This is a genomic window from Pseudomonas muyukensis, from assembly GCF_019139535.1.
GTDB classification, from domain to species: domain Bacteria; phylum Pseudomonadota; class Gammaproteobacteria; order Pseudomonadales; family Pseudomonadaceae; genus Aquipseudomonas; species Aquipseudomonas muyukensis.
Genome location: NZ_CP077073.1, coordinates 3654187 through 3769529 on the forward strand (window position 1 = coordinate 3654187; position 115343 = coordinate 3769529).

Sequence of the window (115343 nt, forward strand, 5' to 3'; positions counted from 1 at the left end):
ATGGCAGTGGTGATGGACCTGTTTTCCCGCCGGATCGTGGGTTGGGCCTGTTCGAAAACAGCTGATACCGATCTCTCGCTCCGGGCCTTGCGGTTAGCTGTTGCCCTGCGCAAACCGGGTTCTGGATTGATGTTTCATTCTGACCAGGGGTGTCAGTACACCTCTGATCGTTTTGTAGGGTATTTGGCTGAAAAGAGTATCGTGCAGAGCATGAGCCGACGAGCCAATTGCTGGGATAACGCCGTTGTAGAACGCTACTTCAGGACGTTGAAGCAGGACTGGGTACCGGAGGATGGTTATACAAATCACAGAGAGGCGGAGAAAGATGTGATGGAGTTTATTGCTCACTACAACCATCACCGCTGTCACTACGCTTCGAACGATCTGCCACCAGCTACTTTTGAGGAGCTGGCGGCCTAAAAGCTCCTACGTCGTGGTCCAAAAAAACTGGACCACTACAAGCCGGCTCCTACGCCGTCTGCGGCCTGCCCGCCCGTAGCCAGCTTGCTGGCGAACCAAGCAACGCGGTGGATGGCACCGGCTGCGTCCTGCCAGCCTTGCTCGCGAAGCAGACGACACGGGGGCGGATGGAACCCCTAAAAATGTACTAACTTGTTAATTAGCTTGCTAAGGGCTTACACTGCCGCGCATTCCACCTGCGAGATCCCTGGCATGAAACACACCCCCCGCGCCCCTGGCGCCTCCACATTCATCCTGGTCGGCCTTGGCGTGGTCATCGCCCTGCTCGGCCTGCTCCTGGCTGCTGGCGGTGTCACGCTGGCCGGCCTGGGCGGCTCCTGGTACTTCCTGGTCGGCGGCCTGGCCATGACCATCGCCGGCATCCTCATCGCCCGGCGCAAGCCGGCTGGGGCCTGGCTGTACGCCCTGTTCCTGCTCGGCACCCTGGCCTGGGCGCTGGCCGACACGGGCCTGGTGTTCTGGCCGCTGTTCTCGCGCCTGTTCATGTTCACCGCGATCGGCCTGGTGGTCGCGCTGGCCTACCCACAGCTGGTGCGGCGCCAGGCGCGCGCTGCCTATGGCCTGGCCGGCGTGCTGGCCGTGGGGCTGGCCATCGCCGCCGGCAACATGTTCGTCGCCCACCCCAGCGTCGCCGCCAACGGCAAGGGCCCGGGCCTGACCCCGGTAGCGCCGGGCAAGGCGCAGCAGAACTGGGCCCACTACGGCAACAGCGAAGGTGGCAGCCGCTTCGCCGCACTGGACCAGATCAACCGTGGCAACGTCGACAAGCTCCAGGTGGCCTGGACCTACCACACCGGTGACGTGGCCATCAGCGACGGCAACGGCGCCGAGGACCAGCTCACCCCCTTGCAGGTCGGCGACAAGGTGTTCATCTGCACCCCGCACAACAACCTGATCGCCCTGGACGCCGACAGCGGCCGCGAGCTCTGGAAAAATCCGATCAACGCCCAGTCCAAGGTCTGGCAGCGCTGCCGCGGCATGGCCTACTTCGACGCCAGTGCCCCCCTGGCGCAACCGACCCAGCCGGGCAGCTCGCCAGTCACCGTGGCCCACGTGGCGCCCAGCGCCAACTGCCAGCGACGCCTGCTGACCAACACCATCGACGGCCGCCTGATCGCCGTCGACGCCGACACCGGCGCGTTCTGCCAGGGCTTCGGCCACAACGGCCAGGTCGACCTCAAGGCTGGCCTGGGCAATGTGCCGGACTCTTACTATCAATTGTCGTCCGCGCCGCTGATGGCCGGCACCACCGTGGTGGTCGGCGGGCGCGTCGCCGACAACGTCCAGACCGACATGCCCGGTGGCGTGATCCGTGGCTTCGACGTGATCAGTGGGGCCATGCGCTGGGCCTTCGACCCGGGCAACCCGCAACAGCGCAACGCCCCGCAGGGCGACGCCACCTACGTGCGCAGCACGCCGAACAGCTGGGCGCCGATGTCCTACGACCCGGCGATGAACACCCTGTTCCTGCCGATGGGCTCCTCGTCCACCGACATCTACGGTGTCGAACGCAACGCCCTGGACCACACCTACGGCGCCTCGGTGCTGGCCCTGGACGCCACCACCGGCAACCAGCAATGGGTGTACCAGACCGTGCACAACGACCTCTGGGACTTCGACCTGCCGATGCAGCCGAGCCTGATCGACTTCACCGGCGATGACGGCAAGACCGTGCCAGCCGTGGTGATCGGCACCAAGGCCGGGCAGCTCTACGTGCTCGACCGTGCCACCGGCAAGCCGCTGACCCAAGTCGACGAAGTGCCGGTCAAGCCGAGCAACATCCCCCATGAACCCTATTCCCCGACCCAGCCGAAATCGGTGGGCATGCCGCAAATTGGCGCGCAGACCCTGACCGAGGCGGACATGTGGGGCGCGACCCCTTACGACCAGCTGCTGTGCCGCATCGATTTCAAGAAGATGCGCTACGACGGCCTGTATACCGCGCCCGGCACCGACCTGTCGCTGAGCTTCCCTGGCTCGCTGGGCGGCATGAACTGGGGCAGCCTGTCCACCGACCCGGTGCACGGTTTCATCTTCGTCAACGACATGCGCCTGGGCCTGTGGATCCAGATGGTGCCGTCGCAGAACCAGGGCGACGCCGCCTCCGGTGGCGAGGCGCTGAATACCGGCATGGGCGCCGTGCCGCTCAAGGGCACGCCGTACGCGGTGAACAAGAACCGCTTCCTGTCGGTGGCCGGCATCCCCTGCCAGGCGCCGCCCTACGGCACCCTGACCGCCATCGACATGCACACCCGGCAGATTGCCTGGCAGGTGCCGGTGGGCACCGTCGAGGACACCGGCCCGCTCGGCATCCGCATGCACCTGCCGATCAAGATCGGCCTGCCGACCCTCGGCGGCACCCTGTCGACCCAGGGCGGCCTGGTGTTCATCGCCGGTACCCAGGACTTCTACCTGCGCGCCTACGACAGCGGCAACGGCAATGAGATCTGGAAGGCCCGCCTGCCGGTGGGCAGCCAGGGCGGGCCGATGACCTACGTGTCGCCGAAAACCGGCAAGCAGTACGTGGTGATCAGCGCCGGCGGCGCGCGTCAGTCGAGCGACCGTGGCGATTATGTGATGGCCTACGCCCTGCCGTAAGCATCGCGCTCCCGCACGCGCCAGGCGCGCTCCCGCAGGCCTTGCACGAGGCCCAACAGGAGCGCGCCTGGCGCGCCATGGCCTTCAGCAGTTCCGAGAATTTTGCAATGCGCTTCGTACCCCGCATCACCCCCGCCCTGCTCCTGACCCTGAGCAGCACCACCGCCCTGGCCGACGCCACTACCCTCACCGGCGACTGGGGCGGCCTGCGCCAGCGCCTGCAAGCCGACGGCATCACCTTCACCGGCGACTACAGCGGCGAGACCGCCTACAACGCCCACGGCGGCCTGCACCGCTCAGCCCGCTATGCGCAGAACATCAAGCTCGGCGTGCAGTTCGACCTGGCGAAGCTGTACGGCCTGGACGATGCCGGCCAAGTCCAGTTGAGCGTCAACGACCGCCGCGGCAACAGCGCCTCCGAAGACCTGGTCGGCAACCGTCTGCCGATCCAGGAAAACTACGGCGGCCTGTATACCCGCCTGACCGAGCTCAGCTACGCGCGCAACCTCACCCCGGCGCTGAACCTCAAGCTCGGCTACATGGCCATGGGCAACGACCTCGGTGGCCTGGACAGCGGCATCCTGTGCAACTTCATGAACGCCGGGTTCTGCGGCCATCCGCTGAACATGTCCGGCGGCAGCGGCTGGAGCAACTACCCCAACGCCCACCTCGGCGCCCGCCTCAAGTACGACCTGGCGCCGGCCTGGCAGCTACGGCTGGCGGCGTTCAACGTCGACCCCGCGAGCAACGGCAATGCCAGCCGCGCCTGGCACCTGGGGCCCAAGCACACCACCGGCACCGTGCTGCCGCTGGAGCTGGTGTACAAGCGCCAGGGCGCGCTGCCGGGCGAATTCAAGCTCGGCTACTACTACGACAGTTCCAACGTGCAGCGCATCGGCAGCGACAAGCACGTCGCCGGCCGCGGCGGCCACTACCTGCTGGTCGACCAGGCGCTGTGGCACGACCCGGCATCGCCTGGGCGCAGCCTGCATGCCTTTGGCCAGTACTCGGCATCGAGCCAGGCCGCCTCGCCCTTCACCCGCTGGTACGGCGCCGGCGTGGTGCTGTACCAGCCGTTCGCGGCTCGCCCGCGCGATACCCTGGCGTTCGGCTACGGGCGCGCGGTACCCAACCCGCGCAGCCGCGATGTGCTGCAAGCGGCGGCGCTCGAGGCCGGGCAAGGCTTGCCCAGCCTGGACAGCGCCGAGCAATTGCTCGAGCTCAGCTATGGCTACCAGGCCACGTCCTGGCTGAACCTGCGTCCGGACGTGCAGTACATTGTCGAGCCTGGGGCGTTTAGCGCGCAGGACATCGACAATGCCTTGGTGTTCGGCTTGCAGGTCAAGGCGACGTTCTGACGCCCCGCGAGTTCAAGCCTGCCTGAGGTACTCGGCCAAGCGCCGCAGCATCGCGTCACAGCCCTGCAACTGCTCGACACTGACGAACTCATCTGGCTTGTGCCCTTGCGCCATGCTGCCCGGGCCGCAGACCACGGTGGGGATGCCGGCCTGGTCGAACAGGCCGCCTTCGGTGCCAAAGGCCACGGTGGCGAAGTCATCCGAGCCACTGAGCAACGCCACCAGCCGCGCCGCCTCGCTGTCGGGCGCGGTCGCCAGGCCCGGGTAGGCGCTCAACGGCTGCAGGCGAATGGCACTGGCGGCGTTGACTGCCCGCATGCGCGGCAACAGTTCGGCTTCGGCGTAGGTGTGCAGCCGGTCGGCCACGACCTGGGCTTCGAAGCCGGGCAAGGCACGTACCTCGAAGTCGAACGCGCATTCTTCAGGCACGATGTTCAGCGCCCTGCCACCCTGGATGACGCCGGTCTGGACCGTGGAAAACGGCGGGTCGAAGCGCGCGTCGTGGTGCTCGGGGCGCGCCAGCTCGTCAGCGATCTCACCCAGCTTGCCGATCAGCCGCCCGGCGTACTCGATGGCATTCACGCCATAGGGCGCATAGGCCGAGTGACAAGCCGCGCCCTGCACCTGGCAGCGCATCGCCAGTTTGCCTTTGTGGCCGAGCACCGGCTTGAGTTCGGTGGGCTCGCCGATCAGGCACAGGCGCGGCTTGTGCGGCCGCTGCGCCAGGGCGGCCAGCATCGAGCGCACCCCCAGGCACCCCACTTCCTCGTCATAGGAAAACGCCAGGTGCACCGGCATCGCCAGCGGTTGCGCCAGAAAAGCCGGCACCGCGGCCAGCACCGCGGCGATGAAGCCTTTCATGTCGGCGGTGCCACGGCCATACAGGCGGCCGTCGCATTCGCTGAGCTGGAACGGCGCGACGCTCCAGGCCTGGCCGTCCACCGGCACCACGTCGGTGTGCCCGGACAGCACCACGCCGCCACGCTCGCTCGGGCCGATGGTGGCGAACAGGTTGGCCTTGGTGCCCTCCTCGTTGAGGAACAGCTCGCTGGCAACGCCCAGCCCGGCCAGGTAATCGCGAATGAAGGCGATCAGCTCCAGGTTGGAGTCGCGGCTGACCGTGGCGAACCCGACCAAGCGCGCCAGCAACGCCCTGCTGCATGGCTCATTCATCGCCCGCTACCCCGTAGCTCGGCGCTGCGGTCGGGTCCAGGGCGCGGGTCACATAGTCCTGCATCTGCGGCCGGTAGGCCTGCCACAGGCGGTCCAGCTCGGCGATCGGATCGTGCTCGATCCAGTCCACGCGCAGATCCACCAAGGGCCAGGTCAGCTCACCGGCGATCTTCAGCGCCGCCGAGTGCACCGGCCCTGCTTCGCCACCGGCGGCCATGGCCGCGTGCATCGCCGCCAGCAGGCGCTCGGCCAGGTGGCCGCTAGCCTGTTCGAACGCGCCCAGCATGGCCTCGATCACCGCCGGCGAGGACAACAGGTTGCCCGCCGCCACACAGTGTTCGCCAGCCACGGCGTTGTGCACGCCCAAGGCCCGCTTGCCGGTGAACAGCGCCACCTGGCCCTGGCTGTCGATCACCGTGACCTGGCGGTATTCGCTCCAGCCGTTGGCGCTGAGTACCCGGTCCAGGGCGGCGGCAGGCGGCAGCTGGCCGTGTTCCAGGGCGTCGAGGATCTGTGGGCCGAGGGCCGGCAGGGTGATGTTCTGGGTGGCCACCGCGCCGACCCCGGCCCGCACCCAGGGGCAGCGGGCACCGACGGCGATGCTCGATGAACTGATGGCGATGCCCAGTTGGCCGGTTTCCTGGCAGCGGCCGATGATGGAGAAGGTCATGGGTGCAGCTCCTGTTGGGGTTTACCGGCATTCTCAGCGGCCCCCGGCAGCGGCGAAACCAACATTTTCCTCGGCACTGGGCAGGAAAAAACTAAGGCACCTGCACATGCCCCCGGTGTAGGCGCGGCCTTCGCCAATTTATCGACAAGCCCCAGCTAAATACTATTTTCGCGATTGCCGGCCCATCCCTAGTCTGGCTCCAGGCAACACCGACCTGAACAAGAACGCCGCTGAAGAAGGGCTGGGACATGACATTGAACAATCTTGAAATCGACACCCTCGTGGTCGGCGCCGGCCAGGCCGGCGTGGCCATGAGCGAACACCTGAGCAAGCTCGGCGTGCCGCACCTGGTGCTGGAGCGCAAGCGCATCGCCGAAGCCTGGCGCAGCGGGCGCTGGGATTCGCTGGTGGCCAACGGCCCAGCCTGGCACGACCGCTTCCCCGGGCTGGCATTCGACCTCGACCCCGACGCCTTCGCCGGCAAGGAGCAGGTCGCGGACTACTTCGAGCAGTACGTGCGCAAGTACAACCTGCCGGTGCGCACCGGGGTCGAGGTCAAGCGCGTGCTGCGCAACAGCGACCGCCCGGGCTTCACCATCGACACCAACCAGGGCGTGATCCATGCCAACCGCGTGGTGGCCGCCACCGGCCCGTTCCAGCGCCCGGTGATCCCGGCCATCGCCCCGCAGGATCCACGCCTGCACCAGCTTCACTCCGCCGCCTACTACAACCCTGAACAGTTGCCCGAAGGCGCGGTGCTGGTGGTCGGCGCCGGCTCCTCCGGCGTGCAGATCGCCGAGGAGCTGCTGCGCGCCGGACGCCAGGTGTACCTGTCGGTGGGCGCCCATGACCGACCACCGCGCAGCTACCGCAACCGCGACTTCTGCTGGTGGCTGGGGGTGCTCGGCGAATGGGACGCCGAGATCGCCAAGCCCGGTCGCGAGCACGTGACCATCGCCGTGTCCGGCGCCCGCGGCGGGCACACCGTGGACTTTCGCGCCCTCGCCCACCAGGGCATGACCCTGGTCGGCCTGACCCAGTCGTTCGACGGCGGCGTGGCGCGCTTCCAGGACAACCTGGCCAAGAATATCCAGCGTGGCGACGAGAACTACCTGGCCCTGCTGGACGCGGCCGACGCCTATGTCGCGCGCAACGGCCTGGACCTGCCCGAGGAGCCCGAGGCGCGCAAACGCCTGCCCGACCCGGCTTGCCTCACCCAGCCCCTGCGCGAACTCGACCTGGCCCAGGCCAAGGTCGGCACCATCATCTGGGCCACCGGTTATGGCGTCGACTTCAGCTGGCTGCAGGTCGACACCTTCGACGCCAACGGCAAGCCGCAGCACCAGCGCGGGGTATCCAAGGAGCCAGGCGTGTACTTCCTCGGCCTGCCCTGGTTGTCGCGCCGTGGCTCGTCGTTCATCTGGGGGGTGTGGCACGACGCCAAGCATGTCGCCGGGCATATCGCCACCCAACGCACCTACCTGGCCTACCGCGACCGCGAACAGCGTGCCGGCGCCGAACAGCCTTCCTCGATCAGCAACGTCAGCACCTTCGGAGCCCACTGATGCCTACCCATACCCGCATCCGCATGTTCAACACCAAGGCCACCTACCCCAACCAGACCCTGGACAACGACCTGTGCCAGGCCGTCAGGGCCGGCAACACCATCTACGTGCGTGGCCAGGTCGGCACCGATTTCGAGGGGCGCCTGGTGGGCTTGGGCGACCCGCGGGCCCAGGCCGAGCAGGCGATGAAGAACGTCAAGCAGTTGCTCGAAGAGGCAGGCTCGGACCTGTCGCATATCGTCAAGACCACCACCTACATCACCGATCCGCGCTTTCGCGAGCCGGTGTACAAGGAGGTCGGCAAGTGGTTGAAGGGGGTGTTCCCGATTTCCACCGGGCTGGTGGTGGCAGGCCTGGCCCAGGCCGAATGGCTGATGGAGATCGATGTGATCGCGGTGCTGCCGGAGCAGCTGTAACCTAAAAAAACAATCGCCGGCTTGCCGGCGATTGGGCTCTACCTGTGGTCAGTGCCGGGCGCCATGCTCGGCGCCGCCCATCTGGCCGAAGCGTCCGGCCTGGAAGTCGTCGAACGACTCGGCAATTTCCGCCTGGCTGTTCATCACGAACGGGCCGTAGCCGACGATCGGCTCGTCGATCGGCTCGCCGCTGAGCAGCAGCACGCTGACATCCTCCAGCGCCTCGATGCGCAGGTCCTCGCCGTCACGCTCCAACAGCACCAGGCTGGCCGGGCCGGCTTCGCGCTGGTCATTGACCCGCAGGTTGCCGCGCAATACCACCAACGCGGCAGTGCGGCCGGCGGCAACGGGCAGTTGCAGCGAGGCACCGGCCTTCAGGCGCAGGTCCCACACGTCCATGTCGGTGAAGGTCCGGGCCGGGCCCTGGTGATCCAGGTAGCGCCCGGCGATCACCCGCAGGCTGCCCGCCCCGCCTTCCAGGTTCACCAGCGCTATGTCTTTGGCCAGCAGGGTCTGGTAGCCGGCGGCGGCGCGTTTGTCCTTGGCTGGCAGGTTGACCCACAGCTGGACCATTTCCAGCGTGCCGCCACGCTTGGCGAAGGCCGGCGAATGGAACTCCTCGTGGAGGATGCCGCCGGCGGCGGTCATCCATTGCACGTCGCCCGGGCCGATCAGCCCGCCGGCGCCGGTGGAGTCGCGGTGTTCCAGCTCGCCCTGGTAGACGATGGTCACGGTCTCGAAGCCACGGTGCGGGTGCTGGCCGACGCCACGACGGGCGCTGGTGGGCGTGAAATCGTGAGGACCGGCATAGTCCAGCAGCAGGAACGGGCTGATATGGCGGGCCAGGTTGTCGTAGGTGAACAGGCTGCGTACCGGGAAACCGTCACCCACCCAATGGGCGTGGGGGCTGCGGTAAATACCTTGGATCTTTTTCATGAGAAGCCTCCTCTCGTGGATGGTTATCACCTTACCGGTGAGGCTAATCATGCGGTAGATAGCTAAAATGGCATGGATCGTTCCAAAAATGGAACAATCTACTCGGCAGCGACTTGCGCTGAACATCGGCGTCGCCTGGTTCGCCAGCAAGCTGGCTCCTACGCAGAGAGCAGCCTACTGTGCCCCGTAGCCAGCCTTGCTGGCGAACCAGGCGACGCGGTGGATGGCACCGGCTGCGCCGGTGTTCGCCGGCAAGGCCGGCTCCTACGCCGTCTGCAACCTGCCCGCCCGTAGGCGCCAGCCTCGCCGGCGAACCAGGCGACGCGGTGCATGGGTTCGCCACTACCAGCCGACGCCTGCGCAGAGCAGCCTGCAGGCCGATAAACCGCTGGCAGAGGCCGGTCAGGCGATCGCCGCATCCACCAGCACCTGGGCTTCGGCCACCAGGCGCTTGAGGTGCGCCTCGTCGATGAAGCTCTCGGCGTAGATCTTGTAGATGTCCTCGGTGCCCGACGGCCGCGCGGCGAACCAGCCGTTGGCGGTCATCACCTTCAACCCGCCGATGGCCTGGTGGTTGCCCGGCGCGTGGCTGAGGATCTGCTCGATCGGCTCACCGGCAAGCTCGGTGGACTTGACCTGCTCGGGCGCCAGCTTGCTCAGCAGCGCTTTCTGCCGTGCGTCGGCCTTGGCCTCGACGCGGGTGGCGTAGGGCTTGCCCAGCTCGGCGGTGAGCTCGGCATAACGCTGGCTCGGCGTGCGTCCGGTGCGGGCGGTCATCTCGGCCGCCAGCAACGCTGGGATCAGGCCGTCCTTGTCGGTGGCCCAGACGCTGCCGTCGCGGCGCAGGAACGAGGCGCCGGCGCTCTCTTCGCCGCCAAAGCCCAGCGAACCGTCGAACAGGCCCTGGGCGAAGAACTTGAAGCCTACCGGCACTTCGTACAGCTCACGGCCCAGCGCCGCGGTAACGCGGTCGATCAGGCCGCTGGAGACCACGGTCTTGCCCACCGCCGCATCGCTGCGCCATTGAGGACGGTGGCGGTACAGGTAGTCGATGGCCACGGCCAGGTAGTTGTTCGGCTGCAGCAGGCCATCGGCGGTGACGATGCCGTGGCGGTCGTGGTCCGGGTCGCAGGCGAAGGCCACGTCGAAACGCTCGCGCAGGCCGATCAGGCCCTGCATGGCGTACGGCGAGGATGGGTCCATGCGGATCTGCCCGTCCCAGTCGACGGTCATGAAGCGGAACGTCGGGTCGACCTCGGTGTTCACCACTTCCAGGTTCAGCCGGTAGCGCTCGGCGATGGCCGACCAGTAGCGCACCCCGGCGCCGCCCAGCGGGTCGACACCCAGGCGCAGGTTGGCGCCGCGGATCACCTCGAAGTCGATGACGTTTTCCAGGTCGGCGACATAGCTGCTGACGTAGTCATGGCGCTGGGTGGTCGCCGCGCCAAGGGCTTGCTGGTAGTCCATGCGTTTGACCCCGGCCAGGCCGGCGGCCAGCAGTTCGTTGGCCTTGGACTCGACCCACTTGGTCACGTCGCTGTCGGCAGGGCCGCCATTGGGCGGGTTGTACTTGAAACCACCGCTTTGCGGCGGGTTGTGCGACGGGGTGATGACGATACCGTCGGCCAGGCCCTGCTGGCGACCACGGTTGTAGCAGAGGATGGCGTGGGACACCGCCGGGGTCGGGGTGTATTCGTCATCCTTGCTGAGCATCACCTGCACGCCGTTGGCGGCCAGCACCTCGAGGGCGCTGGCGGCGGCCGGCGCCGACAGCGCGTGGGTGTCGGCACCGATGAACAGCGGGCCGTCGATGCCCTGCTCCTGGCGATACAGGCAGATGGCCTGGGTGATCGCCAGCACGTGGTTTTCGTTGAAGCTCAGCTCCAGCGAGGTGCCGCGGTGGCCCGAGGTGCCGAAGGCCACGCGCTGGGCCGCTACCGCGGCGTCAGGACGGCCGGTGTAGTAAGCGGTCAACAGGCGGGGGATATCGACCAGCACGCTGGCCGGAGCCAGCTTGCCTGCCAAAGGACTGAGCGTCATGCAAGAACCTCGAGATTCAACGGATGTTGGGGTTGGAACGCGCAGTGTACTGGGAGTTTCAGCGCCAGGCGATGGGCATGTTCAGGCGCAGTGCCACCAGCTGGGGAACATCTGTCGCACCCGCGGCTCGGCGAAACGCTCGTCGATCAGCAGCAGCACGCCACGGTCCTGCTCGCCACGGATGACCCGGCCCGCCGCCTGGATCACCTTGCGCACCCCGGGGTACAGGTAGGCGTAGTCGAAGCCCGCGCCAAACTGCCGGCCCAGGCGCTGCTTGAACTGCTCGTTGACCGGGTTGACCTGGGGCAGCCCCAGGGTGGCGACAAAGGCGCCGATCAGGCGCGTGCCCGGCAGGTCCACGCCTTCGCCGAACGCACCGCCGAGCACGGCGAAACCAACGCCCTGCCCGCCCTCGACGAAACGCGCCAGAAACGCCTCGCGACTGCTTTCGTCCATGCCCGGTGCCTGGCGCCACTGGGGAATGCCGGGGTGGGTCGCGGCCAGCAACCCGGCCACCTGTTCCAGGTATTCGAAACTGCTGAAGAACGCCAGGTAGTTGCCCGGCTGGCGACGGTACTGGGCGGCGATCAACGCGACGATCGGCGCCAGCGAGGCCTGGCGCTGCTGGTATCGGGTCGACACCTCGCTGACGATGCGTACCTGGAGCTGCTCGCCGCGAAACGGCGCGGCGACTTCCAGCCAGGCCGTGTCGGCCGGCATGCCCAGCAGGTCGCGGTAATAGTGCTGCGGATTGAGGGTGGCGGAGAACAAGGTGACACTGCGCGCCGCGCTCATCCGCGGCCCCAGCAGCCGCGCCGGCACCACGTTGCGCAGGCACAACGTGGCCAGGCGCCGGCCACGCGGCCCGCTACGCTGGGTGATGTCGAACAGGAAGTGCGGGTCGAACAGTTCGGCGACCCGGCTGAACTGCAACGCCTGGTAGAAGAACTCCAGCACAGCGGGCTCGACGTCGCTCGGGGCCTGGTTCATGCGCTCCTGGATCAGCCCGATGCACTGTTGCAACGCCCCCAGGAAGGCTTCGGGCAATTGCTCGGCCGCCTGGTACGGCGCCATCTGCGCCTTGTACAACGCGTTCCACTGCCGATTCAGGCGGTCAAGGGCGCTGCCCAACCCGGCCGGCTTGCTCTGGCGCAGGGCCAGCAACCGGCCCTGGTCGAGGCTGGCGCTGTACATCTGTCGACCGCGCTCCACCAGGTTGTGCGCTTCGTCCACCAGCACCGCGGTGCGCCACTGGTTGACCTGGGCCAGGCCGAACAACAAGGCGTGGGCGTCGAAATAGTAGTTGTAGTCGGCCACCAGCACGTCGACCCAGCGCGCCATCTCCTGGCCCAGGTAATACGGGCAGACCTGATGCGCCAGGGCCACCTCGCGCAGTGTCGCACGGTCGAGCAACGGCACTTGCGCCGCCGCCGCGCGGGCGGCCGGCAAGCGGTCGTAGAACCCCCGCGCCAACGGGCATGACTCGCCATGGCAGGCCTTGTCCGGAAATTCGCAGGCCTTGTCGCGCGCGATCAGTTCGAGGCTACGCAGCGCCGGTTGCGCGCAGGCCTGGGTGATTTGCCGCAAGGCATCCAGCGCCAGGGCGCGGCCGGGCGTCTTGGCGGTCAGGAAGTACAGCTTGTCCAGTTGCTGCGGTACCACCGCCTTGAGCAGCGGGAACAGCGTGCCGAGGGTCTTGCCGATACCGGTGCTGGCCTGGGCCATCAGGCAGCGGCCGGTGCTCACGGCCTTGTACAGCGTCTCGGCCAGCTGCCGCTGGCCCTGGCGGAACGCAGGATAGGGAAAACGCAGCGCCTGCAGCCCCAGGTCGCGCTCGGCCAGGCGCTGGGCCTGCGCTTGCGCCCAGGCCAGAAAGCACTGGCACTGGCTTTCGAAGAACTGGCGCAGTTCGTCGGCGCCATGGCGCTCGCTGACAAGGGTCTGGCGATCGTTGTCCACCTCCAGGTACACCAGGGCCAGCTCGATGTCCGCCAGTTGCCGCGCCTGGCACAGCAGCCAGCCGTAGACCTTGGCCTGGGCCCAGTGCAACTGGCGATGGTTGGCCGGCTGGCGAGCCAGGTCGCCACGGTGGGTCTTGATCTCTTCCAGGCGGTTGCGCGCCGGGTCGTAGCCATCGGCTCGGCCACGGACGCGCAGGCCCTGGTACTCGCCCTCGAGCGTCACCTCGGCTTCATACCCGGCCCCGCGCCGGGCCACTACCCGGCGATGACCGGCCATGCCTTCCTCGGCAGTAGGCGACGGGGTGAACCGCAGGTCCAGGTCGCCAGCCTTGGCGCTGAACTCGCACAGGGCCCGCACGGCAACGGTGTAGCTCATGCCGGCGGCGCCCAGCGGACATGGCACACCGCAACCGGCAGGCCGTGTTCATGGCAGAACTCGAGCCAGCGCAGCTGGTTGTCCTGCAGGCGGTCCCCCGGGCCCTTGACCTCGACCATGCGGTAGCGCCCCTCCTGCGGCCAGAACTGGATCAGGTCGGGCATGCCGGCGCGGTTGGCGCGGATATCCTGCAACAGGCGCACGAAGCAGGCCTTCAGGTGCGCTGCCGGCACATGGGCCAGGGCCTGCTCGAGCAACGCCGCATCGAGCATCTGCCAGAACACGAACGGCGACTGCAGGCCCTGCTTGGCCACGTAGCAGTCGCGAATGGCCGCGCGGTAGCTGCCATCGTCCAGGCGGCCCAGGCAGCGCTCGAACAAGGCCGCCCGGCGCTGCTGGAAATCGGCGTCATGCAGGTCCTGGGGGCCGGCCTGGAAGGGGTGGAAAAACGCCCCCGGCACCGGGGCGAAGATCGCCTCCCAGCACAGCAGGCCGAACAGGCTGTTGAACAGCGTGTTCTCGACATAGTGGGCGACTGCGCCGGCCTGTTGCAGGTGCACCCGCACGGCTTCCTCCACGCCCAGCTCGGCGAGTTCCGCCGGCAACACCAGTTCGATCGGCGCGACCGCGGCCTGGCGCCGGCGCGGCTGCGGCGGCCCGCCCAGCTTGCGCTGCAGGCGCGGCAGCAGGCGCGCCAAGGCCTGTTGTTCCAGGGCATTGGCCGGTACCGAAGCCATGCGCGTGGCCAACGCGTGGGCTTGTGGCCACTGCTCGCGGCGCTCGTGCACCCGCACCTGGCGGATGCGCGCCTCGGGGTGGGCGCAATCGGCGTAGACCTGCAGGGCCAGGTCCCAATCGCCCAGGCGTTCGCACTGCTGGCCGAGGCTGAACAACAGGCGCGCCCGCCGCCGGGCCAGCCAAGGGTTGCCACTGTCGAACCCAGGCAACGCCGCCAGCACCTCGGCCGGCGCCACGCCCTGCTGCAGTTGCTCGGCGCATTGGTGCAGGGCCATGGCCAGGTCGACTTCCGCGCGCTGGCGCAGGGCCCGGGAATCGTCGCTGAACGGCACCTGTTCGTAACGGAATACGCCCAGGTCGCTGAGCACGAAGTCCGACCAGTCCTGGTAGAGGTTACCGAAGAACAGCAGGCGCATACGGTCGCACAAGGGTTGCAGGCGCCAATGCAGCAGGTCTGGCGCAAAGCCTGGGAACCATTCGGCCAGGGGCCTGGCGGGCAGCTCCAGCGCCTGCAATTGCGCCAGCAGCTCGGCCTTGCCCGCCCGAGGCCGCGCCAACTGCCCGGCAAAGCACAGTGCCAACTCATCCTTGCGCAGCAGCGGCCACAACTGCTCGAGCGTCATCGGCGTGTCGGCCTCGACCCAGCCCAACGCCAGCAAGGGCGCCAGCGCGGCCTGGGTGTCGCCGATTTCGCTGTAGTCGAGCTTGTCGCTGCGAAACCACTGGCCTTTGCGCATGACCATGCGCACCAGCAGGGCCTGGGCGGCGGTCGGCAAGCCGGCGAAAGCCTGGATGAAGGCGAACTCGTCGTGGTTCAGCAGGTCGGCGTAACGCTGCTCGACCCAGCTCAGGACCTGGCGAAAGTTGTACAGGTAGTACAAGGGGTCGTCGACGGAATGGGCGATCACGGGGCTGGCAGCGGGGTTGGGAATGAATGCTGGTTATACATACAGGCTTGCGCTGATACAAGTGCCGCCGGGCAATCGGTCCGATGGGCGGTATTTACGGTTTGTAGGTTGCGGGTGGGCCTGCAGGTGTCGGTCGCAATTGTTGCGGCGCCTATCAGATCGAGCGCCGCCCGCGCGGCGCATCGCGGATGAATCCGCTCCTATGTATGGACTCGCCTACATTGTCTACCTGCTTTTTCGAACAAGGTTACCCGGTTGCATCTATGTATCAGGCCTATTCGAGGAAGCTTGGTGCTTCTGGCCAACATCGGGTGAGCTCGCAGCATGCCCATTACATTCAGGCCTCTTGGGCCGGTAGGAGCGTAGGCATTGATCCGCGACGGTCTTACCTAGGGTCGATGTTCACTAGCAGGGGCTGGGGCGCTCGGCACCCCGGTGGCGTAACGCTGTAAGTCAGCGGCTCATGGCGGGCTCCTGACGATCATCCGGTTGACGTTGGTAAACCTGCTCTCCTTGTAGCAGCACCCAAATGATGCGCAGATTTCGATTAGCCAGTCTGATCGCCGCCTCCTTGCGACCAAGCCGAGTTAACCATCGCAAGAGGCGGCGATCGTCTGGCTGATCGGAATCAGGCTTCAAATGGCTAAGAACCGCGTGCGCACCCTGGATCATCATGCTGCGTAAGTAGCCGTCACCTCGCTTGCTCATCTTGCCCAGCCTGACCTTCTTTCCACTGCTGTGCTGGTCGGGCACCAGGCCAAAGTAAGCGGCAAACTGTCGAGCATTGGGGAACCGCGAAGGTTCAGGCTGCTTGGCCAGCATCGCTGTGGCGATGATCGGGCCGACACCGCGTATCGTCATCAGGCGGCATGCGACCTTGTCGGCCCCCGCCGCTGTTTCGAGCCGTCCTGTCAGGACGGCGATACGCTCGCCCAGATAGCGCCATTCGGCGAGCAGTTCATCGAGCAATTCACGCAGCAGATCTGGTAATGGTTGGGTCGCATCTTCAAGAATCCGCGACACACCTTGGCTGACGGCAAAATCGCCTTGCGCCAGGGCGACGCCCTGTTCCAGTAACAGGCCGCGGATCTGGTTGCCTAGCGCGGTGTGGCGCCTGACATAGCCTCTGCGAGCGCGGTGTAAAGCTTGAATCGCCAAAGCGGCAGTGCTCTTGATCGGCACCGCAGCAATGCTGGTATCCCGGCCTGCGCGCAAGATGGCATGGGCGTCGTTACGATCATTCTTGGCACCACTGCGGTGCTCCGCCACTCGCTGCGCGGGCAGGATGCGGACTGGGGTGCCCTGCGCCTGGAGCAAACGCCCCCATGCTTGAGCGCCGGGGCCACTTTCCATCAGGACCGTCACGGTGGGTGGCAGCTTGGTCAGGAACGCGTGAAAGGCTTCACGGGATTTGATTCGATCTTCGTAGATGACGCGCCCGGAGCCGTCATCTCCGGCCACCTGAAAGACTTGCTTGGCCAAGTCGACTGACAGGTGTTGGCAAAGCGTTACATCGGTGGAAGACAGGGAATTGCGCTTCGTCCTATGCTTGCTCATGGTCTCGCCCTCGCTGCCGTTGGCTTCTTAGAACGCCACCGTGGCACTGTGATGCCTCGGCGGGGGCGAGTCCATCCGATTACATCTGTTGCAACGTGGCCATGCCTGATAGGCCATGGTTGTTAGCCTGGTGCGCTCGACGCGATTTCTGCGTGGGCATTGCTCGCCTCGCCTGTCTCGCGCCCTGCGCCAAGGCTGGCGACTGTGGCCTGACAGGTTTGGGGACGTTGCAACCAATGCAGGCCGCGATGCGCCCATGACCATCAGGCGCGTCCTGCTTGCCGAACCGGCCATGCCCCGCTAAAGACACTCATACGAATTGCCATGGCCATGCAAATGCGCTTTTCAGGCACTGCAAAACCTGTAAACTCCGCCCTCGAGTTCGCCTGACCACTGCCCGAGCCTTACCCATGACGCTGGCCCGCCACACACGCTCGCAAGTCGCCTGGGTGCTGTATTTCAGCATCCTGTTCGGCGCGTTGCTGTGCGCCATGGGCCATGGCCAGATGGCCGGCTTGCGCCTCGCCGGGCTGGATGACGCCGCCTGGTGCGCGGCCGACAGCAGCGGCGTGTTCAAGGGCGACCAGGACCTCAGCGACCCGGTGCTGCCGGCCAGCGGCGACTGCGTGATCGCCAGCCTGTTCAACGCCACGCTGCTGGCCGTGTTCTTCGGCCTGCTGGCCTTGCTCAGCCTCGAGCCGAGCCAGCCCTTACCCAGACAACCCGCGCCACGCCTGCCCAAGCAGCGCTGGCCACTGGTCAATCCCCGCGCCTCTCCCGCCGCGCTTCTCGCGTTCTGACATCGCCACGCCCGAGTGCCGCCTGATCGGCAGCGGGCGTGCGCTCATCGATTTCAGCCAGGAAGCCTTGCATGTTTCGCATGACCACTTTGGCGCTGCTCGTTGGCAGCGCAACCTGCGCCTGGGCGCAAAACGACACCTTGACCCTGCCCGCCAGCAACGTCACCGCCTCCGCCGACCAGAACCAGGAGGCTACCCGTCTCGACCTCGACCGGCCCATCGAAAGCGGCTCGCGCCTGAACCTCAGCGCCCGCGAGAACCCTGCCTCGGTCAGCGTCGCCGACCGCCAGACCATGGCGCGCATCGGCGCGCGCAACTTCCAGGACGCCGCCAACGCCTTGCCCGGGGTCAACGCCTCGGCGCCACCCGGCTGGGGCGGCTATGTCGCGTACCGCGGCTTCAATGGCGCCCAGATCAGCCAGCTGTTCAACGGCATCAACCTGCAGTCCGGCGCCGCCGGGCGCCCGGTCGGGGCGTGGATCTACGACCGCGTCGAACTGCTCGGCGGCCCGTCGTCGTTCCTCAACGGCAGTGGCGCGGTCGGCGGCAGCCTGAACATGATCACCAAGCTGGCCAACCGCGACGAGGACACCTTCGACGGCCGTGTCAGCTATGCTCGCTACGACACGATGGAAACCTCGGTCGGCTTCAACAAGGCGCTCAACAGCGGCGACGGCCCCCGCCACTACGCGCGACTGGACTACAGCCGCACCCACACCAATGGCTATATCGACCGCCAGGAGAACGGCGCCGGCAACCTGGCCTTTTCGCTGCTCAGCGACATCAACGACCAGCTCTCGCACACCCTGGCCATCGAGTACCTCGAAGAGCAAGAGGACAGCCCGTACTGGGGCGCGCCGGTGCTGCAACCGGCGGTCGGCACCCTGCACATCGACAAGCACAATCGCTTCGACAACTACAACGTCGAGGACGGCCGCTACGAGCAGCGCACCCGCTGGCTGCGCTCGATCACCGACTATCGCATCGACGACAGCAACCAGTTGCGCAACACCTTCTACCACTACAACGGCCAGCGCGATTACCGCAACCTCGAGGTGTACCGCTACAACGCCGGCAACACCGGCATCGCCCGCTCCGGCGGCTACCGCCAGCGCCACGACCAGGAGCTCAACGGCAACCGCGTCGAGCTGACCCACCAGGGCCAACTGTTCGGCCTGGCCAGCGACTGGGCGTTCGGCGTCGACTACAACCGCAACCAGCAGACCCTCTACCCGCTGTCCAAAGGCGCCTTCGACCGCATCGACCCGAACGGCTTCCAGCCCGGCCACCTCCTCGACATCCCCGGCATGGACGCGCCGCGCGTCAAAGGCCGCAGCAGCACCACCGACACCACGGCGGGCTTCGTCGAGAACCGCACGCGCCTGACCGACCAGCTGTCGCTGGTTTCGGCGCTGCGCTACGACCATATCGACTTCGAGGTGGTCGACCACGTTAACCGGGCCAAGCTGGAGCGGCGCTGGGACGCTTTCACCGGCCGCCTGGGCCTGGTCTACGACCTGACCTCCAACATCAGCCTGTATACCCAATACAGCACCTCGGCCGAGCCACCGGGAGGCTCGCTGACCGGCGCCTCGCTCAGCCAGGTCGGCGATTTCGACCTGAGCAGCGGCCGCCAGGTGGAAGTGGGCAGCAAGTTCGACTTCCTCGACGGACGCGGCTCTGCCACGGCGGCGGCGTATCGCATCGTGCGCAAGAACATCTCGGTGCCCTCCTCGACCGTACCCAACACCACCGAGCAGGCAGGCCAGCAAACCTCTACCGGCATCGAGCTGGCGGCCTCGTTCAAGGTCACGCCCAAGCTGCTGGCGGCGGGCAACTTCAGCTGGGTCGACGCCGAGTACGACGAATTCAACGAGACCATCGGCGCCGTGGTGCACTCGCGCAAGGGCAAGCACCCGGTGAACATCCCCGACCGCGTCGCCAACCTGTGGCTGACCTACGACCTGGCGCCGGGCTGGCAGGTCGGCGCCGACGCGCGTTATGTGTCGTCGGTGTACGCCAACACCGCCAACACCGCCTGGGTGCCGTCGTATACCGTCTACGGGCTGTCGATGACCCACGACCTGGACCAGCACGTGCAGCTCAGCGCACGGCTGCGCAACCTCACCGACGAGGTCTACGCCCGCTTCATCCACCAGACCAACACCCAGTATTACCTGGGTGAGCCGCGCAGCCTGGAAGTCGCTGTGCAGTGGCGCTACTGATGGGCCTCAAGCGCCAGTTGTAGCTGTGGGCCCGCAGCGCCAACGGCGCCAGCCGCCTGCTCGAAGACGGCGCCTGCCTGGACCCGGCCAGCGGCATGCTGGTGGCCAGCCACGACCGCGGGCAACGCACCGGGCGCTGGTGGTTCAACCTGCAGTAGCGGTGGGCTGGCGGCGTTTGCGCAGGGGGGTGAGAAAGCCATGGGTTTGCGCCTACGGCTTTTCCACCTTCACTGACGCGCTGCCGTCGACCCGAGCCCGATCGCTGGCTGGCGTGTACCAAGGCGCTGCCGATTCGGTGTGAAGGTGATTCTGTTTGTTTGCCAGGAAGGGCGTATCCAGCGTGCCCAGCGCTATCGAAACCCAGTCGGCAAACTCGCCTTGGGCGCTTGACCAGAACAAGTTCGAGCCGCACGCCACGCAGAACTCGCGCGCCACCTTCGGTGAAGAGGCATAGGTCTTGATACTGCTGGCGCCGCGAAGTAATCGCAGCTGGTTGCGTGGAACGCTGCCATAGGAGGCAAATGCAGCTCCGTGGCCTTTGCGGCACTGGCTGCAATGGCAATGAGTCACGGCCTTTGGCCGGGTGAGCAACTCGAAGCCGACTGCTGCGCACAAGCAGCTTCCTTGGTAGACCTGTGTCATTGGCGGGTCCGTACAGGTGAAAAACGCCAGCGTACCGGCCCCGGCGGAATCGGTCGACTGGCCGTCAACCGCTCTCCATTCACGGGCACCTTTGCGGTCGATGGCTGACGCTGGCCGTGGCTGGCTCACTGCGCAGTGCGGTCCAGGCCAAAGCAGCGACCCAGGCGACGGACACGCCGTAATTGAGCCGCTGGTACAGGCCAAACCCATGACCGTTACTAAACGCCTTGGCCATCATTGCAACCGTCGCGAGGGCAAGGATTACACAGAGCGCCGAGAACCATTTGAAGCCAATTGATGACAGCAGTCTCTTGCTCAAAAAGAACCACAGACCGCTAGCCATCGTCAGCGAAAGAAACATCACCATTCCCGCAAGGTTATGTATCTGCTGAGCAGTTGAAGGCTGCGCAGGCACGCATCCCGCATCACAGGAGAAAACACCAGTAGCGAAACTAGCCAAGCCATGGAGCACTATAAGCGCGGCGCTGACCAGGGCCAAACGCGAACCTGCGTAGCGTCGCGCTAAACCCAGGGCGAAAAGCCCGAACAATACCCCCAAGGGAAAATTGTTCACCCATGCCGAATAGTTGTGGGTGGGAGCCCCAACCGCGCCTAACTGGCTCAATGCCTGCTCGAAGTGGCTATAACCGGGGTAGCCAAACGAGGTAAGCGACACGCCAGCGAAGAGCCAGAATGGAATGAGTAGCCCCAAGCCCAACAATTTCCGGTTAGTGGCGTCCACGGCACAGCTCTGCTTGGTCATGACAGTGATCGATCCGTCGCTCACGAAATAGCGTCATTTTAGAGAGACCACCGGCCAATGCACCATCGATTTTCTTGCAAGGCAGCGTGCGCATGCGTCACCTGTCGCCGCCTCGGTCCATAGATGACACCGATGTCCCAACGCCTGCCTAGAACTCCGTGCTGATTGCCTCGAAACAACCACACGCCGTCAGAGCTTTGCCAAAGCAGCCCAGGAACTTTCGCTCAGCGAAGGTGCAATCCGTCGGCAGCCCCAAGTCGGAGGAGTTTCTCGGGATATGGCTGTTCAACCGTGTCGGCTATCGCAGCACACCCAATGTGATTCACATTGACCACTGCAGGTGAATTTTTCAGGTTCAAACGGCATCTTCGCAAGCTGGCTCTGGATCGATGTGAAGTCGGTTTTCAGCCTCTCGGATGGCTTTGGCGATTCGCCAGAAATAAATGGCTCCGATCAAAAATTCGAAGACCGAACCGATAACCCAGCATGTGATCAGCGACGACGGAACATTGCGATTACTCATTGCGACGTAGTAGATCAAGGGAATGCTTATAGCCCACATCAAGACCAAGCGAACGACCAGCGTAAATCTGGCCATGCCAATACTTTCCAACACCGCAGCCCCTGTCATGGAGAATATAAACGCGGCGGAGAATGTCCACAAAACCCGTTGTGTATCGATGGCGAGGGCGACGGTCTGCGGGTTGTGCCCCAAGTCGCCGAAAGCCTTGAGCAAGACCTGGGGTAAAGTGACCTGAATGCTGGAAATCAGCAGTACGTAGCACAGCTCGATGATCACCGTTACCCGCAGAATCATTGCCAAATCAGTGTATCGCCGCTCGCCGGCTGCCGTGGCGCATAGAATGCTACAACCAATGCCTAGGCCGATGATCGGGATAATACCCAAGTAATTAATGGTCAGATTGACGTTGTTTGCCGCTAGCGCACTAGCGCCCAGCACCGCGACTATCCATATGAACGCAGTATTGCCGAGTTGATCCATCCCGGCGCATACGCCACTGGGAGCACCCCTACGCAGCCGGAAAGACAACCGATGCAGGAGCTGCTTGCCACGGCCAGTAAAGATATTCATTAACGCAAGCCAGACCTCTCGAGGCAGCATTACTGCGTAACACGTCAGCATGGCGAGCGTGCCAATCAATGTGCCGATAGCGGCTCCGCCCATCCCCATTTCGGGCAGCCCGAACCTCCCAAAGACCAAGCCAACGGTGAAAATTGAATCGACTACTTGACCAACTATTCCAATGATGAGCGTTTCACGGGTCCGACCTACTCCGTTGAAAAACGAGGACAGTGCTGTATCGACCGTCATTACTGAGCCGAAAATCGCCGCCCAGAACATGTATTGCGATTCGAGGCTGACGATCTGCGGTGGGCGAGAACTGAGATGGGGAATCATCGCGATCAGCGGAGCGGCGACAAGCAACAAGGCTGCGCAGGCTATACCCAGGAGTAGCCCCAGCGCGCCTTCATTCGCAGCCTCATCAAGCCCCGATCGCCCGTTCGCCTGTGCAATAAAGGAACGTGACACCCCCACGGTGCTACAGAAGAAGGCGATAATCGCCAAGCTCGTGAATACAGCCGGACCGGACGCGGCCAGCGTATCTTGTGAGTAGTGTGCGAGGCAGAGCCGGTCGACCAGCATCATCAATAAATTGCCGACCATCGTCCCCATCAACGGAAACGAGATGACGACGACTCTTTTCGCCACCCTCGCGTCAAACCAGGCGCCAGATATCTCGTACCTCACGGTGCTAGCTTCCGTCAAAGCCGATGCACTTCGATTTGAAGCCCCTCACCTTCATCCGGCGCGCGAAAGTAGCTAGTTATCAGGTCAAACTCCGCGTCAGTCGCCGCAAACTCATGCTCGGCTCCCGTGTTGCGAAGATGTAACCTACCTCGACAGGTATCATCGTCCACTTCTAAGTAATGGACACAATGAGCAACCTTGGCTGCGTCAGCCAAGTGGCGCAGCCATTGTCGATCTTGTGGTGTATTTGCAGGGAAATCCAAAACGACAGTCACGCCAGCCCGTAGCACATCGATGACGAGCGGGCCCAGTACGTCTCGAATCTGCTGTGCCAGACGCACATAATCGGTTATGGACTTGATCTGATCTGGATAAAGCCGGGACAGCCAGTGATCCTCACTCAACAGAATCGCTGATCGTTCAGTTGCCAAGCTTTTGGCCAACGTTGACTTGCCCGAGGCAATCTTGCCTGCCATGAGGTGCAGCACGGGTTTGGGCATAGGGACGTCTCCTTGTCGAACCCCGATGATGCTTATAGAAAAGCGCCGAAGCAATCATGCACACTGCAAGGCGCATTACTCTGAGTGGCAATGATCTTGCTGGGTGATGATTCGCGCTCATACCGCAGACCGTTGCCCCCGCCCCTGGCAGCAGGCCAAGTCGGCTACCCGCCGCAGCCACAGGTCGCGTTGCGCCAACAACCGGTACAAACGCCGTGCCTCGGGCCGCACAGTACCTGCATAGACCGCCCGCAGTTGCACAAGCGTCAACCCGCTGGTCTCGGTCAGCCACTGGCTGACCGGCCCAGGGCATGACCTGCCCTGTAGTGCCCTGTGCAGATAGGGCAAGGCGACTCGCATGTTGGGATGGCAGCTCGACACGAAGGCCTCAAGGTTGCGCCCATGCGCGTCGAACGGCTTGAACAACAAGCACTGCAGCTGTTTCTCGCCCACGCCATAGGCGTCACCCAGGCGCTCCTGGGCCTCGCGGCGCAACACCGGCCCCTGCGGCCAGGCCACTGCGTGCTCGCCCAGGCCAGTGAAATACGCCTGGGCCCCCTCGCGATAGCTGCGTTGTTCGACGGCCTGGGCCCTCAGGCCATGCAGGTGCGCCAGCGGCAGCGGATCGAACAGCCCCGCCGGCCCCTGGGGCTGGCAGGTGTCGGTCAATTGCCGGCCAAGCATGCGCTCAAGCGGCGCGGCTTGCTCCGGGTGCGGCAGTAACGCCTCGACCGAAACCACCCGTACCACCCGCCCCCCCTCTGCCGGGGGTTGAGCTGAAGGGGGGCACAGCGGGTCGGACAAGGCATCACCCAGTTGCCTCATGCCCTCGGCCCAACTGACGACACTGTCGGTGCCTGCGCTTTGCGTCACGTGCTCGGTATGGCGCAGGCAGCGCCGCCCCCATGCCATCAGGTGATGCAGGCGCATCGGCGCGATGGCGCTGACCAGCAGGTTGGCGCCGTCTTCGTCGCCAAGCGCCTGCGCCAGGCTGGCCGCCAGTTCCACGTAGCCCCTGGCGCCGAGCAGCGCAGCGGGCAGAGCACCGGTGAGGTGGCCGAACAGCAGCCAGGCCTGGCCCGCTTCGCGGGTCTGGCTGGGCGAACAAGCCGACCGCGCGCCGAACGGCCCCAGTTGGCCGCCGTCGGCGCGCAGCAGCTCGACCCGAGGGTCGTCCTGGAGGAACAGTGCACTGAAGCAACGCTCGTGAAGGGCCAAGGCCTCGCCGTCCAGGCCCGGCAACCTGGCCACCAGCACCTGCAAGCGGAAGGTGCCGGCATGGCGCAGGGCAATGATCAACTGGGCGGCCCGCAGGCAGGCCAGCAGGTGCGTGCTGCGCGAGTCCAGGCCCTGCAGTACCAGCACCCGGAAAGCGCCGATGTTGTCCGCGCCGCCACCCATCACCAACATCCGCTGTACCAGCAACTGCACCGAGGCGCGCTGCGCCTGGTTCATGTGATCGAGCAGGCGCTGCAGTACCTGCTGGTAGATATAGTGCATGGCCTGATCGTGGGTTGTGCTCATGCGTTCGCTCCATCTTCCTGACGGCTTCTAGGTGAAGCCCGGATTCTGGCAGTGAATACCGGACCACAGTTGAAGGACGCTTCCTATAACCCTGTAAGACAATTATCGGAATGCCGTGTCAGGGCTTGCAGCCGTCAGCTTTGCGCCTGTCGACCGTCAGGCAGATGCCCCCTACTCTAAGCCTGCGCCCATGAAAAAGCCCGGGGCGATACCCGGGCTTCGCTATCAGGCCAGCGCGCGCATCACTGCACGCCCATGTCCAGCACCACGCGCCCGCCACAGGGGCACTCATCCATGTAGCGATGCGCCTCGACCACCTGGTCGAATGGGTAGACCTTGATGATCTGCGGCGTCAGCAGCTGATCGGCGGTGAACTGGTTGATATCGCGCAGCGCCCGTTGCAACGCCACCTGGTCCTGGGCGATACCCAGCTCCGGCTTGCCGGTGAAGTTGCCGATGCAGTGCACATGGAACTGAATGTTCTTCTGGAACGCCGCGCAGGCCGGGAACGGCGTCTGGTTGCCGCCCTGCAGCCCGTACAGCACCAGGCTGCCGCGGGGCGCCAGGGCATCGCCTAGCAGCGACATCTGCGGCCCGCCCATGCCATCGAGCACCATGTCCACGCCACGGCCATCGGTGTACTTGCCCACCTGCATCAGCAGGTCCTGCTCCTCGCTGACGATCACCTTGTCGGCGCCCAGGCCCAGCAGGTACTCGCGTTGCTCCGGCTCCTTGGTCACGGCGAACACCTTGAGCCCCAGGGCCTTGCCCAGTTGCACGAAGGCCGGGCCCGCGCAATGACTGGCGTCGGTGATCAGAGCGGTCTGTCCGGCCTTGGCCCGGGCCAGGTCGACATAGGCGAAATAGGCGATCAGCAGCGGCGTGTAATGCACGCTGGCCTCGATCGGGGTCAGCACGTCGGGGTAACGGGTGATGGCGCTGCGCGGCAGGACGATGACATCGCCGTATACCGGGTGATCGTTGGGGCTGGTGGCCGGGAAGCTGGCGACCCGGTCGCCCAGGGCTATGTCGTCCACGCCATCGCCGAGCGCCGTGACCACACCGGCCATCTCATGGCCGATGCCCGCCGGCAGGCGCGCCTGGGAGGGGGCCAGGTTCTGCCGCCAGAGCACGTCATACCAGCTGACGCCAATCGCCTCGACGCGCACCTGCACCTCGCCGGCCGCCGGGGATGGCGCGGCCTGCTCCTCGCAACGGAGCACATCGGCCTGGCCGAACTTGTGGAAACGGATCATGCGGGACATCGCATACCTCGCCTGTGTGAATCTCGTATTACCACGGACTTTATCCGGGCTTTGGCGGATCGACCATCAGTGGCTGTTAATAGTCGACATGCCTGTCATTGATTGGGCCCCTGACTTTTATGTGCATTGGCCCCCGGAAATCGGTGCAGGGTAACAGCCTTTGGCCTTAAGATTCACCCCTGCCCCACTTCTGGCGAGCCGCATCGAATGAATCGTAACGACTTGCGTCGCGTAGACCTCAACCTGCTCATCGTGTTCGAGACGCTGATGCACGAACGCAGCGTGACCCGCGCCGCCGAGAAACTGTTCCTTGGCCAGCCGGCGATCAGCGCCGCGCTGTCGCGCCTGCGCAACCTGTTCGACGACCCGCTGTTCGTGCGCACCGGCCGCAGCATGGAGCCCTCGGCCCGGGCCCACGAGATCTTCGCCCTGCTGTCGCCGGCGCTGGACTCGATCTCCACCGCGGTCAGCCGCGCCGCCGAGTTCGACCCGGCCACCAGCAACGCGGTGTTCCGCATCGGTTTGTCCGACGACGCCGAGTTCGCCCTGTTGCCGCAGTTGCTCAAGCGCGTGCGTGCCGAGGCGCCCGGTATTGTCCTGGTGGTGCGCCGGGTCAACTACCTGTTGATGCCGACCCTGCTCGCCTCGGGCGAGATCTCGGTGGGCGTGAGCTACACCAGCGAACTGCCGGCCAACGCCAAGCGCAAGGTATTGCGGCGCAGCAAGCCCAAGCTGCTGCGCGCCGACAGCATGCCGGGCAGCATCAGCCTGGACGATTTCTGCGCCCGACCACATGCGTTGGTGTCGTTCGCTGGCGACCTGTCCGGGTTCATCGACGAAGCCCTCGACGAAATCGGTCGCAAGCGCCATGTGGTGCTGGCGGTGCCGCAGTTCAACGGGCTGGGGAGCTTGCTGGCGGGGACCGATATCGTCGCCACGGTGCCGGACTACACCGCCGATGCGCTGACCGCCGCGGGAGGCTTGCGCGCCGAGGACCTGCCGCTGGAGGTGCGGACGTTCGAATTGCACATGGCGTGGCGTGGGGCGCAGGACAATGACCCGGCGGAACGCTGGTTGAGGTCGCGGATACAGATGTTCTTTGGCGACCCTGAGAGTCTCTAGGCGTCGTCGGGCAGGCTGTTCATCTGATCACTTCTGTCTTTTCATAGACCGTGAAGCTCTATTCACTTCCAGTGGATTGCTACATTAGGGGCACATCTGAGGGTATGCTTTGGATGATTTGAAAATGATACCCCCAGTCTAAGGTCCAACTGTAAGGGGCCGGCGACCACACCTTCCCGACTCCGCCGCCGAAAGCCATGGTGTTCACTTAATACGAGGGCACCATCGCCCTTAATGCTGGAGTTCGGAAGGTGACTTTGCCGAACGAATGCGCCACATCCTCCATCAGCTCCTTCGCTATCCCGTTCAGGTAATAGCTGCCCACACCAAGGTCACCTTCCTGCCCTGTAACTGCCTACTACATCCAAGCCCTTTACCGTTTCGCGAGAGCGGCGGAGATGGGTTTGTCGACTTTTTACCCTAGTTTATCCTGTGGCGCAGCTTGAAGCGTTGGACCGACTTGGCTCGTTAGTGCTTGTAGTTAATTCACACTTTCGCCCTTCAGCCTGCATTTTTCACCCCGTCCGGCGGGCAGGCCAGCGATAACTCGCATGCACCGCCTAGCAACATAAGGGTTCAGGCTAGTGCCAAGAAGGATCTTTGCTGGTCACTACGTTCGGGTGCAGCGAAGCAGCCGCGCTCGCCTTGATAGGGGCTCGGCAAGACTGTCAGTTGGGACTTTTATAGCCTGGGGCAAGCTTGGCGCTTTTAACACCATAAAGAGCTAGAGGGTCGCTCAACCAGAGTCGATATGCCTCGTCTGCAATGCTGTGATCAGTCGAGCAGTCTACGTGGTACTGCTGCAGTACATACCCAGCCATTGCTGCACGCACACGCAGCTTGAGTACACCATCAGGCATGTCGTAGTCCCGCATCATGATCTGAGAGCAATTTTTATCCGGGTGTGGAACCAGGGGTAGATCCAACATCCGATTCCACTGGTCGTCATTTCTTAGATTTTCGTTCTCCAGAGGCTTCTGCCCCTGCTGAATCTGAGCAGCACCGATTCTGGCTAGAACAAAGTCCACAAAATCTTTGCGCTTTCTATCGTAAGCCCGAACATGCCAGCGCAGGCCATCACAGCTAATGGCGAAGGGCACAATTTCACGCTCAGATTCACCCGATGCCGACGTGTAGCTGATTCTCACTACCTGATTCAGGCTAATCGCGCGCGCGATCGGCGCCAGGATCTCCACCTTAGGCTGGCTGAGCAGCGAAACGGACTCGTTGAGAATGAGCGGCTTCTCACCATCCAGGCTGTATCCGTATCCCTGCGTTAGAGCAGTGAGTACTCGCTCAGGCGGATGCTCTACCAGCGGAGAGAATGTATCTCGAATTACATAAAGCTTGCTGACGGTGTCGAGCTCAGTGTTGGTCGGAGCTATCTCACGATACTGAGCAAAATCTCGAGTAGCAGCCGCAGCGCCCAAACCGAATCGATCCATCAGGTCATTACGCGAGACCACACCCGTGAAATACAGGCGAAAATCGATATAAACCAGGCGCTCCCGCTGGGCCTGGCTGTAGTCGCTCAAGTTACTCATGTCCACTCCGTCTTGCCTTTTCACCGTCTTACCTGTCTTGCAGTCCGACCAGGAACCTGGTCGGTCGTTTCATAAGGATGCATCGTAGCACACGATCGCTTGACCTAATCAAATTGATGATGATAGGCTTTGCTCATGGTTTCGATAGGCCATTATCTATACCACCTGACCTAAATTGGAAAGGGTTCGGATGGAGGCAAATCAGCCAGAAACGAAAAAGCCGATCAAGTTCGCACCTTGACCGGCCTTAGGGAAAAGATATCTGAACTGGTTCCAGATATCTCTCGCGCTTTGTTCAGAAAGCTCTGCGATGGTAGCCCTTGTGGGTTGCTGACGCAAGGGTAGCGAGTTCTGTGTTCGAGCCGCCTCAGTAGGAGACATCCAATGTCCCAGCTTGAGATGTTCGACAAGCCCGAAGGCGAAGGCGAGGTCATCTATCGCATGACCATACGCACCCGCAACGGCAAGGTGATACGCCGCGCGAACGGTCAGCCGTTCCGTATCGTGCTTCGCCCTAAAGCGGCCGATTAATTGGTCACTTAACAGAGCTCAGGGCACATTGGTGCCCTACCCTCCTCTCGGATGGAGAATTTTCATGCCCTTGAATTTCTATGATCGAGCCGGTACCCCTATAGCGTATACCGATGATGGTGAGCATATCTTCACAATCAGCGGTCGCCCTGTAGCCTACCTAAACGACGGTTCCGTCTATTCCTACCAGGGACGACACCTAGGCCTCATGGCTGAAGGAGTGATACGCGATAACAGTGGCCATGTCGCCCTTTTTACCGAAGGTGCAAGACTTGGCGTTACGAGGCCAATGCTTCGACTGATGCCGCTGAAGGGACTGAAGCAGTTAAAGCCTCTCAAGCAATTACGACAACTCAGGCCACTGAAGCCGTTAAATCGTATGACTTGGTCTCAGCTATCCGGCCAGAAATTTTTCTTTTAGATCTCCACACGGTTGCCCCTTCACACACGGACGTGTGTGCGGAGTAATCATTCAAGATCCTTCGTTGCTCATCACGAGAGAACCCGGGATTTCACCTGCAGGTGAGATTTCGGAGGTGCAAGATGGAAGACCTAGCTACAAAAATCGTTCCGTTGGTTCAGACTCTTATCCCAGGCTTCCTCACCGCCATGATTTTCTACTGGCTGGCAGATGTGAAAAAGCCTGGCCAGTTCGAACGCACAGTTCAGGCACTGATCGGTACCGGCCTGATAACCATGATGATCGCAGGCATAAAGGGAGGCCTGGGTTTGGTTGGTGAGCATTACTTCACAATGGGTGAGTGGAGCCCCCAGGTAGAGGGTGTCTGGGGTATCGGCCTGGCTGTAGTATTGGGCCTGCTCCTGGCATTCGCATCGAACCACGACTACCTATACAGATTCGCCCGATGGCTGACCCTCACCTCGCGATCCTCATATCCAGAATGGATTTATGCGTTTCGCAAGCGGGAAGGTATGAGCGTTGTGTTGACTCTGCTCGATGGTCGTCGGCTTTTCGGGTATCCCGCGGTTTGGCCAACCGATCCTAAGGACGGGCATTTTCTTATCACTTACCCGTGTTGGATGGACGAGAACAACCAGTGGATAGAGACGCCTGGAATTGAGAGCTATCTCATCGCCAACTGTGATGTCTACCTGATCGAATTCTTAGAAGAGGTAACCGAAAATGAGCAACGATAACCGACCTAGGCAGCATGTGCTTGAACAGCGGCTTGCCAACGATGGCATGAACGTCAGTCCCCCGGCACCAACAAATATTCGCCCTAAAGTACCACCACCAGCTCCGCCGAAAGCCCCGAAGAAATAAGAGGTTAAAATGTACGAAGAAAGAGGGATATCACCCAAACCACACCGGCCAACTCCTGGACAGTCAAGTCCATCTAAGCCCTTTGCTCAACGTCCAGCTACACCTCCCAAAGCACCACCACCCAACAAACGGTGATCAGCATGACCAATCAAACTGGCGGTAAGATTCACGTTAACGACGGTATAAGCAAGCAAACAACAAGTCAGCGCCCGGCAGCTCCACCAGTTGCACCTCCGCCAGCGCCTCCAAAGCGATAAGTTGAGAACGTTTTTGAAATTGACAGCATGTGGCCAAGGATTGGCAAGCTCTCATGGCACTGTTATCAATTATGGGAATCAAACGGGCCCGGCTATGTGGCGCCTCCTTCTGAACTCATAAGTCTCTTCTCCTTGCGCACGAAGCTAGCTTGAAAAAGCTGGACATGAAGTAAATCCTTTTCTTCGTCGTCGCTGCTGTCGAACGCAGCGAAACTCTGCTGGCTGCGGATTAGGTTCGCCATGGTGGTCAACGGGGTTATCGGGGTTTGAGATTCGTCGAGGGCCACGCACCTTCTACAGCGCTCGTTCTTTCTTGGGCGCGCATTGGAAAATATCGATTAGCGATCACTCGAGTAAAGCCGCCTCGTCTTCGGCGCGCATGGCCATGGGCTCGGTGGCCAGCCAGATGGCATCGATGTGGGTCGCTTTTGGCAGTTTCCCTTCGTACGCGAATGGCAGCTTTCGGTTACTCTAGTCGACCAGGAGCAGGGGAACATTATGCAATAGGACACCTGCATTCGATTGCCGTCAAGGAAGCCAGCGCAGCATGCACATCACTTTTGGCCTTTTCCTGGACGCCCGTCAGGGTCCGTCCCCAACGAACTTCTTCAATAACCCGATAGTAGGCCGTCTCGGTTTCCTGTCCCTGCTGGAGACCTACCTTGGTCTAAGCGCGCCAGAAGCCTCAACGGCCAGACGCGTGACCATTTACTCCGGCCTGCTGCGGGCTCATGACAACGACTCGCGCTTCTACAGCGACTCCCTGAAGGTCGACAGCATTGGCACTGCCGCGCGCCTCCTGGCTTGGCGTGACGAGTGGCGGCTTGGCGGCTGGGACGGCAGCGCGAATCCGGAGCATCCACCGCGAATCCAAGAACTTGCGGCCGTCGAAAAGACCGCTCTCGAAGCACTGCCGCCCGGAGAGGCCGAGCGCTTGCATCTGGTGATACAAGCTCTGAGTGCCTCCGGCCCCTGCCCCATCAGGTCAGTTCACCTGGTTGACCCGCCTGAGGACTTCCCGCGCCTCTGGCAGCAGGTGTTGGAGCGCCTGCCCGAGGTCGAAGTTCGCCTTCCTGAACCACAGGGAGCAAGCCAGCTCCGCGCGGTGCAGGAGCACGCCCTGACCGTGCTGAACGGAGGCTCTGCGGGAAATTCGGCTGTGCCGACCGACGGGAGCATCTTGCTGGTACACACCCTCGCAATCACTACCGCCGAACATTGGCTAGGCACGCAGCACGTGCACACGCCCGGAGACCGACTGATCCTGGCCGAGGATGCAGGAGACTCACTGGACGTATCACTGTCTGTTTCTGGTAGCGTCAACTGCGGGTTCGAACGTCCTAGTCAGCTGCGCCCGGCCCTTCAGGCACTAGCCCTTGCCTTGGAGCTGTGTTGGGACCCAGTGGACATGAACCGCCTTTTGGACTTCCTGACTCATCCGGTCGGCCCATTCAGTCGCGCTGCGAGAAGCAGACTCGCACGCGCTGTCGCCAACCAACCCGGGATAGGTGGCGAAGCCTGGACGACAGCCAAGAACAAGATCGCCGCAGATGACGATGCCCAGGAAGTGGCAGATGAAATCACCTTCTGGCTGGAATCAGAGCGCTGGGCACGCACAGATGGAGTGCCGGTAGATGCACTGATCGCTCGCGTCGATCGGATGCAGGAGGCTATGCGGCGTCGCCTCTTGGGTGAGCCTGCTGACGCGGCAAGCTTTATGGCGGCGCATAGCCAATGTGCGGCTGTTCATGACGCATTGACCGAGCTGGCTCGGCAAGGTGTGGCCAAGCTACTGCCTCGACAAGTCGAACAGTTGGTCGCCCACGCCACACCCGCCGGAGCAACCAATCCCGCTGCGGTTTCCCATATTGGTTGCATGCGCTCGAGCAGCACGGCAGCCGCCTGCATCGAAGCAGCTGATGAAGTGATCTGGTGGATGCCGTCGACGCCTGCCCTGCCCTCGCCTCTGCCTTGGTCTCCTGCCGAGGTGAATGCTCTAACTCAATTAGGTGTGCAGTTGCGAGACCCGGCGCGTGAGCTTGTATCGTTAGCACTGAGGTGGCTGCGGCCACTACTTGCCGCGAGAAAAAGATTCATCATCGTCTGCCCTCCTCCTGGTTCAGAAGTGCATCCGATTCGTCAGCTTCTTAAGAAGCTCGTACCGGATATCGAGTCCGCGTCGCTTGACTTGGACACCGCACTCAATTCCACGCTACTAGGGGTAACCGCCGAGGTGCTTGCACCTCAGGCGCTGCCCGCTACTCCACGACACATCCAACTGCCTCATCCCGTGCAGCTCGGCGACGCCCTACAGTCGTTCACTACGCTGAACGAGCTTTTCAATGATGCAGCCCTATTCGTTTTGAAACGAGTGGCGAAGCTGGATCCCACCTCAGTCCTAGAGGTTGATGAGGGCAACCGCCTGCTGGGCATCCTCGCTCATCGGGTGCTCGAGAAACTCTTCGCGCACGACAAAGCCTTGAGTTGGTCAAACGCCGAAGCCGTTGACTGGTTCCGCGCCGTAGCCGACTCACTCTTACTGACTGAAGGCGCTGTACTGCTCATGCAGGGTGCGGGGGTAACACAGCAGCACTTCCGGCAGGTATGCGAACGAGCCATCGGAAGTCTCCTCGATCACCTCAGGCTCGCAGGTGCCATTCAGGTTCAGACTGAGGTGGAGTTCAGAGGAACCTTGGGAGCAGTCCCGCTGATCGGCAAAATTGACCTCTTGGTCACACTTGGTGACAAGCGAACTGTCGCCGTGGACATAAAGTGGAGGGGCGATACCTACTACGCCGGGCTGCTTCGCTCTGGCGAGCACCTACAGTTGGCGCTCTACTCCAGCCTCATTGAGCAAACAAGCGGTATCGCACCCGCCGCGCTTGGCTATTTCATCCTGGAAAGTGGCGGGCTGTACATCACCGCTGCCGACATCTTCCCAAAAGCGCAAGTCAGAAGACCGCCGGACGGCGTAACCGCCTCCAATCTACTGGACCGCGCCCGCGCTACCTGGAAGTGGCGCAAGCAGCAGCTGGACGCCGGGACCATCGAAGTCGTTCCGGAAGATCCGAACGACGAGTACCAGGGCCCTGAGGGAACCTTTCCGGTCAACGGTCCAAGCAAATGGGACCGAGACCATCTTATCTTGCTGGGAGGCTGGAAGTGATGAACAACATCGAATTCATCAGCGCAGGCGCCGGCAGTGGCAAGACCTACAAGCTGACCGAAACTCTCGCACAAGCCCTCGAATCTGGCACGGCACGGCCTCACGCCATCTTGGCCACGACCTTCACGGTGAAGGCCGCTACCGAGCTGCGCGAACGCGCCCGCTCCTGGCTTCTTGAAAAGGGCCGTATCGACCTCGCCACCGCCATAGGCCAAGCCCGCTTGGGCACCGTCAACAGTGTCTGTGGTCAGATGCTCAAACGGTTCTGCTTCGAGTTGGGGCTGTCTCCCGACCAGACTGTCCTGGGTGAAGGTCAATCCAAGAGACTGCTCAAAGCCACGCTGGCCGAGTCGATGGATGCCGACGCACAAGCGGAACTAGTTTGGCTCACAGAGCGGTTCGGCATCGAACAGGCGGACTGGTCCAAGACTGTTGAGGCTGTCGTCAAGGCCGCGCTCGATAACGACATTGAGCCAGGGGCGCTTCGCGTGATGGGTACTCAGAACGCGGACGCTATGCTCGCGAACTGGCCTGTCCCAACTGCGGGGCTGGACCCGACCATGGCGTTAGCGACCGCGCTGGCCAAGGCGCACCAGGAAGTAACCGCCTACGTAGAACAGCAGCAAGCTGTCGGCGCCAAAGTTGCAGACAACCTCTTAAAAGGCCTCGACGGGCTGCAAAAACTGGATCGTCTCTTCCGTGAAGGACGCTGGTGCTGGCCCGACTGGATCGGCGCAGCGGGGTTTGACGCCGGCGCTAAGGTCAGGGATATCGTGGCACCAGTCAAGTCCGCTGCTCAGGCCCACGAGTCTCACCCGGCCTTTCATGCCGAGGTCCGTCGCTACCTTGACAAGGTGTTCAAGCTGGCCGCCGACGTTCTCGACGCCTACGAACAGGCCAAGAAGGCGCTGGGTGCAGTCGACTTCAGCGACCAAGAGGTGTTGCTGCTACGTGCATTGAGGACAAAGCCTGCCGTCCGTGAAGTGTTGGCGGCAGAACTGGATCTCATCATGGTTGATGAGTTCCAGGACACCAGCCCGCTCCAACTGGCGCTTTTCGTCGAGCTGGCCAAACTGGCTAAGAAGTCGGTGTGGGTCGGTGACCCCAAGCAGGCTATCTACGGCTTCCGCGGAACTGACTCGAGCCTCATTTCCGGCGTTCTCAGCGCCATCAAGGGCTGGGGCGGAGTCATAGGGAAGGCTCTGGACACCTCCAGGCGCTCCACCGAAAGCCAGGTCTTACTCACTAATAGTGTATTCAGCTCTGCGTTCGAGCCCGACCTGACGCCTGAGCAGGTTCGGTTGCAGCCTCTGCGGAAAGACATCCCGGATCAGCCCGCGCTGTTGAACTGGAACTTCGAGAGCAGCCGAAACGACTCAGACTACCTAGGCCTTGGCCAGGCCATCCACGAGCTGCTCGAGTCCGGGGTTAAGGTCGAAGACAAGGACACCAAGGAGCTCCGTCCGATTCAGGCCGGCGATGTCGGAGTGCTGTGTCGCTACAACGACCAAGTCGAATTTGCCGTCACGTCGCTCACGCGCTGGGGCATCCCGTCAGCCAGCCCACGCTCCGGCTTGTTGGGGACTGCCGAAGCCATCTATGTCATGGCCTGTCTGAGGCGCATGAACGACCCAACCGACACCGTCGCCACGGCGCTGGTTCTAACCCTGGCCGATGGCACTCCGATCGAGACCTGGCTTGCAGACAGGCTGCAATACCTAGCCACCGAAGGGGTGAGGTCACACGAGTGGCTGACGAAGGGTGATAGCTCCCATCCCCTACTGGCCCGATTGGAAGAGCTGCGTCCAACGCTAATGGCTTTGACGCCACAGGAAGTACTGCGACTTGCTGCTGCCGAGTCCCAAGTAGTGCGGCTGGTCGGACAATGGTCCACCTCCCCTCACGAGAGCCGCAATAGGCTGTCCAATGTCGAGGCACTGGTCGAGCTCGGAAAGACTTTCGAGGACGAGTGTGTCGCCGCGAAGCGACCGGCGACCATCAGCGGCATGCTTCGTTGGCTGGACGAACTCGCCAGCGCAGAGGACGATAACCGGGCCATTTCAGAAGACAACTCGGTCTCGGTCATCACCTATCACGGGGCCAAGGGGCTGGAGTGGCCAATCGTCGTGCTGACAAGCCTCGATGCGACAGCACGCAGTTCGCTTTGGGGTGTACGCGCGAGAACAGTTGGGGGCTTCGATCCGCAGCAGCCGCTCGCCAACCGCTTCGTCCACTGCTGGCTGAAGACCTGGGGCAAGCGTTCCCAACCCCAAGCCGCCCTCAATGCTGAAGCCAGCTCCACTGGTCAAGCCATGCAGGCCGAGGCGCTGGCCGAGAACAAACGCCTTCTCTATGTGGGCCTGACCCGCGCGCGTGATATGAACATCGCAGTGTCGTTTGTTCGCAAGTCAGGGGCGGGGCGCGCCTGGGTCGGCGAAATTCAAGGCGCACCCGACCTGTTGTTCGGCGATTCAGGAACCATAGCGATTCCCGACGGCCAGCAGCTCTCAAGACTATCGAGATCGTGGAGCAAGGATGACTGCTCAACGGAGCCACCTGCCAAAGCCTCCGAGGCCTGCAGTTGGTTCACCGCTCGTCCGCGCGTGCAGGCCGAGCCGTTGTGGCATCGACCGAGTTCTGCCTCGGGAGGCACGTTCAAGGTAGTCGAGACTGACGCGGTAGGAGTCCGGCTGAGCTTGGCGGGCAAGCCCGACATGGCATCGCTGGGCACGGCGCTCCACCTCTGTATCGCTCGCGCCGGCGTGCTTGGCGGGATTTCAGTCCCTGAAGTCGAACGAATCCTGATGACCTGGGCCGTGGCTCATTCTGTGGATAAGGAAGCCGTTTGTGCCCAGGCCAGAGCGTTCCAAGCTTGGGTAGCCAAGCGCTGGCCTGGCTGCCCCGTTTACGTCGAAGTTCCCATCGAAGCGAATGGCCCTAACGGCACTCGTATCCGGGGCCGCATCGACTTGCTGGTCGAACTGCCAGATGGTTGGATTCTCATGGACCACAAGTCGAACCCCGGTGGCTCAGCCAGAGACGAGGACCTGGTGGCTGAGCACGGGCCCCAGCTCGAGTCCTATGGTCATGCCCTTCTCAACGCGACCGGCAAGCCCGTGAGCGAGCGATGGCTCTACATGCCGGTCGCTGCACGAGCAGTCCGCCTCTCCTGACGCTCCCAGAAGCGTACCGGACTTAGTTAAATAGAAACACGAGGAAAAGCAGAGATGGATGTGAAGTTCCTGTCGGCTTCGCAGACGCAGTCGACACTCATAGCACTGGTTGAGAACTGCGAGTCGATGCAATGGGCAGTAGCCTGGGCGACCGAGAACGCGGTCTTCGAGGCAGCGATGAAAGACAGCTCGAAGTTCGAGCACTTCGTTGTCGGCACTCATATGTTCCAGACGCAGCCCGAGGTGCTTGAGCGGGCGGCAGCGCTAGCAGCCGCAGCCGTCGTTCTCCCGCTTGGGTCGAAATCGGTCTGTCGCGAATGGCAGCAAACGACTGTGGATTTCAACCGGTCAGTAGCCCTCACTGACTACCCCATCCGGACGAGAAGGTATGCTCCCAGTCTATGTGCACGACAAAGGTCACATCACCTGACTCAATTCCGCTAACCAAGGCCCATATGCTTGGTTAAGTATGGGTATTAGATCCGGTCGCATCAGTACGTCACACCCCTCTATGTAGTACGAGTCCTGAATCGAAATCTGATCGCTATGCACTCGCCAAGTACGTTGAACCACCGCGAGGTTTCCAGCAGCATCTACCCACTTCATGGAGCCTGCGTATGCACAATGGTGCAGATCAGCAAGCATTTGAAGGCTTGCCGGAGGGACGAGTAATGAAGCCCTTCCCAGCCAGTCCTCAATTGGGCTCAGGCTCACTAACCAAGGACCACGCTCGTCCATTATCTCATCCGGACTACCCGTAATGATCATCCAATCTTCGATATGACCTTCGTTGAAAGGAAACGCATTGGGCGGGACACTCTCATCAGGATGCACTGCAACAATCCCCCCCATGCGGGTGGTCGTTCGCTGCCGCCCCGATTCAGTCCGCGAGCTTTGAGGATGTTCCACCTCATAGAAACCAAGTCGAATCCAACCACTGTACTCAGGATCATCGTCAGCGACCGTGACGATCGGGTTGAGACCATTGCGCGCACTGGGTTCCCATTTAGGGCGCGGTGTCCTGCTGGCGACAGCCATCAAGTGCGCAGGGATATTTGGTAGGATATAGCGAAGGATCTCCTCGTCCAACTCTGACTCGAAGCCTTCGGGTAGCCCTTCAGGACGCGGAAGGCTAACGAGCATAGAATCAAGAATGGATAGATAGATTTCCATTTGCCAAAGCAAAACTTGGGCTGAAAGACGTGCACTACCATTACGGCCGGCGCTGAGCTGCCATCGCTCGCGACCCGGAGTAGAATCACTCCACGCAATGTTATTCAGACGCTCCTCGAGGATATACGGCAGGTCAGGCCAGGACTGCGACAGAAATTCCATCACTTCATACTGCTCAAGTGCTGCGATCATCCGCAAAGGTTGATGGACGACCGGGCTGGAAGACATCGTGGATTCGGTTCTGTCTGCAACAGTCACATCTATTCTGGCTAGAAGTGCTTGAGCCATCCTCGCCACTGCCCATGAGTCGGACTCGGCGCATAGCATAAGCTCGGGACTGACATCAGTAATGAGGTTCGAAAGGTCCACCGGGGACTCAATCAACACGCGAAGCATTAGATGCAGCGAGGACACTGATGTATCGGCCAGTAGCCAGTGGCTCAACGGACGAGCGAATAGATGAGTTCGATCGCGTAGCAGACGTGCTATAGCACTCAAAACTAGCCCTTTGCGTGGTAAGACCGGATTGCCTAGGCGATTCAGGAGCAGGCTGATCAAGGCCTCTTCCACTGACCAGTCGCAATCGTCTGCCTCAAGACTTTCAAACCCAAGGTAGCGTCCCGGCAAAGGCAAACGGCGCTCCATCACGTTGAAGGCCTCGGCCCATGCTTGTGACGCGATGCCGGGAACCTCCCATTCGGCAAGTTGCTCAACCAGACGTTGCGTCACACCATGAACATTGCCAGACCGCAGCTTACGGGCCGTCTCGTCTGCTAGCACCTGCCAGGCTTGCGCAGGATCAAGCTCAAGCGCTCTGTCTACCGAAGCTGCGTGCTTACGATCGCCTACGTTATGCCAGCCACCGCCGCCTTTTGCACAGCTATACGCAAGCACGTAGGTGATGGCGGCCAGTTGTACATGACCGGCGTTATCAAGCGCTTCAGCCAGGCCGTTAATGGCCTGATAACGATCCCGGAACCAGTAATCCGTATCGTGCACATAAAAGTGGATCAGTCGTCGGGCTGCTAATTCATCGCCTGCTTCGACCATTTCGCTGATGATATAAGCCAGAGGTAGTGTTACCACCCCGTCGATCTCGGAATCCGAGATTTTCGTCGCACCTAATCTGCGAAGCGTAGACAGCACATCCACATAGCTTCGCGTTTGAGGAAAGGCGGGACGAAGCTCCTCACCTGCCGTGTCGTTCTTAAGAGATCTGCTTTCACTGCGCACTATCGGCGTGGGATGACGGTAATCACACAGGGCTGCTGGAACGGTAAGCGCATGCTCTGATGCAAATTTTAGAAGCCGCTCCACGGCATCGACCCGATACCGCATAGCATCATCTAACACTTCTGCACATAGTTGTGTGAATCGCTCCTGGACGTAAGACAGGCTGTTCGGGATAAGCCGTTCAAGAGGAACTAGCCGTTCCATGACAAGCTTACTGGCGCCACCGTCGTAATCAACCTCGAACAAGATTGAGCTCCATACTCCATCGAGCAAGAGCGGATCCGCCGTTTCAGCAAGACTCTTCAATACACTCGTCAGTGCGGCGACCGTGATCCAGGACTCCCCCCCACGTTCACGTGCCAATGTCGATGCTAAAAGCCGAACACCGTGTACTGGGTCAACAGCCATGAGTGCACTGAACCAGGCGTTCGGTGCATGGCGTGTTTCTCTGCCATCGGTATGATTCATCACTGCTCGCACGAGCGGCTGCAACTTGGTCAAGCCATCAAGCGCTGCGGTGGAAGACCCTCTCTTCAAAGCGCTCACACTCTGGATCAGGTCAAACAGAGAGGTGTCTTTGTGAAACCCGTACCCCAGTAGAAACCCGCAAGAGTTCCCCCAATAACTGGCTGCCGCCTCAGGTTGCCCTGCAACTGCTAACGCCTGTGCCACCCGCATGGAAAACTCGGCATGGTTGCTGTAGTAAGTACCGCCGTCTCTCTCCTCTGCCACGAGTTCACGATCTAAAGCGTCGACCACCAACTGCGACGCTGATTCATGTTTAGCGTAGGGAATCAGTATCGAAAAAAAAGTATTGGCCGAAATGGCCCCGCCGTCTTCCCTGTCCATCTGGGTCGCAATACCCAGACGAACCTCGGATATGGAGGAAATGGCGTAGTCCCACTCCTCCAGCGTTCTGGGGAGACGCAGTGCTCGGGCCAGGCTCTCAGCTATAACTGAATGGATGAGATACAGATCGCATGCCCGAGGAGATCCCACGAACGGACGAACATCCCCGAGAAGCTCTGCAAAAACGGCACTAGAGTCAGATGGACTGTTTTGGAGGGCCGCCGCTTCAGCTTCTGCGCTTGCTATCACGAAACGCAGCCAGCAACGGTACCAGCCGTCCCCTTCGACACGATGCCGCTCCGCGTCCAGGATTTGTGAATTGCCCGTTAAGGCATGTAGGCGTATGGATGCAACCCAGTCGCGAACTGGCTGGGTGCTGTGTAGGTGGCCATTGTCGTCCAGAGCAATGTCTAGAGTGTATGGTTCAACCAAAAATGGCTGGCCATTTTCAATGGAACCCCCTCGCTCCAGACACCATACAGCCTGCTCTGCTCCTTCGGCGTGACGCAGCGCGTTGTTGGCGTAATCTGCCGCCGCCACAAAGTTGCTCGCCTCCCATGCGACGTCCGACAGCCCCAACCAAGTCGCACAAGCACGCTCATCACTTAAGCCGAATCGCTGGTCAGATTGAATGCGCACTCGCCCAGCGAGACGTTCAACGGAAGACATAGGTAGCTCGTGAGCGAGCATGCTCGAAAGGCTACGTACGAAGATGAATTTGAGTTCTTCCTCGAAATACAACTGATCACAAACCTCTCGGGCGACACCAAACGTATACCCTAAGCGCAGTTGTCCACGCAGCGACGCCAGGTAAACCTTTTCCTCCTCGTACAGATAAGCCTCAGGATCGAAATGATCAGAGTGACTGCTGCGCTGGTCGTCAAACCATAACTCAAGGTATTCCGCCCAGGGTGCCACTGCGCCTTGGGCCTCGACCGCCTCACACGCGAGCAGTCCTTGAGTTGCATCCAGAGTTGGTTCTCCATCGAAGAGCATGCGTTGCGCGAGAGCATGCGGCCCATGTAGCGCCTGGTAGGTGACCCAATACGGATGCCAGCGATTTGTACCTTCATCAAAGCACATGTCGAGTGAACGGAAGATCTCAGCACACCTGAGCAGCACTGGCCAGTTTCCGCTGCTTGCCGCAATGTCCGCTGCAAGCGAGACGCCATTTTCAATAGCCGCTCTAGAGTGTCCATGAATGAGACTGTCACGCGCAAAGGTGGCAGAGACCCGCTCCAAAATCTCATCGTCCCGCCCCATTCGGCGCAAAGAAGGAAGCAAAAAGCGGTATGAGCGAGCGTCTTGAAAAAAGTCTTTGGATTCTAGCCAGACGATGACCGGATTCAGGATATTGCGAACGCTTTTGCCTGCGGCTTGTAACTCGTCAAGAATGAAGCGTCTGAAGCTCTCATGAAATATCCGTACACCGCCTTGACCTGTGGCGTGGGAAAGGATGGGGGACAACATGGCCAGCGCTTCGGGAACATAGTCTTGCATCAAGCTCCCGACAATTTCTTTCAGCTCTGCCTCCGTCACCGAGAAATCAAGCACACCTAGGATATTAGCCACGGGGACGTTGTTGCGGCTGGCGGTCAGGTTCAGGTGTTGGTAGTAACGGGTAATGTCACCGTCAAAGGCTGGCGCTGACGATAGCCATTCATGAGGCGCTTGAATGCGCCCGCTCTTTAACCCCTCAGCGAGGCCAACCGACAAATAGCGGGTATAGAGAGGGTTTCCTTGGGCCTTCGACGCCAGTAAGGTGAGTAACTCGTCTCGTTCACCTTGGTCGCTAATGGCGACGTCTTCAAATGCTTGTAAAACGCCATGCTTATCACACAGAGAAAATATCTCCTCGCGTTGCCACGCTTGAAGGGTGTGCTGGTGCAGTGAGTCCTTGAAACGATCTCGGAGAGGATCAAGGTGCTCGCCAGGTTGAGAGCCAATGACAAGCGATACACCTTCAGGTAACGCGAGTGTCGATAAGCGCTCTACGATATCCGTTTCATTATCATTTAGGCTTTGAGAGGTGCTGCGTACTCGCGCAATGTGATCCAGACCGTCGACAATAATGACGACTCGGGAGCCGCTTTCAGCGACTTGCTGCAGGCTTTCTTCAAGGACATCAGCTCCTGCCGCAAAGGTCTGCCGAGCAGAGACGCTCTCTTGCTCACTCAACCAGTCCTGGATGTCCCCCAGAAGATTTGCAAACAGGATGTTGGTGCTAACCCGCTTCTCTGCCAAACCGTCTCCAGGGGCAAGGAAGCAGTAATGCTGCGCTACAACAACACCGCGATTTCGCAGAAAATCGGCAAGCTGCGTCAACTCCCAAGATTTACCTGATCCGGGGCCAGCAAGGATCAAATGAACGCCTCCCTGCAGCACCGTTTCAGCCAGATCGTCGCGAACGTGCGGTCGCAGCTGTAGCACAGAATTATCAATCGGGAACTGTTGAAGTACTCGCCCGAAATCTGTGCGCAGCATCAAACGACTGGCTACGTTCCCAGGGGTCAGCCTCTCGCCTTGAATGCGGGCGTTGGTGGCGATGTGAATAGCTAACGCTGCAACATCCTCAGGCCGTCTTTCGGCGTTGGGGTATCGCCCTATTCCAACATCCTTCTTCAACAAGTCGAGCAGTAAATCCTCTAACGGGCCGGGGCTATCAAGATCAAGCGTTGCTGAGGGCAAAGCAAGTTCAATGATAAAGCGCTCGCAAAAAGCGACAACCTGATCTCGGGTAAGCGGTGCTGGGCCCTCCTTGGAGGGGCAGAGTACCGAGAGTCTTGGGCCTTCGGCATCTGGCCATATTCGAGCTGAATCGATGCGATATCGCTTTGTAGTAAACCCTGCGAACGTGCCAGCGGCTTCTGACACTTCAAATAAAGCGGACAACGCGTCGGCTATAACAGGGGGCTGCCAGGTCGCGCAGAGCCTGTACTCGTCAGCTGCGTCCATGCCTGCTTGGGTGAACGTCTGAACCAAACGGTCAAATCGAAGAGAGGAGGCATGGCCTGTGAAATCTTGAAGCTTCAGTGCGACGTCGGGGTTCAGGCTGGACTTTAGCTGGCGCCGGATTCTGGTTCCATTGGCCGTCACCTCAAGATCGTCGAAGCGGTCGTCTTCGACAGTTTTACGATCCACGATGACCGCTTCATGCTGGTGAACAAGTGCTCGAACCAGTAAGTATGCGGTAACCAAATCTTGGTAGGCATAGCCCCTATGAGCGGCACTCAAGGAGCCCATGTGTGTCGTAATCAAATTTCCCGCTCCTTTTTAAAGCCCGGCACTAGGGCCCTCCTTCACTGGCTACACATATTAAGCTACTGATGGCTTTCTGGTTGCTCTTTGCAAAATGCTTTTAGGTTCTGTATGTATGAAAACCTTTGAAACCTCACCGGAGCCTCTGCTCCAGTGCCAGGTTGTAGTCGTACTTGATCAAGCTATAGATCTTGATGTGCGGGTCGTCCACCGCCAGCTCGAACATGCACAGTACGCCATCAGCACTCGTGAACATGTGCTGGGAGTTAAAGCTCAAAGCCAGCTTCTGGGCACCGTATTCAAAGGTGACGGCACGGTTGGCAATTGCCTCGATTTGATTACTGGTGGTCGATACGCTCTTGAAGCGGAAAACCAGCGACGCCGCCATGTCCAGGATCTTACCGATAAAGAAGCTTTCCTCCTCTAGCTCCCGCTCCGGCACGGCGTGGAACTCCTTGCTGCCAACGACGTGCAGAATCATGCGTTTGATCGACAGGGATCGCCGTTCTTCTTCGGAAAAAATTCACGCTCCGTTCAGTGCTTGAGGTCGGCCAGGTTGGATACCCCTCCTGACCCGAAGTCAAAGTCGCATCGACCTTCACGAGCGCTACCGATCCGGATCGGGTCGAAGGCACATGCTGGACGGCGTCAGCAGCCAAATACTGGACGGAGAATATGTCGAGCATGGAAATACTGGCAAGCAGCCATCCTCGTGAAGCGGGCTTGAAAACAATCTTTCCGTCAAGTGCGAGCTTATATGTGAGCGTACCGACATCACACTTGCTGTCTTTCCCCTGCCCGCAAGGTATCGAGCCTCGTATCCCGGGAAGCGGTGAAACTCATTCTGCCAAATTTCTGACCCTTAACCCTACTTGTGCCTGATCAGGAGAAACCAAGATTGACCATGTAAGGATTATTCCTTACAATTCATTCTGTACATCCGGGAGAACGCTCATGCCTACCATCCACGAAATCGCCACGTTGACCTCGAAGGGGCAGATCACACTGCCCAAATCCGTACGTCAGCTACTGGGCATTGACACAGGTGGCAAGATTGCATTCGACGTACGCGGTGGTGAAATCGTGGTCAGCCGCGTAGAAACCACCCACGAAGACCCTGCCATCGGTGCGTTCCTGGGTTTGCTGGAGGCTGATATCCGAGGCGGCCGCAACCTCACCACTCTGCCGGAAGACTTGGCGCAAACCATGCTCGCCAACGCAAACCACTCCGTAAACCTGGACGAAGATATCAATGGTGAGGTCGCGATCTGATGCTGCGACATGGCTGGACACTGTTGTTCCATGAAGGAGTGACTTTACAGCTACGCAAATTGCAAGAAGCCGCCGTCCGAGCCGAGCAGAACGATCCGCAAGGTTTTGAGAGCAACGCCAACGTCAAGCTGTTTCGGGCATTGAGCCATCTGATCATGGAGGCTGTGCCTGCCGACCCAGGCCGTGATGAATTCCGCCAAGGCAACACGCTGGGCACCGCCTACAGACATTGGCGCCGCGCAAAAATCGGCAGGCGCTTTAGGCTGTTCTTTCGCTACGACTCAAGGTCCAAGGTCATCGTCTATGCATGGGTCAACGACGAAAATACCCTACGGTCGGCAGGCAGCAAATCCGATCCCTACGCCGTATTCGAGAAGATGCTGGGCCGCGGCAACCCTCCTGATGACTGGGATGCGCTGACTGCTGCGACGCGTAGCGACTGGGACGAGCCCAAAGCATAGCGTTCTGCGCCAGCCCCACCCCCGGTGCGTCCACTGTAATCCATTCATAGCTACTTTAAAAAAGGGTACATCTGGGGGTACAAAACTAATTCTCCATTCATAACCTTTTGATTTATATGAGTGTCCAGATGTTCTTCGGCGACCCTGAGAGTCTTTAGGTGTCGTCGGATAGGCTGTTTTTCTGATTACTTCTGCCTTCCCACAGACCATGGAGCTCCATTCACTTCCAGTGGGTTGCTACATTGGGGGCAAATCTGAGGGTATGCTTCGGATGGTTTGAAAATGATACCCCCAGTCTAAGGTCCATCTTTAAGGGGCCGGCGACCACGCCTTCCCGACTCCACTGCCGAAGGCCATGGTGTTCACTTAATACGCGGGCAACATCACCCTTAATGCTGGAGTTTGGAAGGTGACTTTGCCGAACGCTTACAAACAGAAATCGAATACTCCACATCCTTCACCAGCGCCCTCGCTATCCCGCTCAAGTAATCGCTGCCCAGACCAGGCCACAATCCTGCCCTATACCTGCCTACTGCATCCAGGTCCTAGTCACTGCCGCCTAGCCGCCAGAATATCGGCACTCATTGCAATTTGATATCACTGTAAGCAAAAATCGGATCCACATATGTCTGAATTGGTCATTTGCTGAGGGGTGGTAATGAGCAGGATTGGCGTCAACTCAATCACGGTGCGGCTGCTGAGGCCGAACTTGGATCCAGAGGATGGCCTCAGCCCGAAATATCGGCCAAGTGGCGCTAAGGAGTTGAAGGGGCAAGACTGGGAGGGTGGCGGAGAAGGCATCCTCTACTATGGCCAGGTGTATGATCGAACTCCTGAATGGCTGGCCCTGCTCGAGCCCCACATCTCAGATCCTCTCAGAAGCCTGCACTCCAGCGGTTCTGCAGCCATCCTCTTTTTGTACGTACAAAACCGCTGGATGGTCCTTTGTTTTGGCTATGCCCACCTCGCGCTGGAGGAAGATGCCTTCGTTCACCAATTTGGACTGAAGGTGGCGCTCAACACTGTGCCGCGAGGTAGCTTGCTTAGCCTCGATCTCGCCACCCCAGACGCGGTGACATTTCAGAAGCGGATACAAGCCAGCAAACTCTCGGATTTCAGCCAGTTTGGTATGGACACACTACGAGACCTGGCCAGAGTGGCGGGCGGTCAGCCCAGTGACAATGGATTTGCCAAGTTTGTTGCCGGCAAAGACGCGCTAAGCCTAGACGCCCCGCTGGCTCCGTCCGAGTTTCACGACAAGTGCGCGGAAATTCTTAAGGCTTATAAGTCAATCACCTACAAACGCGATTACGCCTGGTTTGACAACGTCAGGGAGGAGACCAGTTCTGAGCGGTTGAAGATCCTGGATCGGCAGCTCTACAGCGAGATTCGTGCGATCCGCGGAGGCGCCAACAGCCTACTGCACATGTCCCCTCCAGAGATCCTTGATTACCAAGAGGGCGCGGATCTGGGGTACACCGGTTTTGGTAGCCGCAAAAGCGAGTTCACCAAGCTATCCATCACCGATTACGTGGACGAGCTAAATCGGCTGACCTGTGCCCACACGATGGACGTCATGAAGTCCTCGCATCGGGTTCGTTCCGTGAGCAAAAAGTCTGGCGAACCGATTGGTTGGAAGGTTTATGACTGCCTGAACTGGGAGTACACGCTAACCAAGCCGACTCGGACGCACTACGTGCTATTTGCAGGCAAATGGTACGAAATTTCGGCGACCTTCAAAGATTTGGTCGAAAAACATTTCGATAAAATTCCGGATTTCAGCATTATCGGTCGAACTTCATGCCTGAACGAAGAAGAGCTGATTGCAGACATCACTGATACACGCTCCGACCTGATCAAGCTAGACCGCACCAAAATCAACCCCGAGGGTGTCACTTCAGGCAATCTTGAGCCTTGTGACTTCTACTCCAACGACAAGATCTTCATCCACCTGAAAGATGGCGGCTCCTCGGGCCCGATCAGTCACCTGTGGATGCAAGGTGTTGTCAGTGCTGAGGCCTTCGTGGCAGATAGCAAGTTCCGCACGAAGCTGAAGGACACTGTCTCAAAGACCAAGGGTGGGAGCGCATTTTTGAAGTCACTCCCGGACGGGCGAAAATCTGACTTCAATCGCAGCGACTACACCGTAGTGTACGGAATCATGCGGCCACCCTATAAAGGCGGTTCGTTGGGAATCCCCTTCTTCAGCAAAGTTAGCCTCATGGCAGCTTGTGATCGACTGCGACGCACGGGTATGAAGATCGGTAAAGAGCTGATCGAGAAGATTCCACCTACAGCAGGTGCGTCAACCAAGACAAAAAAAGCAAAGGCCGCGACTAAGGCAGGGGCCGCGAAGCCCTCCATAGCGCCTTGAAACCCTCAATGAGCTCGCCAGTGGGCGCCACTTGCCGTCAGATGGAAAGGCCCACTCGCTGCTCGTCCACGTTTATACATTCCCTAACCTGGTAGCCATCCACACGCCCTGTCCACCCGTGTGGATTCGCTTGGTGATGGCTGGCCCTGGGTAAAGCAAAGGAATTGCGATGAATATTGAAACACATAACGCTGGTCTCGACCTTCTGGTACCAGAGGACGTAATGACCGAGGAGCTGCCACTGCCGGCCCAAGAGCAAATTGAGCCGCCGCAGAACGCGCCGGAGGCGCTCTTCCGACTGATGAACATCCATCTCATCGATTCGCTTTCCCGCGGGAGAGTTCAGACGATGGGTATTGATGGTGGCATGGCGCTGACCGGGCGCAACGGCCGAGGCAAGACTTCCCTCCTCTCTTTGGCGCTGCTCTTCGCTGGCGTTGAACCCCGCGACGTGGTTTCGCAAGGCAAGGATTCGTTCATCGACTACTACCTACCGAACCAGACTTCCTACCTTGTGTATGAGTATGAACGTCCCGATGGTACCCGCCGGCTCGTGGTCGTGCTCAGCAACTCTACCGCCGACAAGATCCGTTTTCGGTTCGTGAACAGCCATTTCCGGCGTGACATGTTCGTCACCGATAACGGCCAGTTTGTACTCAACAAGGAGTTCCGCCAGCGCCTGATCTACCTGAAAATCCCCCATGCTGACAGACTGGTTGATACTTACATCGATTACAGGGCCATCATTCAGGGATGGCAGCCGCCGCACGTAGACCCTACGCATAGGCGCTATTTGCTTGGGATGTCGGACATGTACGGATTCACTACCTACAACCGTCCTTTGCGGCATCTTGAGAAGCTCACCAAGGGTATGTTCTCTCGAAAGGCCAATTTTGATGATCTCCAGCAGGTGGTTGCCGACTGGGTTTTCGAAGGTAAACCTTCCGCCGGCATCCAAACAGAGCGCAAGCGTGTAGAAAACTGGCCACGAGACTACAACGCCTACCAAAGCATCAAGAACATTACCCCGCTGGTTGATGAGGCCAGGGAGCACCGAGCGAAACTCGAAGCCGCTGAGGATGCCATTCGAGAGGTCAAGGAAAAGTTCATCTTCCTTCAAGACCATCTTCGCTTCTCAAAAGCCCAGCGAGAGAGCGAAGAGTCCCTCAAGCAAACGTATCTTGAGCAAGAAGCTGTCGCCCATGAAGCGAATGCCCTGGAAATCACCAGGGCCATTCATAGCGCCAAGGCTGATATCGAATCTTACGATCGTAATCTCACTGAAATCGAAAGTGCTCGCCAGGATTACGAAAGCAAGGGGGTCGAGGAAAAGCGCGCACGTGCGGCTCAGAAAGCAGTTTTTGAGGACGCGCTCAGAAGTGTAAATACCAAACTGGATCTGGCCCTCGGCGCAGCGAGAGAGGTCAAGGCCAAATACGAGAAGCAGATCAACGAGGAAACCAAGCTACACAACGATTTCCACGCCGCTGCCATCGAGAAAACCAACACTCTTCGCGAACAGGCCCGGGACGCCGTGGCCAAGCTCGAAGAAGCATGTGAAGACGCCCTGAAAGTGCTGGACGACTCATCAGCCGATGAGCTTGCCAGGCTTGTGCTAGAGCTACAACAACACCATGGCGACATGGGACGAGCTCAGGCGTACGTCGCCAATCCTTCCGTAGACCCCTCAATTCAGGATGAAATCGATAAGAGAGACATCGAGCTCAGGGACGCAAACAAAGCCATCGGTGCCGCCCACGCAGGTGTCGCGGCGAAGCAGCGTGTCGTCAACGATCTGCAGGCCCAGTCTTCCAAATACGATCTGACGATCGAGGCTGTGAAACACTCAATCGGCAAACAAAAAGACCTGATTGCCCAGATCCGACAAGCTCATGAGCCTGAACAGGATAGCCTTCTCGCGTTTCTACGAACCAATCGTCCAGGTTGGTCACAAGACATCGCCAAAGTCATAAACCCCGATCTCCTCCATCGTAACGATCTTCACCCCCAGCTGACAGCCATATCTGAAAGCCTCTACGGGATCGCACTTGAGCTGGAATATGTCGATGCAGCTGACGAGGCAGATGAGTCGAAGCTTCGTGAAAAGCTTGAGGATGCCAACCAAGCCTTGATGGCGTTTGAAGCTCAGTTAGAACGCGCCGTTAATCAGCAGGTCGAGCTACGCAAAGAAGTTAAGACAGCATCCGAAGATCTATCGCTGGCGCACTCAGGCCTGACGAAGGCTAGATCAACGGCCCAAGGTTTGGAGAGACAAGTCGACGAGCTTAAAAAGCAGCTTCGTGAGTCACTGGACGAAGCTCGCCAGCTTGCTCAAGCGCAATTGGCAGAATGCGAGCGCCTCCTCGGTCATGCTCAGAAAGCTCACGATGATCTGATCCAGCGTATCGCAAGTAAGAAGGCTGCCATCACCCACCAATGTAAACAGGACATCTCGGCCGTCAACACTCGGCTTGGTTCTGGAGTTCGTGATATTCAAGCTGGCGTTGATGCTCACAAGAGTACCCGCGACACCAGCATCAAGTTCTATTTGGATCAACAGAATAAAGAACTCGCTGGCGAAGGCGCCGACGTGAACGTGATCACCGCCCTCGAGGGCGAGCGTGATGACCTAAGGAAGACGCTTGATGAGATCAGCTCATGGAGCGAGCTCTTGTCCATGTGGCAAATCTGGAAAAACCAGATCTTCCCGCAGATCCCGGTGCTCCAGGCTAAGAAGGAGCAAAGCCAGGCAGACTTCGCACGAGACACCACTCGTTTAGAAGAGACTACAGCGGCCTGGCTACGAAAACGGCAGCAGGTACTCGACGCTATCAAAGAGTGTCGATCAGCTATCATAAGCATCGATGGGCAATTGATGATTGTCGCTACCTGTCTTGAGGAACGACTCAAAGCCTACGAATCCACCAGTCGCCATAATTCGTACGACACCGCATGGGAAGCCCTACCCTTGAGGGCTGCGATGGTCGCATTTCAGCAGCAAATCACTGAAGCTGAGACACAGCTGCGGAAGCTTACCTTCAAAATGCGCCACGCTTTCCTCGACGTGCCGAACGCTGCTCCGTCGACTTACTTCCAAGATCGCCTCCACAACATCCGCACTGAAACTGGTGAGGATGTCGATGCCCGCGTGACCCTTCGAGTTGTCGAGGACTGGTTCGCCACTGAGCATGATAAGAGCCGGCGTCTTTTGGTCGCAGATGCCAAAACCATTTTCGGCGAAATCCAAGGCCTTCACCGTGAGCTGCAGACCTTCAACAAGAAACTCTCCAGCTTCAATACGTCCCTGCAAGAGCATCTGGAGCACAGCTCGACGGTCTTCGACAACCTCTCCGAACTGAAGATCTCCATCTACTCGGGTGTTGAAGAGCTCGACTATTGGTCTGTGATCAACAAAATCACCAATGACCGGGAGGAATGGACGCAGGAGGACAGCCTGCCTAGCGTGGATGCCGTTGCCCATCTGAACGCGTTGCTCGCGATCTGGGATGGCAATCGTGGCATCAATGCTCAATTCAAATCGTTGGTCAGTATCCGCGGCTCCGTGCGGGAACAGGGCAACTTCCGGCAGTTCCGCAATCGTACTGAACTCGAAAACATCTCGTCGAACGGTCTCAGTTACCTGGTGCTCATCATCCTGTTCCTGGGGTTCATTGGTAAGGTTCGGGGCAACGCTCCTGTACAGCTGACCTGGTGTGTCGATGAGCTCAAGGCGATTGATGCCGAGAACATCGTGTCGCTCTGCAACTACCTAGGCCAAAACAGAATCACTCTGTGCACCGCTTTCCCCGATCCTGACGCTGAGACGCTGATGCTGTTTGAACACAAGTACAAATTGGATGCTGAACGACGCTTGGTGCATTGCGAACTCGCCCTAGAAAACGACGCAACCGATGACGGTGAGCTTGAGCTTGCCTGGAAGGACGGCGAATGAGCACTTTTGCACGGGTAGCGACTGCGCTCATGGAGGGCGGCTTCATCTGCCAGATTACCGACTACGAAGGCCATCAGTTCCTGGCCAACTCGGTCAACCAAGGCGACGTTGATCAGTACCTCAGGCGCATAGACCTCAGGTTGACGTCAACGCGAGACGGCGGTGCATTCTTTGCCGCACACGCTGACATCGACGTGGAGGGGAAAAAAGATGCGAAAAAGCGCTTCACAGAGGTAAAAAATGTCCTGCGTCCCATGGTGTCTTTCCTTGAACTGGTGATGCGCATCACTGGGGATGATGAGTCTGTAGCTGCCGGCCAGGTTTTGAACCTCAATCAAATGATGGCCAGGATCTCTGAAAATCCCAGTCTATACCTACAGCTGCGGCAGACGACGATCGACATCAACACGAAGGATGGCTCCGATCGGGAGCGCCTGAACAAGATCGTCAAGCGCTTCCAGAATGAGGGATACCTGCTTCTCGTCAATCCTGAGTCCGAGATCTTCATGTTCACTGGCCGCATCGAGTGGCTGATGGAGGCCATCGAGTACCTCATGCTGCACGACGAGATCTCTGAAGAAGATAGCGAGTATGACAAGAGAGCCGAGTCATGAGCACGCTCGAAGAGTCGGTGGCCAGTCATCTTGAGCTCTTACATAAATATCGCAGGCTGATCTCACAGATGTACTCGGCCGGGTATGTCACCCGGGATGATGAGAATGCTCGAGCGCTGACGAAGCTTCAGCAGATCAGAGCAGTGCGTATCAACGCCGCAGTTGAGAACACCTACCGTCTCTCGCCTACCCTCAATCGTCTGCTGAACGAAGCAACCCATCGTGCTCGGAATTACGATATCTCGGCCGATTTCGGTGAGCAGATGGCCCGTCTCATCAAACTGATGGACGACTACACCGACGCCTGCCTACAGAATCGTATCGATGACTCACTGCTCATTCAGGGTGATATCGATGCGACCCTGTACGAGATGGCGGAGGCCATGAATGATTTCCTCCTCCATGTCCGCACAGCGGCAGAGAACAATTTCGGCAACGTTACGACCTATAAGGAGAAGGAAAAGCAGACCGAGCACTATCTCAACCAGCTTGAGCGGATCCTCAAGGCCCTGAGTATGTTCGATGGCGAAGCAATCCTTGACGAGCTGACGCCACCGGAGCGCGAGACACTGGAGGTTCTGTATCAGAGCCACATTTTGGACAAGCTTTCAGAGTGGCGCTCCAGGACAGTCGATATCATCCATGTGCTTAAGACCTATCTCTACAAAATCAGGACAGTCGCCCCTCGCGCGCGGCGCATTCGTGCGCTGCAGCTCTATCTTCAGAAGCATCCTGGGTACGAGGTGCGATCTCCAGATGAGTATCCTGAGATTCCGGAGTGGGCCTACCATCACGAGCCTCTGAAGATTCAGCTGGTGCCTGACTTGGGCGCACAAAACATCAGAGACTTATTGGTCGATATCGCCAAGACCATTGAAAAGGCGGTGGCTGTTCCCGTCAAAACCAGAAAACCCGGCACACCGGTCGATGAAGCGCCACCAAAAGCGGCGCTCATCAAAGGCTCGCCACTTGTAGTGGTCAGTCAGCGCCTTCTCAATGAGGCTGCCAAATCCCCCACCCCGATTTCGGCTGCTGGCTACTTCATACAGGCCGAGGAAACCATGGTGTTGGATCAGGAGTCGTGCATGATGTGCTTCCTCACGCTTGTCGAGAAACAGATCAATGCCAACGCCAAGATCATCAGGCGGCTGTTCATACAAAACGTTGCCAAGAATGAGGACGATACGCTCAGCGGGAACGTGATCATTGAGGATGTGCTGCTATGCCAACGCTAACCCTCACCAAGAAGCTCCTGTCTATCTTCCAGTCAGAGGAGCAAGACTTTCGCCCAAGCAAAATGCTGAACGATTTCTGTGAGGATTACAGCGTCGGCTACCGCGTCGGATCTGTTTGGCGATTCAGTCCAAGCCACAAGGCGAAGATCGCGACCTACCTTCAGAACGAGGCCAAGGTCGACCCAAACCAATCGTTAAATGCGTGGGAGGGGGAGTCACGACACGGCGCGCTAAAGAAAGGCGGTGATGAGAAGCTAACCACCAAACGCCTGCGTGGTAAGCGTGTAGCAGTGAAGGCCCTACCCGGTCGGCCATTACTGCTAGGCCCTACCCCAATCAATCTCCCTCCAGGTGCAAGCTTGGATCTCGATCGCCATTGGGTGGTTGAGCACTGCGAGCACGACAGCGTGTTGCTTATCGAGAACTGGGAAAACTTTGAACTCACCCATGAAACACCCTTTCTCCAGCAGGTGCCTGGCAATCCGCTAGTGGTATTTCGAGGTGCGCCAGGAAGCTACAAAACGGATAGCAGCCAGGCGTTGTTGGCAGAGCTGAAGCTGCCAGTAGTAGCCTTCACTGATTATGATCCTGAGGGTATCTGTATTGCTGCCACCCTCCCCGGCTTCTCTCGGTATCTTGCACCTTCAGACGAGTGCCTTGAGGCACTCATGGGCGAGATCAGCACCGAGAATCGTTACCAGAAGCAGGTCGCAGGTAAGCTGGCCTTTCTCGATAGCTTGACTGACCCTGAGCTTGTAAGGGTTTATCAGCTCGTCCGCAGGGCGGGCAAGGCATTACCGCAGGAAAAGCTGATAGGCCTAGAACCGTAGGCGCTGATGAGAAATTGACCCATCTGCCGAAAAAACGCTGACCCAAGCAACCTTCAAGGCTACGGTCGCATTTGCTGGACATCTACCGATCCATGTTGGGGCAGTCTTGCCCCAGTAGGGAGGACAACTCTGCATCAACGCCAAGAGTCCTCAAACATGGGCTGACTGACCTTTAGAGACTGCCAATACCCCGTCGGCCCGCAATGCGAACTCGGCGATGCGGCTGAAGACAACGATACGCGGGTTGTCCGTCACTACAGGAAAACGCGAAACCAGCATGTGCTGCACGGGCTCGACGTCCAGTTTCATCTTCAGAAGTTGCTCGCGATTTCGCTCCTTCATCAAGGCCCTCTCATATGCTCGCACGAGTCCGCAGTTGTAGCGGGCAAAGGCGACCGCATCCGAGTCGACGCGCTTGAGATCGACGAAGTTGTTCTTGCACTGGACATTCCAGATAACGCCATCGCGTAGCAACACTACGTCAAACTCCTGCCGACTGATGCGCACAATATCCTGGACGATGAAGCCTTGGGCTTCCAGCGCTACCTTGACCACATCCTCAAAGATGAAGCCTGCCCTAATCTGATACCGTTTCTGGCGGTCAAGTACTTGCGCCCGCCAGTTGTAGGCAAAGCGACTCAGCAGCGTGACGGTAGATAAATAGTGATCGCCAGACAGCACCAGCGGCGCGTAGGTTGACAAGCTTTCCATATATGTGTAGGCACCGCAGGTTAACGCCGCCACGAGCAGCGGCGAGGCTCCTTCCTGCGCGGTGATCAAGGTCAGATCCTCGGGGGAGATGCGAATCCAGTAGTCGTCCTCTATAAACTCCGTGGACAGGCGGCGTATCAATGACGCGGCGACGGCGAACTCGGTACTTGTTAGGTCAAATTCGACGTAGACAGCTTCACACAGGAGAATGTCGTTTCTCAGCTCTGCGGCCGAAAATAGGCGATCGGCCCGGACCTGCTCCATGGCCTCCAGTATCTGCCAACCCTCTGGCGAGTTGGGCATCTCGAAAATTGGAGCGCGCTCAGGCTCCAGGAATAGTCCATTCAACATGGCCATCTCGGCGTTGGCATCATCCGGGATGCCCAGTCGCTCCTGTGCAATCTTTACCATCAGAGCATATTGAGCCCCCATCATCGGAGCTCCACTGAACTCGACAATAGGCAGGAAAACGTTGAGAGCATCCTCTTGCCTGATAGACTTCGTCCCTCGACACGCCGTAGGAATGAAGTGCAGCAATCCCACCAGATGTCGCCGCCGGGACTGTAGGTAGCCAATCATTGCCGCCAAAGTCTGAAAGCCACTCGCCGCCTCAATAACGCCATGACGCTTAAAAGCCACACCGATGTCCGATCCCTGGACGATCAACAAAGTAAGTCTCTCGACGAGGGGTTGTTCCAATCGCGTAGCCAAACGCTTGCGGATACGCGTGAGTAGGAGCAAGTCCTCAGCGCTCCGCATGACGGGAAACCCAAAAAGTTGCCGCTCGAATTCATCGTCACCCCAATCAACCGTGTGCAGATTGATCAGTTCCTCCACAGCCCGCAGCGTGTCCAGCAGGCAGCGCGTGGCCGATCTCGCTTCAAAGGAGGCCAGCGCGGCGCCGACGCGCGCCTCCAGTTCAGCGAGTCTGCCTTCGATTTCACCGCGAGAAAATGACTCGGCCATGACAACTCCTCCATTTTTAAAAGCGTAACGCTTGCTGCAGCGCCGCCGTGTGTGCACGCTGGGCGTCGGAATCCCAAGATGGGGAAATATGTTGAAGCATTGCGCTGGTAGAGGTTCGGCCAGCGGATGAACAACGCCATCGCCCCCCCGATGATCAAGCCACCGACCAGGTCGGCAAACAGGGTGCCTAGCGGCATGCCCGGGAACAGGCCGAGCAGCCAGCGCAGCACACAACCCGCGCTGCCGCCGACGATGACAGAAAACAGGGAAAGCTACATCGCAAGACTCCATGGGAAACTCAAGGAGCCGTATAAAAAAGACAGGCAATAGCCTACGCGCGCATTTTCATAGGGTGACCAGCACGCTCACGAAACTGGTCGCGTCACTGGCGAGGAACAGAGCCGCCTAGGCAATCTCCTGGGGCCGAGCTAAGCGTCAGGGGGGAAATAATGCCGCAATCTGGGCCCAGGCTTTCGGCGTTTCGGTGCCGCCGGGCAGCATGGCATTGGCGCGGATTCCCCGCTCGCCGCATTCGGTGGTGACCACTTGGGACAACCCGTCCTTACTCACGGCATAGGCTGGTCGACCACTGCTCACACCTTGGGCTGGCGCCGAGCGGTGAGCACCAGGCACTCGCCCTTCTCGGCGGACAGTCTCGCCGCAGCGCGACCGATACCGGAGCCAGCACTAGTGATGATGGCAAGCTTTCCTGCGAGTGTCATGCGGCATCCTTGAGGTTTGCTGGCAAACCGCACTAAATCCCTAACCTCGTCCGCCAGCACTCCGACCCTTGCTCCGGATTACCACTTTCCCTTACGCCGCTGCTTCATCAATGTCGACGAGCGGGTTAACCTAGACGGCAATTTTTGGCTGAAGAAACAGGCTATGGAAAAGGAGCTTCCTTTCATTCCGCGTACCTTGGTGCACCAACATGGGCGCAACGCCCCCCTTTGTGATAGTGAACTTGACCCGCAACAAGCCCCAATAGTGATACTGGGCGAGGCTGGGATGGGGAAAAGCCGCTTGCTCGCACAACTGGCCTCACAAGCAGGTTGGCACATCGTGCGAGCCGACGAAATCGAGCTGGTTGGCAACGTCGCCTCGACAGTCATGCTGATAGATGCGCTCGACGAGACAACAGACGCTACCGACAATGCGCTGAAGGCGGTTTTGCAGGAACTGAAGAGACGCAACTGCCCGCCCTTCATCATTTGCTGCCGTGCCTCGGATTGGTCGCATGCAAAGCATGCAAGCTGGATCCAGGCTGCCTACCGCCAGGAACCAACAGAGTTGCGCCTGCAGCCACTCGATGACGAAGGTATCCAAGCACTCTTGCGTGCATACCTTCCCTCTGAGGAAGTCATCACGCTTCTGTCACACCTTGAGCGCTTCGGCCTGACCCACTGGCTTGGAAATCCACATACGCTGAAACTGATTGCCGAAAGCGCCAAGCATGGCAAACTGCCCGTCACTCGCTCCGAGCTGTTCCGACACGCCGTGGAACAACTTGTGAGCGAACATAATGACCTGAAGACAAATCAAGCCTTCGCCATCAAGGACGCCTTCGAGCTGGCCGGTGCAGTCTGTGCGGCACTTTTACTGACGGGCCACACAGCTATTTCACGCCAAGCACAACCTACCCGATCTACCGATGTCTCCATCATCGAACTGAGGCAACTGCCAAACACCGATCGGATCGAAGACTTGCTGGGTACCCGCTTGTTCAGGGTGCTTGATGCCAATCGCTTTGAATGCATCCACCGAAGCATTGCCGAATACCTAGCCGCTCACTGGCTGGCACAAGAACCTCTGTCTCGCAGAATCCAGCGCCGGCTGCTTGCGATGTTCCATCAGCATGGCATCGTGCCCTCCGGCCTACGCGGCGTGCACGCATGGTTGTGCCTGAACCCGAAACTGGCCCAATGCGTGATATGCATGGACCCAACAGGCGTCATCGAGAACGCGGACCTGACCGGGCTTGATCCAGCCTCAGCCACCCTGTTACTAGAAAAACTGGAAGAGTGCTATTCGAGTAATCCAATGGCACTTTCTTGGTGGCGCCCCGGCGCTGCCGCTGAACTGCTTAGCAAAGGCTTGGTGGACGAGCTGGTAAACATCGGTACAGATCAAAGCAAGCCAGTGCATCTGCGCCTGCTCGTTCTCGAGTCGCTGGATGCCTCGGCGAAGCTAGAGCCGTTCAAGAACCAGTTGTCGGCCACCATGCTCGACAGTGCGGATGTGTATGGAGCTCGCCGAGCAGCACTACAAGCACTGCTTGCCCTCTTGTCGAGTGATGAGTCCCTTGATTGCATTCGCACCCTGCACGCAGGTGCCGATCCAGACTCCGTCAGGCTAGCCTTCGACCTTGCTTGCCTGATCGATTTCGACGGTGTCGAAAATGAACTACTCGCCGCGCTGATCATTGGTTGCTCAGACCAGAACGACCGCTTCGGTGAGTTGTGGGACAAGTTCGCCCCGGTCAAATCCGACTTTCCGGCGTCGCGACGCACGTCACTGTTGAATTGCCTGATCGACCAGGCTCCCGCGGAAATACTCAGTACCGAGTTCTATACCCGGCAGGTTGACGAGTTTCGCGAACTGCTTACTGCCCTGACCTTAGCGGCGATGACGGACAATACGCTCTCTCCAGCTCAAGCTTGGCGAGCGTTTAGCTTCCTCTGCTCAATTCCACTCTACCAAATGCTGGACCCCACCATTACTGAGCGTCTGGCCACAGACCACGCCTTTCGCCACGCAGTTCAACAACATGTGCTGTTCGACTGCAAAAATGGCGAGAGCCTTGACCAACGACATGAACGGCTGCAAGAGATCGGTCTTGGCTGCTCGGAAAACGACGCGATCGAGATGCTGACGAGGCTAGACGCCGACGACCTAGAGGACGAACGCTGGAAGGCTCTTGTGAGCCTAGTGCATCACGACAACGAGCACGGTGTACAAATTCGCGCCGCCGCGCGGCGGTTTGCCGGCAGCCACCCGCAAAGGCTGGAGTGGGCAGGCAACATCGAACTGGACTTCAGCCGTCAAGCGAATTGGGAACTACAACGACGCGAAAACCATACCCGCGCGGAACAGGACCGTCACAGCGCCGTTGCCCGGCTGAATGAGCACAAGGCAGCAATGGCCTCCATAAGCAAAGGTGACCACCAGTACCTGACCATACCCGCGCAAGCCTACCTGCGCGCATCTCGCCATAGCCTCGATGCAGGGGCCGGAAAGGGCGCTGTCGTGCAGTGGGCAGGTGACGAATTGGCAGCCGCAGTTTTCCTAGGTTTCGAAAACTACCTACAAAACATTCAAACACGCCTATCGGCTGAAGCTATAAGCCAGTACTTCGCCCGATTCAGCCAATACGAACGCAACGACCAGGAAGCGGCGTTGGCAGAGCTTTCCGCAGAGATCATCCTGGCTGCGGCAATCGAGCACGCACGCACCCGAAAGTCTTTGGAATGCTTAACGACCGAAGCGCTGTTCGCCATCTTTCTTTCGCTCAAACACCCCCCCTTCACGGCACCTGACACGCTGGAAACGCTGGTGTACCAGGCGCTAGGCGAACGTAACCTTCTGATGGAGGCCATAAAGCTCTGGTTCGAACCCTGTCTGCTTATCGGCGAGCGCATCCCGCAGCTTCATCCAGATAACCCGGAGATCTATAAGCAAACCGAGAAAATCCTGACGAAACTGGCAAGCGACTGGCTGGAGTGCCGACCGGACCTGCCCGAGGCCGCGCAGTACTGGTGCTTGCAGCATCTGGCCTTCAATAAACCACGAGCCGTCCCCCATGCTCTGCAGCATTGGGGCTCGGGAAATTCTCGCCCCATTCCGCTATTCATTGAGGCCGTGCAACTCATCGTGAACTTCGAGGAAAAGTCGGCGCTACTCGACTGCACACCGGTGAACCCTGAACTATTGCTGGCACTTAGTGAGTTTCAGATGCTCACTCCAAGTGTGGCCACCACCAGCTGGATCATCGAAAGATTCAGAGGTTGGTATCCCATGATCGGCTGGCTCAAGGGCAACCTGATCGATGAAGACTGGTCGAAGCCGCCAAGTGAATACCTGCAACACCTAATCTTCCAGCTAAGCGCGCAGCAAACCAACGAAGCACACTCGGCCATGGACCTGCTGTGCGAAGCCTCCCGTGACAGTTACACCGAGTACCTGTGTGAACGCCGCACCCTGCAACGCCAGAGCAGCCAAGAACTAGCATACCAGCCACTCACGTTGGAGATGTTGCTGGCAATTAAATTTGACGGACCACCGCGCACCGGGTTCGATTTGCTGGCCTTCATTCTCGAACAACTGGAAGATGTTCAGCGCCGGATCAAGAATGACGCACTCAGCTCTTGGAAGCTGTTTTACAAGGACGACGGAGAGACGCCACAATCAGAAGAACATTGCCGAGATCGTTTGATCGGTATGTTCAATCATACAACGGCAGGTATCCGATTCGATCCCGAAAGCCGCGTGGTCGACCAAAAACGCGTCGACATCATGTGCGAAATCATGGGTATCACACTTCCCATCGAAATCAAGCTCGCCTGGAACGGGCAACTCTGGAACGCGGCCGACCAGCAACTCGATGACGGCTATGTCAGCTTCCACAGGGGCTCGGGCCTGGGCGTATATCTCGTGCTGTGGTTTGGAGAGCACTCCAAAAAACCTCGCCGTCCAGGAGACGGAAGCCCGCCCCCCAGCTCCCCGGAGCAGCTGAAGAAAATGCTGGTCGAGCGTAGTAAGGCCGCCACGCAGGGGCGTGTAAAGGTGGTGGTGCTGAATATGACACGTAGCCAGTCAGCGAAGTGATCCGTGACTGCCTGTCAACTATTCGTCGCTTAAGGCCGCGACGGAAACGCAGACCGTCCTTATGGTAGTGTGCGAGACCTGAAACCAGCTGCCAGTATCATTTCTGCTCGCGCATATCGCCCCCATTTCTCGCAGTCTATGCAGACAGACCTCAGTTAGTTGGCGTTGATGCGATCTTGACGGAGGCTACCGGAATGCATTGACCCACTTGAGTACTCAAGAAATGATGGCCTCGCGGGTAATTCGGAGGCAGCGTATGGGGCGGTCAAAATCAGCAACCTGGGTCAAAATCGCATCAGCGCCGACACTCTAGACCGCTTGGGTTGCTTATCCAGTACACGGAAGCGCACTGAATACCAGGCACGTCCACCCCGCCCCGCTTCAGAAATCACCATTCGCGATCGCTCACACACCCAGTGCAAATGGGGGCAACCCCGGGGGCAAGTTTGAATTTTTTCCGCCTGAAACATCGTCCTAGAGCCAAGTCAAAATGTTTTTGGCGACCCTGAGAGTCTTTAGGTTTCGTCGGGCTGGCTGTTTAGCTGATCAATTCTGGCTTTTCATAGGCCATGGAAACCGATCCACCTCCAGTGGATTGCTACATTGGGGTGATATATAAGGGCATGCTTTGGATGGTTTGAACAATATACCCCAGCCTAATAACTCAAGCCTGCAACGCTGCGCCGACTGCCTGTCCAAGTGGGCGTGGAATGCGTGTCCAGATGATCGTGAGCTGGGTGTCCAAGTGTCGTGGAATCTGTCCCTTGCTGATGATGTCATTTGCCACCATATCGCTCGATAGACCGCAATACTTTTTGTACAGAGTCATTCCGTGGAAAAATAAGCTGGAAAAACTTCGCTGTATTGAACCGGTGCAACGACAAAAAACACTGTGATGCTTCGCCGCTGGGTCGGTGATAAGTGATCACCACTGGCTCCGCCACACTTAACCCTGGGCCTGTTTACCTGCGCCGGGAATCACACGATAGTTAAGCCAGCGCCAGTCAAACCATCACTTATCGTTTTGCCAGTTGCAGTAAGCGACGCCGATCTTCCGCTAAAATTCTCTGTACATTATCCAAGCTTCTTTGATCCGCTCGTTTATTAAAGGCTTCCTCCTGCAAGCTTTCAGAAAAAACCACCATCCGCTTGTGCCCGATCAACCCCGCCAGCCAGCCGGTCAACTCATTATTAAAGAAGGGATATGCACGATGTGAACCGAGATGAACCGCCACTGCGCGCAACTCAGTCAGGCAAATGACATCCGCGAGATCCTGATCAAAGGTGATCAATCGATCAAGGCAGAAATCTACACCCTTCAAGTCTTTAGGATTTGATAGCGACTCCATGATTCTGAGCATGTACAAATCCCAGGCACAGTTATTAATTATGCGAAGAGGATCTTCCTTATCCAAGACCGAATTCAATTTCTTTGAAAGCGTCGTTTTTTTTGTGTGGAAGAGGATATCGGCACAAACAATCAGTTCGCGTAGCATGAAGATTTGCAACTCATCATGCATGAAGTTGAGCAACGCCTCCATCTTCGCTTCCGGTGATGCCTTGACGCTGCTTTCTAAAATCTTGGCCCGCAAAATCATGCACTCCGCAGCCGCGGCTTGCTGAGCCAAAGCAACGCCCAAACCGCCCTCCAAGCTACGCGAAAATCCTTCAATCCAATCCTCGGCGAACGCCTCGGCTTGTTCTTGGTATAAGCCGCGATACCGATCCCCCCAGCCCTCACTCAATGGGGAATTATCAAGCGACAGTGCATGCACTGCGGCAATCGTTTCTTTGCAGAACTGGCGGGTTTCAGGCGACCACTTTTTCTGCGCTTCACAAAGATATATGTAAGAATTCAATCTCGCTAGATCATCTACGGAAAATGTGCGATGCAGATCAGCACGCACTGCATCGAGTTCAGGAGAAATACGCTCCGCATATGACAGCTTTCGAATATAGCTGGCCGCATTGGAATCCAAAAAAAGCGAGCCGCCCAATATGTACTTCACCTGCGTCCTGGACAAGGCAAAGGCTTTGTCCAAAATCCAAACGGACTTGCCGCGCAACATGGCCGAAACAAACCCTTTCTTGGAGAACTGCTTCCGCTCCAAGCTAAACGGCCCACCCGACTCAGCTGCCGCATACATGATGCGCCAGTCGTCGAGCAGTTCGATTTCTTCCTGAAAGCGCTCCAAGGCATCCTTTGGATTATTTGCAGAACATACGTAATGCAATGCCCGCTGGACTTCATACTCAGTGTATTCATTCACCATCAACCCACTCCCCTTGAAATTCTATTCGAATCATCGCCATAAAGGCGCATTAATATCCCCCTTCCATGGACAATCGCCTACATTAATTACCCATCATGGAGTAGCCGCTTGGTGTGCCTAGCCAAAATGTTTTTTTGCGACCTCTAAGAGTCTGTGACTGAGCTCAACTCATAGCCGTTGCAGGCATCCGTTTGTAACTATTAAGCACATCATCGTTACCAGAATCCGCTACTCCGGGCTCAGCCGCGGTAGTGCGCTTCCATAAGCACCAGCATCGCATTAACATGGTCCTTGATCTGAGTGTGCCCCCAGTCGTCCCCATTGCCCAGTACATGGAACATATGCGCCAGCTTCAAGGAGTCGTACTTTGGTTTGGCACGGAAAGCCGCCTGCTTCTTGATCACCGCCAGGTTGCTGTACGACGAGTTCTCTCCCGGGCTGAGCAGTACCAGGTTGCCAAAGCCGTGCAGTAGGTAGTCGTCCAGTGTACTGCCGAACTCTTCGTTCTGAGGGTGCACATGCTCGATCGAGTTCTTCGATGTGATCCGGTACGCGTGCAGCCGTTCCGAGTGCAACCAATTGAACGAGCGCCGTTCCCGCCAAAGAATGTATTCCAGCTTCTGGAACCAGTAGTGCTCGAAGCTCGTGCCGTGGTGCTCCTTCAGATAGGCGATCTTGTCCTTGATTGGCAAGGGTTCGGCAGTGTCGCTGGAAAGTAGTTGATAACTCGCCTCCTTCTGAGTCATCTCCGTAAGAGAAAGCTGGTTATCGATGCTTTCCAGCAGCTTCAATACCTGCTGTTCGCCCATGCCGGGCGTTTCGATCAGCTTGCCCAAGAACGGGGTCAACCAATACTGAGCGCTGCGCTCGCCGGTGAGGTAGCGCACGCTTTGCAACTGACTCAAGTCGGACGTCTCGAGATGCGTGCGCCATTCCGCAATGGCGCGCCTGCGTGGGCTGAGTGAGCTCAGGCGCAAGGTCCGCTCATCGTCCTCGCCCAGACGCACCCACTTGACTACCCAACGGTCGAACTGGAAGCGCACGCTCCACAGACACTCCATGAATGCCTTGGCTTGCGCTGCGCTGGCAGTTTCAACAAAGCGCGAGAAGCAGGCGTTGAGATTACCGTCGTTTACACGGCAACCGATGTCTTTATACCCCTGGGCGTGGCGGTAAATCCGGTAGGCGTGCATCAACAACAGACCAAAACTGACGATTGATTGATAGCGGGCGTCATCCTTGTCCTCGGTTTTGTCCGCCTGCTCAGCCTGGGTTCTCATCGACGAGATTTCGTCGATAGACCGGCCTCTGGTGTAACCGGCTGCAGGACGATTCAGGGAGAAGATATCGAAGGAATGGCTCAGCAGGTCATTGATGCCCACCAGGTTCCAGCGGACATCGGCGAAGACATCACGCAGGTTCCTTTCGAAGTAGTTACCCATGTCCTCGCAGGCCTGCCAGATCCCTTCATACGTAGTACGGTGATGGTTGATCCGCGACATCAAGCGGGCCTTGAGGATATCCGTCTGCTCAAGCTGAACGCCGCTGGTGTTTAGCGTGGCGAACAACTTGTTCAGGTCCATGCCGGCCGGCATGACGTTGTTGACCCACGTGACTTGGTTGAACAGATAGTAGCCAACACGTTCCAAGGCCTGCTCACCTCCCGTGGCGCGCAACAGTTTGAGGCGATCACTGGCAACCTTGCGCGCGGCGCTCAGATGCACCAGATAAGGATTGGCAGCATCCTCCTTGTCCAGCGACTTTTCCTCGGTCAAACCCGCCCAGGCACTCAACCGGGCCTGGACTTCGTCGCGGATATTGAAGGTGAGGCGCGGAACATTGCCCAACACCACCAGCGATCGTAGCGGAGAGCCTGTTTCCAACGCGCAGAAGGCAAGCGCCAGGATCATCAGGGTGGTCATTCGCTGCTGACCATCGATGAGCTCGTAAGTCATGCTTGCGGCAGGATTGGCGTTGGATGGCACAACGCTGCTTAGCACCGTCCCGAGGAAGTAATGTGCCTGCACCGACTGGCCGTCCGTGTCCTGCTCGCTGGCTTGGATGATCTGCTCGAGCAATTCCTCCACGGCATCGGCGGGCCAGACGTAGGGGCGCTGGTAACAGGGAATGGCCAACGAAATGTCCTGCGCGCACAGCGTGGCAGCGGACTGGACATGGGACTGGACCTGGGCGTTCATCATTTACCTCCTTGGCAGGCGAGGTCATCGCAACTGATGCGTTCGATGGCACTGCGTAACTCCGCGTCATAGTCATCGGCCAGCCGCTGCGGGTCAGGCCAAGGCAGATGCAGGTTGAGCGTCGAGTCTACCGACTCCACGAAGCGCTTCTTGATGCTGTTCTTGTCCAGTTGCTCAGCACTGACCGTATAGGTGTAGGCACGTAAGTAAATCAACAGCTCTTCGTGAGTGTGGGCACTTGCGATCCAGTCCAGCAAAGAGTTGTCCCTGAGATGCGCCTGCACGCCATCTTCCCGGACGCTGACGTCCTTGATCAGGCGATAGGAGAAGATCATCCGGAACATCCACAAGCTAGCCTCAAGCAAACGGAAAGTGCCAAACTGGCTGGCGTACATCAGCAACGCACAATCAAAAGCGCGGCTGAGAAACACACTGCCGCACGCGTCATGTACCAAGCGCTTGTAGTAATAGGAGAACGTGGATTTCTTGGCCGCCTTGTCGACTTCGAGCAAAGTCTTGTGCAAGCCTTGGAAATAGGTCACAACCCGCATGGTATTGACCCCGGTGCCCAGCGGCTGGCGCATGGCATAACCCGGCTGGACAATCTGTGTTTCCTTGCCCCAGGCATCGCGGTGAACTTGCAGAGACCGATAAGCGATGTCGCCGGTGTCGGGGAGCGTGCGTTCGGCAAGCTCAGTGACGATCTGCTTGCGTTCCTGTAGCGGATCGCGATCGCTGGCGACGTTGCGCCAGCGCAAACTTTGCCAGTGCCGAGACTTCATGAAGGCCGCGACCAGCGGTTTGAGGTCGCCGAGCGACTCCCAGGTCCGGGCGAAATCGTCTTGCACTGCGACAGCAACGCTGCGCAGGTGGAAGGCTTTGACGATGTCGGCACCGCCCAGGCGCACGCCCGAGGTGTTCTGGGTTTCGAAGAAACGGTAGGCGTCGTCTTCACGTCGAGTGACGACCAGGGTCACGTTGATACGGGAGAAGTCGATCCGTGGTAGGCGTTGCTGCTCTAGCCAGCGGAGATTCAGCTGGATGCGTCGATGGCTCTCCGGCGCGTTGAACTTCAACTCGGGCGCGCCCTTCTCGCCGTGCTGAAGGTAATGCAACAAGGCAAGGCTGGTGATTCGTTGCTGTCCGTCAATGATATTGAGCAGACCGCGCTGCCGCCCGTCGCCGCCTTCCTGGTGCAAAATGATGCTGCCCAGGTAGAAATCATGCGCAGGCGCATCGCTGCTAAAAAAGCTGCGCAAATCGTCGAGCAGCCGTTCCAATTGCTCCTCGCTCCAGCGGTAGGGCCGCTGATATTCCGGCAGATGCAGCCGGCCGAAGATGACCCCACCGTCGCTGGAGGGAATGCGCTTGCCGTTGAACACATTGTCGAGGCTCGTGGAGGCGACAGCGATGCCCTCCACGTCCAATGGCAATTGGGGGGCAAGCGGCCGCTCACTCACGGCTTGATTCATACGACAGTCCTTGTAATGGATTCCGGCGGCCAGCGTCCCCGGAGAGACAACTAAAGGACGCGATAATGGCACATGGCCACTTTATTCAAAAGCGCTATCAGAGCAGCCGCACGATCCTGCTCCGCAGCGGCGGGGGACAGACTGGGATGCGCTGACTGCTGCGACGCGTAGCGACTGGTACGAGCTCAAAGCATAAGTTGCGCAAATGAGTGAGGGATTGCACGCTCTGCGCCAGCCCCACCTCCGGTGCGTCCACTGTAATCCACTCGTAGCTGCTGTAAAAACGGGTACATCTGGGGGTACAAAACCAATTTCCCATTCATAACCTTTTGATTTATATGAATGTCCAAATGTTCTTCGGCGATCCGGACAGCCTTTGAAGCCGACCGGGGTAGTTTGCGGATTTATCGACTGATGAGTGGGTGCAACCAACCTGAATGCTGGCAGTGATCGACCTGCGCTACCGCGCCGCCATCCGCGACAAGCGCCTGGGTGAACAGAATGCCTGCTACGTTTCTCCAGAGCGATCTCCATTCCCAACAGCGCTTCATCGACAAATCCCAATACCAAGCTCAGCAATGGCGTCATGATGAAACCCTGGCCGGCGCCAACCACCATCGGCACGGGAATCAACGCCGCACCCAGCAGTGATCCATCAACATGATGTTCAAAGGAGCAGGATTTCATGGCAGCACTGGATACCGTTTTTCATGACCTCCACCAACAAGGGTTGCTGATCTTGGCCAACGTGGCTGACGCTGGCGGCGCGCGCCTCGTCGAACGCCTGGGCAGCAAGGCAGTAGCCACCAGCAGCGCGGCGATGGCCTGGTCCCACGGCTACCAGGACGGCAACAAGCTTACGCTGCAGTTGCTCGGTTCCACCATCGGCTCGATGACGCGGGTACTCGGCGTACCACTGACGGTGGATATCGAAGGGGGTTACTCGGACGATCCCGAACAGGTCGCCAAAGTCGTCGAGGCCGTCATCGCTGCGGGCGCGGTTGGAATCAATATCGAAGACGGTGTGGCCGCCCCCGAGCTACTCGTACACAAGATCGACGCCGCCAGGAGGGTTGCCGACCAGCACGGGGTCAACCTGTTCGTGAATGTGCGCTGCGACGTCTACCTGAAAAACCTGGTGCCCGCCGAGCAACGCCTGGAAGAGCTCCTCAAGCGCGCCGCACGGTATGCCAACGCGGGCGCGAACGGATTGTTCGCCGCAGGCGTCGTTGAACCTCATGAGATCGCCGCGGTGTGCCGGGAATCAAGTTTGCCGGTCAACCTGCTCTGGCGCACAGGCCTGCCTGCCCCTGACGAGCTGCAACGCCTTGGCGTCAGGCGTCTGAGTGCCGGCTCGAGCATCGCCGAGTTCTTGTATGGCGCCATGGACGGATTGGCCCGCAGCTTCCTGGAGAGTGGGCAACTCGACACCCGTACGTTGAAGGCCCATACCTACGGGGAGCTGAACGCGTTGATGGCCCCCAAAACAACTGACCTTGCGCGTACACAAGGTCGATAGCGCTCGTCCGCGACAGGCAACGCTCGACCCAGGGCTGCCCTTCAGCAAGGGCAGCTAACGGCCACTATCAGTGGTACTTCTGGAACACCACCCCAGGCTTCGCCAGGCGGGCTGCTCATCTGATCAACCTTGCCATTTGGGCCCTCGCTCGCCCCATGACCCTAGGCTCTGTACGAAAAGCCTTGATACTCGTTCATGCTGCGTTGAAAACCGCCTCGCAATGCTCATGTACGCCAGTACACTGCGCTTGCTCGGCTGTTTTCGCCTTGCCTGACCTTCGTCTCAAGACTTTTCATACAGAGCCTAACGCCCGAAAACCATACAGGCCGTGCGCAAAAAGAAAAGGCACCCGCAGGTGCCTATCGATGTTCATCAGGGCTGGAATCGACTGCCACAGGCGTGGCATAGCCAGGTGCGGCGCCACTCTTCCAGCTTGTCATACTGAGCGACGTTGAACTTCCAGTGCCGCACAAACCCGATCACACCGACGGTGACGAGCGTGGCGCCGATGAAAAACCGGGTCCAGTCCACACCCCAGTAGGTGTTAATCAGCTTGAGGCCATCGTAGAGAATAATGGCACCGACACCGGTCATGATGACAGGGCCCAGCAGGCGTTTGCCTGGGGGCGGGCCAACACTTGCTGCCAAATCGGTCTGATGCCGCCCCGTGGTTTCGACCGTGACCGGGCCATGACTTGAGTAGGCCTGATGGGTGGCTTGGATGCGCGTTGTCCCGGCAGCGTGAATCACCGATAACAGCTGGACATTTTGACCTTGGCAGTGCGGGCAGCAGATGGCGTTGTTGCTCACCACGTATTCATTCCTTTGAAGGGTGGAAAACGCGCATTCTAAGGCATTTGCACCCATGCGCGCACTAAGCGCTGCCCCCTCGCCGCGCAGAGGGTCGATCTGCGCAGCAGTGCGGGGCAGAGTCTTGTCCGTCTCACCGCGCCAGGCAATTGCAGGCGTCAACCCAAGACATTGATACCCAAGCGCGCAGCAAGATCACTCATCTGGTCACGACTCACCTTTACACCCTCCAGGTTCACTGTTCTGAGGTCCAAGTCCCCCAGTTCGGAATCTGTCAAGTCACACCCCGTAAAATCTGCGGAGTGCCAGTCAATGGCAGTGAAATCGCCACCGGAAAGATCCGAGCCTGCAAAACTTGCCCCGGCCAGGTTGGCGCCGGTCCAGCGATTATCCCAGAGCTCGCACTTCTCCAGGTTGACTTTTGAGAAATTGGCATATGCCAAGTTACTTTTATTGATGAAGGCACTGCAAAACCAGGATTTACTGGAGATTACGTTCATGAAGCTTGCACTGCTGAAATCCGCGCCCTGCGCCTTGGATTCGCTGATTTCAAGGCCCAGCGCACTGGCAAAGTTGAAAACACAGACCGACAGGTCGCAACGTTTGAAGGACGCACCTTTTAATTTCGCGCTGCGAAAACTACAGCCCACTTCACGGTCTCGGTCATAGAAGATGCAATCGACAAACTGCGTTTCCGACAAATCAACCCTGGAAAAGTCACAATTCAGGAAGCTCACGCCCTTTATGGTTCTACCGGTGAACTCATTCAGATCGAAACGCTTGTTTTCAAACACGGGTGATTCCATAAACACACTCACATCCTTGGCATCACTACGACAAATGGCAACGCAGCGCAGGCACTAAATTTCGAACCTTAACATAGTGCAATTCAGCCATAAACCGCTCCCCCCAGCACCGTTACCGCCAAGGGAAGGACACCAGAATCTCCTGCTTGGCATTTAACAGCCACCACCGGCGGCGTGCGCTGCATCCGAGGCCAATCTGAGCACGAGGCCGCAAAGCCGGCCTAGCGCGCAAGCCCATTTGTGTGCCAAGCGAGCAAAGGTGGGCTGTGGATCAACGCACCAAGTGTTACAATCCGCCACTTCAAATCAGCGCTCAGGCGCTGGACATCCGTGAACGCCGGCAGTACGACACCCGCCACACCTACGCAACCCTGTGCCCGATGGCTGGGATGAACCGCAGCGTTCATCGCGAACCAGCTTGGCCATAGCGTCGAGATGTTGCTTTCTACCTACGCGAAATGGATCAGCTCCTCCTCGGACTGGAGGGAGCTGGAGAAGCTGCCGCCCCGAGTCGAATTGGCCCAAGACTGGCCCAAGACCGACGAGAGGGCCTAAATACACCTCTGGAACCCCCGCAGGACAAGCACTTGATTTCTACCGCTAACATCACCATGCAGTTCGGCTCCAAGCCGCTGTTCGAAAACGTCTCGGTCAAATTCAACAACGGCAACCGCTACGGCCTGATCGGCGCCAACGGTTGCGGCAAGTCGACCTTCATGAAGATCCTCGGCGGCGACCTCGAGCCGTCCGGCGGCCAGGTGATGCTCGAGCCGAACACCCGCCTGGGCAAGCTGCGCCAGGACCAGTTCGCCTACGAGGACTTCACCGTGATCGACACGGTGATCATGGGCCACGAACAGCTGTACAAGGTCAAGGCCGAGCGCGACCGCATCTACTCGCTGGCGGAGATGACCGAGGAAGACGGCATGGCCGTCGCCGAGCTGGAAACCGAGTTCGCCGAAATGGACGGCTATACCGCCGACTCCCGCGCCGGCGAGCTGCTGCTGGGCCTGGGCATCCCCCTGGAACAGCACTTCGGCCCGATGAGCGAGGTGGCACCCGGCTGGAAACTGCGTGTACTGCTGGCCCAGGCGCTGTTCTCGGACCCGGACGTGCTGCTGCTGGACGAACCGACCAACCACCTGGACATCAACACCATCCGCTGGCTGGAAACGATTCTCACGGCGCGCAACAGCACCATGATCATCATTTCCCACGACCGTCACTTCCTCAACAGCGTCTGCACCCACATGGCCGACCTGGACTACGGTGAACTGCGCCTGTTCCCGGGCAACTACGACGAGTACATGACGGCCGCGACCCAGTCGCGCGAGCAACTGCTGTCGGACAACGCCAAGAAGAAAGCGCAGATCGCCGAGCTGCAGACCTTCGTCAGCCGCTTCTCGGCCAACGCCTCGAAGGCCAAGCAGGCCACCTCGCGCGCCAAGCAGATCGACAAGATCCAGCTGGCCGAGGTCAAGCCTTCGAGCCGCGTCAGCCCGTTCATCCGCTTCGAGCAAACGAAGAAACTGCATCGCCAGGCAGTGATCGTCGAGAAGATGGCCAAGGCCTTCGACGACAAGGTGCTGTTCAAGGACTTCAGCTTCACCATCGAAGCCGGCGAGCGCGTGGCGATCATCGGCCCCAACGGTATCGGCAAGACCACCCTGCTGCGCACCCTGGTCGGCGAAATGCAGCCGGACGCGGGCGCGGTGAAGTGGACCGACAGCGCCGAGGTGGGCTACTACGCCCAGGACCACGCCCACGACTTCGAAGACGACATGACCCTGTTCGACTGGATGGGCCAGTGGACCAGCGGCGAGCAGGTGATCCGCGGCACCCTGGGGCGCATGCTGTTCTCCAACGACGAGATCCTCAAGTCGGTGAAGGTGATTTCCGGTGGTGAGCAGGGTCGCATGCTGTTCGGCAAGCTGATCCTGCAAAAACCCAACGTACTGGTGATGGACGAACCAACCAACCACCTGGACATGGAATCGATCGAGGCGCTGAACCTGGCGCTGGAAAACTACCCAGGCACCCTGCTGTTCGTCAGCCACGACCGTGAGTTCGTGTCGTCGCTGGCCACCCGCATCATCGAGCTGACCGCCGATGGCGTGGTGGACTTCAGCGGTACCTACGACGACTACCTGCGCAGCCAGGGCGTGGTGGTCTGACCTTCCCGAGGCGTTCCGCGCCCCGCAGGAATCGGCCTTGCCGGCTCCTGTGGGGCTTGCTCGGGCTCGAGGGCTGAGCGGCTAGATAGTTAGCCTGCTTTCTTTTGCCTCGCGCAGCGGCCATGATGGACACAGCCCACCGCCCGCCCGCGAACGAGCCCATGACCACGCCCCACAGCACCCCCGGCATCACCCGGCAGATCCTCTCGATCGTCTTCTACACCTTCATCGCCTTCCTGTGCATCGGCCTGCCGATCGCGGTATTGCCCAGCCACGTGCATGATCAACTCGGCTTCGGCGCGGTCATTGCCGGCCTGACCATCGGCTTGCAATACCTGGCCACCTTGCTCAGCCGGCCCTTTGCCGGGCGCGTGGCCGACACCCTGGGCGGCAAGCGTGCCATCCGCTACGGCTTGTACGGTATTGCCGGCTGCGGCCTGCTCACCCTGTTCTCGGCCTGGGTCCAGGCCCTGCCCTGGCTGAGCCTGGCGCTGCTGTTGGGCGGGCGCCTGCTGCTGGGCATCGCCCAGGGGCTGATCGGGGTGGCGACGCTGAGCTGGGGCATCGGCCAGCTAGGCGCGCAACACACGGCGCGGGTCATCTCATGGAACGGTATCGCCTCCTATGGCGCCATCGCCATTGGCGCGCCGGCGGGGGTGCTGCTGGTGGATGCGCTGCACTTCGCGGTGCTGGGCCCTGCCCTGCTGGTGCTGGCGCTGCTGGCCCTGGCGGCGCTGCGCAGGCGCCCGGATGCCGAGGTGCTGCGCGGCGAGCGCCTGCCGTTCTGGTCGGCCTTCGCCCGGGTGGCACCCTGCGGCCTGGGGCTGACCCTGGCGTCGATCGGTTATGGCACCCTGACCACCTTCGTCACCCTCTATTACCTGGAGCGCGACTGGGTTGGCGCGGCCTGGTGCCTGAGCGCCTTCGGCTTGTGCTTCATCGTTTCGCGGCTGCTGTTCGTCAACGCGGTCAACCGCTTTGGCGGCTACAACGTCGCCATCGCCTGCATGAGCACCGAGGCCCTGGGCCTGACGCTGCTATGGCTGGCGCCAACGCCGCTGTGGGCGATGCTCGGTGCCGGGCTGACCGGGTTCGGCCTGTCGCTGGTGTACCCGGCGCTGGGCGTCGAGGCGATTCGCCAGGTGCCGAGCAGCAGCCGTGGGGCCGGCCTGGGCGCCTATGCGGTTTTCTTCGACCTGGCCTTGGCCATTGCCGGCCCGGTGATGGGCGCGGTGGCGGTACACCTAGGGTACGCCTCGATCTTCTGCGTCGCCGCCCTGCTCGCGCTGTCAGGGGTTGCGCTGAGCTTGTGGCTGGCCCGGCGCAGCCAGCGCGGCTGAACGCTCGGCAGGCACCGGCGCGCCCAGGGCCTGGCTGAAGAACGCCGTGGTTGCGCTGCGCAACGAGCGATGGATATGCCGGCGGTCGACACCCTCGGCATCCTTGCACAGCACCGGCATGCGCTGGTGCTGCTCGGCATCGCAGGGCGCCATGAACACGAAGTGCCCGGCCCCCGACAGCAGCCGGTAATCGGGGCTGACCGGCAGCTTGCGCGCCAGGGCGTCGGCGTTGTGCTCCAGGGCCAGCAACTGGTCGCGATCACCGCTGTAGATCAACGCCGGCACCTGCACGCCGGCCAGGGCGTGGCGCCCGAACATCAGGCTCAGCGGCGCCATCAACATCACCGCCCCGACCCGGGGGTCGGCCCGTGGCACCAGTTCGCTGTGGTCGGCAATCAGCACGCCATGGGTCTTGCAGGCATCGCCATCGCCCGGACGGGCCTCGCAGTAGCGGCGCAGACGTTCGAGGTCAGGCCTGGCGCCGGACAGGATCAACGCGGTTTCGCCCCCGGCCGAATAACCGATCACCCCGACCTTGCCGTCGTTCAGGTAAGGCGCGAGCAAGGCATCGGCACGCGCCGCGGTGATCGCGGCGCTTATCTGCAAAGGTCGGCCATAGAGGTTGCTGAGGGTGCCCAGACGACTGTGGTCGCGGCTGTTGTCACCGGGGTGGATCACCGCCACCACCACGAACCCCTGGCGTGCCAGGCCATTGGCCAGGTCGTGCAGGGCCATCGGGCTGCCGGTATTGCCGTGGGAGATCACCAACAGCGGGAACTGGCCCATGGCCACCGGAGCCTCTTCGGCGACCTGGGTCTGGTAGCCCTCGATCCGCACGTTGCGCACCTGGCCATTGGCCGGATAGAACACCAGCGCCTGCATGGGCCGCGCGTCGACCGGGTCGGCCAGGGTCAGACGGTGCAAGCCGGCCACCCATGGCGCCGCGTCGGCGCGGGCCAACAGGCCGGCGAGCAGCAACAGGGCCATCAGGGTGCGGGTTCGGTTCATCACGGTGCGTCAGGCGGGCAGCGGTATGGGTCAGCATAGAAGCCACTGCGCCGCGGCCACATGAAAACTGAATGAAAAAAGCCGACTGGCGCACGGGGCGCCAGTCGGCTTGCTTGCTGCAGGGCGGGTTCAGGCAGCGGCGAACAGTTCACCGGCAATCTGCGCCTGGGCGGCGTCGATGGCCTTGGCGCGGTGCTCGGGGCCGTAGGCCAGGCCGTGGGCACGGACGATTTCCAGGTCGCTGATACCGATGAAACCGAGGAACACCTTGAGGAAGTCCTCATGGCCGACACCGGTCGGCTGGCCCTGGTGCAGACCACCGGCGGTGGACACCAGGATCACCTTCTTGTCGCCGCACAGCCCTTCAGGGCCGGCTTCGGTATAGCGGAAGGTCTTGCCGGCGACGGCCACGCGGTCGATCCAGGCCTTGAGCTGGGTCGGCACGGTGAAGTTGTACATCGGCGCGCCAATCACCACCGCGTCGGCGGCCAGGAACTCTTCCAGGGTTTCGGCGCTGAGCTTGGCTTCGTGGGCCTGGGCGGCGTCGCGCATTTGCTCGGGGGTGCCGGCGGCCACCAAGGTGGCGGCGGAGAAATGGCTGATGGCGTCGGCGGCCAGATCACGGTAGACCACCTCGATGCTCGGATCTGCGGCTTTCCAGGCGTCGACCACTTCGCGGCTCAGTTGGCGGGAGGCGGAATTGTCGCCCAGGATGCTCGAATCGATATGCAACAGTTTCATGGGACTCTCCTGTGAATGAAGACCGCGGCGCTGGGCGATCAGGTTGGAGAGAATCCTACCGATACAGCGAATGGCTGATAAGTCAGCAAAAATGCGTTAGTTTGTTCCACTGATGGAACAATGAGACCGCCATATGCAAGACCTCAACGACCTGTTCTACTTCGCCCGGGTGGTCGAAGCCGGTGGTTTCGCCGCCGCCGGGCGCCAGCTGGGCATCCCCAAGTCGCGGCTGTCGCGGCGCATCGCCGAGCTCGAAGAGCGCCTGGGCACCCGCCTGCTGCAACGCACCACCCGCCAGCTCAAGCTCACCGCGGTGGGCGAACGCTACCTGAGCCACTGCCAGGCCATGCTGCTGGAGGCGGAAATGGCCGACGAAGTGGTGGCGAGCATGTCCAGCGAACCCCGCGGCCGCCTGCGGGTGTCCTGCCCGGTGGCCCTGGCCCATGCCTTCCTGCCGGATGTCATCAGCCGCTTTCTGGCCCAGTACCCCCAGGTGCAACTGGACATGGTACTGCTCAACCGTCGCGTCGACCTGATCTCCGAGGGCATCGACGTGGCCCTGCGGGTACGCGACCTGGGCGATGAAGACCCGGCGCTGGTCACCCGCCGCCTGCGCCAGGCGCAGATGCAACTGGTGGCGGCACCGGGCTTTGCCGAGCATGTCCGCGAGCCGGCGCAACTGGCGACATTGCCCGTGCTGGGGGCGACCGAGGCCGACCGCCTGGTGCATTTTCGCCTGTTCGGCCCTGGCGGCCGTGAACAGGAAGTGGCGTTGGAACCGCGCCTGGCCATCGATGACTTTGTCGTGCGCAACGCCGCGGTACGCGCGGGCCTGGGCTTCACCGCCCTGCCCAGCATGTTTTGCGAGGAGGAGCTGGCGCGTGGCGAGTTGGTGCGCCTGCTGCCAGACTGGTCGCTGCCGGGCGGCTACCTGCAGGCGGTTTACCCGCACCGGCGTGGGCTGCTGCCGGCGGTCAGGGTATGGATCGACCACCTGGCGGCTTCGTTCGAGGCGTGTGGAGAGCGTTATGTCTGAGCACAGGATGACGGCAGAACAGGTCGCAGCCTTCTGCCTGGCCCTGCCTGGGGCGCAAGAGGACTACAAATGGGGCGGCATACGAGTGTTCTCGGTGGCCGGCAACAAGATGTTCGCGATCCAGGGCCTGAGCGGCGACGGGCTGGCGTTCAAGGTGGCCGACGAGCTGTTCCTGGGCTATTGCGACCGCCCGGGGATACGCCCGGCGCCCTACCTGGCGCGGGCCAAGTGGGTCAGCCTGGAACAGCCCTACCCCATGGCCCGGGAAGAAATGAGCGACTTGCTGCGCCGCTCGCACCAGCTGGTGGTGCGGCGCTTGCCCAAGCGGCGGCAGGTGGGGTTGCTGCTGGACTGATGTACTGCAAGTGAAGGCATGGGGTCAGAACCATTGCCCCAGCCAACGGCCATCCAGTAGCAGGTGATCGATCCAGAACAGCTGGTGCACCGCAACAATGGCCCAGAACACCAGCTGATAAGACAGCTTGCGGGTCTTGTGGCGCAACAGCTGCTGGGCCAGCAATGCCCCAGGCCAGCCCCCCAGCAGCTCGCTGGCATGCAACACCTTTTCCGGCGTACGCCAGGCCTGGGTGCGTGCCTGCTGCTTGTCCTGCCAATACAACAGCAGGCTGATCACGCTCACTGCCGGATACAGCGCCAACGGCAACCACGACTGGCCGCTGAGGCCCATCTGCAGGCCTCCCAGCAACGGCAACAGGCACAGCCCCGCCAATATCAGCAACTTCAGGCGCGCATTGCGCACGCCCTGGGCCTCTACCCGGCCCTCTGCCCGTGCCCGCGCCATCAGCCGTGCGCCGTCGCCCAATCGACCCAGCCAAACTCCCAGGTGGCCAGGATCAGCAAGCCAAAGGCAATGCGGTACCAGGCAAATACCGCGTAACTATGGTTGGCAATGAACTTGAGCAGTCCGCGCACGGCAATCATGGCGAAGATGAACGACACCACGAAGCCCAGGGCGAACACCGGCAAGTCGCCGGGCTGGAACAGCTCGCGGTACTTGTACCCCGAGTACACCGCCGCGCCGACCATGGTCGGCATGGCCAGGAAGAACGAGAACTCGGTGGCGGCCTTGCGCGACAGGCCGAACAACAGGCCGCCGATGATGGTCGAGCCCGAGCGGGAGGTCCCCGGAATCATCGCCAGGCACTGGATGAAACCGATCTTCAAGGCATGGCTCCAGCGCATCTCGTCGACATGGTCGACTTCCACCCGGTGCTCGCGCCGCTCGGCCCACAGCATGATCACGCCGCCCACCACCAGCGCGGCCGCCACCGTGACCGGGTTGAACAGGTACTCATGAATCAGGTCGGCGAACAGCACGCCCAACACCACCGCCGGCAGGAAGGCGATCAGCAGGTTGGCGGTGAAACGCCGCGCGGGGGCCTGCGTCGGCAGGCCGACCACGACATCGAGGATCTTGCGCCGAAACTCCCACACCACCGCCAGGATCGCGCCCAGCTGGATGATGATGTTGAACGCCATGGCGCGTTCACCGCCAAAGCCAATCAGGTCGGCAACGATGATCTGGTGCCCGGTACTGGAAATCGGCAAAAACTCCGTCAGGCCCTCGACCACGCCCAAGATGATTGCCTGCAAGGCACTCCAAAAATCCATCAATCCCCCAAGTGCGACGCTGCGCGTGGCAGGCCGCTTATTTTGATTTATCTACAGGTGCCGCACGCGGCGACGCTGTTTTACAGCGACAGTTGGTCCAGAAGCCAGCTGAAAAGTTCAGCGGCCTAAAGGTTTCATCTGGCGCGGCCGAAATCTTATCAGAGCCAGTGTTGCAGCTCCTGTATTACCTGCAACATGGCTTGTCAGGTTTTACCCATTAGCCGTTGGTCGTGTGGGGGCCGATGGCAAAGCATGCTTGGATGCAGTCGAAAAAAAGAACAAGACTGGAGTAACGCATCATGAAGACCCTGAGGTCGATGTCGATCAGCCGCCGCCTGTGGCTGATCCTGCTGGTGGCGGTTGCCATGCTGGTGGTACTGGGCCTGTTGCTGTTGCGCCAGCTGCATGGCGACCTTTACCAGGCCAAGGCCGAGAAGACCCGCCACGTGGTGCAGACCGCCGCCGGCGTGCTGGCCTACTACCAAGGCCTGGAAGCCGCCGGCAGCCTGACCCGCGAGGCCGCGCAGCAGCAGGCCCTGCAGGTGGTGCGCGGGCTGCGCTACGACCACAACGACTATTTCTGGATCAACGACCTGCAGCCGAAGATGATCATGCACCCGGCCAATCCCAAGCTCGATGGCCAGGACCTGTCGGCGATCCGCGACCCCGACGGTTTTGCCGTGTTCAACGAAATGGTCGCCCTGGCCCGGAGCCAGGACGCAGGCGCGGTCGACTATCGCTGGCCCAAGCCCGGCGCCAGCGAACCGGTGGCCAAGACCTCCTACATCCAGCTGTTCAAGCCCTGGGGCTGGATCATCGGCTCGGGGGTGTACATCGACGATGTGCAAGCCGAGTTCGCCCGCCAGTTGCGCGATGCCTCGCTGGTCGGCCTGGCCATTGCCCTGGCGATGGCCCTGCTGGTGATGCTGATCGCCCGCAGCATCGCCCGCCCGCTGCAAGAGGCGGTACACGCCATGGGCACCATCGCCAGCGGCGAAAGCGACCTGACCCGGCGCCTGGACACCCACGGCCGTGACGAGATCACCCACCTGGGCGAGCACTTCAACCGGTTCAACGGCAAGTTGCAGGGGGTGATCGGCCAATTGCAGGGGGCCGCCCATGCCCTGGCCGAGTCTGCCGGGCATGTCGGCGACAACGCCGGCGCAGCCCAGGCCCGCAGCGCCCAGCAGTCGCTGCAGATGGACCAGGTGGCCACTGCCGTCAACGAAGTCACCTACGCCGTGCACGACGTGGCCAAGCACGCCGAGCAGGCCGCCAGTGAAATGCGCAATGCCCAGGCCCAGGTCGGCCATGGCCAGCAGGCGATCCATGGCAGCCTGCAACAGATCGACCGGCTCTCGGCGACCATCGACCAGGCCGTGCAGGTGATCCGCGAGCTGGCCAGCCACAGCACCAAGATCGGCGGGGTGCTCGAGGTGATCCGCTCGATCGCCGAACAGACCAACCTGCTGGCTCTCAACGCCGCCATCGAGGCGGCCCGTGCCGGCGAACAGGGCCGTGGCTTCGCCGTGGTCGCCGACGAAGTGCGCCTGCTGGCCCAGCGCACGGCCCAGTCGACCGCCGAGATCCAGACCATGATCGAGCACCTGCAAGGGCAATCGGAGGCAGCGGTGCGCGCCATCGACACCAGCAGCGAGGCTTCGCGCCAGACCGTCGAGCAGGCCCGCGAGGCCGGCAGCAGCCTGGATGCCATCAGCCAGGCCCTGGGCAACCTCGGCGCGCTCAATGCCTCGATCGCCAGTGCCACCTTGCAGCAATCCCATGTGGTCGAGGAGATCAACCGCAACGTCACCGAAACCGCCGACCTGTCGCAGCAGACCGCCGAAGCGGCGCGCCAGTCCAGTGATGCGGGCAGTGCCCTGGCACAGTTGAGCGAGGAACTGGAGCAGTTGCTCAAGCAGTTCAAGGTGTAGCGCGGGGCAGGCTCGCTGCATGAGGCGCGCCCTGCCCGCACACCGCCGATGAAGCGACTTCGCTTGAAGCCTGTCGCTTGAAGCTTGTAGCATCGCCCCCTTTCCCAGCCCAAGGATCGCCGATGTCCGGCCTCGAACTCTTCGCCGCCGCGCTCGGCGTCATCGCCGTCTGGCTCACCGTCAAGCAGAACCCCTGGTGCTGGCCCATCGGCCTGGTGATGGTGGTGCTGTACAGCTGGATCTTCTACGAAGTGAAGCTGTACTCGGACATGCTCCTGCAACTGGTCTACGCCGTGCTGCAGCTGTACGGCTGGTGGCAATGGACCCGTCCGGACCGGGTCGAGGACGCCCGCCAGGTGAGCCGCCTGGCCGCCGCGCCGCTGCTCAAGGGCCTGGCGGCGGGCCTGCTGGCCAGCCTGCTGCTGGGCGCCGGCATGGCCCACTGGACCGATGCCGCGCAACCCTGGCTGGATGCCGCCCTCACCGGCTTCAGCCTGGTGGCGCAGCTGTGGATGGCGCAGAAGCGCCTGCAATGCTGGGCCCTGTGGGTAGTGCTGGACGTGATCTTCGTCGGCCTGTTCCTGTACAAGGGGCTGTACCTGACCGCCGCCCTGTATGCCTTGTTCACCCTGATCGCGGTGCGCGGCTGGCTGGAGTGGCGCCGCGACCCGGCGCTGGTCGCGGCATGAAGGTCCTGGTGCTGTGTGGCCCGGAATCCAGCGGCAAGAGCTGGTTGGCCGGCGAGATCCAGGCCCACTTCGGCGGCGTGCTGGTGGGTGAGTACGTGCGCCACTTCATGGAACGCGAGCAGCGTGACACCTGCTACGCCGACATCCCCAGCATCGCCCGCGGCCAGCTCGACTGGGAAGACCAGGGCCGGGCCCAGGCGCCGCAGCTGCTGATCCTCGACACCCACCTGCTGAGCAATATCCTCTGGAGCCGCGCGCTGTTCCAGGACTGCCCCGCCTGGCTCGAGCAAACCCTCGCCGCCCGGCATTACGACCTGCACCTGCTGCTGCGCCCGGAGGGCGTCGAGTGGATTGGCGACGGGCTGCGCTGCCAGCCGCAACTGGAAGAGCGCCAGGCGTTCTTCGACGACAGCCTGGCCTGGTTGCAACGCCATCGGCAGAGCGTGCAGATCATCGAGGGCGACTGGGCGCAGCGCAGCGCCGTGGTGCTGCAGGCGGTACAGCGGCTGCTTGATGGCAAACAGCCACACTGCCCCACCGAGTGTTAGCCTGCCGTTACACGCCGCCGCGCCCCACCCCCCGTGTTTGCGGGCCCAGCGCCGAATCTGGGGAGAGTGTCTCAGGCGCGCAACAGCTTTGTGAAAACCTCGTGGATTCCCCGTCAATGCCGGGTTTGCCGACGGTCCCCGCGTGGGTTTGTCTCAGCACTGATACAACGAAAAGCCGGCGCGGCCAGTCACACCGCGCAACCCTCTGATTCAACAGCACTAACAAAAAGCGGCACACCTTCTGCTCTGCTCTTGGCAACGCGCGGCGCCAGGCCGACACGCCAAAGAAGGAATTGCCATCGTGGGGAAACCAGACAAAGGCATCTACCGCCTCCTGCTGCTCGGCTGCGCACTGGGTTCGAGCTTCGCCCTGCCAGTGCAGGCCGACAACGGCATCGTCGTCATCACCCGTGAAGTCCAGGTACGCCATGCCATCCGCCCGCCAGTGATCCCCGACCCCAACCCGGTCACCGTCAACACCAATCCCTCGGCGCAGATCCTGCGCCAGACCAACGAACTGAGCGACGGCGACTTCGCCGGCATCAGCAGCGGCGCGGGCATCAATTCGCTGATCACCCAGCAGACCAGCAACCTCGGCACCAGCATCAACACCCAGACACAACTGCCGAACATTGCCGGCGGCCGCGGCTCGGGCTCGGCTGGCAATGGCATCGCCAACATGGTCAATTCCAACGTCCAGCAAGGCCTGGGCGCGCTGAAGATCCTCAACGGAGGCCAGTGACATGAGGCGCTCGCTGCTGATGCTCGTCACCCTGTGCAGTGCTTCGGTCTTGGCCCAACCGCCGGTGGTCAACAACGCCACCATCGACAGCTCCGGCGCCCGCTACCAGGGCAACCTGGGGGTCAACCAGGCTGCCGGCGACCAGCAGCAGCAGGTCAACGCGCGGGCCATCGCCATCGGTCATGACGCCAACGCCAGCACCCAGATCCGCCAGCGCTCGCGCAGCCTGGTCGACCCGGCGCTCGACGCCCAGGCGAGCATCCAGGGCAACGCCTTCAGCCAGGGCAACGGCATCCTCGGGGTCAACCAGAGCGCCGGCGCCAGCAACCAGCAAGCCAACGCACTGCGCATCAGCGTCAGTGCCCAGCCACAAAGCATCGACGACAGCGTCCTTCTGCAACAGAACGTGGCGCTGCTCAACAGCTCGGATTCAACCGCCCCGACACCCGGCCATCGCCAGGTCAGCACCAGCGACCAGGCATTCACCGGTAGCCGTGGCGTGGTGCAGTTGAATCAGAGTGCCGGGGTGGGCAACCGAACGGCCAACACCCTGAGCATCCGGGTCGCTGACTGACCCAAACCTGCAAGACAACACTTAACCTAAGAAAAGTACGGAGAATCACCATGAAACCCTCGATGGCACTCAAGCCTCTGGTTTTCGCAATCGCTGCGATCATGGCTGTAGCTGTACAAGCTGGGCAGAACGACCGGCGTGGCAATGACCACCATAATGGCCACCATAACAATGGTCACCACACCCCTCCTCCGACCAAGATCCCTGTGTATGCCACCGCCAATGCCTGGGACAAGCAAAGCAGCACTGGCAACCGCATCCGCAACGAAGGGACTGTCAACGAAGCTGAAATGAGCAGCTCGGCCTCCGGCACCAGCGGCAACGTGGGTGTCAACGTGGCGGCCGGTGCCGGCAACCAGCAGGACAACGCCGCCGCCATCGCCAATGCCGGCGCCGACTCCAGCCTGGACAACAGCTTCGTGTTCGGCTCCGCCTCGGCCACCGCCGATGTGCGCCAATACAGCAACAACAACCGGGTCGACAACTACGGCACCACCAACTCCGGCATCATGAGCGGCTCGGGCAACAACGGCAGCGGCAACATGGGCATCAACGTGGCCGGTGGCGATCTCAACCAGCAGAAAAACACCATGGCCATTGCCAACTCCAATGCGCCACTGGGCAACGCCACCGCCACCGCCTCGGCCGACCAGAACGGCCCAGGCCTGACCGTGAACAACAACGCCGACCGCACCTACCGGGTCGACACCCTGTCGTTCACCACCACCAAGTCCGGCAGCGCCTCGTACAACAAGGACTCGGACTACAGCAAGGACAGCAGCGCCTCGTCGAGCTGGGAAGCGGCCGGTGCCAACAGCTGGAGCGCCAATGGTTCCAACAGCGCCAACGCCAGCGGCTCGCATAACCGTGACTCGAGCTCGTCGGCCAACGGCTCGTTCAACGCCTCGCTGGAAGCTTCGGCAGACGGCAGCGTGACCCGCACCCAGGACTTCGGTCGCCACGAGCGCAGCCGCACCGACTCGTTCGATGCCTCGCTCAACGCCTCGATCGACGCCTCGTATGAGAAGTCGCACGAGAAGTCCTCCAGCTCCTCGTTCGAGAAGGCCTACGACTCTTCGTTCGAGAAAGCCTACGACTCCTCGTACGAGAAGTCGGGCAGCGCGGCCAACGAGTCGTCCAAGTCGGGTTCGAAGAGCTTCAGCGAATCCAGCTCGTATGACCTGAGCAATACCGTGTCGTTCCAGGTCCTGACCCCGACCGGCTGGGCCAACCCTGTGACCAACACCGCCACCCTGAGCGGCTCGGTCAACGGTGGCAGCGGCAACCTCGGTGTCAACGTGGCTGCCGGTGTCGGCAACCAGCAGAGCAACTCGCTGGCCATCTCCAACACCTCGTTCTGAGTGCAATGCCCATGAGGCCCCCTTCGGGGGGCCTTTCTTCGAACAGGACCAGGAGGCACCGAGCATGCGTATGATCGCCCTGGCGTTTGTGCTGTGCATGGCCAGTTACAGCGAGGCGGCGCAAATGCCGCTTTCGGTGTTGCCGGGGGGCGCGGTGATCTACAAGCCTATCCAGAGCATCCGCGAGCGCAAGTTCGCCGACCTGGTGCAACAGAAAACCGACTTCAGTTGCGGCGCCGCGTCGCTGGCAACCATCCTGCGCCAGGCCTACTGGCTGGATGTAAACGAGGAGCAAGTGATCGAAGGCATGCTGGCCCACGCCGACCAGGACCTGGTCCGCGTCCAGGGCTTCTCCATGCTCGACATGAAGCGCTACGTCGAAAGCCTGGGCATGCGCGCGCGCGGCTACCGAGTGGCCGCCGAGACCCTGACCAGCGTGCGCATCCCGGTGGTGGTGCTGATGGACATCCGCGGCTACAAGCATTTCGTGGTCCTGCAGCGCGTAGACAAAGGCTGGGTATACATCGGCGACCCGGTGCTCGGTCACAAGCGCTACAAGGTCGAGGATTTCCTCAAGGGCTGGAACGGCATCATCTTCGCCGTGATCGGCCAGGGCTACGACAAGGCCAACGCCTTGCTCGACCCGCCGTTGCCCCTGAGCGCCAGGGACAGGGTCAACCGCTTCACCCCGGTCAAAGATGCCGAACTGATCGACTTCGGCTTCATCCGCAGCGATTTCTTCTAATGACAATCGAGCACGACGCTCCGGGAGCATCCGATGAAGACCCCAGCCTGGCTCACCCTGATCTGCCTGGCCGCCGCCCTGCCGGTCCAGGCAGAAACGTTCAAGCCCATTGAACTCAAAGACCAGGAGCTGGCGAACCTGCGCGGGCGCTACGTGATGCCCGGGCGCATCGTCAGCTTCGGCATCGTCATGTCCACCACCTGGCAGAACGCCAATGGCGATGTCATTGGCGCGACGTCCTCCATGCAGGTCCAGCAGACCACCATCAAGCCGCAGTTCTACGTCTCGATGATCGACAAGAAGGGCTCCGGCCTGGGCAACGCCGAAGGCCGCGGCACCGTCACCGGCGGCGGCGGCCTGGGCACCAGCGAAGGTGTCACCCAGGTGGTCAGGGCGGCCGGCGACAACAACACCGCCTACAACAACGTCGATATCAACGTGAGCAAGGCCAGCCAGGCGCCGGACACGCCGCAGCAGGGCCAGGTGCTGGCCGCCGGCACCACGTTGGTGGGGGCCAATGGCGCCGGCTCGCTGAGCGTCTCCGCCAGCGGCGGCGGCGTGCAGCTCAATGTGCTGGCCAACAATAACCAGGGCAGCAGCCTGCAGCGCATCGCCCAGGGCGGCTTGCTGCAGAACGCGACGCTGCTTGGCGATGGCAACCGGGTCAGCAACCTCACCTCGCTCAACGTGGTGCTGCGCGACAATATGGCCGCCACTTCGCTGAACGGCAATCTTGACCAGCTCAAAGGGCTTCGCGGCTTCGGATACTGATCTACGCTGACGTTCATCGTATGTTGTCTGAAGGGACGGCTAACCCATGCACCGATCGTTGACGTTCAGCGCTGTAGTCTGTTTGAGTACGCTGGCCCCCGCCACCGCGCTGTATGCAGCCGCGGACCCTACGGTCGAGGCGCTCAAGCAGGAGCTTCGCGAGCTGAAGCAGCGCTACGAAGCCCAGCAGAACGCCCTGATGGTGCTCGAGCAACGCGTGCGCCAGGTCGAGGAGGCCCCCGCGCTGGCGCCGCCCAAGCGCCTGGTGCGCTCGCCCTCGTCGCCGGCCAAGGGCGCCGAAACCGTGGCCACGGCCAATGGCGGCAGCTCCTACGGCCAGTCGCTCAAGGAAGACTCGGAACCTGCGCAAAGCGTTTCCAACCTGTACGACGAGGCCAGTGGGTTCTTCGGCGGCGGCAAGTTCAGCGTCGAGACCGGCCTGACCTATACCCACTACGACACCCGGGCGCTGACCCTCAATGGTTTCCTGGCGCTGGATTCGATTTTCCTCGGCAACATCAACATCGACCGCATCAAGGCCGATAACTGGACGCTGGACCTGACCGCCCGCTACAACATGGACCAACGCTGGCAGTTCGACATAAACGTACCGATTGTCTACCGCGAAACGACCTATTCGTCAGGTGGTGTCAGTGGTTCCGGCACCAACGCCTCGGATGCCTCGGTCACCCGGGATCCCGCCATTGGCGATGTCAACGTGGGGGTCGCCTACAAGTTTCTCGATGAGTCGGAAAACTGGCCGGACGCGGTGGTCACGCTACGGGTCAAAGCCCCCACGGGCAAGGACCCTTATGGCATCAAGCTGATCCAGGACCCCACCAACGACAACCTCGCGGTACCCGAAAGCCTGCCCACCGGCAACGGCGTCTGGGCGATCACCCCAGGGATTTCGCTGGTCAAGACCTTCGACCCCGCCGTGCTGTTCGCCAGCCTGTCCTATACCTACAACGTGCAGGACTCGTTCAGCGATGTCAGCCCCCAGGTGAACAGCAAATTGAAGGGCGATGTCAAGCTGGGGGACTCCTGGCAAATCGGCGGCGGTATCGCCTTCGCCCTGAACGAACGCATGAGCATGTCGTTCTCGGTCACCGACCAGTTCGCCAGCAAGAGCAAGATCAGACCCGACGGCCAGGACTGGCAGTCGATCACCAACAGCGACTACAACGCCGCGAACTTCAACGTCGGCCTGACCTTCGCCGCCACCGACAACCTGACCATCGTGCCCAACCTGTCCATCGGACTGACCGAGGATGCCCCCGACTTCTCGTTCAGCCTGAAATTCCCCTACTACTTCTGAGCCTGCCCCGCGCCGGCCCCGCTTTGCGGGGCCGGCGTTTCGTAACCAGCCTTGTCCTACAGCACCTTCGTACGCCCAGCCTGATATCATCCAGCAGATTTGTGTGACGGTTTGATGGCAAGAAGGAATGCTGCAGTGAGAAATTTGCTTGACCACCCTCGGGCCCGGCTGATCGCCCTGGCCAGCCTGGTGCTGGTCATCCCCCTGTGCGCACGTGCGCTGCTGGGCTGGTCGGACCCGCTCGGTTACCTCTCGGACCTGGCCATCGGCGCCCTGCTGCTGCTCCTGTTGCAGCGCTGCCCGCTGTGGCTGGCGCTGCCGCTGCTGCTGGCCTGGGGCGGGCTGATGATCGCTTCGGCCGAACTGGTCAGCGCCGTGGGCCGCCTGCCCAACCAGGCCGATCTCACCTACCTGTTCGACCCGCAGTTCATGGAAAACTCCACCGGTGGCAGCCTGGCGCAGCCCTGGCTGCCGTGGTTGCTCGGTGGCGCGCTGCTGGCCTGGCTGGCCAGCGCCTGGCGCGCGCGCCAGCAACGCCCCGCCGCCTTGCCGCGCAAGGCCTGGGTGCTGCCGGCGGTGTTGCTGGCCGCCCACTGGGGCAGCCAGCAACTGGCGCCATCGGACGCCGACCAATGGCGCCAGTACAACCTGCCTCACCAGTTGCTGGCCGCCGCCACCGGCACGCTGCAACACCGCGCCCAGGTGCTGGTGGCCGGCGAAACACCGGTGACGCCGCTGCCGATCAACGGCCTGACCCAGGCCGACCTCGATGGCCGCCGCCTGCTCGACGGCCCCGGCGCGGCCCGCAACCTGCTGGTGATCACCGTCGAAGGCATCCCTGGCGCCTATATCCGCAGCAACCGCCAGGCCATCGGCAGCCGCTTCGACGACGAGTTGATGCCCAACCTCAGCCGCTGGGCCGAGCGCGGCATGAACACCCCCGACTACGTGCTGCATACCCACCAGACCATCCGCGGCCTGTACGCGATGCTCTGCGGTGACTACGACAAACTGGCCAACGGCACGCCCAAGGGCGTCGAGCTGCTGACCCAGGACCTGCGCAACCAGTCCTGCCTGCCGGCGCAGCTGCGCCAGGCCGGGTTCGCCACCCACTACCTGCAAGGCGCCGGCCTGCGTTTCATGGCCAAGGACCGGATCATGCCGCACATCGGCTTCGAGGCGGTGCACGGCCTGGAGTGGTTCGCCAACGACAACTACCTGGAGTTCCCCTGGGGCAAGGACGACCGGGCCTTCTTCGAAGGCGCGCTGGATTATGTCGGCGAGCTGCGCAAGCAGCCGCAACCCTGGATGCTGACCCTGCTCACGGTCGGCACCCACCAGCCCTACTCGGCCCCCGAGGCCTACCTGCAACGCCATGCCACCGCCAAGCAGGCCGCCGTGGCCTATCTGGACGACGCCCTGGGCAGCTTCCTCGACAGCCTCGAACGCCAAGGCGTGCTCAAGGACACCCTGGTGGTGGTCACCTCGGACGAATCCCACGGCATCGATGGCGTGCGCCTGGCCTCGGCCTGGGGCTTCAACCTGACCCTGGCCCCGGAACAGGCCCAGTTGCCGCACCTCAAGCGCGGCACCTATGGCCATGTCGACCTGAGCACCTCGCTGCTCGACTACTTCGCCCTGCCGATCCCGGCGGCGCTGGGTGGCCGCTCGTTGTACCGCGACTACGAAACCGGCCGCGAGATGATTTCCTACACCAACGGCGTGCTGCGCTACCACGATGGCCAGGGTACGTTCAGCGAGTGCGACTTCCAGCAACGCTGCCGGCGCTACGCCAGCGAGGGTTTCATTGCCGCGCAGGCCAAGTACCTGGGGCGCGGCGCCGACAGCGTCGGCCCGCAGATCAGCCTGCTGGCCGCGACCCTGGACCAGTCCTTGCTGCAAACGCCGCTCAACCTGCGTTACCAGTTCGGCGGCCCGTCGCCCATTGCCCTGCAGGCCCGCATCCGCGACGACTGGGCCGACAACCTGATCGGCGCGCAGTATCTGGAAATGCCGCAAGGCACCCGCACCAAGGTGCGCTTGAAGGTCCGCGCCCTCGACCCGCGGCATGAGGCCTACATTCAGCTCAAGGCCAAGGAACTGGAGCAGGATGTCCAGCTGGGCCTGCCCGAGCAGATGCGGGTTAGCGCCGACCAGCCGCTGGAAATGGAGTTCGATTTCGACAACCCGACCGTGCGCAAGGCGTTTTCCTTCCACTTGCTGGGTTACGGCGGCGGTGAGGTCGAGGTGAGTGATTTCAGCGTGATCACCGCCGTGCCGGGTGAAGAGGAGTTACCCGAGGATCTGCTCGACGCCCCTATCGCCCACTCGAGCTGAGCGGCCGTTACCGGCGATGCCGGTGTTCGCCGGCAAGCCGGCTCCTACCCTGATTGCGACCTGCCTGGCCCGTAGCCAGCTTGCTGGCGAACCAGGCGCCGCGGTGCTTGGCACCGGCTGTGCCGGTGTTCGCCGGCAATGCCGGCTCCTACCCTGATTGCGACCTGCCTGGCCCGTAGCCAGCTTGCTGGCGAACCAGGCGCCGCGGTGCTTGGCACTCCTACCCTGATTGCGACCTGCCTGGCCCGTAGGAGCCAGCTTGCTGGCGAACCAGGCGCCGCGGTGCTTGGCACCGGCTGCGCCGGTGTTCGCCGGCAATGCCGGCTCCTACCCTGATTGCGACCAGCCTGGCCCGTAGGAGCCAGCCTTGCTGGCGAACCAGGCGCCGCGGTGCTTGGCACCGGCTGCGCCGGTGTTCGCCGGCAAGCCGGCTCCTACCCTGATTGCGACCTGCCTGGCCCGTAGGAGCCAGCCTTGCTGGCGAACCAGGCGCCGCGGTGCTTGGCACCGGCTGCGCCGGTACTCGCCGGCAAGCCGGCTCCTGCAGTGTCACCCAGCCCGCCGCCAACCGGTTCTCAGCAGCCCTTGGCAGCTTCCTGGGCCGACACCGGCACGTCGAATACCTTGTCGAAGCCCCACTGGAAGACAAAGGCGTAGACGAAGAAGAACACGAACAACGCCAGGTTGGTCACCAATGCCGCCCACAGGCTGATGTCCAGCCAGTACGCCACCAGCGGCAGCAGGATCAGCACCAGCCCACCCTCGAAACCCAGCGCATGCAGCAAGCGACGCAAGAAGGTGCGGCTGCGCTTTTGCTGGCGCGCCTCCCAGCGCTCGAACGCCCAGTTGTAGGCCATGTTCCAACTCATGGCGATGCCCGACATCAGGATCGACAGCACCGTCGATTGCGCCATGCCCGCGGCGAACGCCAGTTCCAGCGCCGGCGCCACGCAAGCCACGGCAATCGCCTCGTAGAGAATGGCCTGAACGACTTTGCGCGCCTTGCCTTGCATGTGCTGCTCCCTCAGAAAAGACCGGTCACGTTACTAAAACTGTCCTACAAGTAAAAGTCAGAAATACTTTATTGACTGACCGTTCAATCAAGAAAAACTAGCATAAACGTTTCCGCAAGCTGCATCTCCCTGGTGTCCGGCCCCCTTCCCGCGCCGACACGACCCCGCTTGCATGACGCCTCGCCAGGGTTTTCCCTGCCGCCTTGAGGGTCATCGGGCGCATTGGACAACCCCGCATTCGGCTGCTTGTATCTATCACGTGCGAGCGGCGACACGTCGTACAACTTCGTCCAGGGAATCGAACGAGGAACTCCACGATGGCCTACACCGTGATGATGGTTTTCGGTACCCGCCCGGAAGCGATCAAGATGGCCCCGCTGGCCCGGGTGCTGCGCAACTGGCCCGAGGTCGACCTGCGTATCTGCTCCACCGGCCAGCACCGCGAAATGCTCGAACAGGTGCTCACCGCCTTCGGCCTGACGGTCGACCAGGACCTCAGGGTGATGACCCAGAACCAGACCCTCAACGGCCTGTCCCGCGACCTGCTGGACAAGCTCGACCAGGCCTACGAACAGGCCCGGCCGGACATCGTCCTGGTCCACGGCGACACCACCACCAGCTTCATCGCCTCGCTGGCGGCGTTCCAGCGGCATATTCCCATCGGCCATGTGGAAGCCGGGCTGCGTACCGGCAACTTGCAGCAGCCGTGGCCCGAGGAGGCCAACCGGCGCCTGACCGGGGTGCTCGCCGACCTGCACTTCACCCCCACCCGCGACTCGGACGCCAACCTGATCCGCGAGGGGGTAGCGCCCGAGCACATCGAAGTCACCGGCAACACGGTCATCGACGCCCTGCTGTGGATGCGCGACAAGCTCGAACAGGACAACTGGCGCCCTGCGCCCGACTCCCCGCTGAATGTCCTGCGCGACGACCAGCGCATGGTGCTGATTACCGGCCACCGCAGGGAGAACTTCGGCAGCGGCTTCGAACGCATCTGCGTGGCCCTGGCCGAACTGGCCCTGCGCTACCCGGATGTGCAGTTCCTCTATCCGGTACACCTCAACCCGCAGGTTCAGCACGCGGTGTACAGCGTGCTGTCCGGTCGCGACAACATCCACCTGGTCGCGCCCCAGGACTACCCGCACTTCGTCTGGCTGATGAACCGCGCCCACATCATCCTCACCGACTCCGGCGGCGTGCAGGAAGAGGCGCCCGCGCTGGGCAAGCCGGTACTGGTGCTGCGCAAGGTCACCGAGCGCCCCGCAGTGCTCAAGGGCGGCACGGTCAAGCTGGTTGGCACCCTGACCGAACGTATCGTCCATGAAACCAGCCAGTTGCTCGACGACCCAGCGGCCTATGCGCGCATGGCCCAGGTGTACACGCCGTTCGGCGACGGCCACGCCAGCGAGCGCATCGCCGAACGCCTGAGCCGCTGGTTCGCCGAGCAACCTGCCGCACGGGACGACGCATGAGCCTGGCCTTCATCGATTTCCTCACCTATGTGCTGTTCGGCCTGAAGATCCTGGCCATCGTCCTGGCCACCTTGATGTTCGTGCTCGGCCTGGACGACCTGTTCATCGACCTGTGCTACTGGGGCCGCAAGCTGATCCGGCGCTTTCGCATCTACGACAAGTACGAGAAAGCCGACGAGAAGCGTCTGTTCGAGGTGCCGGAAAAGCCCCTGGCGATCATGGTGCCGGCCTGGAACGAGGTCGGCGTGGTCGGCGAAATGGCGCGCCTGGCGGCCTCGACCATCGACTACGAGAACTACCAGATCTTCGTCGGCACCTACCCCAACGACCCACAGACCCAGGCCGACGTCGATGCCGTGTGCCTGCACTACCCCAACGTGCACAAGGTGGTCTGCGCCCGCCCTGGCCCCACCAGCAAGGCCGACTGCCTGAACAACATCATCGACGCCATCCTGCGCTTCCAGCAGGACGCGCGCATCGAGTTCGCCGGGTTCATCCTGCATGACGCCGAGGACGTGATCTCGCCCATGGAGCTGCGCCTGTACAACTACCTGCTGCCGAACAAGGACATGATCCAGATCCCGGTGTACCCCTATGCCCCGGAATGGAAAGGCTTCACCGCCGGCCACTACGTCGACGAGTTCGCCGAGAACCACGGCAAGGACGTGATCGTGCGCGAGGCCCTCACCGGCCAGGTACCCAGCGCTGGCGTCGGTACCTGCTTCAGCCGTCGGGCGATCAGCGCGCTGCTCGAGGACGGCGACGGTATCGCCTTCGATGTGCAGAGTCTTACCGAAGACTATGACATTGGTTTTCGCCTGAAGCAGAAAGGCATGAAGTGCATCTTCGCCCGCTACTCGATCACCGACCCCGCCCTGGCCCTCAAGCAGGACTGGCGCCCCGGCATGAGCCGCGAGTTCGCCCAGGTGATCTGCGTGCGCGAGCACTTCCCGCGCGACTGGCAACACGCCATCCGGCAGAAGTCGCGGTGGATCGTCGGCATCGTCTTCCAGGGCACCAGCAACCTGGGCTGGAGCCGCAAGGGCGCGCTCAACTATTTCCTCTGGCGTGACCGCCGTGGGCTGTTCGCCTACCTGCTGAGCTTCCTGGTCAACCTGTTGCTGCTGGTGCTGCTGGCCATGTGGCTGGTCACCGTCATTGCCCCCGATTCGTGGCGCTTCATGTCGATCCTCAGCGACAGTCACCTGCTCACCACGCTGCTGTGGCTCAACGGCCTGCTGCTGTTCAATCGCCTGTTCCAGCGTTTCTGGTTCGTCACCCGCTACTACGGCATCTTCGAGGGCCTGCTGTCGGCACCGCGGATGATGTGGAGCAACTTCGTCAACTTCTTCGCCAACCTGCGCGCCCTGCGCCAGGTGATGGAGATGGGCGACTCGCGGCGGGTGGCCTGGGACAAGACCACCCACGAGTTCCCCGCCCTCGCCTCGCCGGCACGCACGCCGCTGGGCCAGCGCCTGGTGGAAAAAGGCCTGATCAGCCAAGCGCAACTGGAACAGGCGATCACCAGCCCGGTACGCCGGCGCCTGGGCCGCGAGCTGCTGTTGCGCGGCTGGATCGACAGCGAGCAGCTGGCCCAGGCCCTGGCCGAACAGCTGGACCTGCCCTGGGCGCCGCTCAACCCGTTCAAGATCGCCCCAGCGCTGATCGCCAAGCTGCCGCGCAAGCTGGCCACCCACTACGGCGTGCTGCCGGTGGAGGAAGACGGCCAGACCCTGGTGCTGGCCAGCGAAAGCCCGGTCAGCCAGGTGTCCCTGGGCGTCATCAGCCGCCAGCTCAAGCGCCCGGTGCGCGCCCGCCTGGCCCCCCAGGGCCGGGTCACCCTGGGCCTGCGCCACCACTACCCCAGCCCCTGGCAAAAACCGGAAACCCGCGAAATGCTCGCGGTGCTGGAGCGTCACCAGGACGACGCCGCGCTGCTGGAAAAGGTCAGCAGCCACCAGGTGATGCTTGGTGCCCTGCTGCAAGTGCGCGGCATGGTGCCGGTCACCCTGTTCAACCAGGCGCTGATCGACTTCAACCCCGAGCAGCAGAGCCTGGGCGAGCACCTGATCGCCCGCGGCATCATTACCGAAGCCGTGCTGCAACAGGCCCTCGCCGAACAGGCCAGCGAACAGCAGGCGGCCTACGAACTGACCCGGGAGGTGGCATGAAGCCGCGTATTTCCCTGGCGCTGGCCAGCCTCTTGCTGTGTTCCTCCACCCTGGCCGCGCCAACCGCGCCGATGACCGACTTCCAGCGTTTCACCAGCTTTCCGTTCATGGAGCGTGGTTACCGCGAGGCGCAGAAGGACAATTGGGCCGAGGTCGAGCGCCTGACCCGCCATGTGTTGGGGCGCGTGCCCAACAACAACGAGGCCCGCGCGCTGCTGGCCCAGGCCCTGGCCCATCAGCGCCGCTACCAGGAGGCCGAGGCGATCGCCGAGGACCTGGACGACAACCCCGAGCACGCCGATGCCCTGCTCGAGCTGCGCCTGACCTGGATCGAGCAGGATCCGCCCTCGTCCAGCCAGGTGCAAGCCTGGTTGGCCAAGAGCGAAGGCCAGCAGCGCGTACGCCTGTGGCAGGCCTACAGCGTCAGCCTGGCCAAGTTCGGTGGCGCGGCCAAAGCCCTGGAATGGCTCAACCACTTGCCGCCCGGCGACAACGGCATGGTCCTGCGCCTGACCCGGGCCAATTTCGCCGAGCAATTGCGCAACTGGGGCGCGACCATCGACCAGCTGCAGCCACTGGCGGACCAGGGCGAACTGCCGCCGCAGGACTGGCAGCGCCTGGCCAATGCCTATATCCAGCAGGTCGACGAGCGCAACCTGAACCAGCTGCTGGCCAGCGCGCCGTCCCAGGCGGTGGCCACCCGCACCCGCCTGGCCATGGCCGAGCGCGCCATCGCCATGGGCCATAACCAGCAGGCCGAGCGTTGGTTGCACAGCGTGCCGGAGGACCAGTTGCAACAGCCCGAACAGCGCCAGCAGCTGTGGGAGCTGGCCCGCGAAGGCGACGACGCGCCGCGGGTACGGCGCCTGAGCAATGAACTGCAACGTCCCTGCCTGGAGACCGTCGACTGGCTGTCGCACAAGGACCTGACCCTGGCCCGCGAACAGCTCAAGCAGTGCCAGGCCAGCGACAACCCAAGGTCCTACGCGATCCTCAAGCAGCGCCTGTACGGTGATCCGCCCCAGCCACCGCAACCGCGCACGCCGGAGCAATGGCAACAGCGCTACCGCCAGACCGGTGACCTGGCCGCCCTGGAGCAAGCCACCTTCCTGCTGCTCGAGCAAGGCCAGGCCGAGCGTGCCCGGCAATGGCTCGAACAGGCCTACGACCGCCGCCAGGGGCGCCTGACGCCCTCGCTGTTGCAGCGCCTGGGCAACCTGTACGCGCGCAGCGACGGCCCATTGGATCGCCAGCGCATACTGGCCCTGATCCCGCGGGTCGATGCCGGCACCCGCGGCCAGTTGCTGGGGCGCCTGGCCGAGGCCGGGCAGTGTGACGCCGTGCGCCAGGCTGTGCCGGCCAGCCCCAGCGAAGCAGGCCAGTACCGGGCCCTGGGCCGTTGCGCCATGCCCGCCCAGCCGGGCGAAGCGGTGGTCTACTATCAGCGCGCCGAGCGCCTGGGCGACCCCAGCAGCCGGCTGCCCCTGGCCTATGCCTTGGAGGCCTCGGGCGACGCCGAGGCAGCGCTGCCAATCTGGAACAGCCTGCCCGCCAGCGCCTGGAACGACAACGCACGGCTGACCGCCGCCCGCGGCGCCCTGAATGCCGGCGACGGCGCCGCCGCTCGCCGCCATTGGGACGCGGCGGCGCACCAGAGCGCCGACGACTGGGCGCTGGGCGCGGCCATCGCGCAAAGTCTGGGCGACACCCAGCAGGCCCTGGCCTTGCAGCGCGAAGCGTTGCGCCACGGCCCGCGCGCCGATCACTACTACGCCGCCGCCGGCACCGCCCAGCAGGCCGGCGACAGCGCCCAGAGCAGCGCCTGGCTGGCCGAGGCCGTGCGCCTGGCGCCCGAGCAGCCACGCTACCGCGCCGACTACGGCATGCGCCTGGCCGGCGCCGAGGACCAGGCCCTGCGCCGCCAGTCGATCCCCTACCTGCAACGCGCCAGCGGCGACTTCCCCGAGGACTACCGCCTGGGCGAGACCCTGGCCCTGCGCTACGACGAAGCCGAGGACAGCGCCGCCGCCCGCGCCGAGTTGCGCCGGGTACTGGACGTGGAACAGAACCTGGTCGACGGCGGCGACGAGTACGGCAGCCTCGACGCCCGCAAGTATCGCCAGCGCCGCGCCCATGAAACCCTGTCGCGGCGCGACACCATCACCCTGGCCAGCACCTGGTCGCCGGCCGGCACTTCGACCAACGACAAGTTCCTCGACACCGGCGAGCGCAGCGGCACGTCGCGCAAGGCCCGTTCGCAGAACGTCCAGCTGGCCATGTGGGACCACGCCCTGGGCGAGCAACCGAGCCGCAACGGCAGTACCCTGTCGGTGTATGGCCGGGTGCTGTTCGGCGGCCAGAGCCGCACCGACTACGCGCAGAGCATGGGTACCGGCGTGGGCCTGCGCTACAAGCCGCTGGGCCAGGCCAACCTCAACCTGTACGCCGAGCTGTACCACCAGCGCCAGATCGACAGCGAGCACTACAACGGCCTGAGCCTGGGCGAGTTGCTCAGCCCGGCCAAGGTCGGCGGCAACTGGGGCGACCTGCGTCACCACGCCGAGTCGAGCAACGACCTGCTGCTGCGGGCCACCGCCTCGTTCCTCGACCAGGGCAAGTACCGCAACGACTGGCGTGTCGACGAGGATGACTGGGACGAGCGCTTCCTCTACCTCGATGCCGCCTGGTGGACCCGCGCCGGCGACCATGCCTGGCTGTCGCGTTTCCAGCAGGGCCATGCCTGGAAGCTGCCCGGCAACTCGCCGCAAAGCATCATGCCCTACGGCTTCATCGAGTTCGCCAGCCAGGACCCAAGCAACGACTGGCGCCAGGATGCCCGCGCCGGGGTGGGGGTGCGCTGGCAATGGTGGTTCGACGACGACCGCTACAACGCCTACCGCGGCTCGCTGAAAGTACGCGCCGAATACCAGCAGGCGCTGGGCGGCAACCTCTACGTGCGCGCCAATGGCGTGCTGGTGGGTGTGGAGATGAACTTCTGATGCGCACCTTACTGGCTATCTGCCTGATTGCCCTGTGCCTGCCTGCCCAGGCCGACCAGCGCCTGTTCTACCAGCCGCTGAATCGCGATGCGAACGTCACCCCCGCGCAATGGCAACAACTGTGGCGCGCCACCGTGGCCCAGGGCGGCAAGACCCTGATCGTGCAATGGAGCGCCTATGGCGACAGCGACTTCGGCGGCGCCCAGGGCTGGCTGGCCAGCAGCCTGCGCCAGGCCCGGGAACAGGGCCTGGAGCTGGTGCTGGGCCTGTACATGGACCCGGCCTACTACCAGCGCCTCGAAGAACTCGACGGCGAGGGCCTGAACAGCTACTTCAAGGCCCAGTTGGGGCGCTCCCTCACCCAGTACCAGCAGCTCAAGGCCGACTGGGCACTGCCGGTGTCCGGCTGGTACCTGCCGCTGGAGCTGGACGACCTGCACTTTCGCGACCCGGCCCGGCGCGATGCGCTGTACCGCCAGTTGCAGGCATTCAACCGGCAACTGGACAAGCCCCTGCACCTGAGCAGCTTCAGCGCCGGGCAGCTGTCGCCGCGGGTCAATGGCGCCTGGCTGGCGCAGTTGGCCAGCCTGGGCCTGACTGTCTGGTGGCAGGACGGCGCCGGCACCGCTCGCCTGGCGCCGGTGGTGCGGCAAAGCTATGAACAGGCCTTGCCCTGCCAGGTGGGGATCGTGCGCGAAGCGTTCCGCCAGGTCAGCCAGGCCGGCCAAGCGTTCCGTGCCGAGCCTGCCGAACCGGCGCTGGGCGGTGGTTGTCATGCCGAGGCGGTGTTCGCCTTGCGCTACCGGCCCTGGGCCAAGGCTGTACTGAAACTGGACGCGTTGTAGGAGCGGCCAGACAGCCCTGGAAGACACGACAGACCACCTTTTCAAGGCCGCCACCCTGCCCATGTACAAGACCCTCGAAGCCCACATTCGCAAGCAGGTCGCCCCCGCCGCCCTGCGCGCCGAGTTTCGCCAGCACGAATTCGAGGCCATGCGCCGCTTCTGCCTGCTGATCTTCTGTGTCGGTATCGCCATCTGGCTGATCTTCGACCTGATCGTCAGCTACCTGGGCAGCCAGGACTTCACCTGGCGTTCGGGCCTGTTCATCGCCCTGCTCTGCTGCCTCACCGTGGTCCTGGGGTTCACCCGCAAGAGCCATCACTTCGATGTGCTCAACCTGTTGTTCGTGACCGTCATCACCCTGGCCATGCGCCTGGTGATCGAAGGCGTGCCGATCACCCTGCGGCCGCTGTGGCTGATGCTCGGCGTCTCCACCGTGCTGTACACGGTGTCGGTGCTGCCAGTACGGCGCTGGTCGTTCTTCTGCACCATGGCCATTACCTGGGCACTGCTCACGCCGTTCTACCATACCGGCCTGCAGGTGCTGGAGCTCGAAGGCGCCATGCTGCTCAGCTATGCGCTGTGCCTGAGCGGCCTGGTCAGCTACAGCTACCTGCGCATCCGTCAGGCCAAGCTGCACAATTTCTACCTGACCAAGGTGCTGCTGGAGCAAGCCTACATCGACACCCTGACCGAAATCCCCAACCGCCGCTCGTTCATGGCCAAGGCCGAGCGCGAGCTGCAACTGGGCGGGCCGGGGCAATACCTGGCAATGATCGACATCGACAATTTCAAGCAGGTCAACGACCGCTTCGGGCATGACGTCGGCGATGAAGTGCTCAAGCGCGTGGCGGCGCATATCAAGGGGGCGGTGAGCGGGTATGTGTTTGCCCGCCTGGGCGGCGAGGAGTTCGCGGTGTTCTACCAGGGGCTGGATGAGCCTGCGGCCCAGCAGCAGGTCGCGGCGTTGTGCCAGCGAGTGCGCGAGGACTACAGCGCGCACCCGGTGACGATCAGCATCGGCCTGGCCCGGGTCGACTGTGGCGATACCCTGAGCGTGGCGCTGGTGCGGGCCGACCAGGCGTTGTACGAGGCCAAGCGCACTGGCAAGGATCGCTTCGTGACCTGGTCGGCACGATGAAACCGCCCCAAGCGCTACGTCAACCCGCAGGCAACCGAATCCTGAACTGCGCCCCGCCCAGCGCCGACTGCGCCACCGTCAGCGTGCCGCCCTGCCCCTCGATGGCCCGCCGGCTGATCGCCAGGCCCAAGCCGAACCCCCCGGTATTGCGATCGCGGCTGCGATCGAGCCGGTAGAACGGCTGGAAGATCCGTTCGCGCTCCTCGGGCGGGATGCCGATGCCATCGTCCTCTACCGTCAACAGGCAGGCCCCGTCTTCCAGGCGCAGGCGCAGCAACAGGCTCTCGTCGCAATAGCGCATGGCATTGCGCACCAGGTTCTGCACCGCCCGGGCGGTCAGCCGCGGGTCGAGCACGAAGCGCGGCAACTCGGACTCGCAGCGCACTTCCCACTGGATGCCGCGGCTGTCGAGTTCCTCGGCGAAACCGCCGAGCACGCTGTCGACCAGCTCCAGCAACGACACCTCGACCCGCTCGCGGGCCTGCTCGGCGTTCTCCAGGCGGCTGTACGACAGCAACTCCAGCACCAGCTCGTCGAGCTCGCGCACATGCCCCACCAGCTCCAACAGGCGCTTGCGGCTGGCCGGCGGCACCTCGTCGTACAGCAGCACCAGGCCGAAATCCAGCCGGGTCAGCGGCGTGCGCAGCTCGTGGGACACCGCGTTGAGCAGCTCACGCTGGTGGTTGACGTGACGCTCCAGGTCACCGGCCATGGTGTCGAACACCCCCGCCAGCTCACCGATGTTCGAACGCGGCGGAATCTGCGTACGCTCGCTCATGGCGCCCTGGCCCAGGCGCCGGGCGGTTTCCTTGAGCCGCTCCAGGTCGCGCCAGTGCGGCCAAACCCACAGCAGCAGGCAGCCGAGCATGGCCGCGCCGATCAGCACCGTCACGCCCCAGGACAGCAGGTTGATGTCCAGCGGATCGTCCGGTGAGTGCAGGCGCACCAGCCATTGCGGGTCCAGCGGCGCCAGCGCCGTTTCGTAGTAGCCCCAATCGGCCAGGCGCACCACGTACAGGCCCTGCGCCAGGCGCGCCTGTTCCGCCGGCGCGAGGCCGGCCTGGTCGATGCGCTGCAAGGTCACTTCCAGCGGGCTGAACGCCGCGGCCAGGTCTTTTTCCAGCGCCGGCCACTGCGCCTGCGGGGTCTGCTGGAACTGGCGCACGATCAGGGTCTGCACGCCCTTGGCCTGATCCAGGTTGTAGGCCATGAAGCGCTCATGGAACAAGCCGACGATGGCATCGGGGATCAGCAGCAAGGCACCGGCATAGGCGACGATGATCACCAGGTACAGGCGCACCAGGATTTTCAGCATGTTGGCTCAGCACTCCCACTCGACGCGGCTGAACAGGTAGCCCTTGCCCCACACGGTCTTGATCTTGCGCGCCTCGCCGGCGCTGTCGTCGAAACGCCGGCGCAGCTTGGATATCGCCACGTCCACCGAGCGGTCGGTGCCGTTGAACTCGATACCGCGCAGTTGCTGGAGGATCCGGTCGCGGCTCATCACCTCGCCGGCATTGCGCGCCAGCACCACCAGCAGGTTGTACTCGCCGCTGGACAGCTCCACCTCCTCGCCGCGCCAGCTGACGTTGCGCTCGGCCAGGTCGATGCGCAGGCCGCCAATCTGGATCAGGTCGCTGTCCAGGCGCGGCTCGTTGACACTGCTGCGGCGCAGCAAGGTGCGCACCCGCGCCAGCAACACCCGCGGCTCGCAGGGCTTGGTGACATAGTCGTCGGCGCCCATTTCCAGCCCCAGCACCTGGTCGTGGCTGTCGTCGCGGGCCGTCAGCATGAGGATCGGCAGGCCCTGGGACTCCTGGCGCAGCAGGCGGCACACCTGCAAGCCATCGAGGCCCGGAAGCATCAGGTCGAGGATCACCAGGTCCGGCTTGTACCGGTGAAAGTCCTCCAGCACATGGTCGCCCCGGGCGATCACCCGGACATGGAAATCGTTGCGTTGCAGGTAGCTGGCAATCAGCTCGGACAGGGCGCTGTCGTCTTCGACCAGGAGGATGTTCGGCATAAGTGGATTTGAACCAGGAGTGAAGTCAGGCAGGATATAGAATCCTGCGCCAGGCACCGTCGCTTGTTCACACTTTTTCACATACACCCTACACAGCTTAACAGCACCCACGCGAACGGCTGCCTTAGCATACGCTCGATCAATTCCGGAAGATCCGTATGTCCATTCCCTGCACCCTGCGCCTGCGCCCTCTGGCGCTGCTGGCGCTGATGACCCTTGCCCTGGCCGGCTGCAATGACGCCGCCGACCAGGAAGAACAAGCCCCCACCCCACAGGTTCGGGTCGAAACCCTGGCCGTCCAGCCGCTGGCCATCAGCACCGAGCTCAGCGGCCGCATCCTCGCCCCGCGTACCGCCGAAGTGCGCGCCCGGGTCGCCGGCGTGGTGCTCAAGCGCGTCTACCGCGAAGGCAGCGACGTGAAACAGGGCGATGTGCTGTTCCTCATCGACCCGGCGCCGTTCAAGGCCGACTTCGACAGCGCCCGGGCCACCCTGGCCAAGGCCGAGGCCACCCTGTACCAGGCCCGCCTGCAGGAACAGCGCTATCGCGAGCTGGTCGACGACAAGGCGGTCAGCCGCCAGGAGTACGACAATTCCCGTGCCGCCTTCCTCCAGGCCGATGCCGCCGTCGCCGAGGCCAAGGCCGCGCTGGAGCGCGCGCGCCTGAACCTGGGCTACGCCACGGTCACCGCACCGATCGCCGGGCGCGTCGGCCGCGCCCTGGTGACCGAAGGCGCGCTGGTCGGCCAGAACGAGACCACGCCGCTGGCGACCATCCAGCAACTGAACCCGATCCACGCCGACGTCACCCAGTCGACCCGCGAGCTCAACGCCCTGCGCCGTTCGTTGCGCGCAGGCGAGCTGCAACGGGTCGGCCAGGACCAGGTCAAGGCCACCTTGATCCAGGATGACGGCAGTGCCTACCCGCTGGCCGGCAAGCTGCTGTTCTCCGACATCAGCGTCGACCCGAGCACCAACCAGATCACCCTGCGCAGCGAGTTCCCCAACCCCGACCTCGACCTGCTGCCGGGCAGCTACGTGCGCGTGCGCCTGGAGCAGGCCGTGCAGCCCAAGGGCATCAGCGTGCCGCAGCGCGCCATCCTGCGCGACAGCGCCGGCGTGCCCAAGGTGCTGGTGGTCGACCAGCAGGACCGTATCAGCGAACGCCAGGTGACCCTGGGCAGCGCCCAGGGCGACCGCTGGATCGTCAGCGAGGGCCTGGGCGCCGGCGAGCGCGTCGTGGTCGAGGGCCTGCAACACGTCAAGGCCGGCGACCAGGTGCAGGTCGACGAACAACCGGGCGCCAGCGCTGTCGCCCAGCACACCGGCCAGTGAGGGCCTGATCCATGCCGCAGTTCTTCATCGACCGCCCGGTATTCGCCTGGGTGGTCGCCTTGTTCATCCTCCTGGTCGGCAGCCTGGCCCTGCCCCAGCTGCCGGTGGCCCAGTACCCCGACGTGGCGCCGCCGCAGGTGGAAATCTACGCCGTGTACCCGGGCGCCTCGGCGGCGACCATGGACGAGAGCGTGGTCAGCATCATCGAGCAGGAGCTCAATGGCGCCGACAACCTGCTGTACTTCGAGTCGCAGAGCAGCCTGGGCAGCGCCACCATCACCGCCAGCTTCCAGCCGGGCACCAACCCCGACCTGGCCCAGGTGGACGTGCAGAACCGCCTGAAAGTGATCGAGTCGCGCCTGCCGCGGCCGGTAACCCAGCAGGGCCTGCAAGTGGAGAAGGTGTCCACCGGTTTCCTGTTGCTGGCCACCCTTACCGCCGAGGACGGCAGCCTCGACGAGATCGCCCTGTCCGATATCCTCGCGCGCAACGTGATGAACGAGATCCGCCGTATCAAGGGCGTCGGCAAGGCGCAGCTGTATGGCTCGGAACGGGCCATGCGGATCTGGATCGACCCGGCCAAGCTGGTCGGTTTCAAGCTGACGCCCAACGACGTGGCCGAGGCCATCGCCGCGCAGAACGCCCAGGTGGCCCCAGGCAGCATCGGCGACCTGCCGGCCCGGCCAACCCAGGAGATCACCGCCAACGTGGTGGTCAAAGGCCAGCTGAGCACGCCGGAGGAATTCGCCGCCATCGTGCTGCGCGCCAACACCGACGGCTCCACGGTCACCGTCGGCGATGTCGCCCGGGTCGAGATCGGCGCCCAGGAATACCAGTACGGCACCCGCCTCAACGGCAAGGCCACCAGCGCCTTCAGCGTCAAGCTGTCGCCGGGGGCCAACGCCATGGAAACCGCGAGCCTGGTCAAGGCCAAGCTCGACGAGCTGTCGCGCTACTTCCCAGCCGGGGTCAAGTACGACATCCCCTATGACACCTCGCCCTTCGTCAAGGTCTCGATCCAGCAAGTGATCAGCACCCTGTTCGAGGCCATGGTGCTGGTGTTCGCGGTGATGTTCCTGTTCCTGCAGAACCTGCGCTACACGCTGATCCCCACCCTGGTGGTGCCAGTGGCGCTGATGGGCACCTTCGCGGTGATGAACGCGCTGGGCTTCTCGGTCAACGTGCTGACCTTGTTCGGCATGGTGCTGGCCATCGGCATCCTGGTGGACGACGCCATCGTCGTGGTGGAAAACGTCGAACGGATCATGGCCGAGGAAGGCCTGGCGCCCAAGCAAGCCACGCGCAAGGCCATGGGCCAGATCAGCGGCGCCATCATCGGCATTACCCTGGTGCTGGTGGCGGTGTTCCTGCCGATGGCCTTCATGCAGGGCTCGGTGGGGGTGATCTACCAGCAGTTCTCGGTGTCGATGGCCGTGTCGATCCTGTTCTCGGCGTTCCTTGCCCTGAGCCTGACCCCGGCGCTGTGCGCCACCCTGCTCAAGCCGCTGGCCAAGGGCGAGCACCATGAGCGCAGGGGCTTCTTCGGCTGGTTCAACCGCCGCTTCGAACGCATGAGCGACGGCTATCAGCGCTGGGTCAGCCACGCCCTGCTGCGCAGCGGCCGCTACCTGCTGGTGTATGCCGCGTTGCTGGTGGCGCTGGGCTATGGCTTCAGCCAACTGCCGACCGCCTTCCTGCCCACCGAGGACCAGGGCTACACCATCACCGACATCCAGCTGCCGCCAGGGGCCAGCCAGGCCCGCACCATCGCGGTGGCCAAGCAGATCGAGGCGCACAACGCCGAAGAACCGGGCGTGGCCAACACCACGCTGATCCTCGGCTTCAGCTTCTCGGGCAGCGGGCAGAACGCGGCGCTGGCCTTCACCACGCTCAAGGACTGGTCGGTGCGTGGCAGCGCCGACGATCACGCCCAGTCGATCGCCGAGCGGGCGACCATCGCCTTCACCCAGCTCAAGGATGCCGTCGCCTACGCGGTGCTGCCACCGCCGGTGGATGGCCTGGGCGAGTCGACTGGTTTCGAGTTCCGTCTGCAGGACCGTGGCGGCATGGGCCACCGCGAGCTGATGCAGGCCCGCGACCAGCTGCTGGACGAGGCGCGCAAGAGCAAGGTGCTGGTCAACGTGCGCGAAGCCTCGCTGGCCGAAAGCCCGCAGGTGGAGCTGGAGGTGGACCGCCGCCAGGCCAATGCCCTGGGCGTGTCGTTCGCCGATATCGGCGCGGTGCTCGACACGGCGGTGGGTTCCAACTACGTCAACGACTTCCCCAACCAGGGCCGCATGCAGCGGGTGGTGGTGCAAGCCGAAGGCGACCAGCGCAGCCAGGTCGAGGACCTGCTGAAGATCCACGTGCGCAACAACGCCGGCAAGATGGTCCCGCTGGGCGCCTTCGTGCGTGCCCACTGGCAGACCGGCCCGGTGCAGCTGACCCGCTACAACGGCTACCCGGCGGTGTCGATCTCCGGCGAGCCGGCGCCTGGCTTCAGCTCGGGCGAGGCCATGGCCGAGGTCGAGCGCCTGGTGGCGCAGCTGCCGGCAGGTTCCGGCCTGGAATGGACCGGCCTGTCGCTGCAGGAACGGCTGTCCGGCAGCCAGGCGCCGTTGCTGATGGCACTGTCGCTGCTGGTGGTGTTCCTGTGCCTGGCGGCGCTGTATGAAAGCTGGTCGATTCCCACCGCGGTACTGCTGGTGGTGCCGCTGGGAGTGCTCGGCGCGGTGGTCGCGGTAACCCTGCGCGGGCTGCCCAACGACGTATTCTTCAAGGTCGGCCTGATCACCCTGATCGGCCTTTCGGCGAAGAACGCCATCCTGATCATCGAGTTCGCCAAGGACCTGGTGGACCAGGGCCACGATGCCGTGGACGCGGCGATCAAGGCGGCGCGCCTGCGCTTGCGGCCGATCGTGATGACCTCGCTGGCGTTCATCCTCGGCGTGGTGCCCCTGGCCATCGCCAGCGGTGCCAGCTCGGCCAGCCAGCAGGCGATCGGTACCGGGGTGATCGGCGGCATGCTCAGCGCCACCTTCGCCGTGGTGTTCGTGCCGGTGTTCTTCGTCGTGGTGATGCGCCTGGCCGGGCGTGGTAAAGCCAAGGCCAAGGGCGGCGCGGTGGCCAGCGGCGAAGCCTGACTGGACAAGCCCGGCGTTAAATGGGAGGGTTCCCGGCATTGATTGCCTGGAACCCTTTTTCATGCCCGCCACCCTCCCCCCTTGCTCCATCCTCATCCTTGCTGGCGGCCGCGGCCTGCGCATGGGCGGCCGCGACAAGGGCCTGCTGGCCTGGCGCGGCGAGCCGCTGGTGGCGCATGTGCACCGTACGGTGCGTGGGCTGAGCGACGATGTGGTGGTCTCGTGCAACCGCAACCAGGCCGACTATGGCCGCTACGCCGACCAGCTCGTGGCCGATGCCGAGGGCGACTTCCCGGGGCCGTTGGCCGGTGTCATCGCCGGGCTCAAGGTGGCCCGCCACCCCTGGGTGGTGGTGCTGGCCTGCGATGCGCCGCGCATCGACCCGGCATTGATCGAAGACCTCCTGGCGCTGGCGCAGGCCCACGACAGCCCGGCCATGGTGCGCCAGGCTGGGTACTGGCAGCCGATGTTCAGTGTACTGCCGCGGCGGTTGTTGCCACTGCTGGAGCAGGCCTGGCAGACGGGCGAGCGGAGTTTGCAGAAGGCGTTGTTGCAGGGCCGCGTGCAGGGCCTGGAATGTGCTGAAGATGACCTGCGACTGAGCAATTTCAATAGCCCGGAGTGGTTGCAGGATTAACCTGGCCCTTGGTACACCACGCGCCTCTGTCAGCGCGGCCTTGTGTCGCGAAAGGGCCGCATAGCGGCCCCGGCAATATTTGCCGCGCCACGAGATCCTGGGGCTGCTGTGCAGCCCTTTCGCGACACAAGGCCGCTCCTGCACAGCTTGTGTGGACCCAAATAAAAAAAACCCCGGGGCAAAAATCCCCCGGGGCCGAGCGGTTGGATTCGCCAACCAAAGGAGTTCCGCTCACCCCCTGTCCGGCCACCCACCACCCAACGCGCGGAACAGGTCGACCAGCGCCAGTTGCCGCTGGGTGCTGGCCTCGATGAAGGCCGCCTCATTCACATAATGGCTGCGCTGCGCATCCAGGTAGCGCAGGTGGTTGTCCACCCCGCCCTCATAACGCGCCTTGGCCAACGCTTCGGTCGCCCGGCTGGTATCGGCCAGGGCCCGACGCGCCGCTTCCTCGCGGCGCAGGGTGTCGGTGGCGGCCAGGGCATCGGCCACCTCGCGAAAGGCGGTCTGGATGCTGCCTTCGTAAGCGGCTACCGCCGAATCCTTGCGCGCCTCGGCCAGGCTCAGGCCGGCCTGGTTACGCCCGGCATCGAACAACGGCAGCGACAGTTGCGGCATGAAGCTCCAACTGCGCGAGCCACCGTCGAACAGCCCGGACATCTGCGCGCTGGAGGTGCCGAAGCTGCCAGTGAGGCTGATGCGTGGGAAGAACGCCGCCCGCGCCGCGCCAATATCGGCGTTGCGCGCCCACAGCCGGTGCTCGGCGGCAAGAATGTCCGGCCGCCGCTCGAGCAGCGCCGACGGCGCGCCCGGGGCGATGTCCTGCAACACCATCGGCTCGGCCGGGTGCTGGCCCGCAATCGCCTTGGCCGCCTCGGCACTGCCCAGCAGCAACACCAGGGCGTTGTAGGCCTGGCGCTGCTGGCGCACGGTGGCCTCCAGCTCCGCGCGAGACTGCTCGACCAACCCCAGCGCCTCCTGGTGATCCAGTGCGGTAACCGTGCCGGCGCCGCGCCGCTGGCCGACCAGCACCAGCGAATCCTCGCGGCTGGCCAGGGTCTGGCGGGTCAGCGCCAGGCGCCGCTCGGCGCCATCCAGGGTCAGGTAGGCCTGGCTGACTTCGGCGATCAAGGCGATGCGCGCGGCACGGCCAACTTCCTCGGTGGCCAGGTACTGCTCCAGGGCCGCGTCACTCAGGCTCTTGACCCGGCCGAACAGGTCGACCTCGTATTCCGGCAGCGACAGGCCTACCTGGTAGGTGCTGGTGACCCCTTCGCGGCCATTGCTCGACAGGTCCGCCGGCAGGTGCTGGCGGTTGCCCGAGGCCCCGGCATTCAAGCCCGGCGCCCGGTCGGCGCGCTGGATGCGGTACTGTGCGCGGGCCTGCTCGATATCCAGCAGCGTCTGGCGCAGCGAGCGGTTGTTGTCCAGCGCGGTAGCGACCAGTTGGCGCAGCGCCGGGTCGACGATAAAGGCCTGCCAGTCCAGTTGCTCCACCGCCTTGCCATGATGGCCGGCAGCATCGCCCCACGCGGCCGCCACCGGCGCCTCGGGGCGCTGGTAGGTCGGTGCCAGCGAGCAACCGACCAGGGTCACGGCCAGGGCGAAGGGTATTGCCAGATTACGCATGAGCATCACTTCGTCACCTCGACAGCGTGTTGCCCGGGGGCCGGCTTGCGCTTGAGCAGCTTCAGCACCCAGACGAAACAGATCGGCACGAACACCACGCCCAGCAAGGTGGCACTGAGCATGCCGCCGATCACCCCGGTACCGATGGCGCGCTGGCTGGCCGCGCCGGCGCCGGTGGCGATGGCCAGCGGCACCACGCCGAGGATGAAGGCCATGGAGGTCATCACGATCGGGCGGAAGCGCAGGCGCGCGGCCTCGATGGCGGCGTCACGCAGGCTGTAGCCCTTCTCCCACAGTGCCTTGGCGAACTCGACGATGAGGATGGCGTTCTTCGCCGCCAGGCCAATGATGGTGATCAGGCCGACCTTGAAGTACACATCGTTGGGCAGGCCGGTGAGCATTACCGCCCCTACCGCGCCCAGGGCACCGATCGGCACGATCAGCATCACCGTCAGCGGAATCGCCCAGCTCTCGTACAGCGCCACCAGCAGCAGGAACACCACCAGGATGGCCAGGGCGAACAGGCCGGCGGCCTGGCCGCTGGACACCTTCTCCTGGTACGAAAGGCCGGTCCAGGCATAGCCGATCCCCGGCGGCAGTTCGCTGACCAGGCGCTCCATCTCGGCCATGGCCTGGCCGGTACTGTGACCCGGCGCGGCATCGCCGGCGATACGGATCGACGGGTAGCCGTTGTAGCGCACCAGTTGCACCGGCCCCTCCTCCCATTTCGTGGTGACGAAGGCACTGAACGGCACCTGCTCGCCCTGGGCGTTCGGCGCATAAAGGCGCAGCACGCTTTCCGGGGTCATGCGCTCGCCCTGCTCGGCCTGCACCACCACCCGTTGCTGACGCCCGGCGTTGGTGAAGTCGTTGATCACCGCCGAACCGAAAGCGGTGGCCAGGGTGCTGTTGATCGACTCGAAGTTCACACCCAGGGCGCGGGCCTTCTCACGGTCGATCTTGACCCGCAATTGCGGCGCCTCGGCCAGGCCCTCCATCATCGCGTAGAGGATCACCGGGTTGCCGTTGGCACGCGCCAGCAGCTGGTCACGGGCCGCCAGCAGCGCCTCGCGCCCCAGCCCGCCACGGTCCATCAGGCGCAGGGCGAAGCCACCGGAGTTGCCCAGGCCATCGATCGGCGGCGGCATGACCGCGGTGATGGTGCCATCGCCGTTGGCGGCGAATTGCGCGTTGACCGCCGCGATTTCCGCCTCGGCCGATTGCGCCTTGCTGCGCTCGGACCAGTCCTTGTAGGTCGGGAACGCCAGCGCGGCGTTGTCACCCTGGCCCGAGAAGCTGAAGCCGCTGACGATGAACGAGCTGGCCGTCGCCTCGCGTGACATCAGGAACTGCTCCAGCGCTTGGGCGGTGTGGTCGGTGCGCACCCGGCTGGCACCCGGCGGCAACTGCACGTCGACGATGCTGTAGCCCAGGTCCTCGGCCGGCACGAAGGCCTCCGGCAGACGCAGGTAGCTATAGCCAAGCAGCACCAGGATGCCGACATAGGCCAGCATCCAGCGCCCGGCACGGGCCACCAGGGCGCTGTTGAGCAGCGAGTAGCGTTCGGTGACGCGGGCGAAGCCGCGGTTGAAGGCGCCGAAGAAACCGCCTTTTTCCTGGTGGCCATGAGGCACCGGCTTGAGCAGCGTGGCGCACAGTGCCGGGGTGAAGGTCAGGGCCAGGAAGCCGGAGAACAGGATAGAGACCGCCAGCGACACCGAGAACTGCTGGTAGATCACCCCCACCGAGCCGGACATGAACGCCAGCGGCAGGAACACCGCCGCCAACACCACGGTGATACCAATGATCGCCCCGGACACCTGGCCCATTGCCTTGATGGTCGCCTCCACCGGCGACAGCCCTTCCTCGGCCATCAGCCGCTCGACGTTTTCCACCACCACGATGGCGTCGTCCACCAGGATGCCGATGGCCAGCACCATGCCGAACATGGTCATCATGTTCACCGAGAAGCCCAGCAGCTTCATGATCATCAGCGTGCCGAGCAGGCACACCGGCACCACGATCGACGGGATCAGGGTGTAGCGCACGTTCTGCAGGAACAGGAACATCACCAGGAACACCAGCACCATGGCTTCGATCAGGGTGTGGATCACCTTCTCGATGGCCACGTCGACGAAGCGCGAGGTGTCGTAGGGCACCGAGTACTCGACGTCTTCGGGGAAGAACTGCGCCAGTTCCGCCAGGCGCTCCTTGACCAGGGTCGCGGTCTGGATGGCGTTGGCGCCAGGCGCCAGCTGCACCGCGCCGGCCACCGCCGGGTGACCGTTGAGGCGCGCCGACAGGTTGTAGTTCTCGCTGCCGATGGCCATGCGCGCGACATCGCCCAGGCGCAGGCTGGAACCGTCCGGGTTGGCGCGCAGGACGATCCCGGCGAACGCCTCGGGGGTTTCCAGGGTGCCTTGCACGGCCAGGGTCGCAGTCAGTTCCTGCTCGCTGGCGCCTGGCGTGCTGCCGAAGCTGCCGGCCGGCACCTGGACGTTCTGGCTACGGATGGCGTTGTTGATGTCGTCGATCGACAGGCCGTAGCCCACCAGCTTCTGCGGGTCGACCCAGACCCGCATCGCCGCTTCGGCGTCGAAGAACTGCAACTTGCCCACGCCCGGCACACGCAGCAGTTCGTTGTTGATGTTGCGCACGGCATAGTCGGCCAGGGCCGTGGTGTCACCGTGGTCGCCGGCCTTGCTGGTCAGGGCATAGATCAGCAGGAAGCCGGAGCTCGCCTGCTCGACCTTCAGGCCCTGGGTCAGCACGGCCTGGGGCATGCGTGCCTCGGCCTTTTTCAGGCGGTTCTGCACGTCGACCTGGGCCATGTCCGGGTCGGTGCCCGGCTCGAAGGTCACCAGCACCTCGGCGACGCCGTTGGAGTTGTTGGTGGACTCGTAGTACAGCAGGCCCTTGGCGCCGTTGAGCGACTCCTCGATGATGCTGGTCACCGATTCCACCATCACCTTGGCGGACGCGCCCGGGTAGGCGGCGCTGATCGAGATCTGTGGCGGCGCCACGCTGGGGTACTGGGCCACTGGCAATGCCGGGATCACCAGCAGCCCGGCCAGGGCAATGAACAGCGCCACGACCCAGGCGAAGTTCGGCCGATTGATGAAGAACTTGGACATCTCGCTTCCCTCGCCTTAATGCGCCGCGGCCTGTTGCGCCAGAACAGGCGCAACGGGCATGCCCGGTGCCAGCCCGGCCGGGCTGCCGACAATCACCTGGTCACCGCTGCGCAGGCCTTCGCTGATCTGCCAGCGCGAGCCCTGCATCACCCCGGTGCGCACGCTGCGCGCCTCGGCCAGGTTGCCGGCCCCGACCACCATCACCCGCGCCTGGCCATCGCTGCCACGCTGCACCGCGCGCTGCGGCACCAGGATGGCCTGCTGGTCGGTGCCCTGCGGGGTGCGCACACGCACATACATGCCCGGCAGGAGGATGCCGTCGCGATTGTCGAAGCGCCCGCGCAAGGTGACCTGGCCCGTGCCGCGGTCGACCGCCACGTCGGTGAACATCAGCGCGCCCTGGCGCTGGTAGTCGGTGCCTTCCACCTGCGCGGTCAGGGTCTGCTCGTCGCCACTGGCCAGAGCGCCGTCCTTGAGGGCCTGGCGCAGGCGCAGGGCATCGGCGGCGGACTGGGTGAAATCGACATAGATCGGGTCGAGCTGCTGGATGCGCGCCATCAACGTGGCGTCGCCCTGCCCGACCAGCGCGCCTTCGGTGGCCAGGGCCCGGCCGATGCGCCCGGAGATCGGCGCGGTGACGGTGGCATAACCCAGGTTCAGGCGTGCGCTCTGCACCTCGGCTTGGCTGGCGCGTACCGCCGCCTGGGCACTGCGCAGCGCGGCGGTGGCGCTGTCGAAGTCCTGCTGGCTAACCGCTTCGATCTTCACTAGCGGTTCGTAGCGTTTGACCCGCGCCTGGGCCTCCTGCTGCACGGCCTGGGCCCGGGCCAGGTCGGCCTCGGCGCGGGACAGGGCCGCCTTGAACGGCGCCGGGTCGATCTGGAACAGCACATCGCCGGCCTTGACGTCGGCGCCCTCCTCGAAACGTTTGTGCAGGACGATGCCGGCCACGCGGGCACGCACCTGTGCCTCCCGCATCGGCTCGACCCGGCCCGGCAGGGTCGAGGCCAGTGCCAGTTGTTCGCTCGCCACAGTCACCGTCTGCACCGCCAATACCGCGTCGGCGGCAGCCTGTTGTTCGTCCGCCGCTCCGCAGCCGGCCAGCGCTACCGCCACCGCTAGCCAGCTGGCCACACCCATTGCACGCAAGTTGCTCATGTACTCACCCGAGCCTTTGATTAGAAAACGGCGCGAATGGTACTTACACATTCGATTTGAGTCAATTTGGTCTCATTTGAACTTCTTGTGAAGAATTGTAAAACCTCAACGCCCGGTCGTCGGCTGTTCGCATCGCCACACCGGTGCGGGCGTCAAATGAGCACAATGCCTTCAGGAGAATGCCCATGACCCTGCATGCCGTGGCCTCCCTTGGCCAGCTCGATGAACACCGCCCGCTGCGGGTTCAGGCCGGTGCCGAAGAACTCATCCTGGTGCGCCAGGGCGATCAGGTGCGCGCCTACCAGGGCAATTGCCCGCATGCCGGCGCACCGCTGGACGAAGGCGTGGTGTGTGGCGGCCTGCTGGTCTGTCCCTGGCACAAGGCGGCGTTCGCCGTGGACGAAGGCGCGGTGTGCGAGCCTCCGGCGCTGGCCGACCTGCGCCGCTATCCGGTGCGCATCAAGGGTGATGCCGTGTGGGTCGACGACCAGCCGTTACCCGAGGCCGAGCCGCCGCGCCATGACGACGCCCGCACCTTCGTGGTGATCGGTGCCGGGGCCGCCGGCAGCGCTGCCGTGGCCACCCTGCTCGGCCACGGCTTCGGTGGCCGCCTGCTGTGGCTCGACCAGGAGCAGCCGAGCGCCTACGACCGCACGGCCTTGAGCAAATTCGTGCTGGCCGGGCAGATGGCCCCCGACCAGGTGCCGACGCTGCTGGAGGCCGATGATCTGCGCCGCGGTCAATTGCAACGCCTGCACGCCAAGGTGCGCAGCCTGAACGCCGGCAAGCGCGAGATTGCCCTGGCCGACGGCCAGCGGCTGAAGTACGACGCCGCCCTGCTGGCCACCGGCGGCAAGCCGCGACGCCCCGATGTGCCCGGCGCGAAACTGCCTGGGGTTTGCCTGCTGCGTTCGCGGGAGGATGCCGCGCGCCTGCTGGACCTGGCCGAACCCGGCCAGCCGGTGGTGATCGTCGGTGATGGTTTCATCGGCCTGGAAGCCGCCAGCGCCTTGCGCAAGTACGGCATGCAGGTGCATGTGGTGAGCCGTCACCCGGTGCCGCTGGCCAGGCTGCTCGGCGAACGCATCGGCCAGAGCCTGCGTGAGCTGCATGAACGCAAGGGTGTGGTATTTCACGGGCCGACCGAGGTGAGCGGCTTCGAAGGTAGCGAGCAGGTCGAGGCCGTGGCGCTGGCCAACGGCGAGCGGCTGCCTACCGCCCTGGTACTGCTGGGCACCGGGGTCAGCCCGGCAACGGCTTGCCTGCAGGGGCTGGCCCTGGCCGAGGACGGTGCCCTCGAGGTCGATGCGCACCTGCAGGCCACCGACGGCTTGTGGGCCGCTGGCGACATCGCGCGCTTCCCGCTTGCCGGCCGCCCCGTGCGCATCGAGCACTGGCGCCTGGCCCAGCAGCATGGGGTGATCGCCGCCGCCAACATGCTCGGTGAGCGGCGCCGGTATGACGATGTGCCGTTCTTCTGGACCTACCAGCACGGGCGCACTTACGAGGTGCTGGGGCATGCGCGCGCATGGAACCGCATCGAGTATGTCGGAGCGCCGGAGCAAGGGGATTTCATTGCCCTGCAATGCCTCGAGGCGGTGATCGCCAAGGGCTATGGGCGGGCCATGGCGGTGCTGTCGCAGCGGCTTAAGCGGCCACTGTCGAGCCGCGAGGCGCGGGAGCTGATCGAGGCGTGGCCGGGGTGAGGCGCCTTGGGGGGCGGTGTTTTTGGGTCTACCGATAGAGGTGTAGCGCCTGTCAGATCGAGCGCCGCCCGCGCGGCGCATCGCGGATGAATCCGCTCCCACATTTGTTGCAACGTACCGAACCTGTCAGGCCATGGTTGCCAGCCTTGGTGCAGGGCGCAAGATCGCTGAGACGGCAGCAACGCCCACGCAAGAATCGCGTCGAGCATACAAGGCATACAACCATGGCCTATCAGGCATGGCCACGTTGCAACAAATGTAGGAGCGGATTCATCCGCGATGCGCCGCGCGGGCGGCGCTCGATCTGATAGGCGCTACACCTCTGTCGCCGAACGAATAGCCACCTGCACCCCCACCCTTTCAAACCCACCATGAACTGTGTAAAACAAATCCCCCACACTGTCAGAAAAGGATGATTCGCGATGCTCTACCGCCCTCTCGGCCAGTCCGGCCTGCAGGTCTCGGCCCTCACCCTCGGCAGCATGATGTTCGGCGAGCAGACCAGCACCGAAGACGCTCTGCGCATCATCGACAAAGCCTGGGACCAGGGCATCAACTTCATCGACACCGCCGACGTCTACAACGCTGGGCGCTCCGAGGAGATCGTCGGCGAGGCGGTGGCCCGCAACCGCCAGGACTGGATCGTCGCCTCCAAGGCCGGCTACGGCCCGGTCGATGGCCTGCCAAACCGCAGCGGCCTGTCGCGCAAGCACCTGTTCAATGCCATCGAAGCCAGCCTCACGCGCCTGGGCACCGATTACCTGGACATCTACTACCTGCACCGCGAAGACCACAACGTACCGCTGGCCGAGACCGTGCGCGCCATCGGCGACCTGCTGGCCCAGGGCAAGATCCGCTACTGGGGCCTGTCCAACTTCCGTGGCTGGCGCATCGCCGAAGTCTGCAACCTGGCCGAGCAGCTCGGCATCGCCAAGCCAGTGGTCAGCCAGCCGCTGTACAACATCGTCAACCGCCAGGCCGAGCCCGAGCAACTGACCGCCGCCGCATACCACGGCCTGGGCGTGGTGCCCTTCAGCCCGCTGGCCCGTGGCGTGCTCAGCGGCAAGTACGCACCTGGCTCGACCCCCGACCAAGGCAGCCGCGCCGGGCGCCAGGACAAGCGCATCATGGAAGTGGAGTGGCGCCAGGAGTCGCTGGCCATCGCCCAGAAGATCCACGCCTACACCGAGGCCAAGGGGGTCGGCATCGTCGAATTCGCCATCGCCTGGGTGCTGAACAACCGCCTGGTCAGCTCGGCCATCGTCGGGCCGCGTACCGAGGCGCAGTGGGACACCTATGCCGGGGCGCTGACGGTGAAGATCAACGCCGAGGACGAGGCGTTCATCGATTCGCTGGTCACGCCGGGGCATGCGTCTACGCCAGGGTTCAACGACGTGGCGCATTTCGTCAGCGGGCGCCTGGCGCGTTGAGGCAATTCGCCTGAACCTGCAGGAGCCAGCTAGCGGATCTGGTGCTTGTGCAGCAGGCGGTAGAACGTCGGCCTGGACACCCCCAGCACCTTCGCCGCGATGCTCAGGTTGTCGCTGTGGCGATTCAATACATCGCACAAGGCCTGGCGCTCGGCCCGGTGCTTGTAGTCCTCCAGGGTGCCCAAGGGTTGGTCCTGCTCCGGCAGCGCCTGCAGGCCCAGGTCCAGGGCTTCGATCTGGCGCCCTTCGGCCAGCACCAGGCCACGCCTGACCCGATTGGCCAGCTCACGCACGTTGCCTGGCCAGTCGTGCCGCCCCATGGCCGCCAGGGCGCCTTCACTGAATGAGCGGGGGCGCCTGCCCGTCTCCTGGCTGTAGAACTGCGAA

The 115343-nt window shown here is 62.2% G+C and carries 80 protein-coding genes and 2 pseudogenes (2 of these 82 only partly in view); 48 read left to right on the forward strand and 34 right to left on the reverse strand.

Annotated elements, in window-relative coordinates; all coding sequences use genetic code 11:
* The 3 genes from KSS95_RS16340 to KSS95_RS16350 all read left to right on the forward strand — a co-directional run.
* Window positions 1–420 carry the 3' portion of an IS3 family transposase gene (locus KSS95_RS16340; RefSeq protein ID WP_217848111.1) on the forward strand. It extends 414 nt beyond the left edge of the window, so only the last 420 of its 834 coding nucleotides appear in the window; the start codon falls outside the window, past its left edge; its stop codon occupies window positions 418–420.
* Between the two features lie 252 nt (window positions 421–672).
* Window positions 673–3078 (forward strand): glucose/quinate/shikimate family membrane-bound PQQ-dependent dehydrogenase, encoded by a 2406-nt coding sequence (locus KSS95_RS16345; protein ID WP_217848112.1) that lies wholly within the window; start codon window positions 673–675, stop codon window positions 3076–3078.
* Between the two features lie 107 nt (window positions 3079–3185).
* Window positions 3186–4436, forward strand: coding sequence for a carbohydrate porin (locus tag KSS95_RS16350; RefSeq protein WP_217848113.1), 1251 nt, complete (start codon window positions 3186–3188; stop codon window positions 4434–4436).
* Window positions 4437–4448: 12 nt separating this feature from the next.
* Here KSS95_RS16350 and argE read toward each other — a convergent pair whose 3' ends face one another.
* Together argE and KSS95_RS16360 are read right to left on the reverse strand one after the other, a co-directional pair.
* The gene (gene argE / locus KSS95_RS16355) at window positions 4449–5609 is read right to left on the reverse strand and encodes an acetylornithine deacetylase (RefSeq protein WP_217848114.1); all 1161 of its coding nucleotides are present in this window, start codon (window positions 5607–5609) and stop codon (window positions 4449–4451) included.
* A complete protein-coding gene (locus KSS95_RS16360; protein WP_217848115.1) occupies window positions 5602–6279 on the reverse strand; it encodes a DUF1028 domain-containing protein in 678 nt (225 codons plus the stop codon). Before KSS95_RS16360 ends, argE begins: the two co-directional genes overlap by 8 nt.
* A 248-nt stretch (window positions 6280–6527) precedes the next feature.
* On the opposite strand from KSS95_RS16360, the gene KSS95_RS16365 reads away from it, so the two are divergent.
* Both KSS95_RS16365 and KSS95_RS16370 read left to right on the forward strand, forming a co-directional pair.
* Window positions 6528–7844 carry a flavin-containing monooxygenase gene (locus KSS95_RS16365; protein ID WP_217848116.1) on the forward strand — a complete coding sequence of 439 codons (1317 nt, stop codon included), beginning with the start codon at window positions 6528–6530 and terminating at the stop codon, window positions 7842–7844.
* The gene (locus tag KSS95_RS16370; RefSeq protein ID WP_134689644.1) at window positions 7844–8260 is read left to right on the forward strand and encodes a RidA family protein; all 417 of its coding nucleotides are present in this window, start codon (window positions 7844–7846) and stop codon (window positions 8258–8260) included. The genes KSS95_RS16365 and KSS95_RS16370 overlap by 1 nt, the downstream gene beginning before the upstream one ends.
* 48 nt (window positions 8261–8308) lie before the next feature.
* Here KSS95_RS16370 and KSS95_RS16375 read toward each other — a convergent pair whose 3' ends face one another.
* From KSS95_RS16375 to KSS95_RS16395, 5 genes are all read right to left on the reverse strand, one after another.
* Entirely contained in the window at window positions 8309–9196 is an 888-nt protein-coding gene (locus KSS95_RS16375; RefSeq protein WP_217848117.1) for a pirin family protein, read from the reverse strand.
* A 402-nt stretch (window positions 9197–9598) separates the two neighbouring features.
* Window positions 9599–11236: a phosphoglucomutase (alpha-D-glucose-1,6-bisphosphate-dependent) gene (gene pgm / locus KSS95_RS16380; protein WP_217848118.1), complete on the reverse strand. Its 1638-nt coding sequence runs from the start codon at window positions 11234–11236 to the stop codon at window positions 9599–9601.
* Between the two features lie 81 nt (window positions 11237–11317).
* Complete coding sequence (locus KSS95_RS16385; RefSeq protein ID WP_217848119.1) at window positions 11318–13573, reverse strand: ATP-dependent DNA helicase; 2256 nt, start codon at window positions 13571–13573, stop codon at window positions 11318–11320.
* Window positions 13570–15219 (reverse strand): VRR-NUC domain-containing protein, encoded by a 1650-nt coding sequence (locus KSS95_RS16390; protein ID WP_217848120.1) that lies wholly within the window; start codon window positions 15217–15219, stop codon window positions 13570–13572. Before KSS95_RS16390 ends, KSS95_RS16385 begins: the two co-directional genes overlap by 4 nt.
* A 453-nt stretch (window positions 15220–15672) precedes the next feature.
* Complete coding sequence (locus KSS95_RS16395; RefSeq protein WP_217848121.1) at window positions 15673–16776, reverse strand: IS110 family RNA-guided transposase; 1104 nt, start codon at window positions 16774–16776, stop codon at window positions 15673–15675.
* A gap of 410 nt (window positions 16777–17186) precedes the next feature.
* On the opposite strand from KSS95_RS16395, the gene KSS95_RS16400 reads away from it, so the two are divergent.
* Both KSS95_RS16400 and KSS95_RS16405 read left to right on the forward strand, forming a co-directional pair.
* Window positions 17187–17576, forward strand: a complete 390-nt coding sequence (locus KSS95_RS16400) for a DUF2946 family protein (RefSeq protein ID WP_217848122.1) — start codon at window positions 17187–17189, stop codon at window positions 17574–17576.
* 71 nt (window positions 17577–17647) lie between these two features.
* On the forward strand, window positions 17648–19801 hold the full coding sequence (locus tag KSS95_RS16405; RefSeq protein ID WP_217848123.1) for a TonB-dependent receptor: 2154 nt from the start codon (window positions 17648–17650) through the stop codon (window positions 19799–19801).
* Between the two features lie 210 nt (window positions 19802–20011).
* On the opposite strand, the gene KSS95_RS16410 is transcribed toward KSS95_RS16405, so the two are convergent.
* The 6 genes from KSS95_RS16410 to KSS95_RS16435 form a co-directional block, all read right to left on the reverse strand.
* Window positions 20012–20443 carry a GFA family protein gene (locus KSS95_RS16410; RefSeq protein WP_217848124.1) on the reverse strand — a complete coding sequence of 144 codons (432 nt, stop codon included), beginning with the start codon at window positions 20441–20443 and terminating at the stop codon, window positions 20012–20014.
* A gap of 79 nt (window positions 20444–20522) precedes the next feature.
* Window positions 20523–21206: a DUF998 domain-containing protein gene (locus KSS95_RS16415; RefSeq protein WP_437179553.1), complete on the reverse strand. Its 684-nt coding sequence runs from the start codon at window positions 21204–21206 to the stop codon at window positions 20523–20525.
* A 355-nt stretch (window positions 21207–21561) separates the two neighbouring features.
* Complete coding sequence (locus KSS95_RS16420; RefSeq protein ID WP_225935516.1) at window positions 21562–22977, reverse strand: MATE family efflux transporter; 1416 nt, start codon at window positions 22975–22977, stop codon at window positions 21562–21564.
* A gap of 14 nt (window positions 22978–22991) precedes the next feature.
* Entirely contained in the window at window positions 22992–23477 is a 486-nt protein-coding gene (locus tag KSS95_RS16425; protein WP_217848125.1) for a P-loop nucleotide/nucleoside kinase family protein, read from the reverse strand.
* 117 nt (window positions 23478–23594) lie between these two features.
* Window positions 23595–25001, reverse strand: a complete 1407-nt coding sequence (locus KSS95_RS16430; protein ID WP_217848126.1) for a hypothetical protein — start codon at window positions 24999–25001, stop codon at window positions 23595–23597.
* Between the two features lie 242 nt (window positions 25002–25243).
* On the reverse strand, window positions 25244–26266 hold the full coding sequence (locus KSS95_RS16435; protein ID WP_217848127.1) for a zinc-dependent alcohol dehydrogenase family protein: 1023 nt from the start codon (window positions 26264–26266) through the stop codon (window positions 25244–25246).
* A 207-nt stretch (window positions 26267–26473) separates the two neighbouring features.
* Between KSS95_RS16435 and KSS95_RS16440 the strand changes: the two genes are divergently transcribed.
* Window positions 26474–27388 (forward strand): LysR family transcriptional regulator, encoded by a 915-nt coding sequence (locus KSS95_RS16440; protein ID WP_225935517.1) that lies wholly within the window; start codon window positions 26474–26476, stop codon window positions 27386–27388.
* Between the two features lie 668 nt (window positions 27389–28056).
* On the opposite strand, the gene KSS95_RS16445 is transcribed toward KSS95_RS16440, so the two are convergent.
* A complete protein-coding gene (locus KSS95_RS16445) occupies window positions 28057–28932 on the reverse strand; it encodes a WYL domain-containing protein (protein ID WP_217848128.1) in 876 nt (291 codons plus the stop codon).
* 384 nt (window positions 28933–29316) lie between these two features.
* Between KSS95_RS16445 and KSS95_RS16450 the strand changes: the two genes are divergently transcribed.
* The 5 genes from KSS95_RS16450 to KSS95_RS16465 all read left to right on the forward strand — a co-directional run bounded on the left by KSS95_RS16450 (window position 29317) and on the right by KSS95_RS16465 (window position 37344).
* A complete protein-coding gene (locus KSS95_RS16450) occupies window positions 29317–29463 on the forward strand; it encodes a hypothetical protein (RefSeq protein ID WP_177410880.1) in 147 nt (48 codons plus the stop codon).
* Between the two features lie 64 nt (window positions 29464–29527).
* On the forward strand, window positions 29528–29884 hold the full coding sequence (locus tag KSS95_RS24845; RefSeq protein ID WP_437179554.1) for a 4-fold beta flower protein: 357 nt from the start codon (window positions 29528–29530) through the stop codon (window positions 29882–29884).
* Window positions 29885–30006: 122 nt separating this feature from the next.
* Complete coding sequence (locus KSS95_RS16455; RefSeq protein ID WP_217848129.1) at window positions 30007–30621, forward strand: DUF6338 family protein; 615 nt, start codon at window positions 30007–30009, stop codon at window positions 30619–30621.
* A gap of 931 nt (window positions 30622–31552) precedes the next feature.
* Window positions 31553–34171 carry a PD-(D/E)XK nuclease family protein gene (locus KSS95_RS16460; protein WP_225935518.1) on the forward strand — a complete coding sequence of 873 codons (2619 nt, stop codon included), beginning with the start codon at window positions 31553–31555 and terminating at the stop codon, window positions 34169–34171.
* On the forward strand, window positions 34171–37344 hold the full coding sequence (locus KSS95_RS16465) for a UvrD-helicase domain-containing protein (protein WP_217848130.1): 3174 nt from the start codon (window positions 34171–34173) through the stop codon (window positions 37342–37344). Before KSS95_RS16460 ends, KSS95_RS16465 begins: the two co-directional genes overlap by 1 nt.
* Window positions 37345–37761: 417 nt before the next feature.
* Here KSS95_RS16465 and KSS95_RS16470 read toward each other — a convergent pair whose 3' ends face one another.
* Together KSS95_RS16470 and KSS95_RS16475 are read right to left on the reverse strand one after the other, a co-directional pair.
* Complete coding sequence (locus tag KSS95_RS16470) at window positions 37762–43857, reverse strand: NACHT domain-containing protein (RefSeq protein WP_217848131.1); 6096 nt, start codon at window positions 43855–43857, stop codon at window positions 37762–37764.
* 133 nt (window positions 43858–43990) lie between these two features.
* Window positions 43991–44338 carry a hypothetical protein gene (locus tag KSS95_RS16475; RefSeq protein WP_217848132.1) on the reverse strand — a complete coding sequence of 116 codons (348 nt, stop codon included), beginning with the start codon at window positions 44336–44338 and terminating at the stop codon, window positions 43991–43993.
* Between the two features lie 473 nt (window positions 44339–44811).
* Here KSS95_RS16475 and KSS95_RS16480 point away from each other — a divergent pair, with 473 nt between their 5' ends.
* The 7 genes from KSS95_RS16480 (at window position 44812) to KSS95_RS16510 (ending at window position 54595) form a co-directional block, all read left to right on the forward strand.
* Window positions 44812–45129 carry a type II toxin-antitoxin system PrlF family antitoxin gene (locus KSS95_RS16480; RefSeq protein ID WP_217848133.1) on the forward strand — a complete coding sequence of 106 codons (318 nt, stop codon included), beginning with the start codon at window positions 44812–44814 and terminating at the stop codon, window positions 45127–45129.
* On the forward strand, window positions 45129–45590 hold the full coding sequence (locus KSS95_RS16485; protein WP_217848134.1) for a type II toxin-antitoxin system YhaV family toxin: 462 nt from the start codon (window positions 45129–45131) through the stop codon (window positions 45588–45590). Before KSS95_RS16480 ends, KSS95_RS16485 begins: the two co-directional genes overlap by 1 nt.
* 658 nt (window positions 45591–46248) lie before the next feature.
* Window positions 46249–47964, forward strand: a complete 1716-nt coding sequence (locus KSS95_RS16490) for a DUF6119 family protein (protein ID WP_217848135.1) — start codon at window positions 46249–46251, stop codon at window positions 47962–47964.
* Between the two features lie 169 nt (window positions 47965–48133).
* Window positions 48134–51916, forward strand: coding sequence for an ATP-binding protein (locus KSS95_RS16495; protein ID WP_217848136.1), 3783 nt, complete (start codon window positions 48134–48136; stop codon window positions 51914–51916).
* Window positions 51913–52530 (forward strand): condensin complex protein MksE, encoded by a 618-nt coding sequence (locus KSS95_RS16500; protein ID WP_217848137.1) that lies wholly within the window; start codon window positions 51913–51915, stop codon window positions 52528–52530. Before KSS95_RS16495 ends, KSS95_RS16500 begins: the two co-directional genes overlap by 4 nt.
* Window positions 52527–53765 carry a hypothetical protein gene (locus KSS95_RS16505; protein ID WP_217848138.1) on the forward strand — a complete coding sequence of 413 codons (1239 nt, stop codon included), beginning with the start codon at window positions 52527–52529 and terminating at the stop codon, window positions 53763–53765. The genes KSS95_RS16500 and KSS95_RS16505 overlap by 4 nt, the downstream gene beginning before the upstream one ends.
* Window positions 53753–54595 carry a DUF7281 domain-containing protein gene (locus tag KSS95_RS16510; RefSeq protein ID WP_217848139.1) on the forward strand — a complete coding sequence of 281 codons (843 nt, stop codon included), beginning with the start codon at window positions 53753–53755 and terminating at the stop codon, window positions 54593–54595. Before KSS95_RS16505 ends, KSS95_RS16510 begins: the two co-directional genes overlap by 13 nt.
* 150 nt (window positions 54596–54745) lie before the next feature.
* Here KSS95_RS16510 and KSS95_RS16515 read toward each other — a convergent pair whose 3' ends face one another.
* Together KSS95_RS16515 and KSS95_RS24630 are read right to left on the reverse strand one after the other, a co-directional pair.
* A complete protein-coding gene (locus KSS95_RS16515; RefSeq protein ID WP_217848140.1) occupies window positions 54746–56272 on the reverse strand; it encodes a hypothetical protein in 1527 nt (508 codons plus the stop codon).
* Between the two features lie 593 nt (window positions 56273–56865).
* Window positions 56866–56994, reverse strand: coding sequence for a hypothetical protein (locus KSS95_RS24630; protein WP_263974797.1), 129 nt, complete (start codon window positions 56992–56994; stop codon window positions 56866–56868).
* 163 nt (window positions 56995–57157) lie between these two features.
* Between KSS95_RS24630 and eruA the strand changes: the two genes are divergently transcribed.
* Complete coding sequence (gene eruA, locus KSS95_RS16520) at window positions 57158–61096, forward strand: NACHT domain-containing antiphage protein EruA (protein ID WP_217848141.1); 3939 nt, start codon at window positions 57158–57160, stop codon at window positions 61094–61096.
* Window positions 61097–62112: 1016 nt separating this feature from the next.
* Here the strand turns inward: eruA and KSS95_RS16525 are convergent.
* From KSS95_RS16525 to KSS95_RS16535, 3 genes are all read right to left on the reverse strand, one after another.
* Window positions 62113–63369, reverse strand: a complete 1257-nt coding sequence (locus tag KSS95_RS16525) for a hypothetical protein (RefSeq protein WP_217848142.1) — start codon at window positions 63367–63369, stop codon at window positions 62113–62115.
* A 239-nt stretch (window positions 63370–63608) separates the two neighbouring features.
* The gene (locus KSS95_RS16530) at window positions 63609–65570 is read right to left on the reverse strand and encodes a DUF262 domain-containing protein (RefSeq protein WP_217848143.1); all 1962 of its coding nucleotides are present in this window, start codon (window positions 65568–65570) and stop codon (window positions 63609–63611) included.
* Window positions 65567–67039 carry a DUF262 domain-containing protein gene (locus KSS95_RS16535; protein WP_217848144.1) on the reverse strand — a complete coding sequence of 491 codons (1473 nt, stop codon included), beginning with the start codon at window positions 67037–67039 and terminating at the stop codon, window positions 65567–65569. The genes KSS95_RS16530 and KSS95_RS16535 overlap by 4 nt, the downstream gene beginning before the upstream one ends.
* 685 nt (window positions 67040–67724) lie before the next feature.
* Between KSS95_RS16535 and KSS95_RS16540 the strand changes: the two genes are divergently transcribed.
* Window positions 67725–68558 (forward strand): isocitrate lyase/PEP mutase family protein, encoded by an 834-nt coding sequence (locus tag KSS95_RS16540; RefSeq protein WP_217848145.1) that lies wholly within the window; start codon window positions 67725–67727, stop codon window positions 68556–68558.
* A 372-nt stretch (window positions 68559–68930) separates the two neighbouring features.
* Here KSS95_RS16540 and KSS95_RS16545 read toward each other — a convergent pair whose 3' ends face one another.
* Together KSS95_RS16545 and KSS95_RS16550 are read right to left on the reverse strand one after the other, a co-directional pair.
* The gene (locus KSS95_RS16545; RefSeq protein ID WP_217848146.1) at window positions 68931–69368 is read right to left on the reverse strand and encodes a hypothetical protein; all 438 of its coding nucleotides are present in this window, start codon (window positions 69366–69368) and stop codon (window positions 68931–68933) included.
* Between the two features lie 158 nt (window positions 69369–69526).
* A complete protein-coding gene (locus KSS95_RS16550; protein ID WP_217848147.1) occupies window positions 69527–70174 on the reverse strand; it encodes a Qnr family pentapeptide repeat protein in 648 nt (215 codons plus the stop codon).
* 240 nt (window positions 70175–70414) lie between these two features.
* On the opposite strand from KSS95_RS16550, the pseudogene KSS95_RS24700 reads away from it, so the two are divergent.
* The 3 genes and pseudogenes from KSS95_RS24700 (at window position 70415) to KSS95_RS16560 (ending at window position 73688) form a co-directional block, all read left to right on the forward strand.
* Window positions 70415–70729, forward strand: a pseudogene (locus KSS95_RS24700) (site-specific integrase).
* Window positions 70730–70761: 32 nt separating this feature from the next.
* Window positions 70762–72348: an ABC-F family ATPase gene (locus KSS95_RS16555; RefSeq protein WP_134689693.1), complete on the forward strand. Its 1587-nt coding sequence runs from the start codon at window positions 70762–70764 to the stop codon at window positions 72346–72348.
* 161 nt (window positions 72349–72509) lie between these two features.
* A complete protein-coding gene (locus tag KSS95_RS16560; protein WP_217848148.1) occupies window positions 72510–73688 on the forward strand; it encodes an MFS transporter in 1179 nt (392 codons plus the stop codon).
* Here the strand turns inward: KSS95_RS16560 and KSS95_RS16565 are convergent.
* Window positions 73638–74696 carry an alpha/beta hydrolase family protein gene (locus KSS95_RS16565; protein WP_217848149.1) on the reverse strand — a complete coding sequence of 353 codons (1059 nt, stop codon included), beginning with the start codon at window positions 74694–74696 and terminating at the stop codon, window positions 73638–73640. The genes KSS95_RS16560 and KSS95_RS16565 overlap by 51 nt on opposite strands.
* Window positions 74697–74825: 129 nt before the next feature.
* Window positions 74826–75437 (reverse strand): FMN-dependent NADH-azoreductase, encoded by a 612-nt coding sequence (locus tag KSS95_RS16570; RefSeq protein WP_217848150.1) that lies wholly within the window; start codon window positions 75435–75437, stop codon window positions 74826–74828.
* A 133-nt stretch (window positions 75438–75570) separates the two neighbouring features.
* Between KSS95_RS16570 and KSS95_RS16575 the strand changes: the two genes are divergently transcribed.
* Together KSS95_RS16575 and KSS95_RS16580 are read left to right on the forward strand one after the other, a co-directional pair.
* The gene (locus tag KSS95_RS16575) at window positions 75571–76473 is read left to right on the forward strand and encodes a LysR substrate-binding domain-containing protein (RefSeq protein ID WP_217848151.1); all 903 of its coding nucleotides are present in this window, start codon (window positions 75571–75573) and stop codon (window positions 76471–76473) included.
* Window positions 76466–76828 carry an MmcQ/YjbR family DNA-binding protein gene (locus tag KSS95_RS16580; RefSeq protein WP_217848152.1) on the forward strand — a complete coding sequence of 121 codons (363 nt, stop codon included), beginning with the start codon at window positions 76466–76468 and terminating at the stop codon, window positions 76826–76828. The genes KSS95_RS16575 and KSS95_RS16580 overlap by 8 nt, the downstream gene beginning before the upstream one ends.
* Before the next feature lie 24 nt (window positions 76829–76852).
* Here KSS95_RS16580 and KSS95_RS16585 read toward each other — a convergent pair whose 3' ends face one another.
* Complete coding sequence (locus KSS95_RS16585; protein ID WP_217848153.1) at window positions 76853–77275, reverse strand: DUF1294 domain-containing protein; 423 nt, start codon at window positions 77273–77275, stop codon at window positions 76853–76855.
* Window positions 77275–78105, reverse strand: coding sequence for an undecaprenyl-diphosphate phosphatase (locus KSS95_RS16590; RefSeq protein WP_217848154.1), 831 nt, complete (start codon window positions 78103–78105; stop codon window positions 77275–77277). Before KSS95_RS16590 ends, KSS95_RS16585 begins: the two co-directional genes overlap by 1 nt.
* Window positions 78106–78470: 365 nt before the next feature.
* Between KSS95_RS16590 and KSS95_RS24850 the strand changes: the two are divergent.
* From KSS95_RS24850 to KSS95_RS16640, 11 genes and pseudogenes are all read left to right on the forward strand, one after another.
* A pseudogene (locus KSS95_RS24850) lies at window positions 78471–79166 on the forward strand (cache domain-containing protein); the annotation flags it as partial.
* 138 nt (window positions 79167–79304) lie between these two features.
* Window positions 79305–80039, forward strand: coding sequence for a methyl-accepting chemotaxis protein (locus KSS95_RS24855; protein WP_437179618.1), 735 nt, complete (start codon window positions 79305–79307; stop codon window positions 80037–80039).
* A 122-nt stretch (window positions 80040–80161) separates the two neighbouring features.
* Window positions 80162–80728: a nicotinamide riboside transporter PnuC gene (pnuC, locus tag KSS95_RS16600; protein ID WP_217848156.1), complete on the forward strand. Its 567-nt coding sequence runs from the start codon at window positions 80162–80164 to the stop codon at window positions 80726–80728.
* Window positions 80725–81276 (forward strand): AAA family ATPase, encoded by a 552-nt coding sequence (locus KSS95_RS16605; protein WP_217848157.1) that lies wholly within the window; start codon window positions 80725–80727, stop codon window positions 81274–81276. The genes pnuC and KSS95_RS16605 overlap by 4 nt, the downstream gene beginning before the upstream one ends.
* 301 nt (window positions 81277–81577) lie before the next feature.
* Window positions 81578–82018 (forward strand): functional amyloid chaperone FapA, encoded by a 441-nt coding sequence (fapA, locus tag KSS95_RS16610; protein WP_217848158.1) that lies wholly within the window; start codon window positions 81578–81580, stop codon window positions 82016–82018.
* Between the two features lies 1 nt (window position 82019).
* Window positions 82020–82592, forward strand: a complete 573-nt coding sequence (fapB, locus tag KSS95_RS16615) for a fibril amyloid subunit FapB (protein ID WP_217848159.1) — start codon at window positions 82020–82022, stop codon at window positions 82590–82592.
* Between the two features lie 50 nt (window positions 82593–82642).
* A complete protein-coding gene (gene fapC / locus KSS95_RS16620) occupies window positions 82643–83953 on the forward strand; it encodes an amyloid-like fimbrin subunit FapC (RefSeq protein WP_217848160.1) in 1311 nt (436 codons plus the stop codon).
* A gap of 64 nt (window positions 83954–84017) precedes the next feature.
* Window positions 84018–84698 carry a fibril amyloid maturation endopeptidase FapD gene (fapD, locus tag KSS95_RS16625; RefSeq protein WP_217848161.1) on the forward strand — a complete coding sequence of 227 codons (681 nt, stop codon included), beginning with the start codon at window positions 84018–84020 and terminating at the stop codon, window positions 84696–84698.
* 33 nt (window positions 84699–84731) lie between these two features.
* A complete protein-coding gene (gene fapE / locus KSS95_RS16630) occupies window positions 84732–85469 on the forward strand; it encodes a fibril amyloid subunit FapE (protein WP_217848162.1) in 738 nt (245 codons plus the stop codon).
* Between the two features lie 46 nt (window positions 85470–85515).
* Entirely contained in the window at window positions 85516–86787 is a 1272-nt protein-coding gene (gene fapF, locus KSS95_RS16635; protein WP_217848163.1) for a fibril amyloid transporter FapF, read from the forward strand.
* Between the two features lie 135 nt (window positions 86788–86922).
* Window positions 86923–89124, forward strand: a complete 2202-nt coding sequence (locus KSS95_RS16640) for an LTA synthase family protein (RefSeq protein ID WP_217848164.1) — start codon at window positions 86923–86925, stop codon at window positions 89122–89124.
* A 575-nt stretch (window positions 89125–89699) separates the two neighbouring features.
* On the opposite strand, the gene KSS95_RS16645 is transcribed toward KSS95_RS16640, so the two are convergent.
* A complete protein-coding gene (locus tag KSS95_RS16645) occupies window positions 89700–90137 on the reverse strand; it encodes a PACE efflux transporter (RefSeq protein WP_217848165.1) in 438 nt (145 codons plus the stop codon).
* A 317-nt stretch (window positions 90138–90454) separates the two neighbouring features.
* Here KSS95_RS16645 and wecB point away from each other — a divergent pair, with 317 nt between their 5' ends.
* The 5 genes from wecB to KSS95_RS16670 all read left to right on the forward strand — a co-directional run bounded on the left by wecB (window position 90455) and on the right by KSS95_RS16670 (window position 98762).
* Window positions 90455–91609, forward strand: coding sequence for a non-hydrolyzing UDP-N-acetylglucosamine 2-epimerase (gene wecB, locus KSS95_RS16650; protein WP_217848166.1), 1155 nt, complete (start codon window positions 90455–90457; stop codon window positions 91607–91609).
* Window positions 91606–93780, forward strand: coding sequence for a cyclic di-3',5'-guanylate-activated glycosyltransferase NfrB (gene nfrB / locus KSS95_RS16655; protein ID WP_217848167.1), 2175 nt, complete (start codon window positions 91606–91608; stop codon window positions 93778–93780). The genes wecB and nfrB overlap by 4 nt, the downstream gene beginning before the upstream one ends.
* Window positions 93777–96779, forward strand: coding sequence for a phage receptor (locus tag KSS95_RS16660; RefSeq protein ID WP_217848168.1), 3003 nt, complete (start codon window positions 93777–93779; stop codon window positions 96777–96779). The genes nfrB and KSS95_RS16660 overlap by 4 nt, the downstream gene beginning before the upstream one ends.
* Complete coding sequence (locus KSS95_RS16665) at window positions 96779–97624, forward strand: DUF4434 family protein (RefSeq protein ID WP_217848169.1); 846 nt, start codon at window positions 96779–96781, stop codon at window positions 97622–97624. The genes KSS95_RS16660 and KSS95_RS16665 overlap by 1 nt, the downstream gene beginning before the upstream one ends.
* Before the next feature lie 61 nt (window positions 97625–97685).
* Complete coding sequence (locus tag KSS95_RS16670; RefSeq protein WP_217848170.1) at window positions 97686–98762, forward strand: GGDEF domain-containing protein; 1077 nt, start codon at window positions 97686–97688, stop codon at window positions 98760–98762.
* A 19-nt stretch (window positions 98763–98781) separates the two neighbouring features.
* On the opposite strand, the gene KSS95_RS16675 is transcribed toward KSS95_RS16670, so the two are convergent.
* Both KSS95_RS16675 and KSS95_RS16680 read right to left on the reverse strand, forming a co-directional pair.
* A complete protein-coding gene (locus KSS95_RS16675) occupies window positions 98782–100077 on the reverse strand; it encodes an ATP-binding protein (protein WP_217848171.1) in 1296 nt (431 codons plus the stop codon).
* 6 nt (window positions 100078–100083) lie between these two features.
* Window positions 100084–100785, reverse strand: a complete 702-nt coding sequence (locus KSS95_RS16680) for a response regulator (RefSeq protein ID WP_217848172.1) — start codon at window positions 100783–100785, stop codon at window positions 100084–100086.
* A gap of 164 nt (window positions 100786–100949) precedes the next feature.
* On the opposite strand from KSS95_RS16680, the gene KSS95_RS16685 reads away from it, so the two are divergent.
* From KSS95_RS16685 to mobA, 3 genes are all read left to right on the forward strand, one after another.
* Window positions 100950–102119, forward strand: a complete 1170-nt coding sequence (locus KSS95_RS16685) for an efflux RND transporter periplasmic adaptor subunit (protein WP_302467660.1) — start codon at window positions 100950–100952, stop codon at window positions 102117–102119.
* Between the two features lie 11 nt (window positions 102120–102130).
* On the forward strand, window positions 102131–105262 hold the full coding sequence (locus KSS95_RS16690) for a multidrug efflux RND transporter permease subunit (protein WP_217848174.1): 3132 nt from the start codon (window positions 102131–102133) through the stop codon (window positions 105260–105262).
* A 61-nt stretch (window positions 105263–105323) separates the two neighbouring features.
* On the forward strand, window positions 105324–105899 hold the full coding sequence (mobA, locus tag KSS95_RS16695) for a molybdenum cofactor guanylyltransferase MobA (protein ID WP_217848175.1): 576 nt from the start codon (window positions 105324–105326) through the stop codon (window positions 105897–105899).
* Between the two features lie 231 nt (window positions 105900–106130).
* Here the strand turns inward: mobA and KSS95_RS16700 are convergent, their stop codons facing one another.
* Genes KSS95_RS16700 through KSS95_RS16710 form a run of 3 tightly spaced genes read right to left on the reverse strand, consistent with a single transcriptional unit; the run spans window position 106131 to window position 111820 of the window.
* On the reverse strand, window positions 106131–107534 hold the full coding sequence (locus KSS95_RS16700) for an efflux transporter outer membrane subunit (RefSeq protein ID WP_217848176.1): 1404 nt from the start codon (window positions 107532–107534) through the stop codon (window positions 106131–106133).
* Window positions 107534–110662: a multidrug efflux RND transporter permease subunit gene (locus KSS95_RS16705; RefSeq protein ID WP_217848177.1), complete on the reverse strand. Its 3129-nt coding sequence runs from the start codon at window positions 110660–110662 to the stop codon at window positions 107534–107536. The genes KSS95_RS16700 and KSS95_RS16705 overlap by 1 nt, the downstream gene beginning before the upstream one ends.
* Before the next feature lie 15 nt (window positions 110663–110677).
* On the reverse strand, window positions 110678–111820 hold the full coding sequence (locus KSS95_RS16710; RefSeq protein WP_217848178.1) for a MexC family multidrug efflux RND transporter periplasmic adaptor subunit: 1143 nt from the start codon (window positions 111818–111820) through the stop codon (window positions 110678–110680).
* Window positions 111821–112005: 185 nt separating this feature from the next.
* On the opposite strand from KSS95_RS16710, the gene KSS95_RS16715 reads away from it, so the two are divergent.
* The gene (locus KSS95_RS16715) at window positions 112006–113526 is read left to right on the forward strand and encodes an FAD-dependent oxidoreductase (RefSeq protein WP_217848179.1); all 1521 of its coding nucleotides are present in this window, start codon (window positions 112006–112008) and stop codon (window positions 113524–113526) included.
* 422 nt (window positions 113527–113948) lie between these two features.
* Window positions 113949–114956: an aldo/keto reductase gene (locus KSS95_RS16720; protein WP_217848180.1), complete on the forward strand. Its 1008-nt coding sequence runs from the start codon at window positions 113949–113951 to the stop codon at window positions 114954–114956.
* A 29-nt stretch (window positions 114957–114985) separates the two neighbouring features.
* Here the strand turns inward: KSS95_RS16720 and KSS95_RS16725 are convergent, their stop codons facing one another.
* Window positions 114986–115343, reverse strand: the final stretch of a protein-coding gene (locus tag KSS95_RS16725) for a sigma-54 dependent transcriptional regulator (RefSeq protein ID WP_217848181.1). Its footprint extends 968 nt past the window's final position; the window shows 358 of its 1326 coding nt (coding positions 969–1326); the start codon falls outside the window, past its right edge; the stop codon is at window positions 114986–114988.

Bases quoted from the DNA above. Each gene is read 5' to 3' on its own strand.
- KSS95_RS16345 (WP_217848112.1), top strand. From the start codon at position 673: ATGAAACACACCCCCCGCGCCCCTGGCGCCTCCACATTCATCCTGGTC.
- KSS95_RS16350 (WP_217848113.1), top strand. From the start codon at position 3,186: ATGCGCTTCGTACCCCGCATCACCCCCGCCCTGCTCCTGACCCTGAGC.
- argE (WP_217848114.1), bottom strand. From the start codon at position 5,609: ATGAATGAGCCATGCAGCAGGGCGTTGCTGGCGCGCTTGGTCGGGTTC.
- KSS95_RS16360 (WP_217848115.1), bottom strand. From the start codon at position 6,279: ATGACCTTCTCCATCATCGGCCGCTGCCAGGAAACCGGCCAACTGGGC.
- KSS95_RS16365 (WP_217848116.1), top strand. From the start codon at position 6,528: ATGACATTGAACAATCTTGAAATCGACACCCTCGTGGTCGGCGCCGGC.
- KSS95_RS16370 (WP_134689644.1), top strand. From the start codon at position 7,844: ATGCCTACCCATACCCGCATCCGCATGTTCAACACCAAGGCCACCTAC.
- KSS95_RS16375 (WP_217848117.1), bottom strand. From the start codon at position 9,196: ATGAAAAAGATCCAAGGTATTTACCGCAGCCCCCACGCCCATTGGGTG.
- pgm (WP_217848118.1), bottom strand. From the start codon at position 11,236: ATGACGCTCAGTCCTTTGGCAGGCAAGCTGGCTCCGGCCAGCGTGCTG.
- KSS95_RS16385 (WP_217848119.1), bottom strand. From the start codon at position 13,573: ATGAGCTACACCGTTGCCGTGCGGGCCCTGTGCGAGTTCAGCGCCAAG.
- KSS95_RS16395 (WP_217848121.1), bottom strand. From the start codon at position 16,776: ATGAGCAAGCATAGGACGAAGCGCAATTCCCTGTCTTCCACCGATGTA.
- KSS95_RS16400 (WP_217848122.1), top strand. From the start codon at position 17,187: ATGACGCTGGCCCGCCACACACGCTCGCAAGTCGCCTGGGTGCTGTAT.
- KSS95_RS16405 (WP_217848123.1), top strand. From the start codon at position 17,648: ATGTTTCGCATGACCACTTTGGCGCTGCTCGTTGGCAGCGCAACCTGC.
- KSS95_RS16410 (WP_217848124.1), bottom strand. From the start codon at position 20,443: ATGACACAGGTCTACCAAGGAAGCTGCTTGTGCGCAGCAGTCGGCTTC.
- KSS95_RS16415 (WP_437179553.1), bottom strand. From the start codon at position 21,206: ATGACCAAGCAGAGCTGTGCCGTGGACGCCACTAACCGGAAATTGTTG.
- KSS95_RS16425 (WP_217848125.1), bottom strand. From the start codon at position 23,477: ATGCCCAAACCCGTGCTGCACCTCATGGCAGGCAAGATTGCCTCGGGC.
- KSS95_RS16430 (WP_217848126.1), bottom strand. From the start codon at position 25,001: ATGAGCACAACCCACGATCAGGCCATGCACTATATCTACCAGCAGGTA.
- KSS95_RS16435 (WP_217848127.1), bottom strand. From the start codon at position 26,266: ATGTCCCGCATGATCCGTTTCCACAAGTTCGGCCAGGCCGATGTGCTC.
- KSS95_RS16440 (WP_225935517.1), top strand. From the start codon at position 26,474: ATGAATCGTAACGACTTGCGTCGCGTAGACCTCAACCTGCTCATCGTG.
- KSS95_RS16445 (WP_217848128.1), bottom strand. From the start codon at position 28,932: ATGAGTAACTTGAGCGACTACAGCCAGGCCCAGCGGGAGCGCCTGGTT.
- KSS95_RS16450 (WP_177410880.1), top strand. From the start codon at position 29,317: ATGTCCCAGCTTGAGATGTTCGACAAGCCCGAAGGCGAAGGCGAGGTC.
- KSS95_RS24845 (WP_437179554.1), top strand. From the start codon at position 29,528: ATGCCCTTGAATTTCTATGATCGAGCCGGTACCCCTATAGCGTATACC.
- KSS95_RS16455 (WP_217848129.1), top strand. From the start codon at position 30,007: ATGGAAGACCTAGCTACAAAAATCGTTCCGTTGGTTCAGACTCTTATC.
- KSS95_RS16460 (WP_225935518.1), top strand. From the start codon at position 31,553: ATGCACATCACTTTTGGCCTTTTCCTGGACGCCCGTCAGGGTCCGTCC.
- KSS95_RS16465 (WP_217848130.1), top strand. From the start codon at position 34,171: ATGAACAACATCGAATTCATCAGCGCAGGCGCCGGCAGTGGCAAGACC.
- KSS95_RS16475 (WP_217848132.1), bottom strand. From the start codon at position 44,338: ATGATTCTGCACGTCGTTGGCAGCAAGGAGTTCCACGCCGTGCCGGAG.
- KSS95_RS16480 (WP_217848133.1), top strand. From the start codon at position 44,812: ATGCCTACCATCCACGAAATCGCCACGTTGACCTCGAAGGGGCAGATC.
- KSS95_RS16485 (WP_217848134.1), top strand. From the start codon at position 45,129: ATGCTGCGACATGGCTGGACACTGTTGTTCCATGAAGGAGTGACTTTA.
- KSS95_RS16490 (WP_217848135.1), top strand. From the start codon at position 46,249: ATGAGCAGGATTGGCGTCAACTCAATCACGGTGCGGCTGCTGAGGCCG.
- KSS95_RS16495 (WP_217848136.1), top strand. From the start codon at position 48,134: ATGAATATTGAAACACATAACGCTGGTCTCGACCTTCTGGTACCAGAG.
- KSS95_RS16500 (WP_217848137.1), top strand. From the start codon at position 51,913: ATGAGCACTTTTGCACGGGTAGCGACTGCGCTCATGGAGGGCGGCTTC.
- KSS95_RS16505 (WP_217848138.1), top strand. From the start codon at position 52,527: ATGAGCACGCTCGAAGAGTCGGTGGCCAGTCATCTTGAGCTCTTACAT.
- KSS95_RS16510 (WP_217848139.1), top strand. From the start codon at position 53,753: ATGCCAACGCTAACCCTCACCAAGAAGCTCCTGTCTATCTTCCAGTCA.
- KSS95_RS16515 (WP_217848140.1), bottom strand. From the start codon at position 56,272: ATGGCCGAGTCATTTTCTCGCGGTGAAATCGAAGGCAGACTCGCTGAA.
- KSS95_RS24630 (WP_263974797.1), bottom strand. From the start codon at position 56,994: ATGACACTCGCAGGAAAGCTTGCCATCATCACTAGTGCTGGCTCCGGT.
- eruA (WP_217848141.1), top strand. From the start codon at position 57,158: ATGGAAAAGGAGCTTCCTTTCATTCCGCGTACCTTGGTGCACCAACAT.
- KSS95_RS16525 (WP_217848142.1), bottom strand. From the start codon at position 63,369: ATGGTGAATGAATACACTGAGTATGAAGTCCAGCGGGCATTGCATTAC.
- KSS95_RS16530 (WP_217848143.1), bottom strand. From the start codon at position 65,570: ATGATGAACGCCCAGGTCCAGTCCCATGTCCAGTCCGCTGCCACGCTG.
- KSS95_RS16535 (WP_217848144.1), bottom strand. From the start codon at position 67,039: ATGAATCAAGCCGTGAGTGAGCGGCCGCTTGCCCCCCAATTGCCATTG.
- KSS95_RS16540 (WP_217848145.1), top strand. From the start codon at position 67,725: ATGGCAGCACTGGATACCGTTTTTCATGACCTCCACCAACAAGGGTTG.
- KSS95_RS16550 (WP_217848147.1), bottom strand. From the start codon at position 70,174: ATGGAATCACCCGTGTTTGAAAACAAGCGTTTCGATCTGAATGAGTTC.
- KSS95_RS16560 (WP_217848148.1), top strand. From the start codon at position 72,510: ATGACCACGCCCCACAGCACCCCCGGCATCACCCGGCAGATCCTCTCG.
- KSS95_RS16565 (WP_217848149.1), bottom strand. From the start codon at position 74,696: ATGAACCGAACCCGCACCCTGATGGCCCTGTTGCTGCTCGCCGGCCTG.
- KSS95_RS16570 (WP_217848150.1), bottom strand. From the start codon at position 75,437: ATGAAACTGTTGCATATCGATTCGAGCATCCTGGGCGACAATTCCGCC.
- KSS95_RS16575 (WP_217848151.1), top strand. From the start codon at position 75,571: ATGCAAGACCTCAACGACCTGTTCTACTTCGCCCGGGTGGTCGAAGCC.
- KSS95_RS16580 (WP_217848152.1), top strand. From the start codon at position 76,466: ATGTCTGAGCACAGGATGACGGCAGAACAGGTCGCAGCCTTCTGCCTG.
- KSS95_RS16585 (WP_217848153.1), bottom strand. From the start codon at position 77,275: ATGGCGCGGGCACGGGCAGAGGGCCGGGTAGAGGCCCAGGGCGTGCGC.
- KSS95_RS16590 (WP_217848154.1), bottom strand. From the start codon at position 78,105: ATGGATTTTTGGAGTGCCTTGCAGGCAATCATCTTGGGCGTGGTCGAG.
- KSS95_RS24855 (WP_437179618.1), top strand. From the start codon at position 79,305: ATGGACCAGGTGGCCACTGCCGTCAACGAAGTCACCTACGCCGTGCAC.
- pnuC (WP_217848156.1), top strand. From the start codon at position 80,162: ATGTCCGGCCTCGAACTCTTCGCCGCCGCGCTCGGCGTCATCGCCGTC.
- KSS95_RS16605 (WP_217848157.1), top strand. From the start codon at position 80,725: ATGAAGGTCCTGGTGCTGTGTGGCCCGGAATCCAGCGGCAAGAGCTGG.
- fapB (WP_217848159.1), top strand. From the start codon at position 82,020: ATGAGGCGCTCGCTGCTGATGCTCGTCACCCTGTGCAGTGCTTCGGTC.
- fapC (WP_217848160.1), top strand. From the start codon at position 82,643: ATGAAACCCTCGATGGCACTCAAGCCTCTGGTTTTCGCAATCGCTGCG.
- fapD (WP_217848161.1), top strand. From the start codon at position 84,018: ATGCGTATGATCGCCCTGGCGTTTGTGCTGTGCATGGCCAGTTACAGC.
- fapE (WP_217848162.1), top strand. From the start codon at position 84,732: ATGAAGACCCCAGCCTGGCTCACCCTGATCTGCCTGGCCGCCGCCCTG.
- fapF (WP_217848163.1), top strand. From the start codon at position 85,516: ATGCACCGATCGTTGACGTTCAGCGCTGTAGTCTGTTTGAGTACGCTG.
- KSS95_RS16645 (WP_217848165.1), bottom strand. From the start codon at position 90,137: ATGCAAGGCAAGGCGCGCAAAGTCGTTCAGGCCATTCTCTACGAGGCG.
- wecB (WP_217848166.1), top strand. From the start codon at position 90,455: ATGGCCTACACCGTGATGATGGTTTTCGGTACCCGCCCGGAAGCGATC.
- nfrB (WP_217848167.1), top strand. From the start codon at position 91,606: ATGAGCCTGGCCTTCATCGATTTCCTCACCTATGTGCTGTTCGGCCTG.
- KSS95_RS16660 (WP_217848168.1), top strand. From the start codon at position 93,777: ATGAAGCCGCGTATTTCCCTGGCGCTGGCCAGCCTCTTGCTGTGTTCC.
- KSS95_RS16665 (WP_217848169.1), top strand. From the start codon at position 96,779: ATGCGCACCTTACTGGCTATCTGCCTGATTGCCCTGTGCCTGCCTGCC.
- KSS95_RS16670 (WP_217848170.1), top strand. From the start codon at position 97,686: ATGTACAAGACCCTCGAAGCCCACATTCGCAAGCAGGTCGCCCCCGCC.
- KSS95_RS16675 (WP_217848171.1), bottom strand. From the start codon at position 100,077: ATGCTGAAAATCCTGGTGCGCCTGTACCTGGTGATCATCGTCGCCTAT.
- KSS95_RS16680 (WP_217848172.1), bottom strand. From the start codon at position 100,785: ATGCCGAACATCCTCCTGGTCGAAGACGACAGCGCCCTGTCCGAGCTG.
- KSS95_RS16690 (WP_217848174.1), top strand. From the start codon at position 102,131: ATGCCGCAGTTCTTCATCGACCGCCCGGTATTCGCCTGGGTGGTCGCC.
- mobA (WP_217848175.1), top strand. From the start codon at position 105,324: ATGCCCGCCACCCTCCCCCCTTGCTCCATCCTCATCCTTGCTGGCGGC.
- KSS95_RS16700 (WP_217848176.1), bottom strand. From the start codon at position 107,534: ATGCTCATGCGTAATCTGGCAATACCCTTCGCCCTGGCCGTGACCCTG.
- KSS95_RS16705 (WP_217848177.1), bottom strand. From the start codon at position 110,662: ATGTCCAAGTTCTTCATCAATCGGCCGAACTTCGCCTGGGTCGTGGCG.
- KSS95_RS16710 (WP_217848178.1), bottom strand. From the start codon at position 111,820: ATGAGCAACTTGCGTGCAATGGGTGTGGCCAGCTGGCTAGCGGTGGCG.
- KSS95_RS16715 (WP_217848179.1), top strand. From the start codon at position 112,006: ATGACCCTGCATGCCGTGGCCTCCCTTGGCCAGCTCGATGAACACCGC.
- KSS95_RS16720 (WP_217848180.1), top strand. From the start codon at position 113,949: ATGCTCTACCGCCCTCTCGGCCAGTCCGGCCTGCAGGTCTCGGCCCTC.